The sequence below is a fragment of the Neorhizobium galegae genome (genome assembly GCF_021391675.1).
In the GTDB taxonomy this organism is placed as follows: Bacteria; Pseudomonadota; Alphaproteobacteria; order Rhizobiales; family Rhizobiaceae; genus Neorhizobium; species Neorhizobium galegae_B.
The window spans coordinates 1,081,834-1,189,113 of record NZ_CP090095.1 but is presented as its reverse complement, the minus strand read 5'-3'; the positions used below and the strand labels follow the sequence as shown (position 1 = coordinate 1,189,113).

Below are 107,280 nucleotides of genomic sequence, written 5' to 3'. Positions count from 1 at the left end.
CTTGCCGGCACGTTTTCCGCCAATGCGCTGCATGCCTGGGGCTCGGTGGCACCGGTGCCGGACGCGCTGGACCTTGCCATGGTGCGCCGGGCGATCCGCGACGAACAGAAGCTGGCGCTCGACTATCGCGACGAACAGGCCCGCGCCACGGAACGGACGATCCGGCCGGTGGCGCTGATCTATTATTCGCAGACAGCCAATATCGTCGCCTGGTGCGAGCTCAGGCAGGCGATCCGCAATTTCCGCGCCGACCGGGTGGAGCATTGCGAACTGGCGGATGGCTTCTTTCGCGGCGAAGGCGAAAAGCTGCGGTCGCTCTGGGTTCAGGGCTGGACCAGCCCGCCGATGTGACCGGCCGAGACAAGAAGCCTCCGCCTGACAGCCCGCGGCTTTGTCCCTATGGTGCGCGCGCATCGTCAGGAATCAACAGGGCATGGGAGTGGGTGAATGCGCAAGGCAATCATCATCTGGGGCGGATTGAAGATCCATGAGCCGGAGCAATGCGCAGGGATTACCGGCGATATCCTTCGCGAGGACGGGTTTTCGGTCGAGATTACGGACGATCTCGGCATCTTCGGCTCCCAGACCATCGCCGCTGCCGACCTGCTGGTGCCGATCATTACCGGCGAAAAGCTGGAGAAGGTGCATGCCAATGCGCTTGTCGAGGCGGTGCGTGGCGGGCTCGGGCTTGGCGGCCACCACGGGTCGCTTGCGACCTCCTTCAAGGAGAGTGCTGCCTTCCGTTATCTCGCCGGTGTCACCTGGGTGGCGCATCCCGGCAACATCATCGACTACCGCGTCAACGTCACTCGCCCCGACGACCCGGTGATGCGGGGTATTGCGGATTTCGACTACCGGTCGGAGCAGTATTACCTGCATTACGACCCCTCGGTCGAAATCCTCGCGACGACCACCTTTTCAGGCGAATATGACGAGGCGGTGCGCAATGTGACGATGCCCGTCGTCTTCAAGCGCCATTTTGGCAAGGGACGGATCTTCTATTCGGCGCTCGGCCATGTGGCGGCCGAATTCGGGCATCCGCATATGCGCAGCATCCTGCGGCGCGGGCTTTCCTGGGCCGCGCGCGGCTGAGCCTCTCCGGCCTTAAAGAGCGAGAGTGCGGCTTTCCTCACGGCCGTGGCCGACGATCTCGATGCGGTCGGCGAAGATCTCGACGACGGCAAAGGTGTTCTCCGCCTGCGTATCGACCATGCCCTTGAAGTTGACGTACCAGGTGTTTTCGGTACGGCCGAGATTGCCGACGTGGTTGTGGCCGTTCAGATAGGCGATCACATTGCCGGAGCGGGCGAACAGATCGGTCAGCCGCTCGCAACCCCAGAGATTGTGCTCGTTTTCGGGGTAGAGCGGATAGTGGCCCATGACCACGACCTTCTCGTCCGCTACCGTGGCACGCTCCAGCACCGCCTCCAGCCAGCCGAACTGCTCGTCGCCGATGCCGCCGTTCCATTCCTTGGCGTTGACCGCGCCCTCGGCCAGCAATGTTTCCAGCCGCTGCTGCGCCAAAGTGTGGCGCGGATGGCCTTCCGGGGTGGAAAACAGGCTGATCTCGTTGCCGTCGATCACCACGAAGCGAAAGCCGCCGCGGGCGAAATCGTGCCAGGCGGCCGGCATGCCGAGCCGTTTGTGGACATCGCCGAGCTGCGCCGGCGCGACGAAGAAATCGTGATTGCCCGGCATCAGAAAGCTTTCGTGGCGCAGGTCTTGATAGACGGCAAGCACCGGATCGTAGCTCTCCCAGCCGCGGTCGATGAGATCGCCGAGCGTCACCACGAAGGAGAGATCCTCGCCGTTCAGCACGCCGATCGCCTGGCGCAGCTTGTCGAGGCTGTTGGCGTAATAACGGTCCATCTCCAGCCATGGCGGCAGGTCGGCATATTGCGGATCGGCGATCACGCCGAAGCGGAGAAGAGGCTTTTCGTGGGGCATTTCGCGGAGGTAGTCGGTGGTTGTGACAGGCGTGTGACATGGCCGGAGCGGCGGCAGCGGTATATTGCGAAGATAATGCGCTGTTTCGCAATAACGCATCAATCTCGGTCGGAGATCCAAGGCGCTGCAGTAATTGCAACAAAATCATGCTTTTGTGACATCACATGGTATCCGTCGGCAGCATGCCTAAAAACGTGGAATGGGATCTATTGGCCACTTTCTTTCGCACCCTCTGGGCGCTGTTCTGGCGCTCCATGCTCGTCCTGAACATCAACGCCGCTGTCACCTATGGCCTGGCCCATCTGGCGCATGCGGTGCCCGAACCGTCGGATCTTGCCGTCAAGGCGCGGCTTTCGCTGACCTTCGTGCCAGCCGCCATTCTCTTCCTGCTGCTTGCCCTGAACCGGGGGATGGCGGGAACCCTGCTCATCGAGGCAGGATCGCCGCTTTCCGGCGGTCAATGGCGGCGAGCTTACCGGGCGCTTTCCGGCGGCGCGGCTTTCATCGTGATCATCGGGATCATCACCGCCCCTATCCTGCCGACAGACCTCTGGCTGGCGATGCGGTCGCTCCTGCCGATGCCGCTGTTCGTCATCCTCTGGCTCGCGCTCGCCGGCGGGTTTGCAAGGTCGCCGGATAAAACGCGGAGGGCCTGAAGCAGACGCCCATTCAAGCAATCACCGTTCCCTGATGAAAGACGATCTTCCAGCCGGTTGCAGTTCTCCTCCAGAACGTGGAGCGCCGGCTGAGGCGGTCGGGCTCCTCCAGAACATACGACAGATGATAGAGATCGTCGGCGAGGCGGCTGATGGTGAAATCCCGGCAGGGCCAGTCGTGAGGCTCCGGCTCGCGGTACCGTTCGAGAAGGTTGGCGATGACGAATTCGCGTCGGTAGACTTTGCCGCTGGCGCCGATTTCCCAGAAGGCTTCATCGGTCATGGCTTCCAGCGCCTCGCGGCTGGTGCCGAATTCGCGACGATGGAAGATCGGCTCGCAGGCCGCGAGCTCTGCCATGACCATCTCTATCGGTTGCTCGTTCATAACCTGCTTCCCTTCTGCCTTCCGTCCCGATGACCGAGTTCAAAAACAAAAACACCCGGCGCCTTGCGACACCGGGTGGGATCCTCGGGTTAAACCCGAGGATGACGGCGGTTGGCCGGATTACTTCGTGGCGGCTTCGTAGCGCTCGAGGACGTAGTCCCAGTTGATCAGGCTGTCGACGAAGGCTTCGAGGTATTTCGGGCGCGCGTTGCGGTAGTCGATGTAATAGGAATGTTCCCACACGTCGACGCCGAGGATCGGCTCCGCACCGTGAACCAGCGGGTTCTCGCCGTTCGGGGTCTTGGAGATGACGAGCTTGCCGTCCTTCACAGAAACCCAGGCCCAGCCGGAGCCGAACTGGGTCGTGCCGGCGGCGATCAGGTCGGCCTTGAACTTGTCGTAGCCGCCGAGATCGGAGGCGACTGCTGCTTCGAGCTTGCCCGGCAGCTTGGTGCCGCCGCCGCCCTTCTTCATCCACTTCCAGAAGTGGACGTGGTTGTAGTGCTGGGCGGCGTTGTTGAAGAGGCCCTGGTTGGTGCCGAAGGACTTCTTGACGACTTCCTCGAGCGACAGATCGGCCATGCCGGCTTCGGCAGCGAGCTTGTTGCCGTTATCGACATAAGCCTTGTGGTGCTTGTCGTGGTGGAATTCGAGCGTCTCTTTCGACATGAAGGGCGAAAGAGCTTCGTAGTCGTAGGGGAGTTCGGGAAGTTCGAAGGCCATTGGTCTACTCCTTGTTCGATAGCTACCTGGGTTCGGCAGATACCTGGGTATAGCGTCGTGCGGGAACATAGGAGCGGAGGGGCCAAGAGGCAACGGTGAACTTGCCAAAAATCAAGCCGATCGGGTGAAGAACTTGCTGAAATTTCCGGATACAAGAAACGGGCCAGATCACGATTCGGAGCCGTTCGATGAAGACCACTTTTGCTCTCGCAGCAGCCCTCCTCACATCCAGCGTCCCTGCCGCGCACGCCTCCTCGGACGACGCATGGTCCGGTTTCCAGTCCGAGGTCGCCAAGGCCTGCGTGACCGCCGCCAAGGGGCTGATCGAGAACGGCAAGGCTCTCGTCGATCCCTTCGGCAGCCAGAGCTACGGGCTTGCCGTCGTCTCCGGCAAAGCGGTGGGCGCCAAGGTGACGATCAGCACCCTCTGCGCCTTCGACAAGAAAACCCGCAAGGCCGAGATCGGCGGAGAAATCTCCGCCGACAAGCTGACGGTGAAGGCGGGGAAATAGTTCGCGGCCATGTCCGTCCGCCTTCTCCGCCGGCATCAGGTGCAGGTCCAAAGAGGATGCGATCCCTCGTCGGGTTGATACAACGCTGCACCCAACCGCCGGAGGCCGTTCCGTTTTTTTCGAATGACTGAGGGGAAATCCTCTGGTTTGCCCGGTGGTAAAACGGGAACCTTTCTTCGCGCCTGCGAATTGAAAGCGAACGCCGCGGCAAAGAGGAGGCTGCATGTCGCTCGACTTCGTGACGTCCGAATTCCTGATCTTCGTTGCCATAGGCTTCTTCGCACAGATCATCGACGGGGCGCTCGGCATGGCTTTCGGGGTGCTGACGACGACCAGCCTGCTTGCCGTCGGCGTGGCGCCCGCGGCGGCAAGCGCCATGACCCACGTGACCGAGTGTTTCACCACCGCCGCCTCGGGCGCTTCGCATCTCTACAACCGCAATGTCGACTGGCGGCTGGTGGCAAGGCTTGCACCGGCCGGCATGGTCGGCGGGGCGATCGGCGCCTATGTCCTGTCGAATATCGACGGCAAGGCGATCGAACCCTTCGTCTCCGCCTATCTGATCGCCGTCGGCCTGTTCATTCTCTACAAGGCCTTCCGTCCGAAATTTCCGCGCGACGTGCGCGACTGGATCGTGCCCTATGTCGGCGGTGCGGGCGGGCTGCTCGATGCGATGGGCGGCGGCGGATGGGGGCCGATCGTCACCAGTTCGCTGCTCGGCCGCGGTCACGACCCGAAAAAGGTGATCGGCTCCACGAACCTGACCGAATTCGCCGTTACCACCATGATCTCGGCGACTTTCATCGTCGCGCTCGGCTGGTCGGAACTCTCCTCCGCCCTCGGCCTCATCCTCGGCGGCATCCTGGCGGCGCCGATCGGCGCCTTCATCGTCCGCTACCTGCCGGTCAAACCCCTGATGATCGCCGTCTCGATGATCATCATCGGCACCGCGGCGGTCCGGCTTGTGTGAGGAGAAATAGCTGGATCACTCGGCATTGAGTTTCTTGCAGCACTGTGCCGGGAATGGTCTGGCGAAGTTTGGTACTGAAATGGCGCCCCGCCCCGCGATCTGATAAGCTTACCCGCGAACAGGAACCAACCGATGCGCCCGAACCGATCCATTACCGTTTCCATCCCGGAAGAGATGGCCGAACTCGTCGAAAAGAAGGTCGCTTCGGGCGAATTTGCCGACGAGAGCGAGGTCATCGCCGAAGGATTGCGGTATCTGGCAGACCATGATGCGGGAATAGAGGGCTGGCTGCGGGATGAGGTCATGCCGACCGTCACGGCGCATGATCCTTCCAAGGCAATTCCGATCAGCGAAGTCCGTCGGCGCATCAATGCGCATATGGATGCGCGCGACAAAGACACCCGCCTCCCCGAATGAGATACCGGGTCGTTTTCGATCCGGCAGCGGATGCCGACCTGACTCTATGACTATATTGCTCCGAAAGCCGGCCGCGCCATTGCACGGCGGTATATCAACCAACTCGTCGGCCACTGCGCGGCTTTTGAAACCTTCCCCACCCGCGGCACGAGACACGACGAGCTCGGGTCCGGTATCCGTATCGTAGGCTTCAAGCGGAAAGCCAGCATCGTCTTTCGCATCGATGCTGACGTGGTCACGATCATGCGCATTCTACATCGGGGTAAAAGCCTCGGCGGCGCGGACGATCTCGAGGACGACGAACTCTAACTTACCCCTCGCCCCTTGCGCCGCCTGAAAGCCTCAGGCCTCGTCGCCGGGGGAGCGGGCCCAGTCCATGTAGAGTTCCAGCGCCTTGCGGGCGACCGGGCCTTCCTGGAGCTGGCGTTCCTCGAAGCGGTTGACCGGCACGATCTTGGAATAGTTGCCGGAGGTGAAGATCTCGTCGGCATCCATGAAATCCCCGACCGTCAGCGTCGTCTCGCGCACGTCGAAACCGCCGCGGCGCAGGAGGTTGATGACGCGCGAGCGGGTGATGCCGGCAAGGAAGGTGCCGTTGGCGATCGGCGTCATGATCACCCCGTCCTTGACCATGAAGATGTTCGAGGAGGCGGTCTCGGCGACATTGCCGTTCATGTCGCGGGCGAGCGCATTGTCGAAGCCGCGGTTGCGGGCTTCCATGATCATGCGGCCGCTATTGGGATAAAGGCTGCCGGTCTTGGCGCCGGTCATCGCCACTTCCGGGTTCGGGCGGCGATAGGGCGAGACGGTGAGCGACGAGGGTTTGGCGGTCTGCATTGGCGCCTCGAACAGGCAGAGCGCGAAACGGGTCGATTCCGGATCGGCGGTAACGACGCTGTAGGGCATGCCGTGTTCCGACCAGTACATCGGCTTGATGTAGATCGCCGTCTTGCCATCGAACTTCTTGATGCCCTCCCAGGCGAGCGCCTCGATCTCCTCGGGCTGCATTACCGGCTTCATGCCCATGTTCGTGGCCGACCGGTTGACGCGCTGGCAATGCAGGTCGATGTCCGGCGCAATGCCGTCGAACCAGCGGGCACCGTCGAACACGGTCGAGCCGAGCCACATCGCATGCGAGGTGGGGCCGATCAGCTTCGGATTGCCGTCCAGCCATTCGCCATCCACGAACGTCCAGGTGGTAGTGCGGGGGGCGGTGTTGACGGACATGGCGATCTCCTCGGTCATTCTGGGGTCATTCGTCTGGGCGCTTCAAAATTGCGGGGTGAGTGAAGTCCGGCCCCGCCGCAGAGGTCAAGCGATAATATGAAATGGATCATCACAAAAATTGATATTTTTGCCCATGGAGACCGGGGCGTCGGAGTGCCATGTTCCATCGAAACGAACACTCGAGGAAAACGCTGATGGCATGGTCGGCGGAGCAATATGTGAAATTCGAGGACGAGCGGACGCGGCCGGCGCGCGATCTTCTGGCGCAGGTACCGCTCGGCTCGGTTGCCGGTGCCTACGACCTCGGCTGCGGCCCGGGCAATTCGACGGAGCTGATCGCGGAGCGTTTCGGGGCTGCCAATGTCGCCGGCCTCGACAGCGACGACAACATGCTGGCGGCGGCCCGCAAGCGCCTGCCCGGCACGCAATTCACCAACGCGGATCTGAATACATGGGTCCCGGGGGAGCCGGCCGACCTGCTCTACGCCAATGCGGTCTTCCAGTGGGTGCCGGACCATATTTCGGTGCTCGCCCGGCTTATGGACCACCTGAGGCCCGGCGGCGTGCTGGCGGTGCAGATGCCGGACAACCTCTCCGAACCCAGCCATGTTCTGATGGAGGAGACCGGCGCGGCCGGCCCGTGGAAAGCGGCCTTCGAAGGCGGCCGGGTGCGCCGCGCGGTGCTGCCGCCGCCTGCCGTCTATTTCGACCGGCTGATGCCGAAATCCGCCCGGATCGACGTCTGGCACACGGTCTATTACCACCCGCTTGGCCATGCGCCCGCGATCGTCGAATGGGTCAGGGCGACCGGGCTGCGGCCCTATCTCGACGCCGCCGGCCCTGCCCATGCGGAAGCCTTTGCGGCCGACTACACCGCCCGCATCGCCAAGGCCTATCCGCCGATGGCCGACGGGCGGGTGCTGTTGCGCTTCCCGCGGTTCTTCGTCATTGCGGTCAAGGCCTGAAGGGCGGCTTCAAGGAGTGCCCGGCGACTTCAAGGGGTGCCCGGAGGCGGGGCCAGCGGGTTCTGCTGCTGGGGTGGCGTCGCTTCTATCCGGCCGTTACCGGGGTCATTCATCCAACCGATACTCAATACACAGCCGATGAGGATCAACAGCACCGCGATAAAAAGCCAACGCATCAAATTCCTCCGCCGGCCATCAACCGGAATGCACCCGACCAAGGAAATCGCGGATGAGCGGTGCGACCTCGTCGAGATTGGTTTCCAGCAGCCAATGACCGCCATCGAGAAGATGAAGTTCCGCCCTGGGCAGGTCGCGCAGGAAGGCGCGGGCGGATTTTTCCGGCATGTAGCCGTCCTGCGGCCCCCAGACGATCAGGGTCGGCGGCTGGCGGTCGCGCAGATATTGCTGATAACGCGGAAACCAGGCGACATTCTCGCGCAGCCCGGCGATGACATCGACGGCGATCTGCCGCCGTCGTTCGTCCATCAGCGCCCAATGCAGCTTCCACAGGTCGGGCGAGATGCGCTCGGCGATCTCCGGCCGGACCTCGTTGAGAAACTCCTCCCTGAAACCCTCCTCGCTGACAGCGCCCGCAATCTTGCGGCGGCCTTCCTCGGTCGGGTTGCGCCAGAACTCCTGCAGGCCGGCATATCTGGGGCCGAGCGCGTCCTCATAGATATCGCCGTTCTGGACGATCAGCGCGACGATCTTCTCGGGGCGCCGGATCGCCAGGCGAAGACCGATCTGCGACCCGAAATCGTGGAGGTAGAGCGCGAACCGGTCGAGGCCGAGCGCTTGCGTGAACTCGTCCAGAAAGCTGGTGAACCCATCGAAATCATAGGCAAAGCCGGGGGGCGTGTCGGTATAGCCCGAGCCCGGAAAATCCGGCGCGACCAGATGCCAGCGATCGGCAAGCCGCGGCATCAGCCTGCGGAATTCATAGGACGAGCAGGGATAGCCGTGCGGCAGCAGAAGCACGGGCGCACCGACCCTGCCCGCCTCCCGGTAAAACACCCTCATGCCGTTGAGGCCGAGCCACTTGTGTTTCACCCGTATGCGATCCGGCGGGGCTTCGGTGGTCATATCCATGATCATCGCTCCTTGGCTGCCTGTCCTTCAAGAAAGGTTCATGCTGGAAATGTTCCGTGACCATTTCGTGGCACCAGGTCGACTTTTCGTATCGCGGCGACGTCGGTAGTTCTCTAGCTTGGCGCACCCGGCGTGCAGCCGCAACGCAGCAAAATGGTTGACTCGGGCCGGTTCGGCTTGCACTCTCGACCCTTCCCGTTTTCGTCGTCCTGCCCGAAAAGCCGTTCGAAGCCATGCCGAAACCATCCACATTGTCGCTGACGCAGGACCTGGTCGACCTTTGCTTTCGCGAGGAGGTGGATCCCGGGCAGCCGGCCACATGGGAGCCGCTGACCGACGACGATTTCATCCAGATCGCCGATCGGCTGGCGGCGGAAATCGGCGAAGATCCGCTCTGGGTGTTCGCCTATGGCTCGCTGATCTGGAAGCCGGGCTTCGATAGCGTCGCCTGCCAGCGGGCGGCCGCCTACGGCTGGCATCGCTCCTTTTCGCTCCGGATCGAGCGCGGCCGCGGCTCGCCGGCCCAGCCGGGGCTGATGATGATGCTGTCGCGCGGCGGCCGCTGCGACGGGGTGATCTACCGGGTCGCCGACGACGACAAGCGCGTCCAGATCGAAAAAGCGCTGCGCCGCGAGGTCAGCCATCGCGACAGCCTCACCTCGTTCCGCTGGCTGCCGGTCCGGACCCAGGCCGGCGAGACCGTGCGGGCGCTGACCTTCTGGGTCGGCGGCACCAGCAAGCGCATCGTCCGTCCGCTGCTGCCGCTCGACGAGGTCGCGAAGGTTCTGGCGCGCGCCTGCGGGCATCGCGGCTCGTGTGCCGAATATCTCTACAATACCGTCGTGCATCTCGCCGAATTCGGCATCCACGACCGCAATCTCTGGCGGCTGCAGGAGATGGTGGCGAAGGAAATCCGGGCGATGCATATGCGGGAGAAGATCGGCCTGGAGGGCGTCGCCGTGGAGGCCTGAGCCGAGAGGGCAGAGGGGGCTGGCGATCTCGGCAGAAGAGGTCCGAAATCGCCTCAACATAAAACCGATTGCAAAAGGCAATCAGCCAGACTATCCATAAACCAGTTTCACTTCGCAATCGGTTATGGGAGGCCGTCATGCGTCCGGTTCTGTATTCACATCCGTTCTCGTCCTACTGCCAGAAAGTGCTGACCGCGCTCTATGAGAACGGCACCGAGTTCGACACCCGCATGCTCGGGCCGGAGGATCCTTCGGCCTACGAAGACCTCTGCAGCATGTGGCCGGTGAAGCGCTTTCCGATCCTGCTCGACGGGGAGAAACGGGTCTTCGAAGCGTCGATCGTAATCGAATATCTCGGCCTGCATTATCCCGGCCCGGTGAAGTTGATCCCCGACGATGCGGATGCGGCGCTCGATGTGCGGATGATGGACCGCTTCTTCGACAACTACATTTCCACCCCGCAGCAGAAGGTGGTCTTCAACGCCATCCGACCGGAAGAGCACCGCGATCCATACGGCGTGCAGGAAGCGCGCGGCATGCTGGATGCCGCCTATGGCTGGCTGGACAAGCGGATGTCGAGCCGGGAATGGGCGGCGGCCGATGCGTTCAGCCTGGCCGATTGCGCCGCGGCCCCTGCCCTCTTCTATGCGGACTGGACTCACCCGATCGGCGAGCAGTTCGCCCATGTGCGGGCCTATCGCAGCCGATTGCTCGCCCGGCCGTCTTTTGCGCGCGCGGTGGACGAGGCCCGGCCCTATCGCGCGTTCTTCCCGCTCGGCGCTCCGGACAGGGACTGAAGGCCGGCGGCCCGTCTATCCGGGTACCGACCCGGCCCAGCTGCCCCGGAACGGTCAGAACGTGCTCTCGGTCGCCAGGACGTGGCCGTTCATGGCAGCCCAGATCATCCGTACCTCGCGGCGAAGCACGGCGCTGGGACGAACGCCGCCGTTGCCATAGTTCTTATATTTATCGCGGTAAGCTGCAATAAAGACTTCGACGGCTTCTACGACTTCCGCGTGCTGTTCCACGCGGCGGCGCAGCGCTTCCTTCTCCGCATGAAGGATTTCGAAGCTCTGGACGATGAGCCGCAGGTCTTCCAGCGGCACGTTCAAGTGTGGGTACTCCGACGAATCGGCGATTACCTCCGCCCGCAGACGGGCGATGATGTCGTTCAGTTGGTCACTCATGCCGGGATTCTCCTGAACCCAGGATTTGGGTAGGGAAATCGGCTAAAGCAAGGCGAATCTGTGGCATAGAAGACACTTTTCCCGATCAGAACGATCGGGATTAAGGTCTTTGTTCGACTTATGGTTACCCGGTGGCGCTGCGCCCTTTGCGCGATATGCGTCAAAGCCGCGCCGCGAGGAAATCTATATAGGTGCGGATGCGCAGGGCGAGGTGCTCGTGGCCGGCATAGACCGCATGGATTTCCTCGATGTCCTCAGGGTTGAAATCCTCCAGAACCGGCATCAGCCGGCCGGCCTCGATATCCGGCTCCACATGGAAACGCCCGACCCGGCCGATGCCGAGGTGATCCAGGCAGAACTGCCGGATGATCGAGCCGTTGCTCGCCTTCAGGTTTCCGGAAACCGGCAACAGCTCCCGGCTGCCGGTTTTCGGATCACGAAAAGGCCAGCCTTCGACCGACCGCCGGAAATTGAAATTGATGCAGTTGTGATGGATCAGCTCGGCCGGCGTCTTCGGGACACCGTGACGCTCCAGATAACCCGGCGAGGCGATCACCACCTGGCGGCTCTCGCCAAGCTTTCGCGCCATCAGCGACGAGTTGCGCATCGGCCCGTGGCGGATGGCGATATCCACCCGCTCTCGGATGAGGTCGACGGTGTCGTCGGTCAGCGTGATATCGAGCTGCACATCCGGGAAGAGCTGCTGGAATTCGCAGGTGAGCGGCAGGACATACCGTTCTCCGAAACCGACCGAAGCGTTGATCGACAGCGGCCCGCGCGGCAGCGTCCGGCCGCCGCCGGAAACCATCTCCTCCGTATCCGCGATCTCGGCAAGGATGCGCTGTGCCCGCGCCAGATAGGTCTCGCCCTCCGGCGTCAGCTGCAGCATGCGGGTGGAACGGACCACCAGGCGGGTGCCGAGCCGGTCCTCCAGGCGGGTGACTAGCTTGCTGACGGCGGACGGGGAGAGCTTTAGCTTGCGGCCGGCGGCGGAAAAGCTCTTCAGCTCGGCTGCCAGGGCAAAGACTTCCATTTCTCCGGCTCGGTTGTCCATTTGGGCTCGCTTTCAGATTTCGATCATTTCGGTTGTGCCGCGGCGCCCCCCTCTGGCCTGCCGGCCATCTCCCCCACGGGTGGGGAGATCACAAGTCGCGCGACAGTCGCTTCCAAACAAGCGTCGTGCACCTCAGTCGGAAGGCGCAGCATAAGACGTCGAATGTAGAGCGGTGAGCAGGCGCCCGGCTGATCTCCCCACCTGTGGGGGAGATGGCCGGCAGGCCAGAGGGGGGCGGTCTTGCTCGAACATCAACCATCACTTGTGACTTCAATTCACAAATGATTATCCGCTTATGCGGCTACACACGCAAGTCCGAGGTGACGATATTGCGGTGCATCAACCACCAATTCCTTCCTCCCAAGGACAAGGACCCAACCAATGCCTCTCGCTCTCTACGCCCTGACGGCCGGTGCCTTCGGCATCGGGGTCACTGAATTCGTCATCATGGGCCTGCTGATCGACGTCAGCAAAGATCTCGGCGTATCGATCTCGGCCGCCGGCCTTCTGATCTCCGGTTACGCGCTCGGCGTCGTCGTCGGCGCGCCCGTTCTCGGCATGCTGACCGGCAGATGGTCGCGCAAGACCCTGCTGATGAGCCTGATGGTGGTGTTCACCATCGGCAACCTCGCCTGTGCGCTGGCGCCCGACTACTGGACGCTGATGGCGGCCCGGGTGTTGACCGCATTCGCGCATGCCTCTTTCTTCGGCGTCGGCTCGGTGGTCGCCACCAGCCTCGTCGCCCCGTACAAGAAGGCTTCCGCCATCGCCATCATGTTCACCGGCCTCACCGTCGCCAACATTCTCGGCGTGCCCTTCGGCACCTGGCTCGGTCAGGCCTATGGCTGGCGCTCGACCTTCTTTGCCGTGACGGTGATCGGTCTCGTGGCTCTCGCCGTCATCGCGCTGTTCGTTCCAAAGGACAAGGCCGCGGACAATTCGGAGGAAAGCGCGCAGGGTGCGCTTGCCGTGCTCGGCCGCCGCCCGGTTCTGCTTGGGCTCTTGATCACCGTGCTGAGCTGGGTCGGCGTGTTTGCTGGCTTCACCTATATCGCCCCGATCCTCACGCAGATCACCGGCTTTTCGGAAGCCGCCGTTTCGCCGATCCTGCTCGTCTTCGGCGGCGGCCTGGTGATCGGCAACCTGGCCGGCGGCTGGCTGGCCGACCGCCATCTGGTGCCGACCATCGTCGCCAGCCTCGTTGCCCTCTCGGCCGTGCTGCTGTTGCTGACGGCTGCGATCCACCAGCCGGTGCTTGCCGTCATCGCCATCGGCCTGTTCGGCGCCGCAGCGTTCGCCACCGTCTCGCCGCTGCAGATCTGGGTACTGCAGAAGGCAGAAGGTGCCGGCCAGGGGCTTGCCTCGTCGTTCAACATCGCCGCCTTCAACCTCGGCAATGCGATCGGCGCCTGGCTCGGCGGCGCGGTCATCGACCATGGCCCCGGTCTTGGCTCGGTCACCCTGATCGCCGGCCTGGTGCCGCTCGCGGCGCTTGCCGTCGCCCTCTTCGCCATCCGGCTGGACAGGCGCGAGACCGCCGTCAGCGGCGCACCCGCCCTCTCCTGCCCGGCCGAATAACCGACACACCGAAGGATCACGACCATGGAATACCGCAATCTCGGACAATCCGGCCTCAGAGTGCCGGTCTTAAGCTTCGGAGCCGGAACGTTCGGCGGCTCCGGCCCGCTGTTCAGCCACTGGGGCACGACCGATGTCGAAGAGGCTCGCCGCCTCGTCGATATCTGCCTGGAGGCCGGCGTCAACCTGTTCGATACCGCCGACGTCTATTCGAACGGCGCTTCGGAGGAAGTGCTCGGCCAGGCGATCAAGGGCCGGCGCGACCAAGTGCTGATCTCCACCAAGGCCAGCCTGCCGACCGGCGACGGGCCGAACGACTGGGGCTCCTCCCGCTCCCGCCTGATCCGCGCGGTGGATGCTGCGCTAAAACGGCTCGGCACCGACCATATCGACATCTTCCAGCTGCATGCCTTCGATGCCTCGACCCCGGTGGAAGAGGTCGTCTCGACGCTCGACCAGCTCGTCAAGGACGGCAAGCTGCGGTATATCGGCGTTTCCAACTTCTCCGGCTGGCAGATCATGAAGTCGCTCGCCGCCGCCGAAAAGCATGGGCAGACCCGCTATGTGGCGAACCAGGTCTATTATTCACTGGTCGGCCGCGACTACGAATGGGACCTGATGCCATTGGGCAAGGACCAGGGGCTCGGCGCGCTGGTCTGGAGCCCGCTCGGCTGGGGTCGCCTCACCGGCAAGATCAGCCGCGGCAAGCCGCTTCCGGAGGGCAGCCGCCTGCATGAGACGGCGGATTTCGGCCCGCCTGTCGAAGACGAGCTGCTCTACCGGGTGGTCGATGCGCTGCAGGGGGTGGCGGACGAAACCGGCAAAAGCGTGCCGCAGGTGGCGATCAACTGGCTGACCAGCCGGCCGACGGTTTCCTCGGTGATCGTAGGCGCCCGCAACGAGGAGCAGCTTCGCCAGAATCTCGGTTCGGTCGGCTGGTCGCTGACGACAGAGCAGATCGGCAGGCTCGATGCGGCCAGCGTCGTGACCGCCCCCTATCCGCATTTCCCCTATCGGCGACAGGAGGGTTTTGCCCGCCTCAACCCGCCCATCGCCGGCTGACGTTACCCGAAAACTCGGGTGGTTGATCCGTCACAGAATCGGTCCATGTAATACGGGCCTCATTTGGCCCGGCCGTTTGCCGGGCTTTCCCATAGGAGTTCAATATGTTCACAGTCAGCGCCAACGGCGCCAATATTCCCGCCCTCGGCTTCGGCACGTTCCGCATGCCCGACGAAGACGTCGCCCGCGTGCTGCCGGAAGCCCTGAAGCTCGGCTTCCGGCATGTCGATACCGCGCAGATCTACAAGAACGAGGCGGCCGTCGGCGACGTGCTGTCCAAATCCGGCATCCCGCGCGCCGACATCTTTCTCACCACCAAGGTCTGGGTCGACCGCGTCGGGCATGACGCCTTCATCGCCTCGGTCGACGAGAGCCTGGCCAAGCTGAAGACAGACTATGTCGACCTGCTGCTCCTCCATTGGCCGCAGAGCGAAATGCCGCTCGCCGACCGCATGGGCGCGCTGAACGCGCTCAAAAAAGCCGGCAAGGTGAAGAATATCGGCGTCTCCAATTTTTCCGCCGCGCTGATCGCCGAAGCGGTAAAGCTTTCCGACGCGCCGCTTGCCACCAACCAGGTGGAATACCATCCCTATCTCGACCAGACCAAAGTTCTGGGCGAGGTGCGCAAACATGGCATGTCGCTGACGTCCTATTACCTGATGGCGAACGGTGCGGTGCCGGGCGACGCGGTGCTGAAGGATATCGGCGCCAAGTACGGCAAGACGGCCGCGCAGGTGACATTGCGCTGGGCGATCCAGCAGAAGGACGTCATCGCGCTTTCCAAGACCGCAACCGTTTCGCGTCTGCCAGAAAACTTCGACGTGTTCGATTTCGCGCTTTCGGAGGAAGAAATGCAGGCGATCCACAAGCTCGCCAAGCCGACCGGCCGCATCGTCAATCCGGGGCACCTGGCCCCGGAATGGGATGTTTGAGGATTATCTTCTCCCCAGCGGGGAGAAGGTGGCCCGAAGGGCCGGATGAGGGGGGCGAAGCCACATTCTGGCTCAACATTACGGTTCGCGTGTTCGTCGCTGCAATCGATCCAGAGGATCGATTGCTCCGGCTTCGCCGGACCGCTCCTCATCCCCCTCATCGCCTCGCTTATGCTCGGCACTTCTCCCCGCTGGGGAGAAGAGGGAGCAAGCCGCGGCCTCCGCGAGAAAACGGGAGGCCTTCCTTGTTGTTTAAAGCCAGCCTCTCCGCTTGAAATACATATACGGCATGGCCATCGAGACGATCATCATGGCGATCGCCATGTGGTAGCCGTAGTGCCATTGCAGCTCCGGCTGATTGGCGAAGTTCATGCCGTAAATCGAGGCGACCAGGGTCGGGGGCAGGAAGACGACCGAGGCGACCGAGAAGATCTTGATGATCTGGTTCTGCTCGAGATTGATCAGCCCCAGCGTCGCATCCAGCAGGAAATTGATCTTGCCGGACAGGAAGGCCGAGTGATCGCCGAGCGAGGTGGCGTCCCGCTGCAGCAGTTTCAGGCGCTGGCGCAGTTCCTTCGACAGCTTGCGGTCGACGCCATCGAGGGCCGCATAATAGGCGACCACCCGCGAGACGCTGACGAGGCTTTCGCGCACCACGGTGATGAACTCGCCCTTCTGGCCGACCTCGCGGATGAGGTCCTGCAGGTCGCGGGTCTTCTTGTTGGCCTTGGCGGCCTTGGTCGAAAAGACTTCCTGGGAAATCTGGTCGATCTCGGTGCCGAGCCGTTCCAGCGTATCGGCCATGCGGTCGATGATCGCCTCGATCAGTCCGGTCATGATCAGCTCGCCGTAACCGCAATGCAGGCCGGCACCGTTCGGCTTGCGGGCGCGCGCCATGAAGGCATCGAAGGGGCGCGGCTCGGCATAACGGACGGTGACCAGGACCTGGCCCTTGACGATGAAGGTGACGGGAACCTTTCGCGGCGTGCCGGCATCGGGCCTGGTCAGCACCGTCATGGTCATGAACTCGGCGCCGTCCTCCTGGTAGAGGCGGGCGGAGAGTTCGATATCCTCCATCTCGTCCATGGTCGGCACGGTGATGCCGAGACGCTCGCCGACGATGCGCTCTTCTTCCGAAGTGGGGCTGACAAGGTCGTACCAGACGACTGCGGGCGTTGCGGGCGCGGGCGTGACCGGTTCCGACAGGTCGGATGTTACCGGCGCTGCGGCAAGAGCGGGCATGTCGGAAGCGACTGCGACGAGGCGATCAAGGTCGTAGGCATGGATGCGCAGCATGGCGGCTCCTTTTCGGACCATCGGTCCCTTCGGAGCGCGCATCCTTCAAGAAGGACTAGAGCCCCGCAGAGACGGGTCGGTATGATGACGTCGAACTTCGACTGTCGGGGTTCATCTCAATTTGTCCTTTGAAAGGAGGACACCCGGACAGGCGCCTCTCACGCGTGAAATGTGCCCTAAACGGCGAAAAGTCAATGGCTTTTCTGTCGCAGCCGCCCCCAAAAAAACTGCCGCCGCTTCGGGCCGGATAACCGCGGAAGATAGGCCGCCGAGAACCGGTGAACCGAGCGATCGGCCGGATCATCCGGTGACCCGGAAGCCGACCGGCTTTTCCGCGAGCATCGCCGGTTGCCGCTCCGCACCGGAGACCGACGCACCGAGCGGACCGTGCCGGAAACGCTCGAGCATTTGGGATATGCCGGCGGTTGATCCCGAGAGCAAAGCAAGGACGGAACCATCCGGCTCGTTGCGGACCCAGCCCGTCAAACCCAGCCGTTCCGCTTCCTCACGCGTCCAGGCACGGAAACCGACGCCTTGTACCCTTCCCGTTATCCGCACCATGGCGGCATCGTCATCATCGGACATGGCAACCTCCCGTCCTGGGCAACTCTCATTGACATGGAGAGTGCGAAACCCACGGCAAGCCTGAAAGGGTGCCGACGGCACCCGATTGGCCTCTCGCCGGTCTCATTGCTTTGGATAAGACAAAAAAAGCCGCCGGCCTCGCGGCCGACGGCTCGGAAGTGCCGAAGGATGCAGATCAGACGAACTGGCTCAGGCCCGGAACCGAAGCAATCACCGTATCGACGACCTCGTCGCCGGCGTGTTCGCGGGCGACCGCCATGGTTTCCTTGGCAAGGCCGGTGATCTCGCCCATGCCGAGGCCCTGGGACATCAGCTGCTGGCCGAGCGCCATGACGCCGCCGCCGAAGCTTGCCATCAGGCCGCCGAGGAGACCGCCGCCGGCACCTTCGCCATTGAACTTGGCAACCAGTTCGGAGGCACCGGGGATCGCCTCGATCATCTTGGCAACCGCGCCGTCATCGGCCTCGCGCTGCAGGAAACCGAGCATCATGCCGATCGCCTTTTCGGCGACGTCAGGGGCAATGCCGACATTTTCGGCGACGCGGGAAACCAGTTCGTTCATCAATCTCTCCTCGGGTTTTTGACGTTCACGTCAAGGTAATACATGCAGTCTTTGCCGAAGCCAACAGGGCGCGTGACGCATCTCGGAGCTTCACGCTTCACCGGAACGCTCGCCCACCGTGTCCGCCATATAGGCGCCGCGGGCGCCCAGGGGTTTCGGCCTTCCGGTGGTCGAATCGCGGGCAGTCTGGTGTTCGAGTTCGGCATTGATCTCGGCACCGACGACAACGATGATGACCGATATCCATGTCCAGACCATGAAGCCGATCAGCGCGCCGAGCGTGCCGTAGGTGGCGTTGTAATCGGCAATATTCCCCAGATAGTAGGAAACTGCAATCGAGGCGGCAAGCCAGGCAACAGTCGAGAATGCCGCACCCCAGGTGAGCCATTTGAGTCTTGCCGGCTCGCGGCTGGGGCCGAAGCGGTAGAGCATCATGATGCCACCCGTAACGAACAGCATCATGACAGGCCAGCGGGCGATGCGGATGATGATTTCCGTCCATCGGTCGAGCCAGAGGTAGCGCAGCACCGCCGGCACGATGCCCATGGCAAACAGGATGACGATCGCCAGCAGGAGCGCGCCGAGCGTGAAGAGAAGCGAGATCAGGTTGAGGCGCACGATACTGCGCTTTTCCTCTTCCCCATAGGCAACGTTCATCGCCTCGAACAGCGCCTTCATGCCGTTATTGGCGCTCCAGAGCGCCAGCGCCAGGCCGCCGATGAGGGCGATCGACAGCGTCGTGTTGCGCTCCGTGGTGAGTGCCCGCAGCTGATCGAGAAAAATGTTCAGGGCGTCCGCCGGCATGACGGAGCTCAGGAAGGTGATTCGGTCGACGATCGCGACCGGATCCGCGACGAAACCGTAGAGGGAGACGAGCGCGCTTGCAGCCGGAAACAGCGCCAGCAGGAGATAATAGGTGACACCGGCGGCGATCAGCGAGATGCGGTCCTGGGTGACGCCTGCATAGACGCGCCAGAAGACATCCTTCAGCCCACGGGCCGGGATTTCTTCTGGGCGAGTCGGCCTCACGGCCCCTGTTCTTTTCCAATGCGGGGACCGTTTCGCCGATCGTCATGCCATACCCAGCCTTCCCATTGCGGGCGGGCTCCGGACAATCTCGTGGCCGTTGCCCGGCGCCTCCGCACATCCTATAAGCAGTTGGCAGAGAACGCGGTCAGGGAGCGCATAGTTGCATGGACGATACGGGAAAGCTCTTCATCGGCGGCAGCCGCAAGCCGGACGATTCGCTCAACAAGGCTGAATATCTGGAACTGAAGTTCGGCAACCGCCACGGTCTCGTCACCGGTGCCACCGGCACCGGCAAGACGGTGAGCCTGCAGGTGCTCGCCGAAGGTTTTTCGAAGGCCGGCGTGCCTGTCTTCGCCGCCGACATCAAGGGCGATCTTTCCGGCATCGCCATGAAGGGCGAAGCCAAGGATTTCCTCCTGAAGCGCGCCGAGCAGATCGGCTTTGCGGACTATGATTTCGAACAGTTCCCGGTGATCTTCTGGGATCTGTTCGGCGAAAAGGGCCACCGGGTGCGCACCACCATCGCCGAGATGGGGCCGCTCTTGCTGTCGCGCCTGATGGATGCGTCCGAGCCGCAGGAAGGCGTCATCAACATCGCCTTCAAGATCGCCGACAAGGCGAACCTGCCGCTGCTCGACCTCAAGGATTTCGCCTCGCTGCTCAACTACATGGCCGAGAATGCCAGCGAGCTGTCGAGCCAGTTCGGGCTGATCTCGAAAAGCTCCGTCGCCTCGATCCAGCGCGGGCTGCTGGTGCTGGAACAGCAGGGTGCCGAGCATTTCTTCGGCGAACCGGCGCTGAAGATTTCAGACATCATGCGCATCAACCCGAACAGCGGTTACGGGCAGATCTCGGTGCTTGCCGCCGACAAGCTGATGATGAACCCCAGGCTTTATGCGACCTTCCTGCTCTGGCTGCTCTCGGAACTGTTCGAGGAACTGCCGGAAGTGGGCGATCCGGAACAGCCGAAGCTGGTGTTCTTCTTCGACGAGGCGCATCTGCTGTTCAACGATGCGCCAAAGGTGCTCACCGAGCGCGTCGAGCAGGTCGTGCGTCTGATCCGCTCCAAGGGCGTCGGCGTCTATTTCGTCACCCAGAACCCGCTCGACGTGCCGGAAACCGTGCTCGCCCAGCTCGGCAACCGGGTGCAGCATGCGCTGCGCGCCTATACGCCGCGCGAGCAGAAGGCGGTGAAGACGGCTGCCGATACGTTCCGCCCCAACCCCGATTTCGACTGCGCCACGGCGATCACCAATCTCGGCACCGGCGAGGCGCTGGTCTCGACGCTCGAAGGCAAGGGTGCGCCTTCCATCGTGGAACGCACGCTGGTGCGCCCGCCATCCGGCCGCATCGGCCCGCTTTCGGACCAGGAGCGGCAGATGATTATCGACAAAAGCCCGGTGCTCGGCCTCTATGACGAAGACCTCGACCGAGAATCCGCCTTCGAAATCCTCGCCGCACGCGCCAAGCAGGCTGCCGATTCCGCCGCCGCCAGAAAGGCGCAGGACGAACTGCAGTCCGCACCGCCGGCCGGTTCCGGCGAGACGACCGGCTGGACCCTGCCTGGCTTCGGCGGCGGCAAGGACGACGACAACGACCAGGGCCGCCCCCAGCCGCGCCGCTCCGGCTACCAGCGCGAAACGATCATCGAAGCGGCGATGAAGAGTGTGACGCGGACCGTTGCCACGCAGGTGGGACGGGCGATCGTGCGCGGGATTTTGGGGAGTTTGAAGCGGTAGGGGTTCGCCGGGCTAATTCGCGAGGAGGCTTGTCGGATTTCGGTTGCTAGTTGGCCGTTGTGCCCGTGATACCCCCCTCTGCCCTGCCGGGCATCTCCCCCTCAAGGGGGAGATTGGGTGAGGTGCGCTCTCTGCCCGAAGCCAGGTCGAGGGTTAGCGCTGATATACACCGTCGCCCAAGGCTGATGCGCCGTCGTCCAAAAGAGAATTCGAAGCCGCCTCTGGCCGATCTCCCCCCTTGAGGGGGAGATGCCCGGCAGGGCAGAGGGGGGTGCGCCGCGCCCGGAACCTCTCGGGCTTGACACCCCAATCATCACCGCTTGCGCACGAACTCAGTCCGCAGCACCAGGCCCTTGATCGCCTCATGCCGGCAGTCGATTTCTTCGGGGTTGTCGGTCAGCTTGATCGACTTGATGACCGTGCCCTGCTTCAGGGTCTGGCCGGCGCCCTTGACCTTCAGGTCCTTGATCAGGGTGACTGAATCGCCGTCCTTGAGGACGGTTCCGGATGCGTCGCGAACCTCGGCGGCACCGGCACCTGCGGCCGCAGCCAGTTCGGAGGCCGGACGCCAGTCGCCGGTCGCTTCGTCATAGACGTATTCGTCGTCATCGGCTGCCATCGGCGTCTCTCCTGAAAATCAACAATTCGCCGGTCGGCGATGGCCGCTTATAACAGCCGAACCGCCCCGGGCAAGCTCCACGGCAACAAGCCGGCCGAGCATGGTCCGGTTGCATTCGCCTGACTGCGATGATATTTCGCCGATGTGCTTTTCAAGAGAAAGGAGGGTCACGTGCACAATTTCTATTTCCGGTACTACCGGACACGTGGTCCCGTCGACGCCCTGCAAATGCGTTTGCAGGGCTGACCAGAGGCCGTTTCTCTTAAAATACACCTTCCTGGTCTGCCCTTCGTGGCCCGCAGCGCCGAGCGCCCGCTCGTGCATCGCTGCGATTTCCGAACACGTTGCAAGCGGTGCATGACGTCGATGATGGCCGAGCGCCCGCGATGTCCTGCGCCTGCAAGCCAAGACCAGAGAACGACAATGAGCCTCATCAACCTCCGCAATCTCGGAATCACCCTCTCCAGCCCGCTGTTTTCCGGGCTGGACCTCACCGTCAATGCCGGCGACCGGATCGGCATCGTCGCGGCCAACGGGCGCGGCAAGTCCACGCTTCTCAAATGCATCGCCGGCACGCTCGATGCGAGCGAGGGCGAGATCACCAGAAGCCGGGGACTGACGATCGGCATGGTGGAGCAGAACGTGCCCCCCGCCCTGATGCAGGCGAGTTTTCGCGAGGCCGTGCTCCAGGCGCTCCCGGCCGACCAGATCGACAGCGAAAGCTGGCGCGCCGATGTCGCGCTCGAAGGGATGGACGTGCCTGAGGCGTTGCGCGAGCGGCCGCTTGCGGCGCTGAGCGGCGGCTGGCAAAGGCTGGCGCTGATCGCGCGGGCCTGGGTGACCGAGCCGGACGCGCTGCTGCTCGACGAGCCGACCAACCATCTCGATCTTGCCAAGATCGCGCTTCTGGAAGACTGGCTGAACGCGCTCCCCCGCGACATGCCGGTAATCCTGTCGAGCCACGACCGCGCCTTTCTCGACACTGTGACCAACCGCACGCTTTTCCTGCGGCCGGAAAACTCCCAAGGGTTCTCCCTGCCCTATTCCAGAGCACGGGCAGCACTCGACGAGGCGGATGCGGCGGATGCCAAGCGCTACGAACGCGACATGAAGACGGCCGACCAGCTGCGCCGGCAGGCGGCGAAGCTGAAGAATATCGGCATCAATTCGGGCAGCGACCTGCTGGTCGTCAAGACCAAGCAGCTGAAAGAACGCGCCGAGAAGCTGGAGGACGCGGCAAGGCCGGCGCATCTTGAGCGCTCGGCCGGCGCCATCCGCCTCGCCAATCGCGGCACCCATGCCAAGGTGCTGGTAACACTGGAGGATGCGGCGGTGACGACGCCGGACGGCACGCTCCTGTTCAAGACCGGCAAGCAGTTCATCTGCCAGGGCGACCGGATCGTGTTGCTCGGCCGCAACGGCACCGGCAAGACGCGGCTGGTGACGATGCTGCGCCGGGCGATCACCGAACCCTCCGTGACGATCGACGGCATCAAGGCAACACCGACGCTGATCCTCGGCTACGGCGACCAGTCGCTCGCCGATCTCGAGGACCGGCAGACGCCGCACGAAACGATCATCCACCGCTTCGACATCGGCGACCAGAAGGCCCGCTCGCTGCTCGCCGGCATCGGCATCACGGTGGAGATGCAGGCGCGGCCGGTCGGCGAGCTTTCGGGCGGGCAGAAGGCGCGGCTCGGCCTTTTGGTGCTGCGGCTGCGCGAGCCGAATTTCTACCTGCTTGACGAACCGACCAACCATCTCGACATCGAGGGGCAGGAGGCGCTGGAAAGCGAGCTGATGGCGCACCAGGCAAGCTGCCTGCTGGTCTCCCACGACCGCAGTTTCGTGCGCGCCGTCGGCACCCGTTTCTGGCTGGTGGAGGGCCGGCGGCTGGTCGAGGTGGAGGGGCCGGAGGAGTTTTTCGCGGCGAGCCGCGGGTGACTCGATGGAAATTGCTCCTCACCCTTTTCCCCGCTCGCGGCCGGATAAAGACATACCTTCCTTCCCCTCCATAAGGAGAGAAACTCAGGTTTTCCCATTGCGCTCCTCGAAGGCTTTTCGGGACGCGTCGATATCGGCGTGGTGGGTGGCCGCCCATTCCCAGACCGTGCAGAAGGCGGCGCTGAGGCTTCGGCCGAGCTCCGTGAGGTTGTATTCGACTTTCGGCGGGATGACCGGATAGACCTTGCGCGACACGAAACCGTCCCGTTCCATCTGCCGCAGCGTCTGGGTCAGCATCTTCTGGCTGATGCCGCCGGTCAGCTTGCCGATCTGGGTGAAGCGCAGCGTGCCGTGTTCTTCCAGGACTTCGAGGATCAGCATGGTCCACTTGTCGGCCACCTGGCCGATGATGCCGCGCACCAGTTCTTCCAGTACCGGATCGATCTCGTCGGGGACTTCACGGCCTGAGGGTGACCGCATCGACGGTCGAATTCCTTGATCCACAGTCACTCTCCTTTTGGTGTGTATAAATCTTTTGGGTGCCTTCTTCCGAGAAGAGATTGATAGCCGTATTTTCCGGCCACGCAACACGGAAAGGCGACGACCATGAAAATGAACGGCAATACGATCCTCATCACCGGCGGCAATTCAGGCATCGGCCGGGCTCTCGCCGAGGCGTTCCATGCGCTCGGCAACCAGGTGATCATCACCGGGCGGCGCCAGGCGACGCTCGACGCGGTGACGGCCGCCAATCCCGGCATGAAAGGCATGGTGCTCGATCTTGCCGATGCCGACGCGATCAAGACATTCTCGGCCGACCTTGCGGCTGCCTATCCGTCGCTGAACGCCGTCATCAACAATGCCGGCATCATGGTGCCGGAACATATCGGCGCCGGCTCGGATTATCTCTCGACCGCCGAAGAAACGATCACTGCCAACCTGCTCGGCCCGATCCGGCTGATCGCGGCGCTGCTGCCGCAGTTGAGCACCCAGGAAGATGCGGCGATCCTGACCGTATCCTCGGGCCTTGCCTTCGTTCCGATGGCGCTGACGCCGACCTATTCCGCCACCAAGGCCGCCATCCATTCCTATTCGATGGCGATCCGCGAGCAGCTCAAGGACGCGGGGCCGCAGGTGATCGAGATCGTGCCTCCCTATGTGCAGACATCCCTGATGGGCGAACGCCAGGCGAGCGACCCGAACGCCATGCCGCTTGCCGATTTCATCTCGGAGGTCATGGACATCCTGACGCTGCAGCCGGGCGTCAAGGAAGTCGTCGTCGAACGCTGCAAGCCGCTGCGTCATGCGGTCGAGAACGGCAATTTCGACGCGATGTTCAACGGCATCAATTCGATGAGCCACTGACTGCGGACGCGTCCCGGCGGCAGCCCCTATGCGGACCTGACGCGTCGGCGCAATCCGCCCGGCGAGGCGCGTGGTTCAGGCCGGAACGTACGTCAACCTGATCACGTCCTCGCCGACGCGATCGGTGGAAACAAGGCGGAGCGGTGGCCGCGGGCCGGCGAAGAATGGCTTGCCGCGGCCAAGCACGACGGGGTGGAGGTAGAGCCGGTATTCATCGACAAGACCAAGGTCGGTCAGGCTTGCCGCGAGGTCCGGGCCGGACACAGAAATCTCCCCAGCGAGCCGATCCTTCAGGTCACGGATCACCGCCTCGATGTCATCATCGACAAGCGTGGCGTTGGGACCAACCGACTTCAGCGAGTGCGACACGACCCACTTCGGCAGGCGCCGCCAGGCCGCGGCGAACTCGTGGCGCTCGGCATCCCACTCGGGACGGTCTTCGTCCCAATAACGCATGGTCTCGTACATGCGGCGACCGTACACACTGCCCGTCAGATCACGTGCGTGCTCTATCCAGTGACGAAAGAGCACGGGCCCGGTCGACATCTCCTGATGGTCGACATAACCGTCGAGGGACTGGTTCATTCCAAAGACGAGCTTCGCCATGTCGCAAGATCTCCACTGCAGGGTATTCAGGCCGCCTCGATCAGCAGTGTGCTCACGCCAGGTGCCTACGCTCGCAAAGCCCGGTCAGCGTCGGCGCATAGGCGCGGCGACCTCCGGCATGCAGGCGGTTCAGCACCCTCTCCCAGGACCAGCCGCCGGTCCAGGCCCCGTGCACGATCAGGAATGTCAGGTTTCGATCCGTCATGGTCTTCCCCGCCAACCAGTTGCGAGTTGCAATTGGTTGGAGTTTATCAATCCAATTTCATTTTGCAACCGGTTTTATCGAGACATAAAAGGGGGAGGCCCTCACCCTTTGGCGACATGCGGGCGTCTTTTTCAACGCCTCGCATGTCCTTCAGGATGAAGGCCAACACCCGCCAAAACAGACTGTGCCGCTTACTTCTTCGCGGACGTCAGCGCGAAGAAAGCGCCCTGCGGATCGAGCGCCTGGACGATCCAGGAGCCGCCGGGGACTTCCATCGGGCCGTGGACGACCTTGCCGCCGCCTGCCGTCAACCGGGTGATGGCGGCGTCGATCGAGTCAACGATGAAATAGTAGCACCAGCAGGCCATCGGCACTTCCGCCGGCTTGGTCATCATGCCGCCGATCTGCCGGCCGTTATGGGAGAAGATGTGGTAGGTGCCCATCGGTCCCATGTCGAAATCATGGTCGAGCTTCCAGCCGAACATCTTGCCGTAGAAATCGACCGCTTGCCTGCCGTTTCCGGCATAAAGCTCGCGCCAGCCGACATTGCCGACGGCATCCGGGGCGAGTTCCTGAGGCGGATTTTCCATCGGCAGCGGCGTCATGATGCAGATGACCGCACCATGCGGATCGGCAACGACCGCGAAGCGGCCGATGCCCGGAATATCCTCCGGCTCGCGCTGCACGCGGCCGCCATTGGCGACGAAATCCTTGGCCATCTGGTCGACATCGTCGACCGAGACATAACCCGTCCAGTTCGGCGGGATCTTGCCCTCGAGTTCGGGCGGAAAGTTCATCATGCCGCCGATGCCCGGGCAATTGTCACCCTCGCCCATCTCGAACAGGTAGTAGGCGGGCATGTCGGGCATGCTCATTTCCTTCACCTTCCAGCCGACCACCGACGAATAGAATTTTCCGCCGGCATCGGTATCGGGCGTCATCAGCTCGACCCAGATGAACTTGCCATGGGTCTCGGATCGAGACCCGGTAACGGTCTGCAACATGGTCGTCTCCTCTACGAATGACTGCGTCGACCGACGCGTTGAATTGGACACACGCAGGCTCAGCGCTTGCGGGCGTAGCTGGCCTCCATGAACTGCTTCCAGGAGCCGTCCGGCTGTTTCGCGCTGGAATTGAAGGTCCGGTGATCGTCGTCGGTGAAGATGATCTGCTCGCGGTAGTCGCCTGTCTTGCCAGGGTTGGCGAAATCCGGACCGGTCGTATAGAGATTGAGCGTCGATCCGTCTTCGGACACCTCACCCTCATAGACCCAAAGATGGTTCATCATCGTGCCGAGCCAGGTGCCGACATATTTGCCCTTGGCCGGATCGTAGCCGAGAGTGAGAATGGTGGTGGCGGGGCCACCGCCATCCGGCATGTCGCCGCTGCCTTCGGCGACGAACCAGATGCCGTTCAGCGAGCGGCAGACCTCGACCCATTTTTCGTCGTGGCCCATGCTGGTGGACGTCACTTCCCAAAGGCCGACCATTCTTTCCAGAAAGCCGTGTTCGGCCTGGGGTTTGGGCATTTCCATCGCGCTCATCTTTTCCTCCTCCTCTTTTCGAAGCTCCAGAATGAACCCGTTCAATGGCAGCAGGATGAAGCCGTCTCTTGTGGTTTCGGTTCGTATTCGTCGTGGCGCTTGACGAAGTTCATCGTCGAGTCCTCGTTGCGACCAAGCGGCGCCCGGTCGAGGATCATCAGCGTGCCGATCAGCTCTTCGCCGCCTCGGGCGTAGCTGGAATAGGTATGAAAGACCTCGCTCGCCTCGTTCCTGTAGAAGGCGGAAAGGCCCGGCAGTTCATCATGCGCCTCGGACGGCGGCACTTCACGGAAGTTATAATACACCGCCTCCTTGGCAAGGTCCTCCCTGGAAAAGGAAACGTGATAGTCGAAGTTGAAATCGCTGCCGAAGGACGAGACCCAGGGGAATTTCCAGCCCATGCGCCTCTTGTAGGCCTCGATCTTGTCGAGCGGCGCGCGGGCGACTGCGATGAAGGTGACATCGTGGTTGTTGAGATGCGGAAGCGTGCCGTCGATATGATCCGACAGGAACGAGCAGCCGGGGCAGCCGGCATCCCAATCCGGACCGAGCATGAAATGGTAGACGATCAGCTGGCTGCGGCCCTCGAACAGTTCGGCGAGCGACTTTCTGCCCTTCGGGGTGTCGAACACATAATCCTTGTCGACCTTGACCCAGGGCATGGCCAGGCGCTCGGCGCGCACCTTGTCGCGCAGATGGGTCTCTTCCTTTTCCAAGGCCAGCAGCTTGCGCCGGGCCTCGAGCCACTCCTCGCGGCTGACGACAGGGTTTTTCGGGGACACGGTGACATCCATGACAGGCCTCCTCCAATGCTTGACAGAATAAGTTGATATCAACATACTCTTCCGATGCTGTCAAACACCCCGACTATCGAAGTGATTCCCTTTTCGACGACGCTGCTGGTACGCGACACGTGCCTCTGCCTGCATGTGCAGCGCGCGGCGCGGGCGTTGGCCCGGCGTTTCGACAATGCGATGAAGCCGATCGGGCTCACCAACGGGCAGTTCTCGCTGATGATGTCGCTGAACCGGCCGCAGCCGGCGCCGATGGGCCAGGTCGCCAACCTGCTCGCGATGGACCGCACGACGCTGACGGCGGCACTGAAAGTGCTGGAACGGCGCGGTCTGGTCGAAACCACCGTCGATCCGAAGGACCGGCGCGGCCGGCTCCTGCGCCTGACGGACGACGGAATGACCATGCTTTCCGCCGCACTGCCGATCTGGATACGGGTGCATGGGGAGATCGATGCGGAGCTTGGCGAGGGCGGGCCGGAAGAGCTGCGGGCGACGCTCGGCGGGATCAGGTAGAGCGGGGCGGTAGCCGATCACGCTCTGAAAGCAAGGGCGGTGGCGGCTTTGCGCCAGAAGCGGGCTTTGCGACCGTCGCAAAGTCGGGAAACAAGTGCCGGTTTCGCGAATTTTTGCGAAACCGCTTTTAGTGGGTTGACTTAGAGTGCGCTCTAACCGGTAGCCTCCCATGCGTCGTGACGAAAGAAGGGCGTTTATGAAGATTGGCGAACTGGCAAAGCGTTCAGGACTGTCAGCCTACACCATCCGTTATTATGAGCGGATCGGGTTGCTTCCTCATGCCGACAGAGACCAATCGGGCCAACGTGATTACGACGCGTCAATCCTGATCTGGATGGAATTTCTCGACCGTCTCAAATCGACCGGGATGCCTATTCGGGAAATGCTGCACTACGCAGCTCTACGGGAGCGCGGCGTCGGCACGGAATCAGAGCGCAGCGCGTTGCTTGAACAGCACCGCGAGCGTGTCCGTGCCCATGTGGCCGAACTGCAAGCCTGCCTTCTCGTCCTCGACACCAAGATCGCCGGATATGCCGGCAAGGAACAGAGGAAAAATGATCATGACGCACCAATCCCCGAACGCCGGCGAAAGCCGGCTGGAACGCGGCAAGAGGGCGCTCGCTGAAATCGACGGCGCGGCCGGCCACAATGTCATCGCCGCTCTGAGGGACATCGCCCCCGACTTCGCAAACTACGTGTTCGAGTTTCCATTTGGCGACATCTACAGCCGCCCTGGCCTCGATCTGCGCGCCCGTGAGATCGCCACTATCGCGGCGCTGACTGCGATGGGAACCGCTACTCCGCAACTGAAGGTTCACATAGAAGCGGGCCTGAATGTCGGTGTAACCAAGGAGGAAATTACCGAGACTATCATACAAATGGCCGTTTATGCCGGTTTTCCTGCAGCGCTTAATGGCCTGTTCGCAGCCAAGGAAGTCTTTGCCGCCCGGTTCCCCACACTTGGTGAGCAGGAGCAATCTATCGAACCCCCGTTTCCAAGGTAAACGTTGGTATCGGCACTTCTGCCGCGGAAACCTTTGAATTTGTGATGAGGATTTCGCCATTGGTTTTATAAGGGAGCTATCTTTGGCAAACCTGCTCACAAAGGCGGTAGAATGACCGCTTAGGGCCCAAAGCAGCTCTTACCTCTGCCTCCCCATCTACCCCAACCAAACCATCAATCGGCCGGCCTACTGCTGCCGCGGGCCGCTCGCCGCAGCCGCTCGGGTGGCAGTTATCGCCCCCGCAAAATCACGGAGGCGCAAAAGAAAACCGCCCGCCAAGGATCAAGGCGGGCGGTTTTCAACGTCGGACGGAGCGGCTCCCGCTGGTCGGGTCTTGCCGTAGATCAGGCGACCGAGACCGGCACTTCCGTCGAGGTGCGCATCGCGTGGCTATAGGGGCAGACGATGTGGGCCTTGGCGGCGAGGTCTTCGGCCTGGGCCTTGTCCATGCCCGGAATGTCGACCAGAAGGGACACTTCGATGCCGAAACCGCCGCCGTCTTCGCGCGGGCCGATGCCGACAGTCGCCGTCACCTTGGCGTCATCCGGGATCTTTACCTTTTCCTTGCCGGCGACGAATTTCAGCGCACCGAGGAAGCAGGCGGAATAACCGGTGGCAAAGAGCTGTTCCGGATTGGTGCCCCGGGCACCGTCGCCGCCGAGTTCCTTCGGAACCGTCAGCGTGACGTCGAGAACGCCGTCTTCCGAGGCGCCATGGCCGGCGCGGCCGCCGGTGGCGGAAGCCTTGGTGGTATAGAGAATGGGCATGAGTCTAACTCCCTTGGTCTTTGACGATGGTTCTGGGTTAAAAATCTTGTCCGCAATTCAATTGCGCACAATCTAATTACGCGCATTGCATTTTGCCGTCAAGCCTGCGAAAATGCGGGCCGGGAAAAAGATAGAGCACAAGAACGTGAAGACAGGACCGGCCATGCAGAAAAAAGCGCACGACCGCCAAGATTTCGAGATCAGCCTCGATGCGCAGCTGTGCTTTGCGATCTACGGCGCGGCGCACGCCTTCACGCGCACCTACAAGCCGCTGCTGGAGCCGCTCGGGCTCACCTATCCGCAATACCTGGTGATGATCGCGCTGTGGGAGGAGGACGACCAGCCGGTGAAGGCGATCGGCGATCGACTGGGCCTCGATTCCGGCACGCTCTCCCCTCTTCTCAAGCGGCTCGAGCAATCCGGCCTCGTCGCCCGCAAGCGCGACCGCGACGACGAGCGGCAGGTGAGGATCTCGCTGACGAAAAAGGGAACGGAGCTGAAAACCCAGGCGGCGGGCGTCGCCGGTGCGATCGGCAAGGCCGTCGGCTGCAGTGTCGAAGAGGCGGTGGCGCTACGCGACGAACTGATCGCGCTGAAGCAGAGGCTGACCAAGGCGGGGAGCGAAAAAGAGACACTGCCATCTGTTTGATCGCATGGGGCGCCATCAAGGCCAAGTGACAACGGCGGAGGCAGTCATTCCCTGCCGAGATGATCCACGACGATCCGGTCGATCCAAGTACGGTGCTCTTCCTTGACGAGCGGATTGGTGCCGGGTTCGCCGGCGACCGTGATCAGCGCCTTCCAAAGGCACCAGCCGCGCGCCCTTTCCCAGGTCCGCGCATCGAGCCCGACCCGATCGCGGAAAGCGCGGGCCGCCGGTGCGTCGAACAGCGTCCACGCGATAACGAGGTCGCAGGCGGGATCGCCCGTGCCGGAACTGCCGAAATCGATCACCGCGGAAAGCCGCCCGCCACGGACGAGGAGATTGCCGTCAGCGACGTCGCCATGCACCCAGACCGGCCTGTTCTCCCAGGTCGAAGCGAGCGCCCTCTCCCAGATCTCGGTAATCAGCGGCACGTCGATTTCGCCAGAGAGGACGTCGATCGAGCGGCGCGTCTCGTCGTCATAGACTTCCAGCGCGCCGCCGCGGTAAAAATTATGTTGGCCGGCGGGCGGGCCATCGGAAGCGTCGATTTTCCAGAGCGCCAGGAGGAAATCGGCCAGATCCTCGGCAAATTCCGTCAGGTTCACTATGCTCTGCAGCCCCGAGCGCTCGCCCTCGATCCAGCGATAGACCGACCAAGGCCAAGGATAACCCTCGCCCGGCCTTCCGAGCCCGAGGGGCACGGGAATGGGAAGCGGCAGTTGCGGGGCCAGTGCCGGCAGGACGCGGTGCTCCTTTTCGACCTGCGCGACATACCGTTCGGCGCGCGGCAGACGCACCGACATGGTGTCGCCGAGATGGAAGGTGCGGTTGCGCCACCCACCGATCGCGACCGGTCTCACCTGGAGACCCGCCCAATCCGGAAACTGGGCGGCGATCAGGCTTTTCACGAGAGCGGTGTCGATCTCGACCATGCACAAATCCCCTTCGGCGCGAGATCCAGGTTGCGCCGGGGATGACTAGCAACTGTCTGTGACAGAAATTACTGCCACACCACGATGCGCGCTTTTTCCGGCACGCGGTCGTAGAGGTCGATGATATCCTGGTTCATCAGCCGCACGCAGCCCGACGACGCGGCGGTGCCGATCGAATTCCATTCCGGCGAACCGTGCAGGCGGTAGAGCGTGTCCTTGCCGTTCTGGAAGATGTAGAGCGCGCGGGCGCCGAGGGGGTTCCGAAGGCCGGGCGGCATGCCGCCGTTCTTTGCCGAATACTTGGTCAGTTCCGGCTGGCGCGCGACCATCTCGTCCGGCGGCGTCCATTTCGGCCATCTCTGGCGCCACTGGATGACGCCCTCGCCCTGCCAGGCGAAACCCTCGCGGCCGATGCCGACGCCGTAGCGCATGGCAGTGCCGCCGGGCTCGACGAGGTAGAGGAAGCGCGACGCCGTGTCGACCACCACCGTGCCGGGGCGTTCGCCGGTCGGATCGACGACCTGCTGGCGATAATAGCGCGGGTTGATCTGGCGATATGGGATCGCCGGGATGACGAAACCGCCGTCGACGACGGTGCCGTACATGACATCCAGTTCCGACGACGGACCTTCAATAGGCTCCGGACGGAAGGCAACCGTCGTGGCCAGCGGACGCGGCACGGACGAGGCGCAGCCGGCAAGCGTGGAGGCGGCGCCCGCGCCGAGGAGAGACAAGAAACTCCGGCGGGAAAAGGAAGGGTTCAGGATCATCTGAGGCAGGACCGCTCGATAGTAAACGCAGGGAACAGCAAAATCGCTCTTTAACGGCAGGGCGGTCGAAAGGTTCCGACTCGCTCCCCGAGCTGGAAGATAGGTCCGCGGTCCTTAATCAACTATTCACGAGACCTACACGGCAGTTCAAACCCCTGAGATGACGATAAAAAAAGAGCGGCAACGCCGCTCTTTCCGTCCATTGAAGGGAATGTTGCCGTGGTCAGATGACCACGATCGGCGTGCCCGAAGGAACGCGGTCGAAGAGGTCGATGACATCCTGGTTGAGCATGCGCACGCAGCCGGACGAGGTCTGCTTGCCGACGGACTGCCAGTCCGGCGTGCCGTGCACGCGGTAGAGCGTGTCCTGGCCATCCTTGAAGATATAGAGCGCGCGGGCGCCGAGCGGATTGTTGAGGCCCGGATTGGCACCGCCCTCGGCGGCCGAAAATTTGCGCAGATCCGGCTGGCGGGCGACCATCTCGTCCGGCGGCGTCCAGCGCGGCCATTCCGCCTTGCGCTGGATGACGCCGCGGCCCTGCCACGAGAAACCGGCCTTGCCGAGGCCGACGCCGTAGCGGATCGCCTTGCCGCCCGGCTGCACGAAATAGAGGAAACGTTCCCCGGTATCGACGACGATCGTGCCCGGCGCTTCGTTGGTGCGGTAATCGACGTCTTGGCGCAGATAACGGGCATCGATGCGCGAATAGGGGATGGCCGGAAGCGTGTGGCCGTCGTCGCGGATGACGCCGTACATGGCCCGGTGGACCGGATTGGAAACCGGCAATCCATAGGTCTGGTGGAAAGTCGACGGATAGAGCTGGCGCTTGTGCGGAATGGCGCCCGGCATCGGAGGCGGCTGGTTCGACGGCGGATCGGCATAGGGCGCAACGTTGAAGACCGGCGCCGTCTGCTGCACGAAGACGTCCGGGTTCATGCGGCTGGTATCGGTGACCAAAGGGATCTGACAGCCACCGAGCGCCGCGGACGCGGCGAGCATGGCGGAAAGGCCAAGGGGGCGGCGGTAAGGTCGAAAGGAGAATGGCATGGGAACCCGCTTCCAGCAGATGACGTCCGGCCGACAATGGCAGATGCGGCTGGCGCGAAGCTGGTGGAACCGTTCATGAGTGCCAGCCAGCACCGGCACGGGCCGCCGATGCCGGATAGCGTGCCACGCGCGCATCGAAGTCGCGGGCGATATCTGCCAGCGTCACCTTGCCGAAGCGGCTGAGAAGCAGCTTTTCGGCCTCCCCGAAAGCTTCGGAAAGGGCTGCATTGACCGCCTGCTCCACCAGGCATGCCGGCTGGTCGCAGGCAGGACCGACCGCAAAGACCGCAGGCTCGCCCACCGCTTCGTAGATGTCGAGCAATGTCATTTCCGACAGGGGGCGACCCAGTCTCCAGCCGCCGCCATGGCCCTTTTCCGAGCGCACATAGCCCTTCTCCCGAAGCCCCGCCATGGTGCGGCGGACCACGACCGGATTGGTGTTGAGCATCGCGGCAATGGTTTCCGACGTGGCCGCGCCTTCGTGGCGATCCATATGGATCAGCACATGCAGCATGCGGGACAGGCGGCTGTCGTGTCTCATCGAGGCGCTCCCTCGCGTTTTCGGCCACCCATTTCTAACACGCACATTCATTCGCAACAACATAAGTTACAAGTCCATTGACCGCGCGCCATCATGTAACTTATGTTGTTTCAAGACTCATGAGGAGGATTTCGCATGGATTACGAAGCGATCGTCATCGGCGGCAGCTATGCCGGCCTTTCCGCCGCCCTGCAGCTCGCCCGCGCCCGGCGGCGCGTCCTCGTCATCGACGACGGCCGCCGCAGGAACCGTTTTGCTGAGACTTCGCATGGGTTCCTCACCCGCGACGGCGAACGGCCCGAGACCATTGCCGGCGAGGCCCGCTCCCAGCTGATGGCCTATCCGACCGTCGAATGGCTCGACGCACGGGCCGATGATGCCCGGAAAAGCGAAGCCGGTTTCTCGGTGACAGCGGGCGGCAAGGAGCTTGCGGGGAAACGGCTGGTGCTCGCCATGGGCGTCAGGGATCACCTGCCTGATATCCCCGGCCTGATCGACCGGTGGGGCAAAAGCGTCTTTCATTGCCCCTATTGCCACGGTTACGAATTGAACCGCGGACAGGTAGGCGTGATCGGCGTCTCCACCATGTCGATGCATCACGCGCTGATGCTGCCCGACTGGGGCTCGACCACCCTGTTGCTCAACGATGCGTTCCGGCCTGACGAGGAACAGGCCGGCCAGCTGGCGGCGCGCGGTGTCGCCATCGAGGAAACCCCGATCTCATCGATCGGCGGCCATGCCGAAATCCTGCTGCAGGATGGCCGGGCCTTGAGTTTTGCCGGACTTTTCGTTCTGTCCCGGACGGAATTGGCAAGTCCCATTGCCGAACAGCTCGGCTGCGCCCTGGAAGACGGCCCGGTGGGGAAATTCATCCGCACCGACATGACCCAGCAGACCAGCATTCCCGGTGTTTTCGCCTGCGGGGATGCTGCCCGCGCGGCGGGCTCGGTGGCGATTTCCGTCGGTGACGGCGCCATGGCGGGCGCGGGGACGCACCGGTCGCTGATGTTCGGGTAAATCTTACGACACCCTCTTCACAGGATGCGGCTTCACAGGATGCGGCGGGCCTGTTCCGGTGACGGAAGCCAGCAGGCCTCTCGCCGTCCAAAGATGCGATAGCGATTTCTGGCGATCAGGCGATAAAGCGGATCGCGAATGAACCGCGGCACCAGCCTGACGATCGACAGCGCCTTCCAGGGCCATCCGAGCCCGTCATAGATTGCCAGAACCGCATCGCTGTCGCGCAGGACGCTCTGCCCATCCACGACGATCATGGTTTCGGGGTTTTCGGGATCGATCCCGCACCGACGGTAAAGCGCTGCGCCGACCTCGCCCTGCATCGACGCCAGGCGGAACCTTGCGGCGCGATCATGCCGAAGCACGAACTGGGCGTTGGCCGAACACAGGACGCACATCGCATCGAAGACGATGATCGGCCCGCCCAAATCCATTCCGTTGCTGCCGCTCATACATGCGCTCCGGCGAAGGCTCGGCCTCAACCCGTGACCTGGTTGAAGAAGCGAATGCTTTCGGCGACCGCGCCCGGCACAACGCCGTTGTGATTGCCGGGCAGGAGCTTCGCCTCGATCGAGACGCCGGCTGATTTCGCCCGGTCCATCAGCAGCCGGTGATCGGCGTCGAAGGGCCGTTCCTCGGTGCCGCGCAGCAGGAGCGTCGGGCATTTGAGGCTGTGGCCGAAGCAGACCGAAGAGCGCATGATGAATTCCTTCTGGTCGCTCTCGTCGAAACGCACTTCCCGCTCGAACCGGCCGAAATAACGCCAGGAATTGACGCCCGCCGAGATCGGCGCGGAGGCGCGGAACTTTCGCGTCATCGAGGCGAGCAGCGCCAGCGTGCCGCCATTCGAATGGCCGGCAAGGAAGAAGCGGTTCTTGTCGATCCCCGGCAATTGCTCCAGATAGGCGGCTGCCGCCAGCGCATCCGACGTTTCGTCGTAGAAGCCCGAATAATTGCCGGCCTGGCCGTTTTCGCCGCGGAACGAGGGCAGCATGACGACGTAGCCCGCTTCCCAATAGGCCTTCATCAGTTCCCAATGGCCGTCGCCGGTGGCGTTGCCGCCATGCAGGAAAAGGACCGCGGGTTTCAGTTTCGCGGAGGGCTCATAGGGCGAAATCCAGGCGATCAGTTCGATCGAGCCGTCCGGTCCGCCGCGATACATCACCTTCTTCGAACCTGCGGGCGTGCCGAGCGGAGGCGACTGTTCGGGGGACGGGCCCTTGCGGATGAGGTTGGTGTGGAAATGCCGGCGAGCGTCGCCGTAATCCTCCTTTTCGAGCGGAGGAACCTCAGGCACGGGAAACTCCGCGCGAGCCGCGGCGGGCAGCATGGCTGCAGCCAAGAGGCCGGCGGCGCCAGCCAGCAGGGTACGGCGGGTCAGACCGCCGTCTTCCATGAGATTTCGGGAAGAAAGAATGCGGGGATCTGTCATATGTGATGAGCCTGAAGAGCGTTTCGCCAGTCCGATATCAGCATTTGCAGGAAACGCTGTCCATTCACTCATTCGCGAACTTCATAGGAAAACCCGAGGCTTGGATTGCCTACAGCCTCTTCGCGCGCACCGCATCCTTCTCCTTGCGCCACTGGACGAGCGCCTGAAGAAACGGTCCGGCAGTCACGCCAAGAACAGCGCCGCCGACCACCCATCCGAGAGCGCCGCCGCCCAGGAGTTCCTGGCCGATATAGGCGGCTGCGACGCAGCCGATGAGCGCGACAATGCCCTTGATGATAAAGCTCGATTTCGTCATGTCGTTATCCCCCAGGAACCAAGATCTGCAATATCGGGGTTTAGATAGGCGAATTTCGCTACAATCAACCCTCGCGTGCCTCCACCATCGCCGTCAGGGTCGCCAGCCGGTCGGCGTCGCGCGGCAGCTTGTCCTGGCGCAGACGGGCGATCCGTGGAAAGCGCATGGCGACACCCGACTTGTGGCGGGTCGAGCGGTTGATGCCCTCGAAGGCGACTTCCAGCACGAAGCCGAAATCCGGTTCCGCACGCACCGCCCGGACCGGCCCGAAACGATCGACCGTGTTGTCGCGCACGAACTTGTCGAGCACTTCGAGTTCAGCGTCGGTAAAGCCGAAATAGGCTTTCCCGACCGGCACCAGTTCTTCGCCATCAGGCGTTTCCGCCCAGACGCCGAAGGTGAAGTCGGAATAATAACTCGACCGCTTGCCGTGGCCGCGCTGGGCGTAGAGCATCACCGCGTCGATATTGTAGGGGTCCCGCTTCCACTTGAACCACGGCCCCTTGAGGCGGCCGGCCTGGTATGGGCTGTCCTTGCGCTTGATCATCACCCCTTCGATGACCGGATCGGGTGGCGCGATGCGGATGCGGTCGAGCTCGTCCCAGGTGGTGAAGGGCACGAGATCGGAGAGATCGAAACGGTCATGCGGCGCCCGCTGGATGATGTCGCCGAGGCGTCTGCGGCGTTCGAGAAAACTCTCGGCGCGGATATCGAGATCGCTTTCGAACAGCAGGTCGTAGGCGCGCACGAAGGCCGGGTAGTCATCGAGCATCTTGGCCGTCACCGTCTTGCGGTTCAGCCGCTGCTGCAGGTCGGAGAAGGTGCGCGTCGGATTGTTGGAGCGGGCAGTGCCACCGACCAGCAATTCGCCGTCGATGACGCCTTCGAAATTGATCGACCCGACGACATCCGGAAAGGCACCGGTGATGTCGTCGCCGGAGCGGGAATAGAGTTTTCTGGTGCCGCCGTAGCTCGACATCTGCACGCGGATGCCATCCCATTTCCACTCGGCGGCGTAATCGGCGGGGTCCAGCTTTTCGAGATCGCCCGTCTCCACCGGATTGGCCAGCATGACCGAGTGGAAGATCGCCGGCGTGGCGAGGACCGGCTTTTCCGCCCTGCCCTCCAGCCAGCCGAAGAGCGGTTCATAGGGCGGCGTCAATCCGTGCCAGAGCGTCTCGATCTCGGTGACGTCTTTTCCGCTCATATCCGACAGTGCCTGCTTGGCGAGGCGGGCGGAGACGCCGATGCGGAGCGCGCCGGTGACGAGCTTCAGGAAGGCGAAACGGCTCGACGTATCGAGCTTGTCGAGCAGATCGCGCACGGCGGAGCGCACCTCGGTGCGGCCGAGCGAATTCATTCTGGTGACGACCTCGCCGAGCCGTGGCTGGTGCTCGTCATCGATTTCGTCCTTGCGGGTGCCGTCCCAGACGAGCGAAATGGTCTCGGCGAGATCGCCGACATAATCGTAGGAATACTGGAAGAGGATGGGGTCCATGCGTTCCAGCACGAGATCGCGCAGCATGGCCGGCTTGACGCTTTTCAGATCGAGCCCACCGGCGAGTGCGGCAAGGCCGTAACCGCGGTCAGGATCGGGCGTATCGCGAAAATAGTCGGCGAGAAGGGTGAGCTTGCCGTTGCGCGACGGGGTGAGGACGAGACGGTTGAGGAGGGTGGCGAAGGGTTTCATCGTGCCACCTCATCGATGGCGTGCGTGGCATACCCCCCTCTGCCCTGCCGGGCATCTCCCCCACAAGGAGGGAGATTGGCTGGAGGCATCGCCACTGCCTCGTTCTGGCTCGTCTGCTTTGCAGCAAACAAAGCGGCAGTTATTTGGGGAAGGTCGTGCCACATCCGATCTCCCCCCTTGTGGGGGAGATGCCCGGCAGGGCAGAGGGGGGTGGCCGCGGCTTCAAGCGAAAGACCCATCCCCATCAATCCCCCTCATCCTCGTAACCCACCAGATGCAGCGGCCGGGCGGGAATGTTCTTCAGCTCGCACCAGCGCACCAGCGCTTCTTCGCGGCCGTGCGTCACCCAGACCTCGCTCGGGCCGATCTCCTCGATGGTCGAGAGAAGTTCCGGCCAGTCGCAATGGTCGGAGACGACCAGCGGCAGTTCGACGCCCCCTTGTTTGGCGCGCTGGCGCACCATCATCCAGCCCGATGCGAAGGCGATCAGCGGTTCGTTGAAACGGCGTGCCCAGCGATCCTGGAAGGCCGAGGACGGTCCGACGATGACCGCGCCCTTGAAGGCGTCGGGGCTGCTCTTCTCGATGGTCGCAGGTCTTATGTCGCCGAGATCGATGCCCTGGCCGACATAGTAGTCGCAGAGTTTTGCCAAGGCGCCGTGGATGAAGATCGGCTCATGATACCCGCAATCGCGGATCAGCCGGATGACTCGCTGCGCCTTGCCGAGCGCATAGGCGCCGACGAGATGGCTGCGTTCCGGAAACTGTTTCAGCGAGGTCAGCAGCTTGTCGATCTCGCCCTTCGGATCCGGGTGATGGAAGACCGGCAGGCCGAAGGTGGCCTCGGTGATGAACACGTCGCAGGCGACCGGCTCAAACGGTGCGCAGGTGGGGTCGATGCCGCGCTTGTAGTCGCCCGAAACCACGATCCGCAGCCCGTCCTTCTCGATGGCGATCTGGGCCGAGCCGAGCACGTGGCCGGCGGGGTGGAAGCTCACCCGCACGCCGTCGACATCGATCTCCTCGCCGAAGGCGGCTGCCTGTTCCTCGCCGCAGAAATCCTCGCCGTAGCGCAGCCGCATGATGTCGAGCGTCTGGCGCGTCGCCAGAACCTTGGCGTGGCCGGCGCGGGCGTGGTCGGAATGGCCGTGGGTGATCAGCGCCCGCTCGACGGGACGGACCGGATCGACATGGAAACGGCCGATGGGGCAGAACAGCCCGGCCGGGGTGGGATGAAGCAGCGCCTCTGGTTTCATGCCCTTGAAGATAGGGCAAAAACGGCCGGACGCCAGATCACTCCGAGGCGGCGGCCGGCTTGTTTTCGGCCATCACCGCCTGCGGCAGACGGACCGGTTTCAGCATCAGGGCGGCGATGAGGCCGATCAGCGCCATGGCGCTGCCGGCCAAGAACACCGGCGTGAAGGCCTCGGTGTAGAGCGTGTGGACCGCGATCCGCGACGGTTCGGGCAATGCGAGCATCATCAGCGGCGTCAGCGAGCCGATGTCCTCGACGCCCGGAATGCTGGTGCCGACGTCCCTGATGCCGGCCGCGACGATCGCGCCATAGACCGAGATGGCGATCGAGGCGCCGGCCATGCGCATCAGCGTCACGGCACCGGTTGCCGCGCCGACATCCTCGCGGGGGGCGGAATTCTGCACACCGATGATCGGCGCCTGCTGGCCGAAGCCGATCGCCAGTCCCTGCATCAGCATGAAGCCGAGGATGACATAGATCGGGGTTGCGACCGGAAGCTGCGAGAAGATGAACAGGGCAACGATATTCAGCGACAGGCCGAGCAACGTGAACGGCTTGTAGCGGCCGGTGATCGAGATCAGCCGGCCGGTCGTGAGCGAGCCGATGACGATGCCGAGGGTCGTGGCGACGAAGCAGAAGCTCGCGGTCGTCGGCGACAGGCCGGTGGTCGTCTGCAGGAAGAGCGCAAAATAGTTCGCCATGCCGATCGCCACCGCGCCGGTGCAGAAGGAGACGATCAGGAACAGCGAAAAGGTCGAGTCGCGGAACAGTTTCAGCGGCACGATCGGCTCGGGCACCTTCCCTTCGACGATGACCCAGAGCACGGCGCAGAGCGCGCCCGCCGCCACGACGACCATCGACTGCCAGGCGACCAGCGAACCGAACAGCGTGACGCTATCGGCCCAGACGACGACGCTCGCAACGGTTCCCGCCAGGAGGACGGCGCCGAGATAATCGATCTTCGGCTTGCGGATCGGGCGGCGATAGGGAAGCAGAAGCGAAATGCCGGTGACCGCGACGATGCCGACCGGCAGGTTGATCAGGAAGATGGACCGCCAGCCGAACAGTTCGCTCATCGTGCCGCCGAGCAGCGGCCCGAGGCTGCCCGAGGCCATGATCACCAGGCTCGAATAACTCTGGTATTTCGCCCGCTCGCGCGGTTCGAACAGGTCGGCATTGATGGAGAAGATCGATACCATGATGCCGCCGCCGCCAAAACCCTGCAGCACGCGCGAGGCGATCAGCGAATCCATCGACCAGGCAAGCCCGCAGGTGAGCGAACCGACGGTGAAGATGACGATCGCCGCCAGCATCACGTATTTGCGGCCGAACAGATCGCCAAGCTTGCCGTAGATCGGCATCGAGGTGCTGCTGGCGAGAAGGTAGGCCGAACCGATCCAGCCGAAACGCTCCAGTTCGCCGAACTCGCCGACAATCGTCGGCAGCGCCGTCGAGACGATCTGGTTGTCCAGCGTCGCCATGAACAGCGCCGTCAGCAAAAAGCAGAAGATCACCAACCGCTGGCGGTGGTTGGCGACAAGCGGCACGTGGGCCGGGCGGGTCATATCCATGGATCAATCCAATGCGTCGGAATTTATGTGCTTCCAGCATATAATTGTCAACGGCACTTTGATGCACAATGCAAAGAACGGTTGGAAAGCCTTAACCGCTTTGATATGTTTCATCCCATGACGACGAAGAGCCTTTTGAAAGAGAAACCCGCTGCCGCCTCGCCTTCCCCCGAGGATGTGGCCCGCGTGAGCGAAACGCTCGGGCGGATGCGGATCCTGATCGGCCGGCGGATCATCGGCCGCACGGCGATCGCCAATATCGCGCCGGGCCTGGAAATCTCGCATCTCGACGTGCTCGACGTGATGCGCCGGATCGAGGGCGAGGTGACGGTCGGTGCTATCGCCGAGGCGATGCGCATCGACCCCTCGCGCGGCAGCCGGCTGGTCGCCGATCTCGTCGCCCGCGGCATCCTGCGCCGCGACGCCTCTCAGGCGGACGGCCGCCGCTCGCTGGTCGTGCGCACCGAATTCGGCGACAGCCTGCTGGCCGAGATCCGCGCCGTCAAACGCACGCTGCTGGCACGCGTCCTGGAGGACTGGCCGGAAGACGAACTCAATGCCTTTTCGGTGCTGTTCGAAAAGTTCGTGTCGAGTTTCGAGGAGATCTACGTGGCGCCGGAAAAGCCGCCGGAGGGCACGCTTTCCGAGGCGCCTCAGCCGATGCCATAGATTGCGCATAAAATTTTACTCCAGTATAATTTTAGCTAGAAACTGGAGGCAGGCGCATGAATGTTTCGATCGATGCCCGCTGGGAAAAATTCATCGAGGAAGCCGTGCAGGACGGCCGCTATGGCTCGGCCAGCGACGTGGTGCGCGAAGGGCTGCGACTGGTGCAGGAGCGCGAATCGAAGCTTTCGGCACTGAGGGAAACTATTCAAAGCTCAATTGCAGCGGGTGGAAGCCACACCGACGAAGAAGTTGAGGCCTTTCTCGACGCAGAGGCAGAAAAGCTTGCCAAGGAAGGCTTTTGATTGCCCCAACTTCGCTATCTCGGCAGCGCTCGCTTAGATCTTGCACAGATCCAAGCTTATATTACGCGAGAAAGCGGCAACCCAGCCACGGGACGTGGCTTTGCAAGGCAATTACGGCTGAAATGCGTGAGGCTTGCCGGCCTTCCAGGTAAAATGGGACGTGCTCGCGACGAGCTTGATACCGCCATCAGAAGCACGGCTTTTCGCGGCTATGTAATCTTTTTTCGCTACGTTGGCGACGAATTCCAGGTTGTCAGCATCCTCGAAGGTCATCGGGATGTGGAAAAACATTTCGGCACGGATGCCGAAACAGAGAGCGAGGATTAAATCCCCTCGCCTCCCGAAACGCGCAGGCGGTCTCGGCCCAGATCCTTGGCTTCGTACATGGCACGGTCGGCGCGGGCGAGCAGTTCTTCCGGCGTATCGCCGTCCTGCGGGAAGAAGGCGACGCCCATGCTGCAGGTGGCGGTGACGCTCTTGCCGTCGATGACGATGGGTTTCGAGATCGCGGTCCGCAATTCCTGAAGCCGGCGCACCAGGCCGAGTTCCTCCTGGCTGACATTGCTGAAGACGATCGCGAACTCGTCGCCGCCAAGGCGAACCAGAAGATCGGTCACGCGGACGCAGTTGACCATGCGCCACGACAGCGTTTTCAACACCTCGTCGCCGGCCGCGTGCCCCAGCGTATCGTTGATCTGCTTGAAATTGTCGAGGTCGAGATAGGCGACCGTGACCTTGCGTTTCTCGCGGCGGGCCTCGTGCAGCGCGCGGCTGAACTGCGCCCAGAACAGCGTGCGGTTCGGCAGGCCGGTCAGCGGATCGTGATGCGCCATGTGCTGGATGCGCTCTTCCGCGCGGGCGCGTTCGATAGCGATGCCGGCAATGTCAGTCGCCATCGCCGTCAGTTCGAGCTCGAGCTCGGTCGGTTCGCGCGGCGAATCGGAATAGAGAGCGAACGTGCCCAGCACCAGCCCGTCGGCACCCATGATCGGCGTCGACCAACAGGAGCGGAAACCGAACCTCAGCGCCAGTTCGCGATAATTGTCCCAGAGCGGATCGGCCAGCACATCCTTGACGAAGACCGGTTCGCGCCGCCAGGCGGCCGTGCCGCAGGAGCCGACCTTCGGGCCGATCTCGATGCCATCGATCAGTTTCACATAAGCGGGCGGAAGGCGGGTCGCCGCGCCGTGGCGCAGCCGGTCCGTACCCTCTTCGAGAAGCAGGACCGAGGCGATGACGTCGTCCAGTTCATCTTCGACCGTTTTGACGATCGCATCCAGAACCGCCGACAAAGGCTGGCCCCGGGCGATCATCTCGAGAAGACGCGCGTGGCCGTGCCGGCGGTCGTCCTGGCGTCTGCGCTCGGTAATATCGCGCGAAATCCCGACCAGGCCGACGATCTGGCCATGAACGTCGCGTAGCGGCATTTTCGAGGTGGTGAGCCAGAGCATGCGGCCGTCGCCGAGCTTGACGCGTTCCTCGCGGCCGTCGATCGCCACGCCGGTCGACATGATCTCCTGTTCGACGAGAAACAGTTCGCGTGCGGTTTCATGATCGAGAATATCGAAATCCGTCTTGCCGATCAGGTCGTTGCCTTTGTGCAGCTTGCTGTTGCGCCCGGCTGCGGCATTGGCAAAGACGAAGCGGCCGCGACGATCCTTTACGTAAATGAAGTCCGGGAGCTGATCGAGAAGAGTGCGGGTTTCAAGTTCGCGGGTGACCAGCGCGATGTCGAGGTCTATCTCGCTGTCGGCGGAAACGCGCAGGAGGCGGCTGCAGAGTTCGTCCAGCGGATCGACAAAAGTCAAGGGCATGCTATGCGACATGGGTCCCGCCATCCGAGTGCCTCCTTTTCATTTTCCAAAGAAAATACGCGGGAAATCGCGCCAGATTGCCGTATAGCATGGCGGAGAATTCCTTATCGTTGCTTAAAATCATTGTGAAATTGCCATGATTGAAGCTTCGAAAGAAGCCTTTTTTACTCAATCAATCGGAACCTTTGAGCATAGTAACAATATAAAGGGCCGGCATGGAAAATGCTTTATTGACGCAGAGGAGACGCGCTGGATGATTTCGAGACGCACGGCATTGACGATGATCGCGGGTGCGGCGGCAGGAGCCGTGCCTCGGCCCCTCCTCGCCGCCCCCGAGGGCTTTTCGACGATCGACCTGCGCGGCTCGATCGATGCCGGCGCACACGGCGTCACCCCGGACGGCGGCGACAAGCAGAACCGCAAGCTCGCGGAGATCATCGCCAAGGCGGCGCGCCAGAACATGCCGGTCTTCCTGCCACCCGGAAACTACCCGGTATCCAATCTCGATCTGCCCGAGGGCACCCGCATGACCGGCGTGGCCGGGGCTTCCCGGCTCGTCTATTCCGGCGAGGGGCGGATGCTCACGGCCGACGGCGCGCGCCGCATCGAGCTCTCCAACATCGTCGTCGACGGGGCGAACCGCCGGCTCGACGACCAGAGCCCGGCGCTCGTCACCATGCGCGGCATCGGTGAGATCGTCATCGACAATTGCGAGATCATCGGGGCGCGCAGGACCGCAGTGCAGCTCGAACGCTGCGGCGGGCGGATCGAGCGGAGCCGGATTTCGGGCGCCACCGAATATGGGCTCTATGCCGTTGAAAGCACAGGACTTTCTGTCACCGGCAATACCGTCTCCGACTGCGGCAATGGCGGCATCCTCATCCATCGCTGGACCAAGGGCGCCGACGGCACGATCGTTTCCGGCAACCGCATCTTTCGGATCGGCGCCACAAACGGCGGCACCGGCCAGTACGGAAACGCCATCAACCTGTTCCGAGCCGGCAACGTGATGGTGACCGGCAACCAGATCTCGCATTCGGCCTTTTCGGCGATCCGCGCCAACAGCGCCTCGAACGCCCAGATCGCCAACAATACATGCCTCGCCTCCGGCGAGACGGCGATCTATGCGGAATTCGCCTTCGAGGGCGCGTTGGTTTCCGGCAATATCGTCGACGGCGCGGCGAACGGCATTTCGGTCGTCAATTTCAACGAGGGCGGCCGGCTTGCGACCGTCGCCGGCAATATTGTCCGCAACCTCACCCCCACGGGCCCGTATGTGCTCGACGGAGCGATCTTCGGCGTCGGCATCAGCGTCGAGGCGGATACCGCGGTGACCGGCAACGTCATCGAGAATGTGCCGCTCTGGGGCATGGCGCTCGGTTTCGGGCCATACCTGCGCAACGTGCTCGTCAGCAACAACATCGTTAGGCAAGCGAAGGTCGGCTGTGCGGTGACGGTGGTCGAAGGCGCCGGCAGTGCGTTGATTTCCGGCAACCTGTTCGAGGCGATGAAGGACGGCGCGGTGATCGGTTATCGCTGGCAGACACCGTCTACGGCAGAGCTCGGCCGCGGCGACGGGCAGGCCCAGGGGTTCAAACATCTGACGATCGCGAACAACCGGATCGTTTAATCGAGATCGCTGGAATCGTCCAAATCGACATTGCGGCCCCGATGGAAAATGCGCGCTATGAAGACGACATCTTCCTCCACGAAAAAGGCGATCGTCGCCTTGTAGCGATATCCAACGAGGCGAATGCCGGGTCTAATGTCGTCGCGCAACATCCCACGCTTGGGAAAGGTCGAAAAACCAAGGCAATAGCTTTGTATCTTACCGACATAGGTTCGGGCTTGCTCCGCACCCATTTCGGGAGACAGATAGATGAGAAGATCTTCAAGATCGTCGCTGGCCCTGCGTCCAAAAACGACCTTGTGGCTCATGCCTTGTTCTGCTTTTCCAGAAGCGAGGCCATCCTGGCATCAAGGCGCGCGCTGACCTCTTCGGCCGAAAGCGCCCGCTCAGGATTTGCCCTGAGTTCATCGTAGGCCGGAGCCACCTCCTCCACCAGCCACTTCTCGATCGCCGCATCGCGGGCGAGCAGCGTGCGCAGGCCGTCGCGGATGACTTCGCTTTCGGTGGCATATTCGCCGGAGGCAACCTTGGCCTTGACCATTTGCGCCATTTCGAGCGGCAGGGTGATGCTGAGCGACCGGGTGGTGCGCATGGCGGGCTCCTTTCCAAGAAATCGGACACGATTAAATCCTATCGAAAACTTTCATCATCGTCCAACGCGGATTGGTCTTCCGTTTTGTGCGCCCTGCCCGTAGCTTGCGCTCGCATTTCCTGGAGGGACTTTAATGCTGAAAATCTATGGTGTTTACCGTTCGCGCGCCACTCGGCCGCTGTGGCTTATCGAGGAACTGGGTATTCCTTTCGAACTTATTCCGATCGTCCAGGGCTACCGCCTGCCCGAGCCGATGGCACCGGGCGCGCCGGTCAACACGCTGTCGCCGGAATTCCTGAGCATCAACCCGATGGGCTCCATCCCGTCGATGGACGACGACGGTTTCGTACTGCACGAATCGCTCGCCATCACGCTCTATCTCGCCCGCAAATACGGCGGCGAGCTCGGTCCGAGGGATATTGCCGAGGAAGGCCAGATGGTTCAGTGGTCGCTGTTCGGTGCGACCAGCATCGAGACGCCGGCTCTGAAGATTTCGGCCACGATTGCCGGCGGCAGAGCAGAGACGGAAGAAGGCAAGGCTGACATCGAAGTCGCGGCCCGCACCCTGAAACGGCCTTTCGACGTGCTCGAAAAGCACCTTTCCAAGAACAGCCACATGGTCGGCGGCCGTTTCACCGTGGCGGATATCAATGTCGGAGAAGTCGTGCGTTATGCGCAAGGCTATGCGCCGCTGTTCGACAGCCGCCCGGCCTTGAAGGCCTGGATCGAGGCCGCCCAGGCGCGCCCCGGCTTCAAGGCGATGTGGGACAAGCGGACCGCCGAACCGGCGTAACGCTTTACTTCCGGCTTTCCGTGAGCGGCGGCAGTTCCATCTTCAGCCAGTCCCGGAAAGCCCTCACCTTCGCCGGCGCCCGTGCGCCGGCGCGGGTGACGAGATAGTGCCCCATGCCGGTATGCGCCCGGATCGAAAACGGCTCGACCAGCCGCCCCTGTTCCAGCGCGTAGGTCGCCAGCGTATGCCAGGCGAGCATCACGCCCTGCCCCGCAATCGTTGCGTCGAGGCAGAGCGAAGCGTCGTTGAATACGTGGCGGGTCGCCATGCTTGCGCCGGACAAGCCTGCTTCGTTCAGCCAGATCTCCCAGGAAAACATCGAGGGGCCGTCGATGATCGCCGGCAGTTTCAGGATGTCTTTGGGTTCCTTGAGCTTTTCGGCAAGTGCCGGCGAGCAGACCGGAAAGACCGTCTGCTCGATCAGCAGTTCGGCATCGACGCCCGGCCAGGTGCCCGGCCCGACACGAATGCCGAGATCGATGTCGTCGACGCCGAGATCGGCGAGCCTAGTCGTCGCATCTATCCGCAGCCGAATTTCCGGGTGCAGGCTCGAGAACCGGTCGAGCCGGTGGACGAGGAACCGCGCTGCAAACACAGGCGCGACAGAAATTGTCAGCAGCGCATCGTCCTGGCGCCTGCCGATCGCCACCGCTTCGGAAAGCGTATGAAACCCTTCTGGTTAATCGCGCCAGCATGGGGCGGGCCGCATTGACCGGCATCATGCCCTTCGGCAGGCGTTGAAAGACCGGCTGGCCGAGCTGTGCTTCGGCCTTGATGACCTGCTGGCTGACGGCGCCGACCGAGACGCCAAGCTCGTCCGCGGCCGCCTGCAATGAGCCGAGGCGGCCGACCGCTTCCAGTGCCCGCAAGCCGTTGAGATGCACGAGGTTGAGGTTACTCATATAGATTTTCTACAGTCATACACTCAAGAACTCAATTGAAAAAGGACGCTGATGAGCCGATATTGTCTCTGCAAATGATAACAAATTTGCGAGGTGACGGTCATGGGGCCGCTGAAGATTTTCTTGAACGTGAAAGCCTGGTTGGAAACGACCGAAACATTGGCGGACCTGCAGTCGAACGACCCGTTCCGCCATCCCGACATCCGCGTGATGGACCTGCGGCAGCTCGCCGACCTGCCCTTCCCGCGCCCGCTTCACGCTGACACGAATCGCAACAACGCGCCTCTCGCGAAATGCGCCTGACGCTCCCATGATCCGCTTCCCCTAAGAGCGGATCGGGTTGCTGACGTGAATCCGTATTCGAGCGGAAAAACTTGCCCCGCCGCCTTCCGGCGTTAGACTGCGGTCGCGGCAGCCTGTTCGGCCAGGGCGCGCTGTACGGCCGGACGCTGTTTCATCCGCTCGTAGTGCGCATTGACCTTCGGAAAGTCCGCACGGTCGAGCTTCATGTTCGCGAGCCAGTCGGTCATCAGGTAGAGATAGGCGTCGGCCACAGAATAGGTTTCCCCGAGCACGTAGGGGCCTTCGAGCAACGAGTCCTCGATCACCTGGAAACTGTCGTGGAAGACCTTTGGCGCCTTGGCGACCATGTCGTCGAAGGAGGACTGATTGTCCGCCCAGCGATAACCGCGGCGCCAATGGGCGTAGGCGACATGCACCGTCGAGGCGATATAGGCATTGAACGCCTGCATCTTGCCGAACAGGAACGGGTCGTCGAGCGGCGCGAGCTTCGCCTCGGGCGCGGCCTGGGCGATGAAGGCGAGGATCGCGACGGACTCGGTGATGGTACCCCGGTCCGTTGCGAGTGCCGGGACGCGGCCCTTCGGGTTGATCTTCAGATAGGCTTCCGACTGCTGTTCCTTGTCGGCGAATTTCACCCACTTGATCTCGTAGGGAAGGCCGGATTCGGCAAGCGCGATATGGCTGGCCAGCGAACAGGCATTGGGCGAAAAGAACAGCGTATACATGAAAATCCTCCTTTGGACCGCGCCGTTCTAGCACGGTTTTTTCAGGCCAGAAGTCTCAAACCACCGATCAACTGACGCCGGGCACATCTTCCAGCCGATGCCAGACCGGAATGCCGCGTTCGTTAGCGATCCGCACGTCGTTATCGGCACCCTTGGAGGCACCCGGCAGACGCAGGACGCCTTCGCAGAGTTGCAGCAGACGACCTGCGACCGGGTGAAAGATATCCTCGTACAGGTCGTCGCCCACATGTTTTCCGCCGGCCGCATGCCAGACCGGCAGCGCCACCCATTCGCCGATCATCGGCACATGGCCGGCCTTGAACAGCGCATGCGACGGCGCTTCGAGCCGATTCAGGTTCTCGGCCATCTTCTGAGGGTCGTCTCCGGTGCCCGAGCGGTAGGGGCCAGCAATCAAAATCAACATCTTCGTTTCTCCAAACTTGTCCGCATTCATCACGGAACTGCACGAATTTGCCTGAAATGCTTTACATTGTCTGCAATTTCAGGCATACTTGCGCTTATTCATGCAATTTCGTGCAGAGTCAAGAGCCATGCTGACAACCCAACGCAAGAGCCTCATCCTCGACATCCTCCGCCGGGAGGGGCAGGTCGTCGCCAAACGGGCAGCGGAAGAATTTTCGCTTTCGGAGGACACGATCCGGCGGGACCTTCGGGAGATGGCGGCGGAAGGCCTGCTGCGGCGGGTGCATGGCGGGGCGATGCCTATCTCTCCCGACCTGCCGGATTTGTCCGCCCGGCGGGCGGTGTCGTCGGATGTCAAGCAGCGGCTCGGCAGGGCTGCGGCTGACATGGTGAAGCCGGGCCAGACGATCTTTCTGGACGGCGGCACCTCGACTGCGGAGATCGCCCGCGCCCTGCCCCGCGACTTCGCCTTTACCGTGATCACCCATAGCCCGACGATCGCGGCGGAACTCGAACACCATCCGACGGTGGAGGTGATCCTGATCGGCGGGCGGCTCTACAAACATTCGATGGTGGCGACAGGTGCGGCGGCAATGGCGCAGATCGCTCTGATGCGGCCGGACATATTCTTCCTCGGCGTCACCGCCGTGCATCCGGCCCGCGGACTTTCGACCGGCGATTTCGAGGAGGCGGCTATCAAGCGCCACATCGCGGCATGTTCCGCAGAGACGATCACGCTCGTGACAGTGGAAAAGCTGGATGCGGCCTCACCGCATATCATCATGCCGGCTTCGGCCTTGTCGGGCATGATCGTGCAGGAGGGAATCGAGGAAGAGCGGATGGCGCCTTATCGGGCGATTGGGATTCGTATGATCGAGGTTTAGTTCGGAGCGCGAAATCGGACGTAGCCGGGCACAAGCAACGCCTTCTCACCGCCGTATGCGCAGGGGCCCACCATCCCCGCCGTTATCCTCGTCCTCACAAGCGACGCTGGGCGATCGAACTGTTCTTCCGCTGGGTCAAGCAGACCCTGAAAATCCACCATTTCCTCGGCACCTCCGAGAACGCCGTACGCATCCAGATCGCCGTCGCCCTCATCGCCTTCCTGCTCCTGCGCATGGCCAAGGACGACCAAACCACCATCCAAAGCCCGCTCGCCTTCGCACGCCTCGTGCGCGCAAACATCATGCACCGCAAAAGAACAGACCAATTCCTCAAGCCGCCTCCCGACACGCCAACAAACCAAAACCAAATGGTCTTTACATGGGCCGCAATTTAAACCGGACAGCAGTGGGCTTGACCCGAGGATGACGGAGCGTGGGGAAGCTGGCCACTCCAATTGCCTTCCGCCGAAAACAGTCTAGTCGATCTCACGCAAACAGCGCGTCGGTCACCCTCACGTCACCCACATGGATGCCGTTCCAGTTCTTCATCGGCTTGTTGGCCATCGCCATCAGCTTGGCGTGCACCTCGCCGCCCTTTTCGAAATAACGGGCGATGAGGGCGAAGATCATCGCTTCGGCGGCGCGGGTGGTGCCGTCCTCGCATTTCACCGCCATGGCAATGCCCTGATCCGGCAGCGCGGCGACGAAGACGCCTTCGGCGCCGGTCTTGGCAAAGATCTTGCCGGGTGCGATTTCCATCAGCTTGGTGCAGGCGCGGTTGGTGCCGGCGACATAAAAGGGCTCGGCCATGCAGGCATCCATCAGCCGGCGCGAAGCCTTGGCGCGGCCGGCCGAGAGGGCGTTGCCCGTCGCCATCTTGGCGAACCCGTGGGCAAGGCCCTTCAACGGCACCGCATAGGTGGGGATCGAGCAGCCGTCGGTACCGCAATTCTGGTGGCCGATGATGGCGCCGGTCAGGGTTTCCATCGTGCCGCGGATTTCGGCCTGCAGCGGATGGTCGTAGCCGCCGTAACCTTTCACATCCATGCCCGTATGCACGCAGGTGCAGACGAAACCGGAATGTTTGCCGGAGCAATTGTTGTGAAGTGCAGTCGGTGCCTCGACGGTACGCGCCTGATGGATCAGCACGGCCTGCTCCGAGGCCCAATGGGCGCCGCATTCGAGCGCGCTGTCGTCACGTCCGGCCTTGCCCAGCATCGAGGCGGCCATCGCCACATGCGCGTACTCGCCGGAATGGGAGGCACAGGCAAAGGCAAGCTCCCGGTTTCCGAAGCCATAGGCATCCGCCGCACCGCTTTCAACGAGCGGCAGCGCCTGCATGGCCTTGCTGGCGGAACGGGGGAAAACATGCGCTTCCGCCTCGCCGAACGAGAACAGCACCTTGCCGTCACCATCGACGACCGCACCGAGCCCGCGGTGGCGGCTTTCGACCAGGTTGCCTCTAGTGACTTCGACGGTAACGGGGTTTTGCATGGTCTGTCCTGAAATTGCCGGTTTCAATGTGCCTATCGTCTGGCGATATCACAGGCTCTTAAACGAGTCCGGCGGGATTTTCATGGGGGACCGTATGAAATCGGTTAAGCGGTTGTTTCTGGTTATCTTCATCGTTTACCTGGTTCCGACCTTCGCGTCGGCAGGGTTGTGGGCGATCAAGGACCGGCCGTCGCGCTGGAGCGATGCGCGCTGGTCGTCGGCGGGCATCCTGCCGAAACCCGAGACAAGCAACGAAGCGGCAATCTACGTCTTCTCGGCGATGACGGGAGGCCTGAAGGGTGCGGTCGCAAGCCATGCCTGGATCGTCTTCAAGGAAAAAGGCGCAAAAACCTATACGCGATATGACAAGGTGGGCTGGGGCAATCCGATCCGCCGCAACCACCGGGAGCCGGACGCCTTCTGGTATTCCAACGCGCCGCAGCTCGTCACCTCGGTGACCGGCTCCAAGGCGGAACTGCTGATACCAAAGATCGAGGGCGCGATCGCCGCCTACCCCTATGCGGAGCCGGGCGGCTACACGATCTGGCCGGGGCCGAACTCCAACACGTTCGTCGCCCATGTGCTGCGCACCGTGCCGGAGCTCGACGCCGTGCTGCCGCCGCATGCAGTCGGGCGCGACTATCTGCCGGACGGCGAATTCATTCATGTGGACGACGACTGGCGCGACGTACATGTGACCGTGCGCGGCCTCATCGGCCTGTCGGCCGGCCTGCGTAGTGGGTTTGAGGTGCACTTCCTCGGCTTGGTCGCAGGCCTCGATTTCGCCAATCCCGGCATCAAGGTGCCGGCGCTCGGACGGATCGGGATTTAAGATGGCAGCTATGCATAAAATGCAAAACGCCCGCGGATGCGGGCGTTCGACATAACTTCATGTCAGATGGCGATCAGAAGCCGACGGCCTGACGCGCAACCCGGCGGATATCGCCTTGGGCGATGCCGAGATCGCTGAGTTCGCGCGGTGTCATACGGCCCAGTTCGGCAACCGTCTGACGATACTTGCGCCAATTGTTGAGAGTGCGTGCGACGTTCATGATGGTTCCCCTTTCCTGGGATTTTCGAAGCCAGCTGCCAGTCCTTGGCGCTCTCGTTTGCTTCGATGCCCCTTATATAAGCTCATCAAACGTGCACTGAAAGCGCCCACTTAGCAGGCCACCTATGCGAGAGGCGCATGAGTCTTTCTCATCTTAGAAATCATGAAAAATGAAGAACAGCCGACGTTGAACAAAAGCCGCTGAAATGAAAAGGGCCATAAAATGGAAAAGGGCCGCTCGAGGCGACCCTTCCATGAGTTTGGTCCGGTTGAACGAACCCGGGGCGCTTCGCAGCGGCCCGAAGGAAGATGAGGTTTAAGCCGAGGGTTGCCCCGTCAAAACCGCCACCTTTCCATTGCCCGTTACACAGACCGAAATCTCACTAGACATTGGACCACCTTCCTTTCACTACGTTGACGATGATTAAAAGGTAGGGGCCAAAGCCTGAGTCTGCAAGCCACGTTATATAAACGATTGCGTATTTAATTGAGTTGCGAAGGCGACCTTCCGTCCCTAGAATTCGCCAACTTCGATCGAGGCAGATTCCCCCCTTCAGCTCAGCGTCACGACGATCTTGCCGATATGACTGCTGGTTTCCATCAGTTTGTGGGCCTCGACGACCTCTGCGAAGGGCAGCACCGAGTGGATGACCGGGGCGACCGTTCCGTCCTCCAGGAGCGGCCAGACCTGGGCCAAAAGATCGTCGCGGATGGCGCGTTTTTCGTCTGGCGTGCGCGGGCGCATGGTCGAGCCGGTGACAGTCAGGCGCTTCACCATGATCGGTGACAAATTGACCTTTTCGGCAATGTTGCCGCCGAGGAAGGCGATGATCGAGAGGCAGCCGTCCTTGGCGAGAACCGAGAGGTTCTTTTCGAGATAGGCAGCGCCGATCATGTCGAGCACGACGTCGACGCCCTTGCCGGCGGTGAAGTCCTTGATGACTTCGGCAAAATCCTCGGTTTTGTAGTCGATGCCTCTCATGGCGCCGAGCTTTTCGCAGGCCTCGCATTTTTCCCTGGAGCCGGCAGTCGCGTAGACCGTCGCGCCGAACGCCTTGGCGAGCTGGATGGCAGTCGTGCCGATGCCGCTGGTGCCTCCGTGGATCAGCACGCTCTCGCCTTCGGTCAGGCCCGCCATCTGGAACAGATTGGCCCAGACGGTGAAGAAGGTTTCCGGCAGCGCCGCGGCCTTGACCGCGTCAAAACCCTTAGGCCATGGCAGCGCCTGGCCCGCCGGTACGGCGCAATATTCCGCGTAACCGCCGCCGTTTGCGAGCCCGCAGACCTTGTCGCCGAGCTTGAATTCGCTGACATCCTCGCCAAGCGCTACGACTTCGCCGGATATTTCCAGGCCGAGGATCGGGCTCGCGTCCTTCGGCGGCGGATAGGCGCCCTTGCGCTGCTGCACGTCCGGGCGATTGATGCCCGCCGCCTCCACCCGGACCAGGATTTCGCCCGGCCGCACCGCCGGCAGCGGCCCCGTGGCGATAGTCATCACCTCCGGCTCTCCGAAGGACGGCAGATCGACGAAACGCATTTCGGTGGGAAGCGGCATGGAAGGACTCCTCTCAGAACCAGCCATCGACTTACGGCCGGCGTCGGGCACTGACTTAGGACAGTCGTCTCGCGATAGGAAGGCGGCGTTCCGCCGCCTAGGTCATTTTGTCTCGCCGAAACTCGCGAAAACGAGACCGCCATCGCTTTCCTTGGCCTGCGCCTTGACGGCCGCGATCTCCGAACCGATGCGGCCGACATCGTCGAGCAGCAGGCCCTGGGGCAGCTCGAGCACGCCGATCGAGCAGCGCAGCAGCGGGAAGTCCCGCTCCGCGCCGGAGCGGTCGTGACCGCGGATCCTGCCGGCGGCACGCTCTTCCGGGGAATAGAGTTCGACGACGTCGTCATGAAAATCGGAGAGCAGGCGCCCGAGGATTTCATTGAGTTCCTCGCGGGTCCAGTCGCACACGCCGATGAAGAAATCGTCGCCGCCGACATGGCCGAGGAAATCGCCTTCGGAGAAGAAATAACGCTTCACCAGGGCGGCAAACAGCGAGATCGCATGGTCGCCCATCTGGAAACCGTAGTGGTCGTTGAACGGCTTGAAGTTGTCGAAATCGCAGTAACAGAAGAAGCGGGGCTCGTCGTCGTCGCGGCCGGTTTCCTGCATGAAATCGCGAATGGCGCGATTGCCCGGCAGGCCGGTCAGCGGGTTCTGGTCCTGGGCGATCTTCAACTGCTTTTCGTTGATGACCTTGATCAGCGAGGCCGCCGACACGACGCCGGCATAGCGCATGTTTTCGGTGAGGATGACGCAGGCGCTGTTTTCCATATTGGCGAACAGCCGCATCAATTCTTCTGCTTCCGCGTCCAGCCCGACGATCGGGGCGCGATCGACGAAATGCGAGATCGAACGCTCGTAGACCTTGTTCTTCAGGAGATCGCGGCCGAAGGGCTGATAGATATATTCCTTGAGATGGTATTCGTTGATGACACCGCGCGGCTCGCCATTGGCATTCAGCACCGGGAAGAAGGCCTGGCGCGGATTACGGCGGAACAGGTCGAAGACGCTGTCGATGCTCTGGTTCTCATAGACGGTCGGCAGGTGTTCGATCTGCTTGCGGATGAGGATCTCGTCGAGCGACTGACTGGAGCGACGGATACGACCGATATCGGCGAGATAGGGGAAGGACGGCTGCAGTTCGGACACGAATGTCGTCGGCCGGGCAATGAACCAGCCCTGGACGAGATCGACGCCATATTCGCGGCAGACGAGAAATTCCGCTTCCGTCTCGATGCCTTCGGCAATGACACGGATGCCGAGCACGTGGGCGATGCTGACGATGTTCTTGACGAGGTGGCGCTTGCGCGGGTTCTTGTCGATGCCGGCGATGAAATGGCGGTCGATCTTCAGATAATCGACCGGATAGTCGCAGAGCAGTTTCATTTCGCCATGGCCGACGCCGAAATCGTCGATCGCCAGCTTGAAGCCTTCCTTCCGCATCTGGGTGACCAGATCAGCGAATTCCGGCACGCTGGTATTGTCAAAACGCTCGGAGAACTCGAAGCAGACGGAAGACGGCGCGATATTCGCCTTGCGCAGGTGCTGCACGACTTTTTCGAGGAAATGTTTGCCGTGACGGATCAGCCGGACATCGAGATTGAGAAACAGCGTCTGGGACGAGAAATCCGGCAGGCTGGCGAATTTCGCCAGCGCCCGGGTTGCCATCATCTGTTCGAGTGCCAGAAGCTGGCCGGTCTCCTGGGCCTCATCGAGCAGTTCGAGCGGTGAGGAGAAACCGATCCGTTCCTGGCCGCGCAGCAGCGATTCATAGCCGAAAACAGAGCCGGTGCCGACTTCGACGATCGGCTGGAAGGCATTTTCCAAAACCAATTTTGCCAGGGTGACAAGCTGATCGCTGGCATACCGACGGAAAACGCCCGGTTCCAAGATGGCCGCAGACGACATTACTCACTACTCCACTGCGCAATGGCCTAAAATACGCCTAAAACACGAATGTCAGGTTCCTGGAAATTGGTCAAAAATACCTTTCCCGAACATGAAGGTTGGATGAAAGTTTTGTGACGAGAAAAGGCATTTTTAGACAATATTTGAGAGACTTAGCGGCAACTTTGACGTGCTTCAGGCCTTGGCCGCAAGCGCAACCGCGATCAATGCCCAGCCCTGCATCGTCAGGTCGATCGCCAGGAACAGGCCGAGGATCCACAGGCTGTTGACCGGCCAGCCGAGCGCGATGACGAGGCCCGCAAGCGCGGTTATGACGCCGCCGAAAATCACCCAGCCGGACCCGCGCATCGGCCGCATCCTGAAGCCGACCCAGATGCGGAACATGCCCGCGACGATCAGCGCCACCGCCATGAAGAAGGTGACGATGACGGCGGTCAGCGCCGGATTCCAGAAGGCGAGCAGGCCGGCGATGGTGTAAAGGATGCCGCTCGCCGCCCAGAACAGGATATGGTCCCAGCCCTTCACCTGGAAGGCATGGACGAGATAGGCGACGCCGCCGACCAGCATCATCATGCCGATGTAGAAGACCGACGCGACGGTCGCCACGAAGAGATTGGCGAGCGCGATGAAACCGAAGACGAGCAGCAGAATTCCAAGGGCGAGAAACCAGCCCCACTTGTCACGGACCGTCGAAACCGACGGCGCATCCAGACCGAACGTCATGGCCAACCCCTTTTTTTGCCAAAACCTCACCCGAACCTAACGGATAGGATGTGGAGCGGGCTTGATCCGGGTCAATGGCGCGCTTTTGCGACAGTAAGGTTCGCAATCACTTCTTGATTGGCGAGAGGATCAAAAATAACTCATTTCACTGAGGGAATCTAAGGCACGATTGAGATGGTGACAGCCAAGAGACGAAGCGTAACGAGCATCCTCCCCGAAGGCGGCATTGCAGGTGGTGAAGTATCGTGGCCCATCCGCAGCAGTGCACGCGGCTGGATCCTCGGGTCAAGCCCGAGGATGACGACGGAGAGGCCCGAGGATGACGACGGAGAGGGAGGTGCGACAGATGCCCAAAGAGACCTCTGAGCGAATTGCGATGTTTCCTATTTCGCCGATCGATCCCACGCGCTCCGTCATCCTCGGGCTTGACCCGAGGATCCACGCCCCAGCGAGCGGCATGCTATTGCCCACGGCATGCGTGAAAATCCGCGCCTCGGGCGCCCACGTCGACATTTGAGGACGCCATGACCAAACCCAATATCCTCATCGTCATGGTCGACCAGCTGAACGGGACGCTGTTTCCCGACGGACCGGCGGAGTGGCTGCATGCGCCGAACCTCAAGGCGCTCGCGGCACGAAGCGCTAGGTTCGCCAACAACTATACGTCCTCACCGCTCTGTGCGCCGGCGCGTGCCTCGTTCATGGCAGGCCAGCTGCCGAGCCGGACGCGGGTTTATGACAATGCCGCCGAATATGTTTCGTCGATCCCCACCTTCGCGCATCACCTGCGCCGCGCGGGCTATTACACGGCGCTTTCGGGAAAGATGCATTTCGTCGGACCGGACCAGCTGCACGGGTTCGAGGATCGGCTGACCACCGACATCTATCCGGCCGATTTCGGCTGGACGCCGGATTATCGCAAGCCCGGCGAGCGGATCGACTGGTGGTATCATAATCTCGGCTCGGTGACCGGCGCGGGTGTGGCCGAGATCACCAACCAGATGGAATATGACGACGAGGTCGCCTTCCTCGCCAATCAGAAGCTTTATCATCTTGCCCGCGAGCGGGACGACACCGGGCGGCGGCCCTGGGCCCTGACCGTCTCCTTCACCCATCCCCACGACCCTTACGTGGCGCGGAAAAAGTTCTGGGATCTCTACGAGGATTGCCAGCACCTGCTGCCGGAAGTCGGGCCGATCCCGCTCGAAGACCAGGACCCGCATTCGAAGCGGATCATTTTTTCCTGCGACTACAAGAATTTCGACGTGACGGAAGAGGATGTCCGCCGCTCGCGAAGAGCCTATTTCGCCAACATCTCCTATATCGACGAGAAGGTCGGCGAGCTGATCGACACGCTGACGCGGACGCGGATGCTCGACGACACGATCATCCTGTTCTGCTCGGACCATGGCGACATGCTCGGCGAGCGTGGGCTGTGGTTCAAGATGAACTTCTTCGAGGGCTCGGCGCGCGTGCCGCTGATGATCGCAGGTCCTGGCGTGCCCGCTGCCCTGCATCTGGCGCCGGTTTCCAACCTCGACGTCACCCCGACGCTTTGCGACCTCGCCGGCATTTCCATGGACGAGATCAAGCCCTGGACCGACGGCGAAAGCCTGAAGCCGATGATGGAGGGGACTGCCCGCACGAGCCCGGTGCTGATGGAATATGCCGCCGAAGGCTCCCATGCGCCGCTCGTCGCCATCCGCGCGGGCAAGTGGAAATATATCCATTGTTTGCTCGATCCGGACCAGTTGTTCGATCTGGATAGCGATCCCAAAGAACTCAACAACCTCGCCGACGATCCCGATTTTGCCGAGGTGGTCGCTCTCTTCCGGCGCCAGCGCGAGGAGCGCTGGGACATGGGCGCCTTCGACGCGGCCGTGCGCGAAAGCCAGGCGCGGCGCTGGGTGGTCTACGAGGCGCTGCGCAACGGCGCCTATTACCCCTGGGACCACCAGCCCTTGCAGAAAGCATCCGAGCGCTACATGCGCAACCACATGAACCTCGACAATCTCGAGGAATCCAAACGCTACCCGCGCGGAGAATGAGATGAAAGCCCAGCCGATCGCCAGCCATTTCATCGACGGCGAATATGTCGAGGATACCGACGGCACCGTCATCGAAAGCCTCTACCCGGCAACGGGAGAGGTGATCGCGCGACTGCATGCGGCCACGCCCGCGATCGTCGAGAGGGCGATTGCGGCCGCTAGGCGCGCCCAGCCAGCATGGGCAGCGATGAGCCCGACCGCCCGCGGCCGCATCCTCAAACGCGCCGCCGACATCATGCGGGAGCGCAACCGCGAGCTTTCCGAACTGGAGACGCTCGATACGGGCAAGCCGATCCAGGAAACCATCGTCGCCGATCCGACATCGGGTGCCGACAGCTTCGAATTCTTCGGGGGTATCGCAGCGGCAGGACTCAACGGCAGCTACATCCCGCTGGGGCAGGATTTTGCCTATACGAAACGGGTGCCTTTAGGCGTCTGCGTCGGCATCGGCGCCTGGAACTATCCGCAGCAGATCGCCTGCTGGAAGGGCGCCCCCGCGCTGATCTGCGGCAATGCCATGGTGTTCAAGCCTTCGGAAAACACGCCGCTCGGGGCGCTGAAGATCGCAGAGATCCTGATCGAGGCCGGTCTGCCCAAGGGACTCTACAACGTCATCCAGGGCGACCGGACGACCGGGCCGCTGCTGGTCAACCATCCGGATGTCGCCAAGGTGTCGCTGACCGGCTCGGTGCCGACCGGCCGCAAGGTGGCGGCCGCAGCTGCCGGCAGCCTCAAGCATGTGACGATGGAGCTCGGCGGCAAATCGCCGCTGATCGTCTTCGACGACGCCGACATCGACTCGGCGATCGGCGGGGCGATGCTCGGCAATTTCTATTCGACCGGCCAGGTCTGCTCCAACGGCACCCGCGTCTTCGTGCAGCGGAGCATCAAGGAGACGTTCCTGTCGCGTCTCAAGGCACGTACGGAAAACATGGTAATCGGCGATCCGATGGACGAGGCGACCCAGATCGGGCCGATGGTCTCCTTCGACCAACGCCAGAAGGTGATGAGCTATATCGAAAAGGGCAAGACCGAGGGTGCCACGCTCGTCACCGGCGGCGGCATTCCCAACCACGTGACCGGCGAAGGTTATTACGTGCAGCCGACCGTCTTCGCCGACGTCACCGACGACATGACGATCGCGCGGGAAGAGATTTTCGGGCCTGTCATGTGCGTGCTCGACTTCGACGACGAGGCCGAGGTCATCGCCCGCGCCAACGGTACCGAATTCGGCCTTTCGGGCGGGGTGTTCACGTCCGATCTGACGCGCGGGCATCGTGTCGTCGATCAGCTCGAGGCCGGGACGTTGTGGATCAATACCTACAATCTCTGCCCGGTGGAAATCCCCTTCGGCGGATCGAAACAATCCGGCTTCGGGCGCGAAAATTCGCTGGCCGCGCTGGAGCATTATTCGGAGCTGAAGACGGTCTATGTGGGCATGGGCAAGGTCGAGGCGCCGTATTGATGTTGTCTTTGACCGCCGCGCAAGTCCGCCCCCCTCTGGCCTGCCGGCCATCTCCCCCACAGGTGGGGAGATTGGCTGGGCGCACCGGCTTCCCCAAACAAAAGGCCGTGCCGATGGGCGCAACGTTCAAATGGCGGGAAGGTCATGCCGCCTGTGATCTCCCCACCCGTGGGGGAGATGGCCGGCAGGCCAGAGGGGGGTTGGCACGGCGCGACCTCAAAAAGATACCTGGAGAACACTGACATGCTTCAGGCAGATTTCGTCATCATCGGTTCCGGATCGGCGGGCTCGGCCATGGCCTATCGCCTGTCAGAGGACGGCAAAAATTCGGTGATCGTCATCGAGGCGGGGGGCACGGATTTCGGGCCATTCATCCAGATGCCGGGGGCGCTGGCCTGGCCGATGAGCATGAAACGCTACAACTGGGGTTATCTCTCCGAGCCCGAGCCGAACCTCAACAACCGCCGCATCACCGCGCCGCGCGGAAAGGTGATCGGCGGGTCGTCGTCGATCAACGGGCTCGTCTATGTGCGTGGTCACGCCGAGGATTATAACCGCTGGGAGGAGCTCGGCGCGCAGGGCTGGGCCTATGCGGACGTGCTGCCCTATTTCAAGCGGATGGAACATAGCCATGGCGGCGAGGAAGGCTGGCGCGGCACGGACGGGCCGCTGCATGTAAAGCGTGGGCCGGTGACCAATCCGCTCTTCCACGCCTTCATCCAGGCGGGCTCCCAGGCCGGGTTCGAGATGACCGAGGACTATAATGGCTCGAAGCAGGAAGGTTTCGGGCTGATGGAGCAGACGATCCATAACGGTCGCCGCTGGTCCGCCGCCAACGCCTATCTGCGGCCGGCGCTAAAGCGCAAGAATGTCCAATTGATCTATGGGCTGGCGCAGAAAGTGGTCATCGAGAACGGCCGGGCCATCGGCGTGGAGATCGAAAGGCGGGGCGTTACCGAGACCATTATGGCCAACCGCGAGGTGATCGTCTCGGCCTCCTCCTTCAACTCGCCGAAACTGCTGATGCTGTCCGGTATCGGACCTGCGGATCATCTGAAGGAGATGGGCATCGAGGTGAAGGCCGACCGGCCGGGCGTCGGCGCCAACCTGCAGGACCATATGGAATTCTATTTCCAGCAGGTTTCGACCAAGCCGGTATCGCTCTATTCCTGGCTGCCCTGGTTCTGGCAGGGGGTGGTCGGCGCGCAGTGGCTGCTGTCGAAGGGCGGCCTTGGCGCCTCCAACCAGTTCGAGGCCTGCGCCTTCCTGCGCTCGAGCGCCGGTCTCACTCAGCCGGATATCCAATACCATTTCCTGCCGGTGGCGATTTCCTATGACGGCCGCGCGGCGGCAAAAAGCCATGGGTTCCAGGCGCATGTCGGCTACAATCTGTCAAAATCACGCGGAAGCGTGACGTTGCGCTCGTCCGATCCGAAGGCCGATCCGATGATCCGCTTCAACTACATGAGCCATCCCGAAGACTGGGAGAAGTTCCGCCACTGCGTGCGGCTCACCCGGGAGATCTTCTCCCAGAAGGCGTTCGACCAGTATCGTGGTCCGGAAATTCAGCCGGGGGAGCAGGTCGAGACCGACGACCAGATCGACGCATTCCTGCGCGAGCATCTGGAAAGCGCCTATCACCCCTGCGGCACCTGCCGCATGGGCCGTGCCGACGACCCGCTCGCGGTCGTCGATCCGGAATGCCGGGTGATCGGGGTCGAGGGCCTCAGGGTCGCGGACTCGTCGATCTTCCCGCATGTGACCTACGGCAACCTCAACGGCCCCTCGATCATGACCGGCGAAAAGGCGGCCGACCATATTCTCGGCAGGACGCCCCTGCCCCGCAGCAATCAGGAACCCTGGGTCAACCCGCGGGCGATGGTGAGTGACCGGTAGTCAATGGCGCAAAACGTAAGGTACGCGAATTCCCGGCAGATTTGCAGGAAAGTCCTTCGTGTTCCTTGTGACGAGCAGCATTGAGTGAGTATCCGCGCTCGCCCAGATGATCGCATCGGGAAGCTTCATCTTGTGCTTCTGGCGAAGGGACACGGCCCTTTCGGCAACTGCATCGTCAAGCGCGATGATATTCAGCGCATTAAGGAATTCTCGTGTTGCCGCAGCGAGATGTGGAGGCACACCGACGAGCACTTCCATCCATGTCACAATGCTGATGCTTGGATTTTCGTATCGTTCAAATTCCTCACGCCCCTCGGATACGGAATTCAAATAATCGACGATAATATTCGTATCGAGAACGGCGCTATCGCTCACCATTCATCGCGGACTTTTTGCTGAAAGTCCAAGCCATCGACGATGCGATTACCCCACAGGCCGAAAGCTTCGGCTCTCTTTTGCTTGTCACTTTTCTGCAGAAAATCGTGCACGGCACGCTCGATCAGAACAGATCGAGATATGTTCTCCTTCTGCGCCAAACGGTCCAATGCCTCGACTTCAGCATCTGGCAACTCGACTACGGTCTGCAAGTAAACCTCCACGGTCACGGTCAACCGATAATACTCAAAATGACGCGACGAAACCAGCCTACAAAAACCCGATCCATCTGCCGGCAATCACCGCGCTGATCCAGAGCACGATCGAGAGGACGGCGGAAAACCGAAGTGCCGTCGTCGGCGCATCGCCGGCGAGCACCGCCCGCCACCCGGGATTGAAATGAACCACAGCGACGTTCAGAAGGCCAAGCGCCACGAAGCCGAGTTTGGCGAGGAAAGCCGGGTTGCGGGCATATTCCAGCGGCCGGACCGAGAACAGACAGAGGCCGGTGAGGATGGCGAGGATGACGCCGGCGCCGGCCAGGCGCGACAGATAGGGCGCGACCACGGCAAGCGGGATGGCCGGGGCAAACCCTAGCAGCCGGAGGTCGAGCGCCAGGATGGCGCCGAACAGCATGCCGATGCCGAGGATGTGCGCGGCGTTGACCAGAAGATAAAGCGTCGAAGAGGTGATCAGCGCCCGCGCGAGCGGCGTTTCAGCAGCCATGGCGAGGAATTCCATGCCCGCCTCAATTGGTCTTGATGCGTTCCGGATAGATATCGAAGGTCTTGCCGGAAACCACGATCCGGACGGCCTTCAGGCGTTTTTCACTGCGGTCTTCGGAGCGGTTGCCGGTGGCGGTGATCGGGTCACCGACCTTGGCCTGCCCTTCGACGAATCCGGAGCGCTGGGTCTGGTTGGGATTGCCGAGCTCGACGCGCCAGACGCCGTCTTCGGCTCTGACTTCGAGCGTCGGATGCGGCGGTGCGAACGAAATCGACTGGATCGTACCCTTGAGGTCTATCTGGTCGGCTTGCGCCCAGGACCAGCCGTGATGAGCAACGGCAGTGCCGGCGAGCGACGCGGCGATCATGGTGCTGGCTAGAATGCGGGCGATCGAAAGGCGGGGCATGGCGGCTCTCCTATGTTCCGGATCATATGCCGGAGATGTAGGCCGTCTCCGAAGATGACCAGAGGTTTCACCGTTTCTTGAACGTCAGCCCGCTATCGACGGTCAGTTGGTCGCCATCAGCGCCACGGCCCTGTCGACGATCAGGCGGTTGAGGGCGCGGTAGTCGCCGTCGAAATGGTGGCCGCCTTCGCGGGCGAGAACCTGGGTGCCGCGGATCTCCCGGACTGCCGGGCAGGCGCTGTCACCTTCCTCCAGCCCGTAGATGCATTGGATCTTGGACGGCTCGACCTCGCGAAGATCGTCGACCGGATCGCCGTATTTGCCACTGCCGGTAAAACCGAGCCAGCCGGTCACGTCGATCTCGAAATCCGCCTGGTGCGACAGCGCCAGAAGCGAGACGAGCGAGATCGCCTGCTTGTCGGCCTCCGGCAGCAGCCGGTAGGTGGCCGGCAGGACATTGGCACCGAAGGAATATCCGATCAGCAGGACGTTATCGACGTTCCAGCGTTTGCGGTAGGAACCGATGATATGGGAAAGGTCGGCAGCGGTCTGTTCCGGGGTTCGCTCGCTCCAGAAATAGCGCAATGCATCGACGCCGACGACCGGGATCCCCTCTTCCTTCAGATAGGCGCCGAGCTGCTGGTCGATATCGCGCCAGCCGCCGTCGCCGGAATAGATGATCGCCATGGTGTTGTGTTTCGGCGTCGCATGGATCGGCACGATCGGCAGATTGAGCGGCGAAGCGGACTGGGCGAGCCGCCGGACCGTGGCCGATGTATTCTCCAGCAGTGCCACATCCGCGCCGCCAGCCGTTTCCAGGTACTCGATCGCGGGATGGGTGTTTTTCAGATTTTCCGTGTGGATGCGGCCCGCCGCATCGGCCTCTGGAGTGAAGACGACGCGGACGGGATTGGGGAGATCGCCTTCCGTCAGGCCGTAGACGGTGCCGCCGGGGACCGGCGTCTTTGGCGCCGGTGTGCAGAGGATGGTCGACAGCGGGATGGCTGTCTGCGGGTCGATGGCAAGCGTCTCGGCAATCGTCGAATCCGGCGTCTGGGCGGCGATGGCCAGCGCCAGCGTACCGCCGTCGCCAATGCCGGCCACGACCGGCGGGTGATAGGTGGCGATATCGGCCGAACGGTGCAGCTGGCGCGTCACGTCTTCGATGTCGGAAACCAGATAAAGGCAGTCGTCCCGCTCTTCCTCGAGCGCTGCGTAATAGTCGCGAATATCCACGCCGACCACCAGGGCGCCGTCCCTGACCAGCGCCTCGGACGTCCGCTCCTCGCGATCCGACCAGCCCTCGCCGCCCGAAAGCAGCACCACTACTCCGGTCGCCTTGGCTTCGGGAAAGGAAATCCGGTCGGTCGGCAAGCTCCTGGCCTTCAGGGCCGGGTCGGAGACGATATTGACGATGGCGGCGACGAAGGTGATGCCTGCAACAATGACCGGCAAAAGCTTCATCTGCGAAGGATGCCCTTCAGCCCGCCGCCGATCAGCATGGTAACATCGACCAGTGAAACGACCGGCAGGCCACGGCCGGAGACGGCGATGTAACGCGGCTGCCATTCCGGATCGAACTTGTCCTTGAACAACCTCACGCCGCGGAAATTGTAGAAACGCTCGCCATTCTGGAAGATGCGCTCGCACACGTGGTTCCAGAGCGGCGCCTTGCTATGGGTCGAAAGGCCGGCAAGCGGCGCCATGCCGAGGTTGAGGGTGCGAAAACCTGCAGCCCTCAGATGCTCCATGATCCGCACGAACAGCAAGACCATCATGCCCTGATGAGCATTCGGCAGGTGTCGCATCAGGTCGATGCAGGCGTCCCCGGCGGAGCCGGTCGAAAGGACGTTGGCGAATGCAACAATCTTGCCCTCGATGCGGATGACGCCAACCGGGCCGGCCGCCACGTATTGAGGCTGGAAGGTTCCGAGCGAAAAGCCTTTTTCCGTGGCATTCTGGGCCGTCAGCCAGACACGGGAGACGGACCGGAGTTCATCGAAAACTGCGGGCACGTCATCTGCCTCGATCATCGAAAACTCAAGACCGTCGCGAACCGCGCGGTTGACCGCGCGCCGAAGCCTGATCCGGGTGCCACCCTTGAGGTCGAATTTCGTCAGGTCAACCACCGCCTGTTCGCCGAGCTTGTAGGGCTTCAACCCGGATTCGACGGTGAGCGGCAGAAAATCCGGGGAGACCTGATAGAAAACGGCACGGCAGCCCGACTTGCGGGCATGTTCCATGAATTTGAGCGTCAGGCCGGACCAGGCACTGCCGGGGCCGATGGGATCGAACAGCGCCACCCAGGAACGGCCCTGCTGGGCGTACATGATGAACGCGTTGCCGCAATCGGAAAAAAGCAGCTTCTTGTCGCCGAGGCGGACGAGACCGGCGCTCGCATTCGGCTGGGTGGCGAGAATTTCGATGGCGCGGTTCATCTCGTCGCTCGCCGGCGGCTTGCGGCAGCGCCGCGGGCGCCGCAGCCGGTTGGTGGCAAGCGTGCCGATCAGGAGCGTCAGCGCCAGGCCGGTCGGTGCCTGGATATTGGTGTTCGACAGAAGCAGGCTCCAGCCGAGCCTCACCAGATTTTCCTCGAGGAAAACACTCACGCCAAGCGCGATCACGAACAGAACGAAACCGAAAGACAGAAGAATGCTCGTATCGGGAGTCAGGCGATCAATCAGCACCCTCCCCATAGAGATGGCCGATTGTGCCGATTGCTTTGCGGGCGAGCCGGCGACCGGCTCTGAGGGTTCTTCGAGGTGGGCAATGTCTGCCATAGGTTATCCGTCGCGGAAATAAGCGTTAGGCCTGCATTTCGTCAGAGCTTGCGCCCATAAGGTTCTTACCTGTTCTGCGTCAATCAACAATTGACACATATCAATTTTGGAAAACTTTCCGTGATTAAGGTAAAAACGTCACGCAATAACGGCGCGTGCACTGCGATTTCAGCGGCACAATATATGCCGCTGCGTGTACGGGCGACCCATGTCATCTCGAGGCTGCAGAAACGCTATTTGCGGAAAACCTTCCAGCGTGTCGGACGGAAGCGTGTTTCGCTGCCGAGCTCGATCGGCGCATGCAGCGGCACCTCCACCTCGACGTGATACGGCGCGTGACCCTCATTGGCGATATCGATCTCGGCGATGCGGGTGCCGGCGAGGCGGCGGCAGGCGGTGACCTTGCCGAACAGCGCATCCGGCGCGTCGACAAGCGTCACGTCTTCCGGCCGGAAGAACAGTTCCCCTGCCCCGTCGCCCGCCTCCGCAATGCCGATCGGCTGGCCCTGGAAAAGCATGGTGCCGTCTTTCATCTCGACCGGGAGCTGCGAGGACTCGCCGATGAAGGAGAAGACGAAGGGCGAGCCCGGCCGGTCATAAACGTCGTCAGCCGAGCCGACCTGCTCGATCTTGCCCTGGCTCATGACCACGACGCGGTCGGCGAGTTCCAGCGCCTCTTCCTGGTCATGGGTAACGAAGACGGTGGTGTGGCCGGTGCGGTCGTGGAATTCCCGCAGCCAGCGGCGGAGTTCCTTGCGCACCTTGGCGTCGAGAGCGCCGAACGGTTCGTCGAGCAGGAGGATGCGCGGCTCGATCGCCATGGCGCGGGCAAGTGCGACGCGCTGGCGCTGGCCGCCGGACAGCTGGTTCGGATAACGCTTCTCAAGCCCGCCGAGCTGGACCATCTCCAGGAGTTCGGAGACGCGGCGGCGGATTTCCGTTTTGGGCGGGCGGCTGGCGGTCGGCCGGACCTTGAGGCCGAAGCCGATATTCTCGGCGACCGTCATATGCCGGAACAGCGCATAATGCTGGAAGACGAACCCGACATTGCGCTCCTGCACCGAATGATGCGAGGCATCCTGGTCACCGAAGAAGATCTTGCCCGATGTCGGGTAATCGAGGCCGGCGATGAGGCGCAAGAGCGTCGTCTTGCCGGAGCCCGAGGGGCCGAGCAGCGCGATCAGCTCGCCGGATGCGATCTTCAGCGACACGTCGTTCAGCGCCGGGAAACGATCGAATTCCTTGCGGATATTGTTGATGGTGACTTCCATCTAGCCTCAGACCTTTCAATGCCTGCCGCCGGCAGCGCCGGCACCGAACCGAAGTTCGAGAAGGGTTTTCAATGCAAGGGTGACGAGCGCCAGCAAGGCCAGCAGCGAGGCCACCGCGAAGGCCGCGACGAAGTTATACTCATTATAGAGTATCTCCACATGCAGCGGCATGGTGTTGGTGAGGCCGCGGATATGGCCCGAGACGACCGAGACGGCGCCGAACTCGCCCATGGCGCGGGCGTTGCAGAGGAGCACGCCGTAGAGCAGGCCCCATTTGATGTTCGGCAGCGTCACATACCAGAAGGTCTGCCAGCCGGATGCGCCGAGCGACAGGGCCGCCTCTTCGTCGCCGGTGCCCTGGTCCTCCATCAGCGGGATCAGTTCGCGCGCGACGAAGGGAAAGGTGACGAAGACGGTGGCGAGCACGATGCCCGGCACCGCAAACAGGATGGTGATGCCGTGGCTTTTGAGGATCGGGCCAAGCAGGCTGCTGGAACCGAAGAGCAGCACGTAGACAAGGCCGGAAATGACCGGCGAGATCGAGAACGGCAGGTCGATCAGGGTGATCAGGAAGGACTTGCCCTTGAATTCGAACTTGGCGATCGCCCAGGCGGCGCAGAGCCCGAAGACGAGGTTGAGCGGAACCGAAATCACCGCCACCAGAAGCGTCAGGCGGATCGCTGCGGCCGCATCCGGCTCGATCAGGGCCTCGTAATATTCTTGGCCGCCCTTGCGGAAGGCTTCGACGAAGACGGAAACCAGCGGCAGAAGCAGGAAGAAGGCGAGGAAGGCGAGCGCCAGCCCGATCAGCAGGATCTTTGCGAGCGGCCGCTCGTCGGCGGGACTGCGGAAGGCCGGCGGTTTGCCGAGTGCGGAGCGGGCGTCTTCAGACATTGCCGTATCTCCTTCGGTTCCAGGCCTGGATGAGGTTGATGATGAAGAGCATCACGAAGGAGATGATCAGCATGATGGTGGCGATCGCCGTCGCACCCGCATAGTTGAACTCCTCCAGCCGGATGACGATGAGGAGCGGCGCGATCTCTGAGACGTAGGGAATATTGCCGGCAATGAAGATGACCGAGCCGTATTCGCCGACACCTCTGGCGAAGGCGAGCGCAAAACCGGTCAGGATCGCCGGCGTCAGCCCCGGCAGGATCACCTTCGAAATCGTCTGGAAGCGATTGGCGCCGAGCGTGGCTGCGGCTTCCTCCACCTCGCGGTCCAGTTCCTCCATGACCGGCTGCACGGTGCGTACCACGAAGGGAAGGCCGATGAAGACCAGCGCGACGACGATGCCGAGCGGCGTGAAGGCGATGCGGAACGGCATGAACAGCGAACCGACCCAGCCGTTCGGCGCATAGAGCGCTGCAAGCGCAATACCGGCGACCGCCGTCGGCAGCGCGAACGGCAGGTCGACGATCGCATCGATCAGCCGGCGACCGGGGAAATTGTAACGGGTCAGCACCCAGGCGACGACGGTGCCGAAGACGACATTGACCAGCGCGGCCGCAAAGGCGGTGCCGAAGGATATATAAAGTGCGTCCAGCGTGCGCCGGTCGGTCAGAACAGCGAAAAACCCGCTCCAGCCAAGCCCGGCGGTACGCCAAAGCAGGCCGGCAACGGGGATCAGGATAATTATCGACAGGTAGGCGAGCGAAAAGCCGAGCGTCAACCCGAAACCCGGGATGATGCTCGGCCGTTTCAGTCGCCACTTTGCCGGTGAGGCAGTGGCGTTATGGATCATTTAATATTCCGACTTACTTACCGGGCTTGTAGATCTGGTCGAAAACACCGCCGTCACCGAAATGTTCGGGCTGCGCCTTTTTCCAACCGCCGAAGATAGGATCGTCGATGGTGACGAGCTTGATGTTCGGCAGCGCCTTCAACAATTCCGGCTTTACCACATCGGGCTTCGAAGGACGATAGAAGTGCTTCGCCGCGATATTCTGGCCTTCGTCGGAGTAGAGATACTGCAGGTAGGCTTCAGCCTGCTTGCGGGTACCCTTGGAATCGACGGTCGCATCGACCACTGCGACCGGAGGCTCGGCGAGGATCGAGATCGGCGGAACGACGATCTCGAAGGCATCCTTGCCGAATTCCGCGCCGGCGAGATAGGCCTCGTTTTCCCAGGCAAGCAGCACGTCGCCGATCTGGCGCTGCGCGAAGGTGACCGTCGAGCCGCGGGCGCCCGTATCGAGGACCGGAGCGCGCTTGTAAAGCTCGCCGACATAGGCCTTGATCTTGGCCTGATCGCCCTTGTACTCCTCGTTCGCCCAGGCCCAGGCGGCAAGGTAGTTCCAGCGGGCGCCGCCCGAGGTCTTTGGGTTAGGCGTGACGATCGATACGTCGCCCTTCACCAGGTCGCCCCAGTTCTTGATCCCCTTCGGATTGCCCTTGCGGACGAGAAAGACGATCGTCGACGTGTAGGGCGATGCATGGTTCGGCAAACGGTCACGCCAACCGGCCTTGATCTTGCCGGACTTCTCGATCGCGTTGATGTCGCTTTCGAGCGCCAGCGTCACGACATCGGCCTCAAGGCCATCGATGACGGAACGGGCCTGCGCGCCGGAACCGCCATGCGACTGGCGGATCGTCACATCCTCGCCGCCCTGGGTTTTCCAGTATTTCGCGAAGGCGGCGTTGAAATCCTTGTAGAGCTCGCGGGTCGGATCGTACGAGACGTTGAGAAGCTGGCTATCGGCAAAAGCCGGTGCAACGATGCCGGCCGACATCCCGGCCGTCAGGGACAGACCAAGGGCGACGGCGCCCAGACGCGCACCCAGTCGCTGGCTCAATCCCGGGGCAAAATTGAACATGAGGTTCCCTCCTGTGGTTCTGCCGAAACTCTATCGGTTAGGTCGTCTTAGTCAATCGAGGGCGAGAAGAAGGCAAAACTGTTTCCCTTTGACGGTCTGCGACGACAAAGAAAGCATTAACCCTCACTAGATGGACAGAATGCCCGCGTTGGCAAACAGGTGGTTTGCAAAATCACAATCCGACCATAATCGGGATTTTGGCGGCGCGGGAGAAGGATTTTGCGAGCGACTTGGGGGAAGTCTGCTGAGATGCCCACGGATAAGGGTTGGCCTTCGAGGCTGGCACCCTCTTCTCCCCAGCGGGGAGAAAGTGGCCCGAAGGGTCGGATGAGGGGGGCGGAGCCAATGACTACTTGGCGAGCTTTGTGGGCGTGGCCCCCTCATCGCCTCGCTTTGCTCGGCACTTCTCCCCGCTGGGGAGAAGAAGGGTAGCCGCACCGCTCACGCATGCGCTTGAGGAAAGCTTCGTTGTCGAAGGGCTGCGGCGGTCCGGATAGCTCGCCGGCGATCAGGGCATCCTGCAATGCCTTGATCCGCGCCAAATGATCACTGAGCGAAATGAGGGTGCTGCGCGCCATGTAGCCTCCTGCTCGAAGCAACATACCAAATTTTGGTACACGGCCAAGCCGGAAGCAGGCCTCAAGCCGTCAGCAGTTCCCTGACCGGTGCCTTGGTATCCCCGGCGCCTTCGACGGCATCGGCGATCGTGGTGTTGAACAGCACGTCGCGGGTCGCATCGGCGACACGGGCGAAGACGTGGCGGATTTCGCAGAGGTGTTCGCCGTCGCAATCCTCGCATTTGCGGTAGGCGGTCTGCGACAAGCAGGGCAGCGGCGCGATCGGGCCGTCGACCAGGCGCAGGACCTCGCCGAAGGTGATGGCGTCGGCGGGTTTCAGGAGAAGATATCCGCCCTGCTTGCCGCGGCGGGAAACGACGATGCCAGAGCGTTTGAGATCGAGCAGGATCTGTTCCAGGAATTTCTTCGGAATGCTCTGCTGGAGGGCAATCTCGGAAATCAGCATCGGCGCTTCGGGATCGGCCTGTGCAAGGGCGGCCAAGGCCCGAAGGGCATATTTCGCTTTCTGGGATATCATCACGCAACCATCGACAATAGCGCCGCCGCAAGGCAAATGGTCCTCACGGCGCCGCTCACTTCAGCTTCGTTTGGGGCATCCACAGGGTCGCCAGAGGGGCGCTCAGGGGCTGCAAATCCACCAGGGGAAACAGCGCCCCGGAGACATGTTCCCGGAATAGCTCAAATCACGCAAAAATACAAACCAATGCAGGGGTTTCCGGGATAAAATCGGTCACTTTTGGTTAAGGCGGCAGGTTTTCTGTGTGAGCGCTGCTTTGGAGAGATATTTGCTCCGCATCACCATGGGAAGAAACAGGTTTTCCTGTCCTTGAGCGCGCTGAATCTGGATAATCAAGCAATCGCTCACGGAAGAAGACCCATGACACTGCACGATGCCGCCGGCCGGGACCGCCTGGAACTGGCTGCCACCCTCGACGCCAAGCTTGAAAGCCTTGATCTTGCCGGCCGTCTGGCGCTTGCCGCCGAACTCGGCCATGCCGTGTTCACCACCTCGCTCGGCATCGAGGACCAGGTGATATCAGCGGCGATCGGCACGCACCGCCTGCCGGTCGAGGTCTCGACGCTCGAAACGGGGCGGCTGTTCAAGGAAACCGTCGACCTGATCGGCGAGACCGAGGAGCGCTACGGCATCGAGATCCGGCGTTTTCGCCCTGAGCAGGACGACGTCGACGAATACGCGGCGAAATACGGCCTCAACGGCTTCTACGACAGCGTCGAAGCCCGCCACGCCTGCTGTCATGTGCGCAAGCTGAAGCCTCTTGCCAAGGCTTTGGCCGGCGCCGACGTGTGGGTCACCGGCCTTCGCCGCGGCCAGTCCGGCAATCGCGCCACGACGCCGTTCGCCGAATACGACGCCGAACGCAACCTGATCAAGATCAACCCGCTGGCGGACTGGGACATCGACACGATCAACGCCCATGTGGCTTCGGAAGCGATCCCGGTCAATCCGCTGCACAAGCGCGGTTATCCGTCGATCGGCTGCGAGCCCTGTACCCGCGCCATCAAGCCCGGCGAGCCCGAGCGCGCCGGCCGCTGGTGGTGGGAAAACGACGAGAAGCGCGAATGCGGCCTGCATGTGCCGGAAAACGCCGCTCAACCGATCGCAGAGCTTGGCCCCCAAGCGAACTGAAGCCCTTTCTTGTTTGTTTCTAGAGACTACCCGGAGACCGAAATGCCCTTGTCAGTACAGGAAACGGAAGTGAAGAACCCGCCCGTTTCCAGACCGCCGCTCGATCCGCATCTGAAGGCCCTCGAAAACGAAGCGATCCACATCTTTCGCGAAGTGGCGGCGGAATTCGAAAAACCTGTCATGCTCTATTCGATCGGCAAGGACTCGTCCGTCCTGCTGCATCTCGCCCGCAAGGCCTTTTATCCCGGCCGCGTCCCCTTCCCGCTGCTGCACGTGGATACGACGTGGAAGTTCAAGGAGATGATCGAGTTCCGCGACCAGATCGCCGAAAAATACGATCTCGACCTCGTGGTCCACACCAATCCGCGCGGCGCCGAGGAAGGCATCACGCCGTTCAGCCACGGTTCGGCGCTCTACACCGACATCATGAAGACCGAAGCACTGCGCCAGGCGCTCGATGCCGGCGGCTACGACGCGGCCTTCGGCGGGGCCCGGCGCGACGAGGAGGCCTCCCGCGCCAAGGAACGCATCTATTCGTTCCGCACCCCGGACCACAAATGGGACCCGCGCAACCAGCGCCCGGAACTGTGGAACGTCTATAACGGCATGGTCCGGAAAGGGGAAAGCGTGCGCGCCTTCCCGCTCTCCAACTGGACCGAGGTCGACATCTGGCGCTACATCCAGGCGGAAGACATCCCGCTCGTGCCGCTCTACTACGCCGCCGAACGCCCCTATGTGGAGCGCGACGGGATGATGATCCTTGCCGAGGATCCGCGGCTTGAACTGCTGCCCGGCGAAACCGTGCAGCAGGGCATGATCCGTTTCCGCACGCTCGGCTGCTTTCCGCTGACCGGGGCCATCCGCTCGACCGCCTCCAACCTCGAAGAGGTGATCGCCGAGCTCGAAATCGCCACCGTTTCCGAACGCCAGGGCCGCGCGATCGACCGCGACCAGTCCGGCTCGATGGAAAAGAAGAAGCGCGAAGGATATTTCTGAGATGACCGCTCCAGCCCAAACCGCCTCGGCGACCATCCTGCCATTCGCAGAACCCCTGAAGACCGTGCGCGACACGCGCCCGCTGCGCCTCATCACCTGCGGCTCGGTCGACGACGGCAAGTCGACGCTGATCGGCCGGCTGCTCTGGGACACCAAGGCGGTCAAGGAAGACCAGGCCGCGACGCTTGCACGCGATTCGGGTGGCCAGAACGACCTTGGCCTGCCGGATTTCGCCCTGCTGCTCGACGGCCTGCAGGCCGAGCGCGAACAGGGCATCACCATCGACGTCGCCTATCGCTATTTCTCGACCGACCGGCGCTCGTTCATCGTCGCCGATACGCCCGGCCATGAGCAATATACCCGCAACATGGCGACCGGCGCCTCGACCGCCGATCTCGCCATCCTGCTTGCCGACGCACGCGCCGGCCTGCTCGAACAGACCCGCCGGCACGCGACGATCGCCGCCCTGATGGGCATCCGCCAGTTCGTGCTCGCCGTCAACAAGATCGACCTCGTCCACTACGACAAGGCCGTCTTCGACAGGATCTCCCACGAATTCCGGGAATTCGCCCTGTCGCTCGGCGTGCGCCAGATCACCGCCATCCCGATGTCGGCGCTCAAGGGCGAAAACGTCGTTTATCCGGCCGACGCTTCGATGCCCTGGTATGACGGTCCGACCCTGGTCGAGACGCTGGAGCTGGCGACCGTGCGCTCCACCCAGGCCGGCGGTTTCCGCCTGCCGGTGCAGCGCGTCGTCCGTCCTGGCGAGAGTTTTCGCGGATATCAGGGGACTGTCGCGGGCGGCTCGGTGAAGCCCGGCGACTCGGTCGTCATCCTGCCTTCCGGCACGGTCGCCAATGTCAGCCGGATCGTCACCTTCGACCTGGTGCGCAACGCGGCGGTCGCAGGCGATGCCATCACGCTGGTTCTCGACCGGCAGGTTGACGTGGCGCGCGGCGACGTGATCGTCTCGCTCGACGGCCAGCCGATGACCGGCCACCATTTCGACGCCCAGCTCGTCTCGCTGCAGCCGGGCGGCATCGAGCCCGGCAAACGCTACTGGCTGAAGAGCGGTTCGCGCCGCCAACGCGTCGCCGTCGAACCGATCAGCCAGCTCGAACTTGCGACCGGCAAGTGGCAGCCGCATGCCTCGACGCTCGCCATGAATGCGATCGGCAAGGTGCGCCTTTCCTTCGAGGAACTGGCGGTTTTTGACGCTTACGAGCAGAACCGCTCCACCGGCGCCTTCATCCTGATCGATCCGGATACGCTGAACACGGTCGCGGGCGGCATGATCACCGCCAAGCGCGCCGAAATCGGCGGCATCCACCGCGCTGATGCCCCAGGCGGCCAACGCGTCGTGCTGTCGCTGCCAGCCGATCTCGCCGAGCAGCTGATGGCGAGCGAACTCTTCGCCAACCGCCGCGACGAGACCGAGGTCAAGCGGATGACGGCCAAGCAGGCGGCAGAACTGTTCTCCAATGCCGGCGGCGATATCTGATCGTTTCGAGCGACGGGAAATGGAAAAGGGGCCGGAAAGCCCCTTTTTTTGTCGCCAAGTCCACCATCGGCAAGTCCACGATCAGGCGAGCGGCCGCGTCGAACCGCGCTGGATGAGGTTGAACGGCAGCTGGATGACGCGGCTCGGCAGGCATTCGTCGTTGATGGCCCGAACGATGAGATCCGCGGCCTGATAGCCCATTTGGAAACGCGGCACGCGGATGGTGGTCAGCCTCGGTTCGGCGCAGAGCGCGAAATCCAGGTCGTTATAACCGCAGATCCCCAAATCATCCGGCACGCGCAGGCCCGCCCGTTGCGCCTCGAACAGCGCGCCGAGCGCAAGATCGTCGTTCTGGCAGAATACCGCGTCGATATCGGGTGCCGTTTCCAGCAGCCGCTTGAAGAGGTCGCAGCCGAGCTGCATGCTCGTTTGCTTGTGCTCGGTCATGACGAGGCCCGGATCGTAGAGCCCCGCCTCCTGCATCGCCAGCGCATAGCCATCATGACGCCGCTGCGCGCGAAGATCGCGGCTGCCGCCGATCAGGCCGATGCGGCGATATCCGCAGGCGAGCAGATGGCGCGTCGCAGTCTCCGCCGCCTCGCGGTGATTGATGCCGACCGCGATACCCGAGGGCAGCAGGTTGAGATCGACGATCTGAACCACCGGGCACGGCGCGCGCTCAAGCAGATCGCTGACGCGCTGGTCCTGCAATCCCGTCAGCAGGATGCCGGCCGGATGCTGTGACAGGAAAAGCTTGACCTGACGGTATTCCTGGTCCGGATCGTGGTTGGTATTGGCATATTGGATGCGGAAATCCGTATCGCGCACCCGTTCCTCGATGCCGCTCATGATGCCGAGATAGGCATGATTGGTCAGCGCCGGCGCCAGAACCCCGATAATACCGTTATGACGGCTTGCGAGCGCCCGGGCAGCGAGATCGGGCACATAACCCATCTGCTCCACCTGGCGGAGAATCTTCTGCCGAAGCGGCTCGGACACCTTTTCCGGTTCTCGCAGGGCGCGGGACACGGTGATCGAGCTGATCCCGAGAACGTTTGCAACGTCGAGCAGGGTCACCCGTTCCGATCTGGCGCGTCTAGGCGGCATGCGTTCTGCGGCCCTCTCCCCTGCCAGGTGCAGGCGGCCGCCCGAAGCGGTTCCTGAGCCGGAAGGTCTTCCACAAGTTACACGTTCCCGCTGCCATGATGCCGCAACGGCATATCCAGACCTAGTATAATTTCGTCCCGTCAAAGTGTGGGTTGTGGATAAGACCGATCCAGTGGCGGACTCCATGATCCGCCATACGGGGAGCCTTGGGGACTAAGGTTTTTTGCGGGAAAAACTTTGTCGGGAAAGCGAAATCTCTTGGGAAACCAAGGATCAGCTGGTCGGAGTGGAGTGATTCGAACACTCGACCCCCACGTCCCGAACGTGGTGCGCTACCAGACTGCGCTACACTCCGTGACCAGCGGCGCCTCTATAGACCAGCATTTTTCATTGTACAAGCGCCGCTCATGAAAAATATGCGACAGCGGCGCGGTGGCCGGCGCCCTCCCGCCGGAAAGCCGGGAAACCAAGGCGTTGCAAAAAAGCGGCGCAGGAGAAATTTGATGTCGATGGGCTCTCATCGCCTCGCGAAGCCCGACAAAAATCTGTTACGTGCAGTCTCGAAAGCCCTGCCTCCCAGGTACAACAGAAGACATGAAGGATTTTTCAGGATCATGAGCCGCCGCGTCATCGCATCGACTGCCCTTTTCGCGCTCGCCCTTTCGGCCTGCACCACCGTCAGCGTTGCCAGCAATCCGATCGAGAGCCGCTGGGTGGGTCACTCGGCCGGCGAGTTCTTCGCGAAATTCAGCCCGCCGATCAGCGACACCGACGACGGCTCGACGACCATCTACAACTGGCGCGGCGGCTACAAGCGTATCAAGCAGCAGGACGGCCGCACCGCCAGCGTCAGCTGCACGGCGAAGATCACCGTCTCCTCCAGCTACGTGATCCGCGACATCACCATCGTCTCCGATCGTCCGGGCGCCAACGGCCCGAGCTATTGCACGGAACTGCTTGCCGCCAGCTGAGGCGTCGCCCGCGCAAGCGGATGACATAAGTCATGAAAGCCGCCGGCCGCCGCCCGACAGGGTGAGGGCCGGCGGCAATTTCTGAATGCACCGCAGCGAAAGCGATGCTAGATCTCTCACGAGCGCCTTGAACAGCTTAACCGACTCGATCAGAGGCCCGGCGCAGAACGGCAATGCCGCGAGGGCCGCCATCGAGATCGCATCAGGCGCGGAGGCCCGGCATGGCGGAAGACATTACCTTCGACATGGAATTCACCCCTTCCTACGGCGTGCCGGTCACCGTTGCCGAAGGCGTGCAGCGGCTGACCGTCAACAATCCCTCGCCGTTCACCTTTCACGGCACCAATACCTACATCGTCGGCGGCTCCTCGGTCGCGGTCATCGATCCCGGCCCGGAGAACGAGGCGCATTTCGAGGCGCTGATGGCGGCACTGAGGGGCCGCGAGGTCACCCATATCTTCGTCAGCCACACGCACCGCGACCATTCCCCGCTCGCCCGCCGGCTGCGCGAAGAAACCGGGGCGATTACCGTCGCCGAAGGACCGCACCGGGCCTCGCGGCCGCTGCATGCGGGCGAGGTCAATCCATTCGCGGAAAGCGCCGACACCGGTTTCGTGCCCGACATCGCGGTTAGCGATGGGCAGTTGATCGAGGGGGACGGCTGGGCGCTGACGGCCGTGCATACGCCCGGTCACACGGCCAACCATTCCGCCTTCGGGCTGGAAGGAACCGGCGTGCTGTTTTCCGCCGATCACGTGATGGCCTGGGCGACGACAATCGTCGCGCCGCCGGATGGGTCGATGGCGGATTTCATGGCTTCGATCGAAAAGCTGCTGCCGCGCGAGGACCGGATCTTCTTTCCGGGGCATGGCGGGCCGGTGAAGGAGCCGGGCTCGTTCCTGCGGGGGCTTCGCACCCATCGCCGCATGCGCGAACGCGCCGTGCTGGAGCGCATCAAGGCCGGCGACCGGCTGATCCCCGACATGGTCAAGGTGATCTATGCCAGCACCGATCCGCGCCTGCATGGGGCAGCTGCCCTTTCCGTGCTCGCGCATCTGGAAGACCTGGTCGAGAAAGGCCGCGTGCTGACCGAAGGCCCCCCGTCGCTTGCAGGCGTCTACCGTCCGGCTTAGTTGCCGGCAATCCCCAGAAGTTCGGTATCGAGCCGGTCGAGGAAATCCTCGGCGATGGCTTCGCTCATTCCGAGGTCATGCGGCCCGTAACGCGAGGCGACGCGGATATCGACGGAGGTCGTCTCGGCGTCTTCCCGCAGCCGGATGACGAGGTCGAAACGCAGGCCAAGGATCAGGGTGCGGGTCTCGCCCTGCAGCAGGACATCGCCGACATTGACGAAAACCGGCGCGAGCGAGGGTTCCGGGCGTGGCAGCGGGATCGGCGCCACGTCCGGCACCGGCGCCTGTTCGTCCTGCGGCGCGGGGCGCTGGGCGATATCCGGCGCGATCAGCTCGACGCCTTCCTTCTTCGTGATCGCGATCCGGGCGGAAAGCACCGCCTTCTGCACGCCCTGATAGACCCGGTCGAGGGCGCCCTCGTAACGTCTGCCGGTAAGGCCGGGATAGGCGGCGAACTGCACCCGCCGATCGGCAGGCGTAATGATCGTCGAGCGCGGCAGCCATTTCTGGCTGGCCTTCGGCTCGGCAACCCACGGCGGCGGGTCGGCAATATCGGTGGAAATATCAAAGAGCGGCGGCAGGGTGAAATAATAGAAGGCGCCGGTCGCCACCACGGCGAGCGGAACCGCCGCATAGATCAGTCCTTTCGTCGCCGCGACGCCGCCGCTCGCGCCGACCTGCCAGAGCCGCATCAGGCCGATCAGCGACAGCGGCACCGAAACAGTGGCAATCGCCGCCGAGAGAAACAGCAGCGCCAGGAAATCGGGGGTCGTCAGGGGGCCGAAACGATGGGCCAGCGCGGCAATCACGAACAACGCCAGCGCCGACAAGGCCAGCCTGCGGGCCGTATAGGCCGAATGGGAAACGGGCCGGACAAAACGGACGGGCATGGGATCGGCAAAGGCTCCATGGCAAAAGCGCTTGCTCCTGTGTAAAACAGCTTCGCCCGGAATGGAATCCCAAGGTTGCAGCCCGGCCGAATGAAAAGGAGTTCATGCCATGCGCCCTCACAGCCTTCTCCTCGTCACCTCGCTTTGCGCCCTGCTGGGCGCCCTGCTGGCCGGCTGCCAGACCATGACGCCGGAGGAACGCCGCGCGGCGGACGAAACCACCTGCGCCAGCTACGGCTTCAGGCGCGGCACGGATGCGATGGCGCGCTGCATGCTCGACATCGAACTCGACCGCCGCGCCGAAGGCCGTTCGATGCAATCCCGCGCCGATGCGATGATGTGGCGGCCGATGGTGATCGAGCGCCGGGTGATCGTCGAGCGGCGCTGACCGGGGCATAAGGGCGGCGCCCTAGAACGGCGTACTCCTCCAAACCAGCTTTGCCGCAAGGTCTCCTCGATCAGCCCCCAGGGATATCCGGCCTCGAACGCGAGCCCATTCGATCATCGGCGGTATTGCAGCTCGATCTTCACGCCTTCCGGGCCGTAGACGAAGATCTGGCCGATGTCGGTATCGGGTATGGCGTCGTGTTCGAAGCTGTAACCTGTCGCCGTGATCCTCTCGACGGCGGCGTCGTGATCGTAAAAGCCGAAAGCCACGTGGTTGAACATGCCGGGCGGAAAATCGTCGTCACGGGTGACCATGCTCAGGTGAATGAAGGGATGGCCGTCGAGATAAAGCCAGTGGCCCGGATCGGAAAAGGGTGGCCGGTAGCCCTCCTCTGCCCCCAGCACCTTGCCCAGGAACGCGATCATCGCCTCCGCATCGCGCGTATGAATATTGACATGGTCCAGGCGCGGCATGTTTTCCTCCCTGTCGCTCTCGGAGGACGATAGCATGGGAAAGTCGCTCTCCTAAACCTCATGGCCGGAAACGACGATGGCCGGCCTCAGAAGTTCTTCATGTTGTAATGGGGAATTCCGACGTCGAAGAACTCCTCGCCATAGGCCTTGAAGCCGAAACGCTCGTACATGGAGATCTTGTCGCTCTGGGCCGCCAGATGAAAGCGGTTATCCCGCGCTTGGCCGTGCGTCTCCATCGCGGCGCGGATCATCGCGCTGGCGACGCCCTTGCCGCGCCAGGGCCTGGTGACGGCGACTCGGCCGATCTTGACGCAATCCTCCGCGTAAATGACCCGCAGAGTGCCGCAAACCTCACCCGAAACGACGGCGACGAAGTGGAAGGCGGTCAGGTCGTCGGCATCGAATTCCATGTCGGCCGGCACGTTCTGCTCGACGATGAAGACTTCGCGGCGCAACCGGAAACCCTCGTTGCAGAGCGTGCTGAAAACGGGGACGGCGAGAACGGTAACCTGGCTCATGATGGTCTCCTCGGCCTTCATTTCCGAATAGCGATTTTGTTTTGCCGGTGACGGCCGGCATGACATAAACATCCCCAATCAGCTTTTAAAAGCGGGCTCGATCTGGCATGATCCTTCCATGAGCGAAACGCAAAAGCCAATTTCGATTGAGGATGCTATTTCGCCGGCGCCGACGGAGGCAGCCGACGATCTGCACGCGTGGCAGGTCAAAAAACTGGCAGAGCGAAAAAAGTCGGCTGATGCCGGACGATTTGCTTCTGCGGAGACAGTAAAGGCGATGATCCGCAAATTCGTCCCCAATGGATGAACTCGTCTGGCTGGAGGAGGCGCTGCAAGATCTCGATGAGATCGGCTCCTATATCGCACTCGACAATCCGCACGCTGCCGAGAACGTGGTCCGTCGCATAGTGGAAGCTGTTTCAATGCTGGCGTGGCACCCGAAAGTTGGACGACTGACATCGGATGGGGATACACGGCGCCTCACCATCGCCGGCACCCCCTACATCGCCTTTTATCGCCTCCGCGAACGAGCGGAGATATTGGCTATATTTCACACGTCCCGAAAATGGCCGGATCATCTGAAATAGGGAGTGGCTCTCTGGTTCATCCCTTCCTCCTTTCGATCGCCGCCTGCGCTGCCGCAAGCCGGGCGATCGGTACGCGGAAGGGCGAGCAGGAGACGTAGTCGAGGTCGGCATTCTCGCAGAAGCGGATCGAGGCGGGGTCGCCGCCATGTTCGCCGCAGATGCCGAGCTTGAGGTCGTTACGGGTCCGGCGGCCGCGCTCGGCTGCGATCTGGATAAGCTCGCCGACGCCGTCGAAATCGAGCGAGATGAACGGGTCGTGCTCGATGATGCCCTTCCTCTGATAGGTGGGGATGAAGGCCGCCGCATCGTCGCGCGACATGCCGAAGGTCGTCTGGGTCAGGTCGTTGGTGCCGAAGGAGAAGAACTCGGCCGTCTCGGCGATGACATGGGCGCGGATGGCGGCCCGCGGCAGCTCGATCATCGTGCCGACGAGATAGGCGATCGGAACGCCGGTTTCCTTTGCGACATCCTCGGCGACGCGGTCGATGACGCCCTTCACATAGTCCAGTTCCTTGCGCAGGCTGACGAGCGGCACCATGATTTCCAGTTCGACCGGTTCGCCTGTGAGCTTTCCGGCCTCCACCGCCGCCTCGAAAATGGCACGCGCCTGCATTTCGGCGATCTCGGGATAGGAGATCGCCAGACGGCAGCCGCGATGGCCAAGCATGGGGTTGAACTCGTGGATGGCGTCGATGCGGCGGGCGAGGAAGGCCGGCGGCATCGCCATCGCCTTGGCGACTTCGGCGATTTCGGCTTCCGTCTTCGGCAGGAATTCGTGCAGCGGCGGATCGAGAAGGCGGATCGTCACCGGCAGGCCGTGCATGATCGAGAACAGCTCGATGAAATCCGAGCGCTGCATCGGCAGGAGTTTTCCGAGCGCCTCGCGGCGGCCCTTCTCGTCCTCGGCGAGGATCATCTCGCGCATCACGTGGATACGGTCGCCCTCGAAGAACATGTGCTCGGTGCGGCACAGCCCGATGCCTTCGGCCCCGAAGGAGCGGGCGGCGCGGGCGTCCTGCGGCGTATCGGCATTGGTGCGCACCGTCATGCGGCGGGTCTTGTCGGCCCAGGCCATCAGCTTGCCGAAATCGCCGGAGAGTGCGGGCTGGATCATCGGCACCGCGCCCTTCAGCACCTGCCCGGACGAGCCGTCTATCGTAACCGTGTCGCCGCGCTTCAGCGTCACGCCGCCGGCGCCGATCAGGAGTTCGTTGCGCAGATCGACCCGCATCGAGCCGGCGCCGACGACGCAGGGGATGCCCATGCCGCGGGCGACGACCGCGGCATGACTGGTCATGCCGCCTCGGGTGGTGAGGATGCCTTCGGCAGCGTGCATGCCGTGGATGTCCTCGGGGCTCGTTTCGATGCGCACCAGGATGACCTTGCGGCCTTCGTGTTCCGCCTCGACCGCCTCTTCGGCGGTGAAGACGATCTCGCCGGTGGCGGCACCCGGGGAAGCCGGCAGGCCGGACCCGACCACGTGGCGCTCGACGCGCGGATCGATGGTCGGGTGAAGAAGCTGGTCGAGCGAGGGCGGCTCGATGCGGCAGACCGCCTCTTCCTCGGCGATGACGCCCTCCTCCACCATGTCGACGGCGATCTTCATCGCCGCGCGGGTGGTGCGCTTGCCGGAGCGGGTCTGCAGCATCCATAACTTGCCGCGCTCGACGGTGAATTCGAGGTCCTGCATTTCGCGGTAATGGGCTTCCAGCCGGTCGCAGATCGCCTTGAACTCGGCGAATGTTTCCGGCATCAATTTTTCCATCGACGGTTTTTCGGAGCCGGAGGCGATACGTCCTTCCTCGGTGATCGATTGCGGCGTACGGATGCCGGCCACGACATCCTCCCCCTGCGCATTGACCAGAAACTCGCCGTAGAGCGCCTTTTCGCCGGTCGAGGGATTGCGGGTGAAGGCGACGCCGGTCGCCGAGGACGAACCGAGATTGCCGAACACCATGGTCTGGACGTTGACGGCCGTGCCCCATTCCTCCGGAATGCGGTGGAGCATGCGATAGGTCATGGCGCGCGGGTTCATCCAGCTCGAAAAGACGGCACGGATGGCCCCCCAGAGCTGCACATGCGGATCCTGCGGAAAGCTGGTGTCCAGCTCGTCTTCGATCATCCTCTTGTAGAGGCTGACGACGTGCTGCCATTCGACTGCGGAGAGATCAGTGTCGTATTCGTGGCCGAGCCGGGCCTTCTCGTCCTCGAGTATCTCCTCGAAAATCTCGTGGTCGAGGCCCATGACGACATCGGCATACATCTGGATGAAGCGGCGGTAGCTGTCCCAGGCAAAGCGCGCGTCGCCGGCATCGTGCCCGAGCGACTGCACCGTTTCGTCGTTGAGGCCGAGGTTGAGGACGGTGTCCATCATGCCCGGCATGGATGCGCGGGCGCCGGAGCGCACGGAAAGCAGCAGAGGCTTCGTCCTGCCGCCGAAGACGCGGCCGGTCAGCCCTTCGATCGCGGTAACGCCTTCCAGGACCTGCGCCTTCAGGTCGTCGGGAAGCGTCCTGCCATTCTCGAAATAGAAAACGCAGGCATCGGCAACGATGGTCAGCCCTGGAGGAACCGGCAGGCCAAGGCTTGCCATCTCGGCGAGATTGGCGCCCTTGCCACCCAGCCGCTCGACATCCGTGGCGCGGCCCTCCGCCTCGCCACCGCCGAAGCGATAGACCCATTTCGACATTGCTGCTCTCCACCCGTCGCAGTCTTTTGCGCAATAACTACAAGTTTTATGACGGTTTGGAAACGGATCTAGGCAGGAATATGTTGCGTCGCAACAAGAGCGGCCGAAGACGGTCACCAAATTGGCCTGGGAGCGCTAGAAAACAAAGCTTTGCGGGGCCGGATCACAGGCGGCCCCGCAAAGCTTTCCGCCCGGGACAGGAAACCCGGACGGGGGGTGGGAAACTTTTAGTCGGACTGCGAAGCGTATGGACGCTCAAGCGCGTTCCAATTCCACGGTCCACAAAATAACAATAGTCAGAAAATTACATCCCCCATATGGGTGATTCTACGTAGCTCCCGGGTACTTTACCCCCGGATGCAGCTTTAAAAATTGATGCTGGTCAATGAATTGACGTAAATCACGTCGCTGGAGAATGCAACTCGCAACAACCGGATCCATTCAGCTCGCCTCGCGCAGAAGTTCCGCGGTCTGGAGATCGACGGAAACGAGCTGGGAAACGCCCTGTTCGCCCATCGTCACGCCGAAAAGGCGGTTCATGCGGGCCATGGTGATGGGATTATGGGTGATGATGATGAAACGGGTTTCGGTGGAGGCCGCCATCTCGTCCATGAGATTGCAGTAGCGTTCCACATTGTGGTCGTCGAGCGGCGCATCGACCTCGTCCAGCACGCAGATCGGCGCCGGATTGGTGAGGAAGACGGCAAAGATCAGCGCCATCGCCGTCAGCGCCTGCTCGCCGCCCGACAAAAGCGTCATGGTCTGCGGCTTCTTGCCCGGCGGGCGGGCGAGGATTTCAAGGCCGGCTTCGAGCGGGTCGTCCGATTCGATCAGCTGCAGTTCCGCCGTGCCGCCGCCGAAGAGATGGGTGAAGAGCCGCTGGAACTGCTCGTTGACCACGTCGAAGGCGGCCAGCAGCCGTTCGCGGCCTTCGCGGTTGAGGCTCTGGATCGCACCGCGCAGCTTGCGGATCGCGTCGATGACGTCGGCGCGCTCGCGCATCAGGTTGTCGAGCTTGTCGGAAAGCTCCTTCTGCTCTTCGTCCGCGCGCAGGTTGACGGCGCCGAGCCTTTCCCGCTCCATGCGCAGGCGGTCGACCTCACGTTCGATCTCGCGGACATCCGGCAGGGCCGAGTCGGGCTTCAGGCCCGCCAGCCGCAGGACCTCGTGGGGCGCGACATTGAGCGCCTCGCGGATGCGGTTCTCACTCTCATGGCGCTTCTCGGCGGCCGAAACCAGACGCTCCTCGGCACGGCCGCGCTTTTCGCGCACCTCGGCCAGTTCCGACAGCGCGACGGTGGCAATCCGGTCAGCCTCGCGCTGATGGGTTTCCGCTTCGGCCAATCGGTCGGCGGCGGCGCGACGGGCCTCTTCCGCCTTCTGCAACTCGGTCAGCAGCGCACGGCGCTTGTCGTCGAACTCCTCGGGCGCAGCTTCGAGATCGGCGATCTCCTCGCGGGCCTCTTCCTCGCGTTCTCGAAGGCTGGCGATATGATCGGCGGCGCTCGCCGCCCGGGCCGTCCAGGAGGCGCGCTCCTGGGCGATCGCGGCAAGGCGGCGCCTTGCGGGCCTCGGTCTCGCGGCTCAGGCCCTCGTATCGGGCACGCGCTTCGGCGAGCAGGCCGCGATCGGTCGCGACAACCGCCTGCTGGTCGCGCAGCCGGTTGTCGAGATGGGAAATATCGGGCGCATCCTCGAGCTCGATGCGGGCGTTTTCTTCCTGGACGCCGAGATCCTCGATCTGCGCGGTCACCTGGTTCACCGCCTCGCCGGCCACATCGCGGCGGCGCATCAGGTCGCCGGCTGCACGTTCGGCAGCGGCCAGCGCATCGCGGGCTTCCGAAAGCTGGCGGGCGGCGATGCGGGCGCGGTCGCGGGCGTCGGTGAGCCGCCGTTCGGCGGAAGTGATTTCGGATGCGGCGGCGGCGAGCGCCACTTCGGTTTCGGACAGCACGATGCGCGCTTCGTCGATCTCGGCTTCCAGTTCCGAGAGCCGGTTCTTCTGGGATAGGCGCAAGGCAGCCGCACCCGGTGCCTCGGAGCCGGTAACGTGGCCGTCCCAGCGATAGACGGCGCCTTCGCGGGTCACCAGGCGCTGGCCGGGCCGCAGCAGGCGCATCATCCGCTGGGCGTCCGTCGTAGCGACGACGCCAATCTGTGCGAGGCTGCGGGACAGCTCCGGCGGCGCGGTGACATGCGCGATCAGCGGCTGGGCACCCTGGGGCAAGCCAGGGTCGCCCGAGCCGTCGCCATTCACCGACCAGTAGGTCGGGGCCGAGGCATCGATGGGGCTTTCGAGATCGTCGCCAAGCGCTGCACCGAGGGCTGCCTCGAAACCGCGATCGACGCGGATCATGTCGGCGACCGCGACGAAATCCCCCGACGTGGCACCGGCAGCGAGCATTTTCGAAATGGTGCGCGCCTCGGTCTCCAGCGCATTGAGCGCCGAACGAGCGGCCTCCACCGGGCCGCGGGCCAGCAGTTCCGCCGAACGGGCGGCGGAAAGTGCCGCCTCCACGTCTTCGACCGCGATTGTCGCATCCTCGACGGCGATTTCCGCCGCTTCGACCGCTTCACGCCTTTCGGCCGGATCGTCGAGGGCGGATAGCCGCTCGTTGATGGCGTCAAGCTCGCCCCTGGCATCGCCAAGCTGCCGGTCGAGGCGCTGGCGGCGCTCTGCGAGATCGCGGATCAGCCGTTCGAGCTGGTGACGCCCGGCGGCGGCCTCGGCGCGCTCGGCGGTGATTGCAGAAAACAGCGCTTCGCTCGTCGCCAGCGACGCCGCGGCAGCCTCGAAAGTCTCGCGCATTTCCTCGGCTTCGGAGCCGGAATCGGCGAGCATGTCGTTGAGTTCGGCCTCTTCCTCGCCAAGCTTTTCGAGGAAGGCGGTATTGTCGGCGGCGAGCCGTTCTTCGCGGCTGATATCATCACCGAGCTGGACGAGCCGGCGGGTCAGTTCGTCTCGGCGCTTCAGCAGGCGGTTTGCCTCCTCCTCCAGCTGGCCGCGGGCGATCTGCAGGCGCTGCAGGGCGGCACCGGCCTTCGCCTCCTCCTCGCGCAGTTCCGGCAGCTTGAGGCTGGCGATCGCCTGTTGCTTGGCGGCCTCCATCTGCGCCTGCGCCTTTTCGGCAACGACGCTGGTCACCTGGTTGAGGGCGCTTTCCGCCTCGCCTTCCGCCTCCTTGGCCTGCACCCAGCGGATATGCAGGAGCATCGCCTCGCGGGCCCGGATATCAGCCGACAGGGTCTTGAAGCGGCTCGCCTGGCGGGCCTGACGCTTGAGGCTCTCGATCTGGCTTTCGAGCTGCGAGAGCACGTCGTCCAGGCGTTCGAGATTGCCTTCGGCGGCGCGCAGCCGCAATTCCGCCTCGTGGCGGCGGGAATGCAGGCCGGAAATGCCGGCCGCCTCTTCGAGCAGCTGGCGGCGCGCCTGGGGTTTTGCCTGGATCAGTTCGCCGATGCGGCCCTGCCCGACCATGGAAGGCGAGCGGGCGCCGGTCGAGGCATCGGCAAACAGAAGCTGCACGTCCTTGGCGCGGGCTTCCTTGCCGTTGATGCGATAGACGGAGCCCGACTCCCGTTCGATGCGGCGGGTTACCTGGATTTCGTCGGAATCGTTGAAAGCGGCAGGTGCCGTGCGGTCGGAATTGTCGAGATAGAGACCGACTTCGGCCGTATTGCGGGCCGGTCGGTTGCCGGAGCCCGAAAAGATCACGTCGTCCATGCCGGACGCGCGCATGTTCTTGTAGGAGTTTTCCCCCATCACCCAGCGCAGCGCCTCGACGAGGTTCGACTTGCCGCAGCCGTTCGGGCCGACCACGCCGGTCAGCCCGCGCTCGATGATGAATTCCGTCGGTTCGACGAAAGACTTGAATCCGAGAACGCGCAGCTTGTTGAACTTCATGCCGCGCGCCTCACCTTCCCGCCGGGGAAGGCGTGCTCACAACAGGCTGTCGATGAGCTTGGACATGGATTCAACAGACATATCTCCCGAATACTTCTTGCCGCCAATCAGGAAGGTCGGCGTGGAATTGACGCCAAACTCGTCCGCGCCCCTCTTAACGACGGCATTCACTTCATCGAGAAGCTTCTGGTTCGTCAAGCAGGCCTCGAAAGTCTGCTGTGAGTAACCTGCGAGTTTGACCGCCTGGAGCAGCGCATTGCGCACATTTCCGTCCGCGGGCGCCGCCCAGCCGCGCTGCTGCTTGAACAGCATCGAGACCATCGGGAAATACTGGGCGGGCGTCGAAAGCTCGGCGGCGTTCTGCGGGCTGCAGCGGGCAAGCATGAAAGCGGCGGTCGCGACCGGATCGAACGGGAATTCGCGGAGGATGAAGCGCACCTTGCCGGTATCGATATACTTGGTCTTGATCGTCTCGAAGGTCTTGTTGTGGAAGTTGGCGCAGTGCGGGCAGGTCATCGACATGTATTCGATGATCGTGACCTTCGCCTTTTCGTCGCCCAGCGCCATTTCCGGCAGCGGGCCCGGCTTCAGTGCAGCGGCCATGTCCACGGTGCCCTGGGACTCCGGCAATTCCTGCGCGAAAGCTTCGGAAGCACCGAGCGGCAAGGCAAGGCAAACAGCGGTGACTGCCACTCCGCCGAGAAGCGCGCGCCTGGTCATGGTCATTTCGTTCATCTGCATGGAACACCCGTGTGCGAGAGATCTTCAATAAAGGTGACATTCCGTATCGCGGCGCCCCAGCGCGAACAAGCTGTCGATAGGCAAATCTCTTCAAAGAATTGTGACAAATCGGAGGTCTATCAAGCGGATCGGCGGGTTTATCTCTCAGACCTTGCGTTTCTGCTGCAGGACGGCGGTGCCGAGCCTTGCCACGGCCTTCTTGAGCACCTCGCTTTCGATCCCTTCCATCATGGCTTCCAGCCGCTTGGCGGCCTCGCCCTTCAAAGGCGGCGGCTTGCGGGGATGCTTGAAGGTCTGGGAGACCGGTTTCTGGACGATGCGGATCTGACGCACCGCCGGGAAACCGAAAAAGCCGTTGATGCGGGCGATCAGCTCACCCTGGGCATGGGTGAGGAAAAGGGCGCGCGCGCCTTCGCAGGCGATCGTCAGCACGCCTGCCTGGTGGCCGCCGCCCGAACCGGTGCCCTCGTCGCGGCGCGGCCAGGCAATCTTTTCCGGCCGCGTGCAATCGGCAAAGTCCTCGCCGGCGATCTCGTCCCAGGAGCCGAGCAGCGCCGTCGATATGCCGGCGCGGCGGGCGAGCACCGGATCGATGATGCCGTTCGCGATTTCCGATATCTGCAGCTCGCGTTTCTTGGGATAACTCATGACGCCCGCCATTGCGGCCCCGGCAGGCCTTGATGCCGGCGCACTATTCCCACAACTATACGCCATCTCTTCCCATAACGGCAAACGATGCTCCAGACGATCCACATCACCCATGCGCAAAAGCTGCTGACCTGGTACGACCGGCACCACCGCGAGCTTCCATGGCGGGTGAGCCCGGCTGCTGCAAAGGCCGGAAAACGGGCCGATCCCTATCACGTCTGGCTTTCGGAAGTGATGCTGCAGCAGACGACCGTGCAGGCGGTAAAACCCTATTTTGCCAAGTTCCTGACGCTCTGGCCCAAGGTCACCGACCTTGCCGCCGCACCGGTCGAGGACGTGATGGCCGCCTGGGCGGGTCTCGGATATTACGCCCGTGCCCGCAACCTGAAAAAATGCGCCGAAGCGATTGCTGCCGAGCACGGCGGGGTGTTTCCAGACACCGAGGACGGCCTGCGCGCGCTGCCCGGCATCGGCGACTATACGTCCGCTGCGGTTTCGGCGATCGCCTTCAACCGCCAGTCCGCGGTCATGGACGGCAATGTCGAGCGGGTGATTTCGCGGCTCTACGCGATCGACGCACCGCTTCCGGGCTCGAAACCCGCCATGAAGGCGAAGGTGGCGGAACTGACGCCCACTGAGCGGCCGGGCGATTTCGCGCAGGCGATGATGGATCTCGGGGCGACGATCTGCACCCCGAAACGGCCGACCTGCGCGCTCTGTCCCTTCCGCGACGACTGTCTGGCCTTTGCAGAACACGACCCGGAACGGTTTCCGGTCAAGGCGGCGAAGAAGGAAAAGCCGCTGCGGCTCGGCGCCGTCTTCGTGGCCGTGACGCCGGAAGGCGAAGTGCTATTGCGGCGGCGGGTCGACAGCGGGTTGCTCGGCGGCATGACCGAAGTGCCGACCACCGGCTGGACATCGCGCGTCAACGGCGGGACCACGACCGACCATGCCCCCTTCCCCGCCGCATGGGAGGCATCGGGCACCGTCACCCACGTCTTCACCCATTTCGAGCTCAGGCTCTCGGTCTTCCGGGCGAAGACCGAGAGGGTCGCCACCGCCGACGGATGGTGGGAACGGGTCACAAATCTCGAGGCCCAGGCCTTGCCGACGGTGATGAAAAAAGCCATCACCCAGGCTATTCCATTGGCCTTCGAAAAATCCTCGAACTGATATTCCCGGGACATAGTCATGGCAGCCAAGATCGACCACATCGTCTTCGACATCGGCAAGGTGCTGATCCACTACGATCCGAACCTTCCCTATGCCCGCGTCATTCCGGACGAGGAGGAACGCAGATGGTTCTTTGAGAACGTCTGCACCCATGAATGGAACCTGGAACAGGACCGCGGCCGCAAGTGGGAAGATGCCGAGGCGCTGCTGGTCAAGCAATATCCGCAGCGCGAGGAGCAGATCCGCGCCTTCCGCAAATGCTGGCACGAAATGGTGCCGCATGCCTATGACGGCTCGGTCAAGATCATGGAAGGCCTGATCGACAAGGGCCGCGACGTGACGATGCTGACCAATTTCGCCGCCGACACGTTTGCCGAGGCTAGGCAAATCTTTCCCTTTCTCAACAAGCCGCGGGGCGTCACCGTGTCGGGCGAGATCGGCCTGATCAAGCCGGACGTGGCGATCTACGAAAAACACGCCCGCGACTTCGGCCTGACGCCGGAAGCCTCGATCTTCATCGACGACAGCCACGCGAATGTCGAAGGTGCCCGCGCGGCCGGCTGGCAGGCAGTACATTTCAAGGATGCCGAAACGCTGCGGCAGGACCTGATCGCCCACGGCATCGAGCTTTAAGGCTTGGTCGGCGGGGCCGGATCTTAGAGGATCCGGCTCGCGGCGCAGACGCGCCCGACGACCTTCAGGTCCGCCAAATTGTCCTTGGGGACATGCTGCGGGCGATAGCGTTCCAGGTTGTCCGGCAGGAGTTCGAGGCTGCCATGCGGAAGCCTCTGCACCCGCCGGACGATCAGCTCCTCGCCGACATCGAACAGATAGACGCGCCCATCCTCCAATTTGCAGTCGCTGATATCGACGAACATCGGAGTTCCGTCGACGATCGTCGGCGACATGCTGTCGCCCCTTGCGGACACGACCCGCATGTTGCCCGGATCGACCGAGAGCTTCGCCCAGAAGCCTCGGGGGATGGCCGCCCATGTGGCGTCGTCGCGTTCGAGTGGGGGTTGTCCGGCCGTCTCGTCTTTATAGGCAGGGATGACGACACGATCGGCGAGATCCCAGACCGGGCTCGGCTCGGAAAATCCGGCCGGCGGGATTTCCGGTGGCGCAAAATGGATGATCCCATCCTCGACCGACCAGTCGTTGCCGAGATATTCGATCGGCACTTCGGCGAGCTCCGCCATCATGTTGAGCGTGCTGTGGCGTGGCTCGGTCTTGCCGTGACGGTAGTTGTCGAGCGTGTTGTCGTTGAGGCCGAGCGCATCCACCACGCGCAGGCGGCCGCCGGCCAGTTCGCAGAGGATCAGCATCTTCAGCGCCACCGCCCGGCGCGCGGCATCCCTGCCCTCCCAGCTTGGAGAGAACCGCGCCAACGCACGCTCGATCCGGTGGCGCAACTCGCCATTGACAGGCATGGACATTTTCAAAAACGCAAAATTAGCAATTCGTTCAACCCGATACAACCTACGATATCAAGCGCGGGTGACGGCGTGAAGACCTGAAATTTCGCAAAGTCGAGTTTGATCAGGCGGCAGAGGCGACCAGAGCGGCGCGCAAAAAGAAATGGCGCCCGGGATCAGCCTTCCCGGGCGCCAATTATCCTCGTCCGGGACTAGAGGTACGAAACCGGACGAGGCATTCGGTCGATCTGGCGGGGACCGGTGGATCAGTCCAGTTTCGCCATACCGTTTCGGATTACGGATCGCAGTTCATCGATGGGCTTGAGCGATTGTCCGTCGTCGAAATGCCAGAACGTCCATCCGTTGCATGCATCAAGGCCCTGCACTTTCGCGCCAAGGCGATGAATGGAACCGGCGTCGCCACCTGCCGAGAGCGTGCCGTCGGCGCGGATGATCGCGCTGTGGCGGCGCTTCGCATCGGTCAGGACCTGACCGGGCTTGACGAGACCGCTTTCGACCAGCGTGTTGAAGGCGACACGAGGTTCGGCCTTCTTGCCGGTCATGACCGTCAGTTCCGCCTTGCCGAGCGGCTCGACGGAGGCGATGCGCTCGGAAGCCGCATCGATATAGTCCTGCTCGCGCTCGATGCCGACGAAGTTGCGGCCGAGGCGTTTTGCGACCGCACCCGTGGTGCCGGTGCCGAAGAACGGATCGAGGATGACGTCGCCCGGCCTGGTGGAGGCCATGATCACGCGGGCGAGCAGCGCTTCCGGCTTCTGAGTCGGATGAACCTTCTTGCCGTCGTCGCCCTTCAGGCGTTCGCCGCCGGAGCAGATCGGGAACAGCCAGTCGGAGCGCATCTGCACGTCGTCGTTGGAGGCCTTCAGCGCATCGTAGTTGAAAGTATAGCCCTTGGATTTGGAGTCGCGGCTCGCCCAGATCATCGTCTCATGGGCATTCTGGAACCGGCGGCCCTTGAAGTTCGGCATCGGGTTCACCTTGCGCCAGACGATATCGTTCAGCAGCCAGAAGTTCAGGTCCTGCATGATCGCGCCGACGCGGAAGATATTGTGGTAGGAGCCGATGACCCAGATCGTGCCATTCGGCTTCAGCACGCGGCGGCAGGCGAGCAGCCAGGCGCGGGTGAAGGCGTCATAGATTTCGAAGGAGGCGAACTGGTCCCATTCGTCGTCGACGGCATCGACCAGCGACTGGTCGGGACGGTGTAGCGTGCCGCCAAGCTGGAGATTGTACGGCGGATCGGCGAAGATCGCATCGACGGAATGATCCGGCAGGGCTTCCAGGGCAGCGACGCAATCGCCCTTGATGATGGAGTTTAGCCAAGTGTCCGGACGGACCTGACGCTTCAGGTCGGCCAGCGGAAGAACTGCTGCCATTTGCTACTCGCTACGCTCTACTCGATACCAATTTTACTGACTGTTATGGTTACCTATTTTGGTTACCAAAGCCTGAAGCGGTGCGTGATTTCGGGAAAAATTTTGGGACGTGGAAAGATGATGCGGGTTGCGCTAGGATCAGCTCATGAAGAGAAGTGAAGCGATCGAAAAGCTGAAACAGCAGGCCGACGCCATCCGCGCGCTCGGCGCGACCTCGCTTTATCTTTTCGGATCGGTCGCCCGCGACGAGGCCGGACCGACAAGCGATCTCGATTTGTTTATCGATTATGATATCGGTAGAAAATTCTCTCTCGTCGATCTGACAGGTATCAAGCTTTTCCTGGAAGATGAATTGTCCACCGAAGTAGACGTCACGACGCGGAACAGTTTGCATCCGCGCCTGAAAGACAAAATCGAACATTCGGCGATCCGGATCTTCTGATGGCACGCGACATCGAATTAATCCTGGATGACATCCTCGAAATGATTGCGCTGATCGAAAAGTCCGTGCTCGGAAAAATGCGAGAAGATTTCGACGGCGATCGTATCTTACGGCTGGCAATCCAGCGCGCGATCGAAATCATTTCGGAAGCAAGCAGGCATATTCCGGATGAACTGTTGGAACAGGCTCCGGAAATCGCGTGGCGATCAATTCGGGGGATGGGTAACGTCTTGCGTCACGAATATCACCGCATTGCGGATGACGTCATTTGGGACGTCGTCATGCATGACCTGCCGCCTCTGAAGGCAGCGGTTCTTTCGTTCCGAAACAAAGCTTCCCGAGAGTAGCCATTCAAGCCGCATGCACCTCGCGGCTATCCTTAGGCGCCTCGTCCCGCTCGAACATGCCGTAATCTCTGACGACATGGCCGATGCGCAGGCGGTAGTCGGCGAAGACGCCGCCGCGGCCAGCTTTTTGCGCCGCGCGGTGACTTTCGAGATTGCGCCATGCCTTGACGGCCTCCTCGTCCCGCCAGAACGACAGGGAGAGGATTTTTCCGCGCAAGGTCAGGCTTTCGAAACGCTCGATCGAGATGAAGCCGTCGATGGTTTCCAACTCGGACCGTAGCTCACCGGCAAGGTCAAGATATTTGTGGCGCTCGCCCATGTAGGGGATGACTTCGAAGATGACGGCGATCATGGCTTTACCAAAGCTCCGTGCGGCATGGAGACGTTCTTGAGGAAGATACGGTCCTCCTTCAGGATAAAACGCTCGCGTTTCGAAAACGCGTAGTTCTCCTGGCCCAGCGGATCGGCCATCAGCCGGGCGCGATAGGCCTCGTAGGCGGCGAGGCTGTCGATGTTGTAGATGCCGTAAGCCGTCGTCGCCGAGCCCTCGTGCGGTCCGAAATAACCGATCAGGTCGGCGCCGCAGCGCGGGATCGCCTGGCCCCAGTTGCGGGCATATTCGGCGAAGTCGTCCTTTTTGAACGGGTCGATTTCGTAGCGGATGAAACAGGTGATCATGGCTTTTCTCCTTGTGCTGTGGAGATGTTTTGCCATGTTGCCAGACGAAGATGCTTCGGTTACGGTCGAAGTATGAAAGAAGGTCCAGACATTGCCCGCATCGGGATGTTGTTCGGCGATCCCGCCCGCGCCAACATGCTGACCGCCTTGATGGGCGGCCAGGCGCTGACGGCGACCGAACTTGCGCAAGCGGCCGGCGTGACGGTGCAGACGGCCAGTTCGCATCTCTCCAAGCTCGAGGACGGCGGCATTTTGACCCAGCGCAAGCAGGGCCGGCACCGCTATTTCGCGCTCGCCGATGCTGCCGCCGGCACGCTGCTCGAAAACATCATGGGGTTTGCGGCAAGCAGGGGCCATCTGCGGCACGGGCCGGGGCCGAAGGATCCGGCGCTGCGCAAGGCGCGGGTCTGCTACGATCATCTCGCCGGCGATTACGGGGTCAGGATGCTCGACAGTTTCGTCGCCCGCGGCGCGATCGAGAGCGACGGCGAGAACCTGGCGATGACCGAGGATGGTCGCGCGGAACTCGGCACGCTCGGCATCGATGTCGCTGCACTGACATCCAGCCGCCGGCCGCTATGCAAATCCTGCCTCGACTGGAGCGAGCGGCGCTCGCACCTAGCCGGCACGCTGGGCAAGGCGCTTCTCTCGCATTTCCTCGAAAAAGGCTGGGCACGGCGCAGCGGTGAAAGCCGCGCCGTGCTGTTCACTCCCGAGGGCGAACGGAAATTCCTGGCGCTGTTTCCGGCCGGCTGAACGTCATGACCAGCGCGTCTGCATAATCCTGTCCCGCGATGCGATCGCAAAGGCTGCTCCATTCGCAGCCCGTGCAAGCGCGGCGCGTCACGCCAGAAGAGAAGGCGCGGCGCAGTTTATCGAACAGCACCGGATCGGAGGCGATCACCGACCCGGTCTCAAGCTCCCGCCCAAGCAGGCGGGCAATATCCGCCAGCGCCGCCGCATCGCGGCCGGCAACCGAAGCACCGAAACAATGTGCATCTTCGTCCGACAGAAGCGGGGCGCAGATATCGTCGGGGCCGGAGACGATCTCGATCGGCTCGCCGGCAGAAAGCCGGCCGGCGAGACGACGATAGTTGGCGACGAAGGCTGGGCTATAGCCCTCGCCGACAAAGGTCAGCACGCAGAGAAGATGATGCGGCCGCAGCCTCACCATCATTCCACCGCAGCACGGTTGCGGGAGGCGACCGCGGCAAGGATGGCTGCCGCCAGGCCCGATTTCAGTGCAGCACCGAGGATGAACGGGGCAACGCCGGCCCAGAACGCCTTTTCAGCGCCGATCAGTGCCGCGAGCCAGGCCCAGCCGAGCGCAAGGCATAGAAGGTTTGCGATCAGATGTGCCGAGAAGCTGGCGAGGATGCGCCGCCCGGTCCAGCCGCGTTCGGCAAGCCAGCCGGCAAGGGCGGCAATCACCGGAAAGGAAAAGAGATAACCCGCGGTCGGCCCTGCGAACACGGCAATGCTGCCCGCTCCACCCGCCAGCACCGGCGCTCCAAGCGCCGCTTCTCCCAGCCAAGCAAGCACCGTCAAGGCGCCGAGCCGCCAACCATAAAGCGCGCCGATCATGGTCACGGCGAAGGTCTGCATGGTGATCGGTACCGGAACCATCGGCACGGCGATCCGGGAGGCGATCGCCAGCACCAGCGTGCCCGCAAGCACGAACAGAACCTTGGCTGGCAAAGACCGGTCGGCAAGCCGAAAGGGATCGAAAACAAGTGTCTGGTGGGAAGTAATCAGGGACATCGAGCTCTCCTTCACAGATTATAGATAATTTTGATTCCCATCTATTTTATGAAATGGTTTTTGGCAGATGACAAGCGCCCGGTGGCAGCTTCATCGCCATAACACCAAGCCTGCGAACACAAATGTCCTGATTTTCCGGCAATTTTCACCGGAAATAAAATTATCTATAATTCTTGAAAAAGTCAGCCGACGATGGCGAAAGTCTCGCGCCCGGCACCAGTTTTGGCCGGCTGCGGGCCACGACCGATCCACTGCACATGTTTCTGCAGGATGGCGGCGGCCTCGTCGGCCTTGCCCTGCCTAAGAGCGGCCAGGATGGCGCGATGGTCGTGGTCGGTGCGCTTCTCCCAGCCGGACTGCCAGGCGGAGAACAGGAAGCGCGCGCTTGCGGCATGCAGGTCGTCGATCGAGGCGAGCAGACGCTTCATGCCGCAGGGGGCGAGGATCAGCCGGTGGAAACGGCGGTTCGCCGCCTCCCAGGCATGCACGTCGGCAGCGGCATCGCCCTCACGGGCCGCGTCTTCCGCCGCATCGAGGATGGCCGGGGTCAGGTGGCGGGCGGCATGACGGAGCGCCAGCACTTCCAGCACGGCACGCATTTCCGCCACTTCACGGACTTCGGCGAGATCGAAGGAGGCAACGCGCACGCCTCGGCGCGGCTCGCTGATCGCCAGCCCCTGCGCTTCCAGCCGGCGGAATGCCTCGCGCACCGGCACATGGCTGGTTTCGAATTCCTCGGCGATATGATCCTGGCGGAGACGGGCACCGGGGGCGAGCTCGCCACGCACGATGCGGTCGGCAAGCACGCGGCTGATGCGGCTGGCGATGGTGTCTTCCGGTTCCTTGCCCATCAGCGTTCCTTAGTGCGCCGTTTTCCGCTTGTCGAGAGCCGCCCGCTACGCTTGCCCCAGCCATGCGCGGCGGCTGGTTGAGGTTTGTCCTGCCATCGTATAAAAGGCCGCCTCACCTTATATCAGGCCCATGGAAGGCATTTCCTCATGAGCAGCTTCGACCTCATCATCTTCGATTGCGACGGCGTTCTCGTCGATTCAGAAATCATCGCGGCGCAGGTGGAATCCAGGCTGCTCACCGAAGCGGGTTATCCGATCAGCGTCGAGGAAATGGGCGAGCGGTTCGCCGGCATGACCTGGAAGAACATCCTGCTGGCCGTGGAAAAGGAAGCCGATATTCCGCTGTCGGCCTCGCTGCTCGACAAATCCGAGACAATCCTTGACGCACGGCTTGCCCGCGACGTGAAGATCATCGACGGCGTGAAGTTCGCGCTGGCAAGGCTGACGACGCAACGCTGCATCTGCTCAAACTCCAGCACTCATCGTCTCGACATGATGCTCGAAAAGGTCGGCCTCAAACCCTATTTCGCGCCGCATATCTATTCGGCCAAGGATCTCGGGCCGGATCGGGTCAAGCCGAAGCCGGATATCTTCCTGCACGCCGCCGAGCAGTTCAAAGTTGCGCCGGAGAAGTGCCTGGTGATCGAGGATTCCACCCATGGCGTCCACGGCGCCAAGGCGGCCGGCATGCGCGTCGTCGGCTTTACCGGCGCGTCGCACACCTATCCGAGCCATGCCGACCGGCTGACCGATGCGGGCGCCGAAACCGTGATCTCGCGGATGATGGACCTGCCGGCCGTCATCGCCGCACTCGGCGAATGGGCCGGGGCGCTCTAAGCACCCCGATCAGTTCTTTCTCGATCAGCTCGGGCCTCGATCAGCTCCGGCGGGCCGGCTTCTTTGCCGGGCCGGTGTCGAAGCCGAGGCGGACGCGGGTGAAGCGCGAGGCGCCGCCTTGCGCGTTCGGGATCTGCACATCCGCCTTGTTGAAGATGAACTGGGTGCCGCCGGCCGGCATCTCGATCGGGAAAGCCACCTTCTGCGAATAGATGACGCTGTCGCCGTCGACCACTTCGACGAGGATCGGCAGGGTGATCTGGCCGGGAACGCCGACCGGGCCCTGGACGAGACGTCCTTGCGCGACGACGTTGATGGTCAGCGTCGTCTCATTGGCGGTGCACTGGCGCGTCGCGTCGGCGAGCGAGGCCTGGTAGAGCAGTTTTTCCGGCTTGTTCTCGCCGCCGCGCGCATAGGCGCGGTGAATGGCGGTCTGTTCCAGCATGACGACTGGCGGGCAGAATGCCTGCACGACGGGAGTTGCTGCCTCAGCGGCGGGGGCGGCGGTTGCGGTCGGGGTCAGCCCCTCTGTCGGCGCCGAGGAATTGCAGCTTGCGAGAACCGCCACGAGCGACACCGCCAGAAGACCACGCGAAATCTTTGCAAACACCGTACTCAACCCTCTTCCATCCCAATATCTGGGCCATTTACCTGGCGAACCGGAGCGTCACTTTCCGGTCTTTCACCGCCCATTTTCCTGGTCTATATCAGCGGCGCGAATAAAAATCGATTGGGGTTGATGGTCGTGGACTATATTTCTACCCGGGGCGAAGCCGCTCCGCTCGGATTCCGGGATGCGCTGATGGCGGGCCTTGCCCGCGACGGCGGCCTTTACGTGCCACGTCAATGGCCTTCGCTCTCCAAGAAGGAGATCCGCGCCCTGCGCGGCAAGACCTATCAAGAGGTCGCCTTCGAGATCCTCAAACACTTCGTCGGCGACGAAATTCCCGCCGACAAGCTGAAGGGAATGATCGACGAGGCCTATGCCACGTTCCGGCATCCGGCCGTCGTGCCGCTGGTGCAGACGGGGCCGAACGATTTCGTGCTCGAGCTCTTCCACGGCACGACGCTCGCCTTCAAGGACGTGGCGATGCAGCTGCTCGCCCGGTTGATGGACTATGTGCTGGCCGAGCGCGGCGAGCGGGCGACGATCGTCGGCGCGACGTCGGGCGATACCGGTGGGGCAGCGATCGACGCATTCGCGGGTCGCGAGCGCACCGACATTTTCATCCTCTTCCCGCATGGCAAGGTCTCGTCCGTGCAGCAGCGGCAGATGACGACCTCCAGTGCCGCCAACGTGCATGCGCTGGCGCTGAAAGGCAATTTCGACGACTGCCAGAACATCGTCAAGGAGATGTTCAACGACGTCGCCTTCCGCGACCGGGTGAGGCTCTCGGGCGTCAACTCGATCAACTGGGCGCGCATCATGGCGCAGGTGGTCTATTATTTCACGGCCGCCGTTTCGCTCGGCGGGCCGGACCGGAAAATCTCCTTCACCGTCCCGACCGGCAATTTCGGCGATATCTTCGCGGGTTATGTGGCCAAGAAGATGGGCCTGCCGATCGACCGGCTGGTGATCGCCACCAACGACAACGACATCCTCGCCCGGACGCTGAAGACCGGACGCTACGAGATGCGCGACGTCAAGGCGACCACCTCGCCGTCGATGGACATCCAGATCTCGTCCAATTTCGAGCGGCTGCTGTTCGAAGCCTATGGCCGCGACGCCGGCTCGGTTCGCGCCGCCATGGCCGGGTTGAAACAATCCGGCAGCTTCGAGATCAAGCCTGACGCGTTGAAGGCCATCCGCCGCGAGTTCCGCGCCGGCCGGGCAACGGAGCGGCAGGTTGCCGCCACGATCCGCGAGACGCTTGCTGAAACCGGTTACCTGCTCGATCCGCATACGGCGACCGGCGTTTTCGTCGCAGGCAAGAACGCAAAACCGGCAAGCCCGATGGTCACTCTCGCCACCGCGCACCCGGCCAAATTTCCGGCCTCGGTAAAATCCGCTTGCGGAATTGATCCGGCGCTTCCATCATGGCTTGCTGATCTTATGCAAAGGGAGGAGCGCTTCGATATCTTGGAGCCTGAGCTTAAGGCCGTCGAAACTTTCATCGGCGAGCATGCCCGCGCTAAGTAATACAAGTATCGGCGGCGCCGGAAAGACGTAAACATGAATGTAGAAATCACCCGGCTCGCCTCCGGGTTGACGGTCGTCACCGAAACCATGCCGCATCTGGAGAGCGTCGCGCTGGGTGTCTGGATCAAGTCCGGATCGCGTAACGAGACCGAGGACGAACATGGGATCGCCCACCTCCTCGAGCACATGGCCTTCAAGGGCACCGCCCGCCGCAGCGCCCGTGACATCGCCGAAGAGATCGAGAATGTCGGCGGCGAACTGAACGCCGCAACATCCACCGAAACCACCTCCTATTACGCCCGGGTGCTCAGGGACAACGTACCGCTCGCGGTCGATATCCTTGCCGACATCCTGACGGAATCGGAATTCGACGAGGAAGAACTGCGTCGCGAAAAGCACGTCATCCTCCAGGAGATCGGGGCTGCCAACGACACGCCCGACGATGTGGTTTTCGACAAGTTTTCCGAGGTCGCCTATCGCGGCCAGACGCTCGGCCGGCCGATCCTCGGCACGCCGGATACGGTCAAGAGTTTCACGCCGGGACAGATCCGCAACTATCTTTCGCGCAATTACACGACCGACCGGATGTTCGTGGTCGCTGCGGGCGCCGTGGATCACACGACGTTCGTCAAGCAGGTCGAGGAGCGTTTTGCCCGTCTGCCCATGACCCCGAGCGTACCGCCCGTGCTGGAAGCGGCCCGTTACATCGGCGGCGACGTGCGTGAAACCCGCGACCTCATGGACGCGCAGGTGCTGCTCGGCTTCGAGGGCAAGGCCTATCACATGCGCGACTTCTACTGCTCGCAGATCCTCGCCAACATCCTCGGCGGCGGCATGTCGTCGCGCCTGTTCCAGGAAGTGCGCGAACGTCGCGGCCTGTGCTATTCGGTCTATGCCTTCCACTGGGGTTTTTCCGACACCGGCATCTTCGGCATCCATGCGGCAACCGGCGGCAACGAGCTGCCGACGCTGGTGCCCGTCATCATCGACGAGCTGCGAAAGTCTTCGGAAACCATTCATCAACAGGAAATCGACCGTGCCCGCGCCCAGATCCGTGCCCAGTTGCTGATGGGCCAGGAAAGCCCGGCGGCGCGCGCCGGCCAGATCGCCCGCCAGATGATGCTCTACGGACGCCCCATCCCCAACCCGGAAATGATGGAACGGCTGGAAGGCATCACCACTGAGCGGCTCACCGATCTTGCCGGACGGCTGTTTTTCGATACAGTTCCCACATTGTCGGCGGTCGGTCCGATCGAACAGCTCGCGCCATTGACCGACATCTCCACGGCGCTTGCCACGCCGGGGATCCAGACGAAGAAGGCTGCCGGTTAAACCGGCCGCCCTGCCCGGAGCAGCACTAGCATGACCAAATCGGTGTTTCGGTTCCTGTCGCGACAGCCGGACACACCAGAGCTTTATGGCGAAAACCACCTGCTCCGGCTTCCCCGTTATTCCGACTACAAACAATGGCAGCGGCTACGCTCGGAAAGCCGGCCTTTCCTGCAGCCCTGGGAGCCGATCTGGCGGCCGGACGAGCTGACCGAAGGGGCGTTCCGCCTGCGCGTCGTCAGAAGCGGCCAGGAATATGCGTCCGGCCTTGCCGTGCCGCTGCTTCTCTTCCGCCGCGACGACCAGGTGCTGCTCGGCGGCCTGACCATCGGCTATATCCGGCGGGGTGCGGCGCAGAGCTGCATGGTCGGCTACTGGATGGGCGAGAAACATTCCGGCCAAGGCCACATGTTGGCCGCATTGAAGGTGGCTATCCCGTATATCTACGGCGGACTTCAGTTGCACCGGATCGAGGCAGCCTGTATTCCGGAGAACTGGAAAAGTGTCCGGCTTTTGGAAAAGGCTGGTTTCGAGCAGGAAGGTCTTTTGCGCAAGTATCTCAAAATCAATGGCGAATGGCGCGACCACCTGATGTTTTCCCGTCTGCCGGAAGACGGTGAGTTCGGGAAGATGCTGAAGCCATGAACGCCTCAGCCTTGCGTCTTGCGTCATTGATCCGCTTTTTTCCGGCAATCATCGCCCTCCTCGCCGCCGCCATGGTCCTGACGGCTGCGCCGGGTGTGCGCGCCGCGGAGCCGGTCAAGATTTCGCGAGACGACACGGCGCTCGACCTCACGAGAACCACCGATATCTACGTCAACCAGGGCGAGGCCTTCCAGGTCTCGACCGCCGCTGCCGCGGACGGCATCCGCCGCCGCATCGAGGTGCGCGCAAGCTCGCCCGGCCACCAGGGCGACTGGGCGGTCTTTGCGCTTTCCAACGTCTCCGAAGAACAGCTCGAACGGGTGATCGTCGCACCGCATTTCCGGCTCGCCAATTCGAAAATGTTCTGGCCGGACCTCGGCTCGCAACGCATCATCTCGATCACGCCCTCGGAAGGTTTTGCACTCGACCGGATATCGAGCCCGGATGCCGACGTATTCCGCATCACGCTGAACCCCGGTTCGACGATCACCTTCGTCGCGGAACTGGCGACGCCGTCGCTGCCGCAGATCTATCTCTGGCAGCCGGACGCCTACAAGGACACGGTCAACTCGTTCACGCTCTATCGCGGCATCGTGCTTGGAATTGCAGGCCTTCTGGCGGTGTTCCTGACCATTCTCTTCGTCGTCAAGGGCACCTCGATGCTGCCGGCGGCGGCAGCGCTTGCCTGGGCGGTGCTCGCCTATATCTGCGTCGACTTCGGTTTCCTCGACAAGCTGATCACCGTCACATCGGGCGACCAGCGCATCTGGCGCGCGGCGGCGGAAGTGGCGCTCGCTTCGTCGCTGGTGATCTTCTTGTTCACCTATCTCAACCTCAACCGCTGGCACGTGCATCTCGGTTACGCGACGCTTGCCTGGGTGGTCGGCCTGGTGCTGCTCGGCGGCGTGGCGATCTACGATCCGTCGGTCGCGTCGGGCATCGCCCGCCTTTCGTTCGCACTGACCGGCACCGTCGGCATCCTGTTGATCATCTATCTCGGCTTCAACCGCTACGATCGGGCGATCCTGCTGGTGCCGACCTGGGCGCTGATCCTGGTCTGGCTGTTCGCGGGCTGGCTGACGGTGACCGGCAAGCTCGACAACGACATCATCCAGCCGGCGCTTGGCGGCGGTCTGGTTCTGATCGTGCTTCTGATCGGCTTCACGGTCATGCAGCACGCCTTTGCCGGCGGCGCCTACCAGCAAGGCCTGTTCTCCGACCTCGAACGGCAATCGCTGGCGCTGACCGGCAGCGGCGACACCGTCTGGGACTGGGACGTGGCCCGCGACCGCGTCGTCACCACGCCCGACATCTCGACCCGCCTCGGGCTCGATATCGGCGCCATGCACGGGCCGGTGCGCAACTGGGTGCCACGCCTCCACCCCGACGACCGCGACCGTTTTCGCGCCACGCTGGACGTTCTGCTCGAACATCGCCGCGGCCGCCTGAACCACGAATTCCGCATCCGCGCCGAGGACGGGCATTTCCACTGGCTGCAGATCCGCGCCCGGCCGGTGCTCGGCTCGAACGGCGAAATCATCCGCTGCGTCGGCACGATCATCGATGTGACCGAGCAGAAGAATTCCGTCGAACGGCTGCTCCAGGACGCAATGCACGACAACCTGACCGGCCTGCCGAACCGCCAGGTCTTCCTCGACCGGCTGCAATCGGTGCTGACGCTGGCGCCCGGCGGCGATACCCTGCGGCCGACCGTCATGGCGATCGACATCGACCGCTACAAGCAGGTCAACGACTCGCTCGGCATCGCGGCCGGCGACAATATCCTGATCGCGCTGACCCGCCGCCTGCGCCGGCTTCTGAAGCCGCAGGACACGCTGGCGCGGCTTGCCGGCGACCAGTTCGGACTGATCCTCGTCTCCGAGCGCGACCCGGCCAAGGTGGCGGACTTCGCCGATGCGGTCTCCAAGGCGATCATGGTGCCGATCAACTTCGCCAGCCGCGAGATCATCCTGACTGCCTCGATCGGCCTCTCTTCGTGGGTCGACCAGCAGGAAAGTGCGTCCGGCATGCTGGCCGACGCGGAACTTGCCATGTACCGGGCGAAACGCTCCGGTGGCAACCGCGTCGAGCCCTTCCGCCCCGCCTTCCGGGCCGCCGGCGCCGACAAACTGCAGATCGAGACCGATCTTCGCCGCGCGATCGAACGCAAGGAACTGTTTCTTGCCTATCAGCCGATCATCAGCCTAAAGGACGGCGAGATTGCCGGTTTCGAGGCGCTGATGCGCTGGGATCATCCCAAGCGCGGCAGCATCCCGCCCTCGGAGTTCATCCCGATCGCCGAAATGTCGGACCTGATCGGCCCGCTCGGCCTGTTCGCCATCGACCGGGCCGCCTCGGACCTGATGGTCTGGCAGGGCCAGACCGGCAACCTGCCGGTGTTCGTGTCGGTCAACCTGTCGAGCGCACAGCTTCTCAACGCCGATCTCTACAACGATGTGCGCGCGCTATTGCAGAAGACCCAGGTCAATCCGGGCCAGCTGAAGCTCGAACTCACCGAATCGCTGATGATGGAGAACCCGGAACAAGCGCGGCTGGTGCTCGGCAAACTCAAGCAAACCGGCCTCAGCCTGGCGCTCGACGACTTCGGCACCGGCTATTCGTCGCTCGCCTACCTTACGCAGTTCCCGTTCGACACGATCAAGCTCGACAAGGCGCTGGTCCGCAACGCAACGGAAAAACGGGCAGTCCTGCTGCGTTCCGTGATCGCCATGGCCCGTGCGCTGGAAATGACCGTGGTGGCGGAGGGCGTCGAGACCGACGAGGATGCGGCGGAGCTTGCAAAGATGGGCTGCCATTTTGGCCAGAGCTATCTGTTCGGCCCGCCTGCCCCGGCAGACGCCGTGCTCCGTCTTCTGAAAGAGCGCTTCCCGTTGACCAAGCGGGCGTAGACTTCCTCAAGCGGCCTTGCCCGCTCTCGGACGCTCGCGAGCGAAGGGGCTGAGGCCCAGCCATTGCTGCATCGAGCTCGCCATTTCCGGATCGCCGTCCAGCTCCAGCCTTCCCTGCGCCATTTCGGCCCGCACCGTCGCAATGCCCATCCAGATGGCGGTCATCGTCCGGAGCGCACTGGTCACGTAGAGGTCGATCTCGAAGCCGGGATCGGTCGAGCAGACATCGACATCGCGGCCGTCGACGACCAGCCAGTAGCGCTGCTGGGCCGCCGGCCGATCGGGAAAGAGAAAGAGGACCGTGCAACGCCGCGGAGGCATCGGGGTCGGATCGAGGTGGCGGCGCATGTCCCACATCAGCAGCGACGGATCGAGTTTCTGAAGCGAATGCTGGGTCTCGACCCAATGCTGGCCCCAGAAGCCGAGGGTCATCACCACCTCGCGCAAATCTTCGCCGGCCGGCGTCAGGTGATATTCCATCACCCCATCGGCGGCCTTGCGGTTTTCGACGATGCCGGCCTGGACCAGCTCCTTCAGCCGTTTCGAAAGCAGGGTCGGCGACATGCGTGGCACGCCGCGCCGGAGGTCGTTGAAACGGCAGCTGCCGCACAGAAGTTCGCGGAGCACGAGCGGCGTCCAGCGGGTGCAGAATATCTCAGCCGCCATCGCCACCGGGCAGAACTGGCCGTAGCTCGCGGTCACTTCCAACATCGCCACCTCCTCGGTATGCCCCGAGGCAGAGTAATCCCGTTCCGGAAACCGACCAAGTCCGCTTTATGGGCTACGGGTTGCATGCCGTAGCCCCCCGGCCCGAGCATAACGACACCGCGCGATGCATAACCACCGAGGTGATCGCCATTGCCAATTTCGTCGCCATGAGCCTTGGGGAACCGCCCTTGTGGGTGGTCTACTCTCCACTACTCCCGCTGTTCCTGCTATTGTTCAGCGGTCTTTATCTGTTCGCGCTGCCATACGCCACGTCCTGGCGCCGCGGGCAACGGACCGGCGGACAGGAGTGAACAGAATGGCTGAAAAGACGTCCGGGAAATCCGGGGCTGCCAAGCCGACACCCGCCAGCCGCGTCGCTGCGGAGCCGGCTCTCCTTTCGGGCGGCAACCCGCAGATCGCCAAGGGTTATGGCGACGCACCCGTGCAGGCCTATATCGCGGCCATGCCGGGCTGGAAAAGCGATGTCGGGCGCCGGCTCGACGCACTCGTCACCAGCACCGTCCCCAACGTCTACAAGGCGGTCAAATGGAACTCGCCGCTCTACGGCATCGAGGGCGATGGCTGGTTCCTCAGCGTCCATTGCTTCACGAACTACATCAAGCTGGCCTTCTTCCGCGGCACCTCGCTCAATCCAGTCCCTCCCGGCACGTCCAAAACGCCGCAGACGCGCTACTTCCATATCCATGAGGGAGAGGAACTCGACGAAACACAGCTCGCAGATTGGGTGAAACAGGCCAGCCAATTGCCCGGCGAACGGATGTAGCGACGGGCGAACGGCGACAGCATGAAGAAAGCGACGGCAACCATGAAAAGCATTTCGGCGGACGAAGACCCCTCTCCG

Annotated in this window: 119 protein-coding genes, 1 tRNA gene and 4 pseudogenes (2 of these 124 cut by a window edge); 54 read left to right on the top strand and 70 right to left on the bottom strand. The window is 62.6% G+C overall.

Annotation, left to right across the window (positions count from 1 at the left end; genetic code table 11):
- Positions 1–351, top strand: the 3' portion of a protein-coding gene (locus LZK81_RS05840) for a helix-turn-helix transcriptional regulator (RefSeq protein ID WP_233955479.1). 339 nt of this gene lie to the left of the window's left edge; only the last 351 of its 690 coding nucleotides appear in the window; the start codon falls outside the window, past its left edge; the stop codon is at positions 349–351.
- A gap of 96 nt (positions 352–447) precedes the next feature.
- The gene (locus tag LZK81_RS05835; protein ID WP_233955478.1) at positions 448–1,092 is read left to right on the top strand and encodes a ThuA domain-containing protein; all 645 of its coding nucleotides are present in this window, start codon (positions 448–450) and stop codon (positions 1,090–1,092) included.
- 12 nt (positions 1,093–1,104) lie between these two features.
- On the opposite strand, the gene LZK81_RS05830 is transcribed toward LZK81_RS05835, so the two are convergent.
- Positions 1,105–1,947 (bottom strand): metallophosphoesterase, encoded by an 843-nt coding sequence (locus LZK81_RS05830; RefSeq protein WP_233955477.1) that lies wholly within the window; start codon positions 1,945–1,947, stop codon positions 1,105–1,107.
- Between the two features lie 209 nt (positions 1,948–2,156).
- Here LZK81_RS05830 and LZK81_RS05825 point away from each other — a divergent pair, with 209 nt between their 5' ends.
- Entirely contained in the window at positions 2,157–2,603 is a 447-nt protein-coding gene (locus LZK81_RS05825) for a hypothetical protein (protein ID WP_233955476.1), read from the top strand.
- A 13-nt stretch (positions 2,604–2,616) separates the two neighbouring features.
- Here the strand turns inward: LZK81_RS05825 and LZK81_RS05820 are convergent, their stop codons facing one another.
- Positions 2,617–2,988 carry a DUF4440 domain-containing protein gene (locus LZK81_RS05820; protein ID WP_233955475.1) on the bottom strand — a complete coding sequence of 124 codons (372 nt, stop codon included), beginning with the start codon at positions 2,986–2,988 and terminating at the stop codon, positions 2,617–2,619.
- A gap of 120 nt (positions 2,989–3,108) precedes the next feature.
- Complete coding sequence (locus LZK81_RS05815; RefSeq protein ID WP_046607192.1) at positions 3,109–3,711, bottom strand: superoxide dismutase; 603 nt, start codon at positions 3,709–3,711, stop codon at positions 3,109–3,111.
- Positions 3,712–3,899: 188 nt separating this feature from the next.
- On the opposite strand from LZK81_RS05815, the gene LZK81_RS05810 reads away from it, so the two are divergent.
- From LZK81_RS05810 to LZK81_RS29405, 4 genes are all read left to right on the top strand, one after another.
- Complete coding sequence (locus LZK81_RS05810; protein ID WP_233955474.1) at positions 3,900–4,223, top strand: hypothetical protein; 324 nt, start codon at positions 3,900–3,902, stop codon at positions 4,221–4,223.
- Positions 4,224–4,446: 223 nt separating this feature from the next.
- Positions 4,447–5,193, top strand: a complete 747-nt coding sequence (locus tag LZK81_RS05805) for a sulfite exporter TauE/SafE family protein (RefSeq protein ID WP_304655864.1) — start codon at positions 4,447–4,449, stop codon at positions 5,191–5,193.
- A 132-nt stretch (positions 5,194–5,325) separates the two neighbouring features.
- Complete coding sequence (locus LZK81_RS05800) at positions 5,326–5,610, top strand: ribbon-helix-helix domain-containing protein (RefSeq protein WP_233955473.1); 285 nt, start codon at positions 5,326–5,328, stop codon at positions 5,608–5,610.
- 54 nt (positions 5,611–5,664) lie between these two features.
- On the top strand, positions 5,665–5,919 hold the full coding sequence (locus tag LZK81_RS29405; RefSeq protein WP_418936495.1) for a type II toxin-antitoxin system RelE/ParE family toxin: 255 nt from the start codon (positions 5,665–5,667) through the stop codon (positions 5,917–5,919).
- A gap of 33 nt (positions 5,920–5,952) precedes the next feature.
- On the opposite strand, the gene LZK81_RS05795 is transcribed toward LZK81_RS29405, so the two are convergent.
- Complete coding sequence (locus tag LZK81_RS05795; protein ID WP_233955472.1) at positions 5,953–6,837, bottom strand: branched-chain amino acid aminotransferase; 885 nt, start codon at positions 6,835–6,837, stop codon at positions 5,953–5,955.
- A 194-nt stretch (positions 6,838–7,031) separates the two neighbouring features.
- Between LZK81_RS05795 and tam the strand changes: the two genes are divergently transcribed.
- Entirely contained in the window at positions 7,032–7,802 is a 771-nt protein-coding gene (gene tam, locus LZK81_RS05790) for a trans-aconitate 2-methyltransferase (protein WP_233955471.1), read from the top strand.
- A gap of 195 nt (positions 7,803–7,997) precedes the next feature.
- Here tam and LZK81_RS05785 read toward each other — a convergent pair whose 3' ends face one another.
- The gene (locus LZK81_RS05785) at positions 7,998–8,885 is read right to left on the bottom strand and encodes an alpha/beta fold hydrolase (RefSeq protein ID WP_418936494.1); all 888 of its coding nucleotides are present in this window, start codon (positions 8,883–8,885) and stop codon (positions 7,998–8,000) included.
- Between the two features lie 239 nt (positions 8,886–9,124).
- Between LZK81_RS05785 and LZK81_RS05780 the strand changes: the two genes are divergently transcribed.
- Both LZK81_RS05780 and LZK81_RS05775 read left to right on the top strand, forming a co-directional pair.
- A complete protein-coding gene (locus LZK81_RS05780; RefSeq protein ID WP_046607187.1) occupies positions 9,125–9,862 on the top strand; it encodes a gamma-glutamylcyclotransferase in 738 nt (245 codons plus the stop codon).
- A 137-nt stretch (positions 9,863–9,999) separates the two neighbouring features.
- The gene (locus tag LZK81_RS05775; RefSeq protein ID WP_046627188.1) at positions 10,000–10,659 is read left to right on the top strand and encodes a glutathione S-transferase family protein; all 660 of its coding nucleotides are present in this window, start codon (positions 10,000–10,002) and stop codon (positions 10,657–10,659) included.
- 54 nt (positions 10,660–10,713) lie between these two features.
- Here the strand turns inward: LZK81_RS05775 and LZK81_RS05770 are convergent, their stop codons facing one another.
- Both LZK81_RS05770 and LZK81_RS05765 read right to left on the bottom strand, forming a co-directional pair.
- A complete protein-coding gene (locus tag LZK81_RS05770; protein ID WP_046607185.1) occupies positions 10,714–11,049 on the bottom strand; it encodes a hypothetical protein in 336 nt (111 codons plus the stop codon).
- A gap of 160 nt (positions 11,050–11,209) precedes the next feature.
- Positions 11,210–12,103 carry a LysR family transcriptional regulator gene (locus tag LZK81_RS05765; RefSeq protein WP_233955469.1) on the bottom strand — a complete coding sequence of 298 codons (894 nt, stop codon included), beginning with the start codon at positions 12,101–12,103 and terminating at the stop codon, positions 11,210–11,212.
- A gap of 381 nt (positions 12,104–12,484) precedes the next feature.
- On the opposite strand from LZK81_RS05765, the gene LZK81_RS05760 reads away from it, so the two are divergent.
- The 3 genes from LZK81_RS05760 to LZK81_RS05750 all read left to right on the top strand — a co-directional run bounded on the left by LZK81_RS05760 (position 12,485) and on the right by LZK81_RS05750 (position 15,675).
- Positions 12,485–13,681: an MFS transporter gene (locus LZK81_RS05760; RefSeq protein WP_233955468.1), complete on the top strand. Its 1,197-nt coding sequence runs from the start codon at positions 12,485–12,487 to the stop codon at positions 13,679–13,681.
- A 24-nt stretch (positions 13,682–13,705) separates the two neighbouring features.
- Complete coding sequence (locus LZK81_RS05755; RefSeq protein WP_233955467.1) at positions 13,706–14,743, top strand: aldo/keto reductase; 1,038 nt, start codon at positions 13,706–13,708, stop codon at positions 14,741–14,743.
- Positions 14,744–14,847: 104 nt separating this feature from the next.
- Entirely contained in the window at positions 14,848–15,675 is an 828-nt protein-coding gene (locus LZK81_RS05750) for an aldo/keto reductase (protein ID WP_233955466.1), read from the top strand.
- Between the two features lie 252 nt (positions 15,676–15,927).
- Here the strand turns inward: LZK81_RS05750 and LZK81_RS05745 are convergent, their stop codons facing one another.
- From LZK81_RS05745 to LZK81_RS05730, 4 genes and pseudogenes are all read right to left on the bottom strand, one after another.
- Positions 15,928–16,917: a magnesium transporter CorA family protein gene (locus LZK81_RS05745; protein WP_370689850.1), complete on the bottom strand. Its 990-nt coding sequence runs from the start codon at positions 16,915–16,917 to the stop codon at positions 15,928–15,930.
- Positions 16,918–17,271: 354 nt separating this feature from the next.
- A complete protein-coding gene (locus LZK81_RS05740) occupies positions 17,272–17,556 on the bottom strand; it encodes an acylphosphatase (RefSeq protein WP_233955465.1) in 285 nt (94 codons plus the stop codon).
- A 175-nt stretch (positions 17,557–17,731) separates the two neighbouring features.
- On the bottom strand, positions 17,732–18,118 hold the full coding sequence (locus tag LZK81_RS05735; protein WP_233955464.1) for a hypothetical protein: 387 nt from the start codon (positions 18,116–18,118) through the stop codon (positions 17,732–17,734).
- A gap of 90 nt (positions 18,119–18,208) precedes the next feature.
- Positions 18,209–19,193 (bottom strand): annotated as a pseudogene (locus LZK81_RS05730) (YihY/virulence factor BrkB family protein).
- A 118-nt stretch (positions 19,194–19,311) separates the two neighbouring features.
- Between LZK81_RS05730 and LZK81_RS05725 the strand changes: the two are divergent.
- Positions 19,312–20,886 (top strand): helicase HerA-like C-terminal domain-containing protein, encoded by a 1,575-nt coding sequence (locus LZK81_RS05725; protein WP_233955461.1) that lies wholly within the window; start codon positions 19,312–19,314, stop codon positions 20,884–20,886.
- A gap of 313 nt (positions 20,887–21,199) precedes the next feature.
- Here the strand turns inward: LZK81_RS05725 and LZK81_RS05720 are convergent, their stop codons facing one another.
- Positions 21,200–21,505 carry an alkylphosphonate utilization protein gene (locus tag LZK81_RS05720; protein WP_046607178.1) on the bottom strand — a complete coding sequence of 102 codons (306 nt, stop codon included), beginning with the start codon at positions 21,503–21,505 and terminating at the stop codon, positions 21,200–21,202.
- Between the two features lie 423 nt (positions 21,506–21,928).
- Between LZK81_RS05720 and LZK81_RS05715 the strand changes: the two genes are divergently transcribed.
- Positions 21,929–23,449, top strand: coding sequence for an ABC-F family ATP-binding cassette domain-containing protein (locus LZK81_RS05715; protein WP_233955460.1), 1,521 nt, complete (start codon positions 21,929–21,931; stop codon positions 23,447–23,449).
- Between the two features lie 84 nt (positions 23,450–23,533).
- On the opposite strand, the gene LZK81_RS05710 is transcribed toward LZK81_RS05715, so the two are convergent.
- The gene (locus LZK81_RS05710) at positions 23,534–23,929 is read right to left on the bottom strand and encodes a winged helix-turn-helix transcriptional regulator (protein ID WP_233955459.1); all 396 of its coding nucleotides are present in this window, start codon (positions 23,927–23,929) and stop codon (positions 23,534–23,536) included.
- A 126-nt stretch (positions 23,930–24,055) separates the two neighbouring features.
- Between LZK81_RS05710 and LZK81_RS05705 the strand changes: the two genes are divergently transcribed.
- Complete coding sequence (locus LZK81_RS05705) at positions 24,056–24,814, top strand: SDR family oxidoreductase (RefSeq protein ID WP_233955458.1); 759 nt, start codon at positions 24,056–24,058, stop codon at positions 24,812–24,814.
- Between the two features lie 75 nt (positions 24,815–24,889).
- Here the strand turns inward: LZK81_RS05705 and LZK81_RS05700 are convergent, their stop codons facing one another.
- The 5 genes from LZK81_RS05700 to LZK81_RS05680 all read right to left on the bottom strand — a co-directional run bounded on the left by LZK81_RS05700 (position 24,890) and on the right by LZK81_RS05680 (position 27,962).
- A complete protein-coding gene (locus tag LZK81_RS05700) occupies positions 24,890–25,420 on the bottom strand; it encodes a dihydrofolate reductase family protein (protein ID WP_233955457.1) in 531 nt (176 codons plus the stop codon).
- Between the two features lie 52 nt (positions 25,421–25,472).
- Positions 25,473–25,625 (bottom strand): hypothetical protein, encoded by a 153-nt coding sequence (locus LZK81_RS05695; RefSeq protein ID WP_233955456.1) that lies wholly within the window; start codon positions 25,623–25,625, stop codon positions 25,473–25,475.
- 191 nt (positions 25,626–25,816) lie between these two features.
- Complete coding sequence (locus LZK81_RS05690) at positions 25,817–26,629, bottom strand: VOC family protein (RefSeq protein WP_046610762.1); 813 nt, start codon at positions 26,627–26,629, stop codon at positions 25,817–25,819.
- Positions 26,630–26,688: 59 nt separating this feature from the next.
- Positions 26,689–27,168 (bottom strand): DUF1579 domain-containing protein, encoded by a 480-nt coding sequence (locus tag LZK81_RS05685; RefSeq protein WP_418936474.1) that lies wholly within the window; start codon positions 27,166–27,168, stop codon positions 26,689–26,691.
- A gap of 41 nt (positions 27,169–27,209) precedes the next feature.
- The gene (locus LZK81_RS05680) at positions 27,210–27,962 is read right to left on the bottom strand and encodes a DUF899 domain-containing protein (protein ID WP_233955455.1); all 753 of its coding nucleotides are present in this window, start codon (positions 27,960–27,962) and stop codon (positions 27,210–27,212) included.
- 57 nt (positions 27,963–28,019) lie between these two features.
- On the opposite strand from LZK81_RS05680, the gene LZK81_RS05675 reads away from it, so the two are divergent.
- The 3 genes from LZK81_RS05675 (at position 28,020) to LZK81_RS05665 (ending at position 29,479) form a co-directional block, all read left to right on the top strand.
- Positions 28,020–28,475, top strand: coding sequence for a MarR family winged helix-turn-helix transcriptional regulator (locus LZK81_RS05675; protein ID WP_233956483.1), 456 nt, complete (start codon positions 28,020–28,022; stop codon positions 28,473–28,475).
- Between the two features lie 196 nt (positions 28,476–28,671).
- The gene (locus LZK81_RS05670; RefSeq protein WP_233955453.1) at positions 28,672–29,100 is read left to right on the top strand and encodes a MerR family transcriptional regulator; all 429 of its coding nucleotides are present in this window, start codon (positions 28,672–28,674) and stop codon (positions 29,098–29,100) included.
- Complete coding sequence (locus tag LZK81_RS05665; protein WP_233956482.1) at positions 29,036–29,479, top strand: carboxymuconolactone decarboxylase family protein; 444 nt, start codon at positions 29,036–29,038, stop codon at positions 29,477–29,479. Before LZK81_RS05670 ends, LZK81_RS05665 begins: the two co-directional genes overlap by 65 nt.
- 344 nt (positions 29,480–29,823) lie before the next feature.
- Here the strand turns inward: LZK81_RS05665 and LZK81_RS05660 are convergent, their stop codons facing one another.
- Entirely contained in the window at positions 29,824–30,246 is a 423-nt protein-coding gene (locus tag LZK81_RS05660) for an organic hydroperoxide resistance protein (RefSeq protein WP_037084108.1), read from the bottom strand.
- A gap of 163 nt (positions 30,247–30,409) precedes the next feature.
- Here LZK81_RS05660 and LZK81_RS05655 point away from each other — a divergent pair, with 163 nt between their 5' ends.
- Complete coding sequence (locus LZK81_RS05655; protein ID WP_233955452.1) at positions 30,410–30,895, top strand: MarR family winged helix-turn-helix transcriptional regulator; 486 nt, start codon at positions 30,410–30,412, stop codon at positions 30,893–30,895.
- Between the two features lie 44 nt (positions 30,896–30,939).
- Here LZK81_RS05655 and LZK81_RS05650 read toward each other — a convergent pair whose 3' ends face one another.
- From LZK81_RS05650 to LZK81_RS05635, 4 genes are all read right to left on the bottom strand, one after another.
- Entirely contained in the window at positions 30,940–31,824 is an 885-nt protein-coding gene (locus LZK81_RS05650; protein ID WP_233955451.1) for an aminoglycoside phosphotransferase family protein, read from the bottom strand.
- Positions 31,825–31,892: 68 nt separating this feature from the next.
- Positions 31,893–32,594: a L,D-transpeptidase gene (locus LZK81_RS05645; RefSeq protein WP_046627214.1), complete on the bottom strand. Its 702-nt coding sequence runs from the start codon at positions 32,592–32,594 to the stop codon at positions 31,893–31,895.
- A gap of 223 nt (positions 32,595–32,817) precedes the next feature.
- Positions 32,818–33,594 (bottom strand): L,D-transpeptidase, encoded by a 777-nt coding sequence (locus LZK81_RS05640; protein WP_233956481.1) that lies wholly within the window; start codon positions 33,592–33,594, stop codon positions 32,818–32,820.
- A 121-nt stretch (positions 33,595–33,715) separates the two neighbouring features.
- Positions 33,716–34,183, bottom strand: a complete 468-nt coding sequence (locus tag LZK81_RS05635; RefSeq protein WP_233955450.1) for an Rrf2 family transcriptional regulator — start codon at positions 34,181–34,183, stop codon at positions 33,716–33,718.
- A 135-nt stretch (positions 34,184–34,318) separates the two neighbouring features.
- Between LZK81_RS05635 and LZK81_RS05630 the strand changes: the two genes are divergently transcribed.
- The gene (locus LZK81_RS05630; protein ID WP_233955449.1) at positions 34,319–35,200 is read left to right on the top strand and encodes an NAD(P)/FAD-dependent oxidoreductase; all 882 of its coding nucleotides are present in this window, start codon (positions 34,319–34,321) and stop codon (positions 35,198–35,200) included.
- Between the two features lie 32 nt (positions 35,201–35,232).
- On the opposite strand, the gene LZK81_RS05625 is transcribed toward LZK81_RS05630, so the two are convergent.
- The 6 genes from LZK81_RS05625 to LZK81_RS05600 form a co-directional block, all read right to left on the bottom strand.
- Positions 35,233–35,652, bottom strand: coding sequence for a thiol-disulfide oxidoreductase DCC family protein (locus tag LZK81_RS05625; protein WP_233955448.1), 420 nt, complete (start codon positions 35,650–35,652; stop codon positions 35,233–35,235).
- Between the two features lie 26 nt (positions 35,653–35,678).
- Positions 35,679–36,632 carry an alpha/beta hydrolase family protein gene (locus LZK81_RS05620; RefSeq protein WP_418936473.1) on the bottom strand — a complete coding sequence of 318 codons (954 nt, stop codon included), beginning with the start codon at positions 36,630–36,632 and terminating at the stop codon, positions 35,679–35,681.
- A 109-nt stretch (positions 36,633–36,741) separates the two neighbouring features.
- Positions 36,742–36,948 carry a hypothetical protein gene (locus LZK81_RS05615; RefSeq protein WP_233955446.1) on the bottom strand — a complete coding sequence of 69 codons (207 nt, stop codon included), beginning with the start codon at positions 36,946–36,948 and terminating at the stop codon, positions 36,742–36,744.
- Positions 36,949–37,012: 64 nt separating this feature from the next.
- Complete coding sequence (locus tag LZK81_RS05610) at positions 37,013–38,638, bottom strand: cisplatin damage response ATP-dependent DNA ligase (RefSeq protein WP_233955445.1); 1,626 nt, start codon at positions 38,636–38,638, stop codon at positions 37,013–37,015.
- Positions 38,639–38,882: 244 nt separating this feature from the next.
- Positions 38,883–39,893, bottom strand: coding sequence for a ligase-associated DNA damage response exonuclease (locus LZK81_RS05605; protein ID WP_233955444.1), 1,011 nt, complete (start codon positions 39,891–39,893; stop codon positions 38,883–38,885).
- A 37-nt stretch (positions 39,894–39,930) separates the two neighbouring features.
- Positions 39,931–41,463 carry an MDR family MFS transporter gene (locus LZK81_RS05600; protein ID WP_046607158.1) on the bottom strand — a complete coding sequence of 511 codons (1,533 nt, stop codon included), beginning with the start codon at positions 41,461–41,463 and terminating at the stop codon, positions 39,931–39,933.
- A gap of 117 nt (positions 41,464–41,580) precedes the next feature.
- On the opposite strand from LZK81_RS05600, the gene LZK81_RS05595 reads away from it, so the two are divergent.
- From LZK81_RS05595 to LZK81_RS05585, 3 genes are read left to right on the top strand one after another with little or no spacing between them, the layout of a single operon-like run.
- Positions 41,581–42,132, top strand: coding sequence for a MarR family winged helix-turn-helix transcriptional regulator (locus LZK81_RS05595; protein ID WP_233955443.1), 552 nt, complete (start codon positions 41,581–41,583; stop codon positions 42,130–42,132).
- 56 nt (positions 42,133–42,188) lie between these two features.
- Positions 42,189–42,434 (top strand): type II toxin-antitoxin system ParD family antitoxin, encoded by a 246-nt coding sequence (locus LZK81_RS05590; RefSeq protein ID WP_046607157.1) that lies wholly within the window; start codon positions 42,189–42,191, stop codon positions 42,432–42,434.
- A complete protein-coding gene (locus LZK81_RS05585; protein WP_233955442.1) occupies positions 42,435–42,761 on the top strand; it encodes a type II toxin-antitoxin system RelE/ParE family toxin in 327 nt (108 codons plus the stop codon). It begins immediately after the preceding gene.
- On the opposite strand, the gene LZK81_RS05580 is transcribed toward LZK81_RS05585, so the two are convergent.
- Positions 42,758–44,272: a diguanylate cyclase domain-containing protein gene (locus LZK81_RS05580; RefSeq protein ID WP_233955441.1), complete on the bottom strand. Its 1,515-nt coding sequence runs from the start codon at positions 44,270–44,272 to the stop codon at positions 42,758–42,760. The two genes, LZK81_RS05585 and LZK81_RS05580, sit on opposite strands and share 4 nt — an antisense overlap.
- 229 nt (positions 44,273–44,501) lie before the next feature.
- Here LZK81_RS05580 and LZK81_RS05575 point away from each other — a divergent pair, with 229 nt between their 5' ends.
- Entirely contained in the window at positions 44,502–45,878 is a 1,377-nt protein-coding gene (locus LZK81_RS05575; RefSeq protein ID WP_233955440.1) for a TIGR03808 family TAT-translocated repetitive protein, read from the top strand.
- Here the strand turns inward: LZK81_RS05575 and LZK81_RS05570 are convergent.
- Positions 45,875–46,186, bottom strand: coding sequence for a type II toxin-antitoxin system RelE/ParE family toxin (locus LZK81_RS05570; RefSeq protein WP_046607154.1), 312 nt, complete (start codon positions 46,184–46,186; stop codon positions 45,875–45,877). The two genes, LZK81_RS05575 and LZK81_RS05570, sit on opposite strands and share 4 nt — an antisense overlap.
- Positions 46,183–46,470 carry a ribbon-helix-helix domain-containing protein gene (locus LZK81_RS05565; RefSeq protein WP_046607153.1) on the bottom strand — a complete coding sequence of 96 codons (288 nt, stop codon included), beginning with the start codon at positions 46,468–46,470 and terminating at the stop codon, positions 46,183–46,185. Before LZK81_RS05565 ends, LZK81_RS05570 begins: the two co-directional genes overlap by 4 nt.
- A gap of 133 nt (positions 46,471–46,603) precedes the next feature.
- Here LZK81_RS05565 and LZK81_RS05560 point away from each other — a divergent pair, with 133 nt between their 5' ends.
- A complete protein-coding gene (locus tag LZK81_RS05560; RefSeq protein WP_046627228.1) occupies positions 46,604–47,263 on the top strand; it encodes a glutathione S-transferase family protein in 660 nt (219 codons plus the stop codon).
- A gap of 4 nt (positions 47,264–47,267) precedes the next feature.
- On the opposite strand, the pseudogene LZK81_RS05555 reads toward LZK81_RS05560, so the two are convergent.
- Positions 47,268–48,165 (bottom strand): annotated as a pseudogene (locus tag LZK81_RS05555) (LysR substrate-binding domain-containing protein).
- A gap of 102 nt (positions 48,166–48,267) precedes the next feature.
- On the opposite strand from LZK81_RS05555, the gene LZK81_RS05550 reads away from it, so the two are divergent.
- Positions 48,268–48,468 carry a hypothetical protein gene (locus LZK81_RS05550; protein WP_046607150.1) on the top strand — a complete coding sequence of 67 codons (201 nt, stop codon included), beginning with the start codon at positions 48,268–48,270 and terminating at the stop codon, positions 48,466–48,468.
- A 92-nt stretch (positions 48,469–48,560) separates the two neighbouring features.
- Here the strand turns inward: LZK81_RS05550 and LZK81_RS05545 are convergent, their stop codons facing one another.
- Together LZK81_RS05545 and LZK81_RS05540 are read right to left on the bottom strand one after the other, a co-directional pair.
- Complete coding sequence (locus LZK81_RS05545) at positions 48,561–49,193, bottom strand: glutathione S-transferase family protein (RefSeq protein WP_233955439.1); 633 nt, start codon at positions 49,191–49,193, stop codon at positions 48,561–48,563.
- Between the two features lie 67 nt (positions 49,194–49,260).
- On the bottom strand, positions 49,261–49,617 hold the full coding sequence (locus tag LZK81_RS05540) for a hypothetical protein (RefSeq protein WP_046627356.1): 357 nt from the start codon (positions 49,615–49,617) through the stop codon (positions 49,261–49,263).
- A gap of 127 nt (positions 49,618–49,744) precedes the next feature.
- On the opposite strand from LZK81_RS05540, the gene LZK81_RS05535 reads away from it, so the two are divergent.
- Positions 49,745–50,500 (top strand): DeoR/GlpR family DNA-binding transcription regulator, encoded by a 756-nt coding sequence (locus LZK81_RS05535; protein ID WP_233955438.1) that lies wholly within the window; start codon positions 49,745–49,747, stop codon positions 50,498–50,500.
- 95 nt (positions 50,501–50,595) lie between these two features.
- Positions 50,596–50,895, top strand: a pseudogene (locus LZK81_RS05530) (transposase); the annotation flags it as partial.
- Between the two features lie 91 nt (positions 50,896–50,986).
- Here LZK81_RS05530 and LZK81_RS05525 read toward each other — a convergent pair.
- Positions 50,987–51,994: an asparaginase gene (locus tag LZK81_RS05525; protein ID WP_233955437.1), complete on the bottom strand. Its 1,008-nt coding sequence runs from the start codon at positions 51,992–51,994 to the stop codon at positions 50,987–50,989.
- 94 nt (positions 51,995–52,088) lie between these two features.
- On the opposite strand from LZK81_RS05525, the gene LZK81_RS05520 reads away from it, so the two are divergent.
- Positions 52,089–52,826 carry a DUF3750 domain-containing protein gene (locus tag LZK81_RS05520; protein WP_233955436.1) on the top strand — a complete coding sequence of 246 codons (738 nt, stop codon included), beginning with the start codon at positions 52,089–52,091 and terminating at the stop codon, positions 52,824–52,826.
- Positions 52,827–52,899: 73 nt separating this feature from the next.
- Here LZK81_RS05520 and LZK81_RS05515 read toward each other — a convergent pair whose 3' ends face one another.
- The 4 genes from LZK81_RS05515 to LZK81_RS05500 form a co-directional block, all read right to left on the bottom strand.
- The gene (locus tag LZK81_RS05515; protein ID WP_065814765.1) at positions 52,900–53,046 is read right to left on the bottom strand and encodes a DUF1127 domain-containing protein; all 147 of its coding nucleotides are present in this window, start codon (positions 53,044–53,046) and stop codon (positions 52,900–52,902) included.
- A 552-nt stretch (positions 53,047–53,598) separates the two neighbouring features.
- The gene (locus tag LZK81_RS05510) at positions 53,599–54,600 is read right to left on the bottom strand and encodes an NAD(P)H-quinone oxidoreductase (RefSeq protein ID WP_233955435.1); all 1,002 of its coding nucleotides are present in this window, start codon (positions 54,598–54,600) and stop codon (positions 53,599–53,601) included.
- Between the two features lie 102 nt (positions 54,601–54,702).
- A complete protein-coding gene (locus tag LZK81_RS05505; protein ID WP_046607144.1) occupies positions 54,703–56,508 on the bottom strand; it encodes a bifunctional diguanylate cyclase/phosphodiesterase in 1,806 nt (601 codons plus the stop codon).
- A 174-nt stretch (positions 56,509–56,682) separates the two neighbouring features.
- Entirely contained in the window at positions 56,683–57,231 is a 549-nt protein-coding gene (locus tag LZK81_RS05500) for an HdeD family acid-resistance protein (RefSeq protein ID WP_233955434.1), read from the bottom strand.
- Between the two features lie 524 nt (positions 57,232–57,755).
- Between LZK81_RS05500 and betC the strand changes: the two genes are divergently transcribed.
- From betC to betA, 3 genes are all read left to right on the top strand, one after another.
- Entirely contained in the window at positions 57,756–59,279 is a 1,524-nt protein-coding gene (gene betC, locus LZK81_RS05495; RefSeq protein WP_233955433.1) for a choline-sulfatase, read from the top strand.
- Position 59,280: 1 nt separating this feature from the next.
- On the top strand, positions 59,281–60,744 hold the full coding sequence (gene betB, locus LZK81_RS05490) for a betaine-aldehyde dehydrogenase (RefSeq protein WP_233955432.1): 1,464 nt from the start codon (positions 59,281–59,283) through the stop codon (positions 60,742–60,744).
- Between the two features lie 243 nt (positions 60,745–60,987).
- The gene (gene betA / locus LZK81_RS05485; RefSeq protein WP_233955431.1) at positions 60,988–62,640 is read left to right on the top strand and encodes a choline dehydrogenase; all 1,653 of its coding nucleotides are present in this window, start codon (positions 60,988–60,990) and stop codon (positions 62,638–62,640) included.
- Here betA and LZK81_RS05480 read toward each other — a convergent pair whose 3' ends face one another.
- The 12 genes from LZK81_RS05480 to LZK81_RS05425 form a co-directional block, all read right to left on the bottom strand.
- Positions 62,641–63,018 (bottom strand): type II toxin-antitoxin system VapC family toxin, encoded by a 378-nt coding sequence (locus LZK81_RS05480; protein WP_046607137.1) that lies wholly within the window; start codon positions 63,016–63,018, stop codon positions 62,641–62,643.
- Positions 63,012–63,227, bottom strand: a complete 216-nt coding sequence (locus LZK81_RS05475; RefSeq protein WP_046607262.1) for a CopG family transcriptional regulator — start codon at positions 63,225–63,227, stop codon at positions 63,012–63,014. The genes LZK81_RS05480 and LZK81_RS05475 overlap by 7 nt, the downstream gene beginning before the upstream one ends.
- Positions 63,228–63,285: 58 nt before the next feature.
- Positions 63,286–63,756: a DUF6644 family protein gene (locus LZK81_RS05470; protein WP_233955430.1), complete on the bottom strand. Its 471-nt coding sequence runs from the start codon at positions 63,754–63,756 to the stop codon at positions 63,286–63,288.
- A gap of 7 nt (positions 63,757–63,763) precedes the next feature.
- A complete protein-coding gene (locus LZK81_RS05465; RefSeq protein WP_233956480.1) occupies positions 63,764–64,108 on the bottom strand; it encodes a DUF6152 family protein in 345 nt (114 codons plus the stop codon).
- A 141-nt stretch (positions 64,109–64,249) separates the two neighbouring features.
- On the bottom strand, positions 64,250–65,611 hold the full coding sequence (locus LZK81_RS05460) for an AcvB/VirJ family lysyl-phosphatidylglycerol hydrolase (RefSeq protein ID WP_233955429.1): 1,362 nt from the start codon (positions 65,609–65,611) through the stop codon (positions 64,250–64,252).
- Positions 65,608–66,927, bottom strand: coding sequence for a phosphatidylglycerol lysyltransferase domain-containing protein (locus LZK81_RS05455; protein ID WP_233955428.1), 1,320 nt, complete (start codon positions 66,925–66,927; stop codon positions 65,608–65,610). Before LZK81_RS05455 ends, LZK81_RS05460 begins: the two co-directional genes overlap by 4 nt.
- Before the next feature lie 233 nt (positions 66,928–67,160).
- The gene (locus LZK81_RS05450) at positions 67,161–68,198 is read right to left on the bottom strand and encodes a sulfate/molybdate ABC transporter ATP-binding protein (protein ID WP_233955427.1); all 1,038 of its coding nucleotides are present in this window, start codon (positions 68,196–68,198) and stop codon (positions 67,161–67,163) included.
- Between the two features lie 15 nt (positions 68,199–68,213).
- Positions 68,214–69,092, bottom strand: a complete 879-nt coding sequence (gene cysW, locus LZK81_RS05445) for a sulfate ABC transporter permease subunit CysW (protein WP_046610794.1) — start codon at positions 69,090–69,092, stop codon at positions 68,214–68,216.
- Entirely contained in the window at positions 69,085–69,942 is an 858-nt protein-coding gene (gene cysT / locus LZK81_RS05440) for a sulfate ABC transporter permease subunit CysT (protein ID WP_046607131.1), read from the bottom strand. Before cysT ends, cysW begins: the two co-directional genes overlap by 8 nt.
- A gap of 13 nt (positions 69,943–69,955) precedes the next feature.
- Positions 69,956–71,014, bottom strand: a complete 1,059-nt coding sequence (locus LZK81_RS05435; RefSeq protein ID WP_326491503.1) for a sulfate ABC transporter substrate-binding protein — start codon at positions 71,012–71,014, stop codon at positions 69,956–69,958.
- Positions 71,015–71,394: 380 nt separating this feature from the next.
- Positions 71,395–71,616: a type II toxin-antitoxin system ParD family antitoxin gene (locus tag LZK81_RS05430; protein ID WP_418936472.1), complete on the bottom strand. Its 222-nt coding sequence runs from the start codon at positions 71,614–71,616 to the stop codon at positions 71,395–71,397.
- Positions 71,617–71,653: 37 nt separating this feature from the next.
- Positions 71,654–72,109: an RrF2 family transcriptional regulator gene (locus LZK81_RS05425; RefSeq protein ID WP_046607259.1), complete on the bottom strand. Its 456-nt coding sequence runs from the start codon at positions 72,107–72,109 to the stop codon at positions 71,654–71,656.
- A 360-nt stretch (positions 72,110–72,469) separates the two neighbouring features.
- Between LZK81_RS05425 and LZK81_RS05420 the strand changes: the two genes are divergently transcribed.
- Genes LZK81_RS05420 through cysN form a run of 3 tightly spaced genes read left to right on the top strand, consistent with a single transcriptional unit; the run spans position 72,470 to position 75,737 of the window.
- Complete coding sequence (locus LZK81_RS05420) at positions 72,470–73,240, top strand: phosphoadenylyl-sulfate reductase (RefSeq protein ID WP_046610796.1); 771 nt, start codon at positions 72,470–72,472, stop codon at positions 73,238–73,240.
- 42 nt (positions 73,241–73,282) lie between these two features.
- Positions 73,283–74,236, top strand: coding sequence for a sulfate adenylyltransferase subunit CysD (gene cysD / locus LZK81_RS05415; protein ID WP_038540771.1), 954 nt, complete (start codon positions 73,283–73,285; stop codon positions 74,234–74,236).
- Position 74,237: 1 nt separating this feature from the next.
- Positions 74,238–75,737, top strand: a complete 1,500-nt coding sequence (cysN, locus tag LZK81_RS05410) for a sulfate adenylyltransferase subunit CysN (RefSeq protein ID WP_233955425.1) — start codon at positions 74,238–74,240, stop codon at positions 75,735–75,737.
- Between the two features lie 81 nt (positions 75,738–75,818).
- Here cysN and LZK81_RS05405 read toward each other — a convergent pair whose 3' ends face one another.
- Both LZK81_RS05405 and LZK81_RS05400 read right to left on the bottom strand, forming a co-directional pair.
- Positions 75,819–76,844 (bottom strand): LacI family DNA-binding transcriptional regulator, encoded by a 1,026-nt coding sequence (locus LZK81_RS05405; RefSeq protein ID WP_233955424.1) that lies wholly within the window; start codon positions 76,842–76,844, stop codon positions 75,819–75,821.
- A 278-nt stretch (positions 76,845–77,122) separates the two neighbouring features.
- Positions 77,123–77,199 (bottom strand) — tRNA-Pro (locus tag LZK81_RS05400).
- Positions 77,200–77,458: 259 nt separating this feature from the next.
- On the opposite strand from LZK81_RS05400, the gene LZK81_RS05395 reads away from it, so the two are divergent.
- Together LZK81_RS05395 and LZK81_RS05390 are read left to right on the top strand one after the other, a co-directional pair.
- Entirely contained in the window at positions 77,459–77,815 is a 357-nt protein-coding gene (locus LZK81_RS05395; RefSeq protein ID WP_233955422.1) for a hypothetical protein, read from the top strand.
- Positions 77,816–78,036: 221 nt separating this feature from the next.
- On the top strand, positions 78,037–78,948 hold the full coding sequence (locus LZK81_RS05390) for an MBL fold metallo-hydrolase (RefSeq protein WP_233955421.1): 912 nt from the start codon (positions 78,037–78,039) through the stop codon (positions 78,946–78,948).
- On the opposite strand, the gene LZK81_RS05385 is transcribed toward LZK81_RS05390, so the two are convergent.
- A complete protein-coding gene (locus tag LZK81_RS05385; RefSeq protein WP_233955420.1) occupies positions 78,945–79,838 on the bottom strand; it encodes a DUF1499 domain-containing protein in 894 nt (297 codons plus the stop codon). The genes LZK81_RS05390 and LZK81_RS05385 overlap by 4 nt on opposite strands.
- 109 nt (positions 79,839–79,947) lie before the next feature.
- Between LZK81_RS05385 and LZK81_RS05380 the strand changes: the two genes are divergently transcribed.
- Positions 79,948–80,226, top strand: a complete 279-nt coding sequence (locus LZK81_RS05380; RefSeq protein WP_233955419.1) for a hypothetical protein — start codon at positions 79,948–79,950, stop codon at positions 80,224–80,226.
- A gap of 113 nt (positions 80,227–80,339) precedes the next feature.
- Here the strand turns inward: LZK81_RS05380 and LZK81_RS05375 are convergent, their stop codons facing one another.
- On the bottom strand, positions 80,340–80,699 hold the full coding sequence (locus LZK81_RS05375; RefSeq protein ID WP_233956478.1) for a VOC family protein: 360 nt from the start codon (positions 80,697–80,699) through the stop codon (positions 80,340–80,342).
- Between the two features lie 86 nt (positions 80,700–80,785).
- The gene (locus LZK81_RS05370; protein ID WP_418936471.1) at positions 80,786–81,217 is read right to left on the bottom strand and encodes a GNAT family N-acetyltransferase; all 432 of its coding nucleotides are present in this window, start codon (positions 81,215–81,217) and stop codon (positions 80,786–80,788) included.
- Positions 81,218–81,335: 118 nt separating this feature from the next.
- On the opposite strand from LZK81_RS05370, the gene LZK81_RS05365 reads away from it, so the two are divergent.
- Both LZK81_RS05365 and LZK81_RS05360 read left to right on the top strand, forming a co-directional pair.
- On the top strand, positions 81,336–81,524 hold the full coding sequence (locus LZK81_RS05365; RefSeq protein ID WP_046607123.1) for a hypothetical protein: 189 nt from the start codon (positions 81,336–81,338) through the stop codon (positions 81,522–81,524).
- Positions 81,517–81,804, top strand: coding sequence for a type II toxin-antitoxin system RelE/ParE family toxin (locus tag LZK81_RS05360; protein ID WP_233955418.1), 288 nt, complete (start codon positions 81,517–81,519; stop codon positions 81,802–81,804). Before LZK81_RS05365 ends, LZK81_RS05360 begins: the two co-directional genes overlap by 8 nt.
- A gap of 16 nt (positions 81,805–81,820) precedes the next feature.
- Here the strand turns inward: LZK81_RS05360 and ppdK are convergent, their stop codons facing one another.
- The 4 genes and pseudogenes from ppdK to LZK81_RS05340 all read right to left on the bottom strand — a co-directional run bounded on the left by ppdK (position 81,821) and on the right by LZK81_RS05340 (position 89,786).
- Entirely contained in the window at positions 81,821–84,493 is a 2,673-nt protein-coding gene (gene ppdK, locus LZK81_RS05355) for a pyruvate, phosphate dikinase (protein WP_046610802.1), read from the bottom strand.
- Positions 84,494–84,934: 441 nt separating this feature from the next.
- Positions 84,935–88,397: pseudogene (locus LZK81_RS05350) on the bottom strand (chromosome segregation SMC family protein).
- A gap of 36 nt (positions 88,398–88,433) precedes the next feature.
- On the bottom strand, positions 88,434–89,138 hold the full coding sequence (locus LZK81_RS05345; RefSeq protein ID WP_046607120.1) for a DsbA family protein: 705 nt from the start codon (positions 89,136–89,138) through the stop codon (positions 88,434–88,436).
- A 144-nt stretch (positions 89,139–89,282) separates the two neighbouring features.
- On the bottom strand, positions 89,283–89,786 hold the full coding sequence (locus tag LZK81_RS05340) for a DUF721 domain-containing protein (RefSeq protein ID WP_233955417.1): 504 nt from the start codon (positions 89,784–89,786) through the stop codon (positions 89,283–89,285).
- A gap of 87 nt (positions 89,787–89,873) precedes the next feature.
- Here LZK81_RS05340 and mutY point away from each other — a divergent pair, with 87 nt between their 5' ends.
- Together mutY and LZK81_RS05330 are read left to right on the top strand one after the other, a co-directional pair.
- Positions 89,874–90,959, top strand: a complete 1,086-nt coding sequence (gene mutY, locus LZK81_RS05335; RefSeq protein ID WP_233955416.1) for an A/G-specific adenine glycosylase — start codon at positions 89,874–89,876, stop codon at positions 90,957–90,959.
- Between the two features lie 18 nt (positions 90,960–90,977).
- On the top strand, positions 90,978–91,592 hold the full coding sequence (locus LZK81_RS05330) for an HAD family hydrolase (protein WP_233955415.1): 615 nt from the start codon (positions 90,978–90,980) through the stop codon (positions 91,590–91,592).
- A 23-nt stretch (positions 91,593–91,615) separates the two neighbouring features.
- On the opposite strand, the gene LZK81_RS05325 is transcribed toward LZK81_RS05330, so the two are convergent.
- Entirely contained in the window at positions 91,616–92,389 is a 774-nt protein-coding gene (locus tag LZK81_RS05325; RefSeq protein ID WP_233955414.1) for a S24 family peptidase, read from the bottom strand.
- A 251-nt stretch (positions 92,390–92,640) separates the two neighbouring features.
- On the bottom strand, positions 92,641–93,771 hold the full coding sequence (locus LZK81_RS05320) for a site-specific DNA-methyltransferase (RefSeq protein WP_046610806.1): 1,131 nt from the start codon (positions 93,769–93,771) through the stop codon (positions 92,641–92,643).
- 145 nt (positions 93,772–93,916) lie between these two features.
- Between LZK81_RS05320 and LZK81_RS05315 the strand changes: the two genes are divergently transcribed.
- Both LZK81_RS05315 and LZK81_RS05310 read left to right on the top strand, forming a co-directional pair.
- Positions 93,917–94,213: a nucleotidyltransferase family protein gene (locus tag LZK81_RS05315; protein ID WP_046610807.1), complete on the top strand. Its 297-nt coding sequence runs from the start codon at positions 93,917–93,919 to the stop codon at positions 94,211–94,213.
- Complete coding sequence (locus tag LZK81_RS05310) at positions 94,213–94,560, top strand: DUF86 domain-containing protein (protein ID WP_233955413.1); 348 nt, start codon at positions 94,213–94,215, stop codon at positions 94,558–94,560. The genes LZK81_RS05315 and LZK81_RS05310 overlap by 1 nt, the downstream gene beginning before the upstream one ends.
- A 4-nt stretch (positions 94,561–94,564) precedes the next feature.
- On the opposite strand, the gene LZK81_RS05305 is transcribed toward LZK81_RS05310, so the two are convergent.
- Positions 94,565–94,912 carry an antibiotic biosynthesis monooxygenase family protein gene (locus tag LZK81_RS05305; RefSeq protein ID WP_007752416.1) on the bottom strand — a complete coding sequence of 116 codons (348 nt, stop codon included), beginning with the start codon at positions 94,910–94,912 and terminating at the stop codon, positions 94,565–94,567.
- On the bottom strand, positions 94,909–95,238 hold the full coding sequence (locus LZK81_RS05300; protein ID WP_046610809.1) for an NIPSNAP family protein: 330 nt from the start codon (positions 95,236–95,238) through the stop codon (positions 94,909–94,911). The genes LZK81_RS05305 and LZK81_RS05300 overlap by 4 nt, the downstream gene beginning before the upstream one ends.
- Positions 95,239–95,310: 72 nt before the next feature.
- Here LZK81_RS05300 and LZK81_RS05295 point away from each other — a divergent pair, with 72 nt between their 5' ends.
- Positions 95,311–95,994: an ArsR/SmtB family transcription factor gene (locus tag LZK81_RS05295; protein WP_233955412.1), complete on the top strand. Its 684-nt coding sequence runs from the start codon at positions 95,311–95,313 to the stop codon at positions 95,992–95,994.
- Here the strand turns inward: LZK81_RS05295 and LZK81_RS05290 are convergent.
- From LZK81_RS05290 to LZK81_RS05280, 3 genes are all read right to left on the bottom strand, one after another.
- Complete coding sequence (locus LZK81_RS05290) at positions 95,945–96,415, bottom strand: DUF1284 domain-containing protein (RefSeq protein WP_233955411.1); 471 nt, start codon at positions 96,413–96,415, stop codon at positions 95,945–95,947. The genes LZK81_RS05295 and LZK81_RS05290 overlap by 50 nt on opposite strands.
- Complete coding sequence (locus LZK81_RS05285) at positions 96,412–96,999, bottom strand: biotin transporter BioY (RefSeq protein ID WP_233955410.1); 588 nt, start codon at positions 96,997–96,999, stop codon at positions 96,412–96,414. Before LZK81_RS05285 ends, LZK81_RS05290 begins: the two co-directional genes overlap by 4 nt.
- A 182-nt stretch (positions 97,000–97,181) precedes the next feature.
- The gene (locus LZK81_RS05280) at positions 97,182–97,850 is read right to left on the bottom strand and encodes a GntR family transcriptional regulator (RefSeq protein WP_046610813.1); all 669 of its coding nucleotides are present in this window, start codon (positions 97,848–97,850) and stop codon (positions 97,182–97,184) included.
- Between the two features lie 147 nt (positions 97,851–97,997).
- On the opposite strand from LZK81_RS05280, the gene LZK81_RS05275 reads away from it, so the two are divergent.
- Positions 97,998–98,687 carry an HAD family hydrolase gene (locus LZK81_RS05275; RefSeq protein ID WP_046607108.1) on the top strand — a complete coding sequence of 230 codons (690 nt, stop codon included), beginning with the start codon at positions 97,998–98,000 and terminating at the stop codon, positions 98,685–98,687.
- A gap of 40 nt (positions 98,688–98,727) precedes the next feature.
- On the opposite strand, the gene LZK81_RS05270 is transcribed toward LZK81_RS05275, so the two are convergent.
- Positions 98,728–99,297, bottom strand: a complete 570-nt coding sequence (locus tag LZK81_RS05270) for a PilZ domain-containing protein (RefSeq protein ID WP_233955409.1) — start codon at positions 99,295–99,297, stop codon at positions 98,728–98,730.
- 126 nt (positions 99,298–99,423) lie between these two features.
- On the opposite strand from LZK81_RS05270, the gene thrC reads away from it, so the two are divergent.
- The 4 genes from thrC to LZK81_RS05250 all read left to right on the top strand — a co-directional run bounded on the left by thrC (position 99,424) and on the right by LZK81_RS05250 (position 105,710).
- On the top strand, positions 99,424–100,827 hold the full coding sequence (gene thrC, locus LZK81_RS05265) for a threonine synthase (RefSeq protein ID WP_233956476.1): 1,404 nt from the start codon (positions 99,424–99,426) through the stop codon (positions 100,825–100,827).
- A gap of 33 nt (positions 100,828–100,860) precedes the next feature.
- Positions 100,861–102,159, top strand: coding sequence for a M16 family metallopeptidase (locus tag LZK81_RS05260; RefSeq protein WP_233955408.1), 1,299 nt, complete (start codon positions 100,861–100,863; stop codon positions 102,157–102,159).
- Positions 102,160–102,189: 30 nt separating this feature from the next.
- Positions 102,190–102,801, top strand: coding sequence for a GNAT family N-acetyltransferase (locus LZK81_RS05255; RefSeq protein WP_046607106.1), 612 nt, complete (start codon positions 102,190–102,192; stop codon positions 102,799–102,801).
- Between the two features lie 71 nt (positions 102,802–102,872).
- On the top strand, positions 102,873–105,710 hold the full coding sequence (locus LZK81_RS05250) for an EAL domain-containing protein (protein WP_233956475.1): 2,838 nt from the start codon (positions 102,873–102,875) through the stop codon (positions 105,708–105,710).
- A gap of 6 nt (positions 105,711–105,716) precedes the next feature.
- On the opposite strand, the gene LZK81_RS05245 is transcribed toward LZK81_RS05250, so the two are convergent.
- Positions 105,717–106,421, bottom strand: a complete 705-nt coding sequence (locus tag LZK81_RS05245; protein WP_046607104.1) for a winged helix-turn-helix transcriptional regulator — start codon at positions 106,419–106,421, stop codon at positions 105,717–105,719.
- A gap of 65 nt (positions 106,422–106,486) precedes the next feature.
- Here LZK81_RS05245 and LZK81_RS05240 point away from each other — a divergent pair, with 65 nt between their 5' ends.
- The 3 genes in view from LZK81_RS05240 to LZK81_RS05230 are tightly spaced (at most 21 nt apart) and all read left to right on the top strand, a layout consistent with a single transcriptional unit that may run on beyond the window.
- Complete coding sequence (locus tag LZK81_RS05240; protein ID WP_418936470.1) at positions 106,487–106,729, top strand: hypothetical protein; 243 nt, start codon at positions 106,487–106,489, stop codon at positions 106,727–106,729.
- Positions 106,730–106,734: 5 nt separating this feature from the next.
- Positions 106,735–107,202, top strand: coding sequence for a DUF1801 domain-containing protein (locus LZK81_RS05235; protein WP_233955407.1), 468 nt, complete (start codon positions 106,735–106,737; stop codon positions 107,200–107,202).
- Between the two features lie 21 nt (positions 107,203–107,223).
- Positions 107,224–107,280, top strand: partial view of a DUF1801 domain-containing protein gene (locus tag LZK81_RS05230; protein WP_233955406.1) — the 5' portion only. 387 nt of this gene lie beyond the right edge of the window; the window shows 57 of its 444 coding nt (coding positions 1–57); the start codon lies at positions 107,224–107,226; the stop codon falls past the right edge of the window.

Coding starts and splice junctions, on each gene's coding strand:
- LZK81_RS05835 (WP_233955478.1), top strand. CDS start 448: ATGCGCAAGGCAATCATCATCTGGGGCGGATTGAAGATCCATGAGCCG.
- LZK81_RS05830 (WP_233955477.1), bottom strand. CDS start 1,947: ATGCCCCACGAAAAGCCTCTTCTCCGCTTCGGCGTGATCGCCGATCCG.
- LZK81_RS05820 (WP_233955475.1), bottom strand. CDS start 2,988: ATGAACGAGCAACCGATAGAGATGGTCATGGCAGAGCTCGCGGCCTGC.
- LZK81_RS05815 (WP_046607192.1), bottom strand. CDS start 3,711: ATGGCCTTCGAACTTCCCGAACTCCCCTACGACTACGAAGCTCTTTCG.
- LZK81_RS05810 (WP_233955474.1), top strand. CDS start 3,900: ATGAAGACCACTTTTGCTCTCGCAGCAGCCCTCCTCACATCCAGCGTC.
- LZK81_RS05805 (WP_304655864.1), top strand. CDS start 4,447: ATGTCGCTCGACTTCGTGACGTCCGAATTCCTGATCTTCGTTGCCATA.
- LZK81_RS05800 (WP_233955473.1), top strand. CDS start 5,326: ATGCGCCCGAACCGATCCATTACCGTTTCCATCCCGGAAGAGATGGCC.
- LZK81_RS05795 (WP_233955472.1), bottom strand. CDS start 6,837: ATGTCCGTCAACACCGCCCCCCGCACTACCACCTGGACGTTCGTGGAT.
- tam (WP_233955471.1), top strand. CDS start 7,032: ATGGCATGGTCGGCGGAGCAATATGTGAAATTCGAGGACGAGCGGACG.
- LZK81_RS05785 (WP_418936494.1), bottom strand. CDS start 8,885: ATGACCACCGAAGCCCCGCCGGATCGCATACGGGTGAAACACAAGTGG.
- LZK81_RS05780 (WP_046607187.1), top strand. CDS start 9,125: ATGCCGAAACCATCCACATTGTCGCTGACGCAGGACCTGGTCGACCTT.
- LZK81_RS05775 (WP_046627188.1), top strand. CDS start 10,000: ATGCGTCCGGTTCTGTATTCACATCCGTTCTCGTCCTACTGCCAGAAA.
- LZK81_RS05770 (WP_046607185.1), bottom strand. CDS start 11,049: ATGAGTGACCAACTGAACGACATCATCGCCCGTCTGCGGGCGGAGGTA.
- LZK81_RS05765 (WP_233955469.1), bottom strand. CDS start 12,103: ATGGACAACCGAGCCGGAGAAATGGAAGTCTTTGCCCTGGCAGCCGAG.
- LZK81_RS05760 (WP_233955468.1), top strand. CDS start 12,485: ATGCCTCTCGCTCTCTACGCCCTGACGGCCGGTGCCTTCGGCATCGGG.
- LZK81_RS05755 (WP_233955467.1), top strand. CDS start 13,706: ATGGAATACCGCAATCTCGGACAATCCGGCCTCAGAGTGCCGGTCTTA.
- LZK81_RS05750 (WP_233955466.1), top strand. CDS start 14,848: ATGTTCACAGTCAGCGCCAACGGCGCCAATATTCCCGCCCTCGGCTTC.
- LZK81_RS05745 (WP_370689850.1), bottom strand. CDS start 16,917: ATGCCCGCTCTTGCCGCAGCGCCGGTAACATCCGACCTGTCGGAACCG.
- LZK81_RS05740 (WP_233955465.1), bottom strand. CDS start 17,556: ATGTCCGATGATGACGATGCCGCCATGGTGCGGATAACGGGAAGGGTA.
- LZK81_RS05735 (WP_233955464.1), bottom strand. CDS start 18,118: ATGAACGAACTGGTTTCCCGCGTCGCCGAAAATGTCGGCATTGCCCCT.
- LZK81_RS05725 (WP_233955461.1), top strand. CDS start 19,312: ATGGACGATACGGGAAAGCTCTTCATCGGCGGCAGCCGCAAGCCGGAC.
- LZK81_RS05720 (WP_046607178.1), bottom strand. CDS start 21,505: ATGGCAGCCGATGACGACGAATACGTCTATGACGAAGCGACCGGCGAC.
- LZK81_RS05715 (WP_233955460.1), top strand. CDS start 21,929: ATGAGCCTCATCAACCTCCGCAATCTCGGAATCACCCTCTCCAGCCCG.
- LZK81_RS05710 (WP_233955459.1), bottom strand. CDS start 23,929: ATGCGGTCACCCTCAGGCCGTGAAGTCCCCGACGAGATCGATCCGGTA.
- LZK81_RS05705 (WP_233955458.1), top strand. CDS start 24,056: ATGAAAATGAACGGCAATACGATCCTCATCACCGGCGGCAATTCAGGC.
- LZK81_RS05700 (WP_233955457.1), bottom strand. CDS start 25,420: ATGGCGAAGCTCGTCTTTGGAATGAACCAGTCCCTCGACGGTTATGTC.
- LZK81_RS05695 (WP_233955456.1), bottom strand. CDS start 25,625: ATGACGGATCGAAACCTGACATTCCTGATCGTGCACGGGGCCTGGACC.
- LZK81_RS05690 (WP_046610762.1), bottom strand. CDS start 26,629: ATGTTGCAGACCGTTACCGGGTCTCGATCCGAGACCCATGGCAAGTTC.
- LZK81_RS05685 (WP_418936474.1), bottom strand. CDS start 27,168: ATGAGCGCGATGGAAATGCCCAAACCCCAGGCCGAACACGGCTTTCTG.
- LZK81_RS05680 (WP_233955455.1), bottom strand. CDS start 27,962: ATGGATGTCACCGTGTCCCCGAAAAACCCTGTCGTCAGCCGCGAGGAG.
- LZK81_RS05670 (WP_233955453.1), top strand. CDS start 28,672: ATGAAGATTGGCGAACTGGCAAAGCGTTCAGGACTGTCAGCCTACACC.
- LZK81_RS05665 (WP_233956482.1), top strand. CDS start 29,036: ATGACGCACCAATCCCCGAACGCCGGCGAAAGCCGGCTGGAACGCGGC.
- LZK81_RS05660 (WP_037084108.1), bottom strand. CDS start 30,246: ATGCCCATTCTCTATACCACCAAGGCTTCCGCCACCGGCGGCCGCGCC.
- LZK81_RS05655 (WP_233955452.1), top strand. CDS start 30,410: ATGCAGAAAAAAGCGCACGACCGCCAAGATTTCGAGATCAGCCTCGAT.
- LZK81_RS05650 (WP_233955451.1), bottom strand. CDS start 31,824: ATGGTCGAGATCGACACCGCTCTCGTGAAAAGCCTGATCGCCGCCCAG.
- LZK81_RS05645 (WP_046627214.1), bottom strand. CDS start 32,594: ATGATCCTGAACCCTTCCTTTTCCCGCCGGAGTTTCTTGTCTCTCCTC.
- LZK81_RS05640 (WP_233956481.1), bottom strand. CDS start 33,594: ATGCTCGCCGCGTCCGCGGCGCTCGGTGGCTGTCAGATCCCTTTGGTC.
- LZK81_RS05635 (WP_233955450.1), bottom strand. CDS start 34,183: ATGAGACACGACAGCCGCCTGTCCCGCATGCTGCATGTGCTGATCCAT.
- LZK81_RS05630 (WP_233955449.1), top strand. CDS start 34,319: ATGGATTACGAAGCGATCGTCATCGGCGGCAGCTATGCCGGCCTTTCC.
- LZK81_RS05625 (WP_233955448.1), bottom strand. CDS start 35,652: ATGAGCGGCAGCAACGGAATGGATTTGGGCGGGCCGATCATCGTCTTC.
- LZK81_RS05620 (WP_418936473.1), bottom strand. CDS start 36,632: ATGACAGATCCCCGCATTCTTTCTTCCCGAAATCTCATGGAAGACGGC.
- LZK81_RS05615 (WP_233955446.1), bottom strand. CDS start 36,948: ATGACGAAATCGAGCTTTATCATCAAGGGCATTGTCGCGCTCATCGGC.
- LZK81_RS05610 (WP_233955445.1), bottom strand. CDS start 38,638: ATGAAACCCTTCGCCACCCTCCTCAACCGTCTCGTCCTCACCCCGTCG.
- LZK81_RS05605 (WP_233955444.1), bottom strand. CDS start 39,893: ATGAAACCAGAGGCGCTGCTTCATCCCACCCCGGCCGGGCTGTTCTGC.
- LZK81_RS05600 (WP_046607158.1), bottom strand. CDS start 41,463: ATGGATATGACCCGCCCGGCCCACGTGCCGCTTGTCGCCAACCACCGC.
- LZK81_RS05595 (WP_233955443.1), top strand. CDS start 41,581: ATGACGACGAAGAGCCTTTTGAAAGAGAAACCCGCTGCCGCCTCGCCT.
- LZK81_RS05590 (WP_046607157.1), top strand. CDS start 42,189: ATGAATGTTTCGATCGATGCCCGCTGGGAAAAATTCATCGAGGAAGCC.
- LZK81_RS05580 (WP_233955441.1), bottom strand. CDS start 44,272: ATGGCGGGACCCATGTCGCATAGCATGCCCTTGACTTTTGTCGATCCG.
- LZK81_RS05575 (WP_233955440.1), top strand. CDS start 44,502: ATGATTTCGAGACGCACGGCATTGACGATGATCGCGGGTGCGGCGGCA.
- LZK81_RS05570 (WP_046607154.1), bottom strand. CDS start 46,186: ATGAGCCACAAGGTCGTTTTTGGACGCAGGGCCAGCGACGATCTTGAA.
- LZK81_RS05565 (WP_046607153.1), bottom strand. CDS start 46,470: ATGCGCACCACCCGGTCGCTCAGCATCACCCTGCCGCTCGAAATGGCG.
- LZK81_RS05560 (WP_046627228.1), top strand. CDS start 46,604: ATGCTGAAAATCTATGGTGTTTACCGTTCGCGCGCCACTCGGCCGCTG.
- LZK81_RS05550 (WP_046607150.1), top strand. CDS start 48,268: ATGGGGCCGCTGAAGATTTTCTTGAACGTGAAAGCCTGGTTGGAAACG.
- LZK81_RS05545 (WP_233955439.1), bottom strand. CDS start 49,193: ATGTATACGCTGTTCTTTTCGCCCAATGCCTGTTCGCTGGCCAGCCAT.
- LZK81_RS05540 (WP_046627356.1), bottom strand. CDS start 49,617: ATGTTGATTTTGATTGCTGGCCCCTACCGCTCGGGCACCGGAGACGAC.
- LZK81_RS05535 (WP_233955438.1), top strand. CDS start 49,745: ATGCTGACAACCCAACGCAAGAGCCTCATCCTCGACATCCTCCGCCGG.
- LZK81_RS05525 (WP_233955437.1), bottom strand. CDS start 51,994: ATGCAAAACCCCGTTACCGTCGAAGTCACTAGAGGCAACCTGGTCGAA.
- LZK81_RS05520 (WP_233955436.1), top strand. CDS start 52,089: ATGAAATCGGTTAAGCGGTTGTTTCTGGTTATCTTCATCGTTTACCTG.
- LZK81_RS05515 (WP_065814765.1), bottom strand. CDS start 53,046: ATGAACGTCGCACGCACTCTCAACAATTGGCGCAAGTATCGTCAGACG.
- LZK81_RS05510 (WP_233955435.1), bottom strand. CDS start 54,600: ATGCCGCTTCCCACCGAAATGCGTTTCGTCGATCTGCCGTCCTTCGGA.
- LZK81_RS05505 (WP_046607144.1), bottom strand. CDS start 56,508: ATGTCGTCTGCGGCCATCTTGGAACCGGGCGTTTTCCGTCGGTATGCC.
- LZK81_RS05500 (WP_233955434.1), bottom strand. CDS start 57,231: ATGACGTTCGGTCTGGATGCGCCGTCGGTTTCGACGGTCCGTGACAAG.
- betC (WP_233955433.1), top strand. CDS start 57,756: ATGACCAAACCCAATATCCTCATCGTCATGGTCGACCAGCTGAACGGG.
- betB (WP_233955432.1), top strand. CDS start 59,281: ATGAAAGCCCAGCCGATCGCCAGCCATTTCATCGACGGCGAATATGTC.
- betA (WP_233955431.1), top strand. CDS start 60,988: ATGCTTCAGGCAGATTTCGTCATCATCGGTTCCGGATCGGCGGGCTCG.
- LZK81_RS05480 (WP_046607137.1), bottom strand. CDS start 63,018: ATGGTGAGCGATAGCGCCGTTCTCGATACGAATATTATCGTCGATTAT.
- LZK81_RS05470 (WP_233955430.1), bottom strand. CDS start 63,756: ATGGAATTCCTCGCCATGGCTGCTGAAACGCCGCTCGCGCGGGCGCTG.
- LZK81_RS05465 (WP_233956480.1), bottom strand. CDS start 64,108: ATGATCGCCGCGTCGCTCGCCGGCACTGCCGTTGCTCATCACGGCTGG.
- LZK81_RS05460 (WP_233955429.1), bottom strand. CDS start 65,611: ATGAAGCTTTTGCCGGTCATTGTTGCAGGCATCACCTTCGTCGCCGCC.
- LZK81_RS05455 (WP_233955428.1), bottom strand. CDS start 66,927: ATGGCAGACATTGCCCACCTCGAAGAACCCTCAGAGCCGGTCGCCGGC.
- LZK81_RS05450 (WP_233955427.1), bottom strand. CDS start 68,198: ATGGAAGTCACCATCAACAATATCCGCAAGGAATTCGATCGTTTCCCG.
- cysW (WP_046610794.1), bottom strand. CDS start 69,092: ATGTCTGAAGACGCCCGCTCCGCACTCGGCAAACCGCCGGCCTTCCGC.
- cysT (WP_046607131.1), bottom strand. CDS start 69,942: ATGATCCATAACGCCACTGCCTCACCGGCAAAGTGGCGACTGAAACGG.
- LZK81_RS05435 (WP_326491503.1), bottom strand. CDS start 71,014: ATGTTCAATTTTGCCCCGGGATTGAGCCAGCGACTGGGTGCGCGTCTG.
- LZK81_RS05430 (WP_418936472.1), bottom strand. CDS start 71,616: ATGTTGCTTCGAGCAGGAGGCTACATGGCGCGCAGCACCCTCATTTCG.
- LZK81_RS05425 (WP_046607259.1), bottom strand. CDS start 72,109: ATGATATCCCAGAAAGCGAAATATGCCCTTCGGGCCTTGGCCGCCCTT.
- LZK81_RS05420 (WP_046610796.1), top strand. CDS start 72,470: ATGACACTGCACGATGCCGCCGGCCGGGACCGCCTGGAACTGGCTGCC.
- cysD (WP_038540771.1), top strand. CDS start 73,283: ATGCCCTTGTCAGTACAGGAAACGGAAGTGAAGAACCCGCCCGTTTCC.
- cysN (WP_233955425.1), top strand. CDS start 74,238: ATGACCGCTCCAGCCCAAACCGCCTCGGCGACCATCCTGCCATTCGCA.
- LZK81_RS05405 (WP_233955424.1), bottom strand. CDS start 76,844: ATGCCGCCTAGACGCGCCAGATCGGAACGGGTGACCCTGCTCGACGTT.
- LZK81_RS05395 (WP_233955422.1), top strand. CDS start 77,459: ATGAGCCGCCGCGTCATCGCATCGACTGCCCTTTTCGCGCTCGCCCTT.
- LZK81_RS05390 (WP_233955421.1), top strand. CDS start 78,037: ATGGCGGAAGACATTACCTTCGACATGGAATTCACCCCTTCCTACGGC.
- LZK81_RS05385 (WP_233955420.1), bottom strand. CDS start 79,838: ATGCCCGTCCGTTTTGTCCGGCCCGTTTCCCATTCGGCCTATACGGCC.
- LZK81_RS05380 (WP_233955419.1), top strand. CDS start 79,948: ATGCGCCCTCACAGCCTTCTCCTCGTCACCTCGCTTTGCGCCCTGCTG.
- LZK81_RS05375 (WP_233956478.1), bottom strand. CDS start 80,699: ATGCCGCGCCTGGACCATGTCAATATTCATACGCGCGATGCGGAGGCG.
- LZK81_RS05370 (WP_418936471.1), bottom strand. CDS start 81,217: ATGAGCCAGGTTACCGTTCTCGCCGTCCCCGTTTTCAGCACGCTCTGC.
- LZK81_RS05365 (WP_046607123.1), top strand. CDS start 81,336: ATGAGCGAAACGCAAAAGCCAATTTCGATTGAGGATGCTATTTCGCCG.
- LZK81_RS05360 (WP_233955418.1), top strand. CDS start 81,517: ATGGATGAACTCGTCTGGCTGGAGGAGGCGCTGCAAGATCTCGATGAG.
- ppdK (WP_046610802.1), bottom strand. CDS start 84,493: ATGTCGAAATGGGTCTATCGCTTCGGCGGTGGCGAGGCGGAGGGCCGC.
- LZK81_RS05345 (WP_046607120.1), bottom strand. CDS start 89,138: ATGCAGATGAACGAAATGACCATGACCAGGCGCGCGCTTCTCGGCGGA.
- LZK81_RS05340 (WP_233955417.1), bottom strand. CDS start 89,786: ATGAGTTATCCCAAGAAACGCGAGCTGCAGATATCGGAAATCGCGAAC.
- mutY (WP_233955416.1), top strand. CDS start 89,874: ATGCTCCAGACGATCCACATCACCCATGCGCAAAAGCTGCTGACCTGG.
- LZK81_RS05330 (WP_233955415.1), top strand. CDS start 90,978: ATGGCAGCCAAGATCGACCACATCGTCTTCGACATCGGCAAGGTGCTG.
- LZK81_RS05325 (WP_233955414.1), bottom strand. CDS start 92,389: ATGCCTGTCAATGGCGAGTTGCGCCACCGGATCGAGCGTGCGTTGGCG.
- LZK81_RS05320 (WP_046610806.1), bottom strand. CDS start 93,771: ATGGCAGCAGTTCTTCCGCTGGCCGACCTGAAGCGTCAGGTCCGTCCG.
- LZK81_RS05315 (WP_046610807.1), top strand. CDS start 93,917: ATGAAGAGAAGTGAAGCGATCGAAAAGCTGAAACAGCAGGCCGACGCC.
- LZK81_RS05310 (WP_233955413.1), top strand. CDS start 94,213: ATGGCACGCGACATCGAATTAATCCTGGATGACATCCTCGAAATGATT.
- LZK81_RS05305 (WP_007752416.1), bottom strand. CDS start 94,912: ATGATCGCCGTCATCTTCGAAGTCATCCCCTACATGGGCGAGCGCCAC.
- LZK81_RS05300 (WP_046610809.1), bottom strand. CDS start 95,238: ATGATCACCTGTTTCATCCGCTACGAAATCGACCCGTTCAAAAAGGAC.
- LZK81_RS05295 (WP_233955412.1), top strand. CDS start 95,311: ATGAAAGAAGGTCCAGACATTGCCCGCATCGGGATGTTGTTCGGCGAT.
- LZK81_RS05290 (WP_233955411.1), bottom strand. CDS start 96,415: ATGATGGTGAGGCTGCGGCCGCATCATCTTCTCTGCGTGCTGACCTTT.
- LZK81_RS05285 (WP_233955410.1), bottom strand. CDS start 96,999: ATGTCCCTGATTACTTCCCACCAGACACTTGTTTTCGATCCCTTTCGG.
- LZK81_RS05280 (WP_046610813.1), bottom strand. CDS start 97,850: ATGGGCAAGGAACCGGAAGACACCATCGCCAGCCGCATCAGCCGCGTG.
- LZK81_RS05275 (WP_046607108.1), top strand. CDS start 97,998: ATGAGCAGCTTCGACCTCATCATCTTCGATTGCGACGGCGTTCTCGTC.
- LZK81_RS05260 (WP_233955408.1), top strand. CDS start 100,861: ATGAATGTAGAAATCACCCGGCTCGCCTCCGGGTTGACGGTCGTCACC.
- LZK81_RS05255 (WP_046607106.1), top strand. CDS start 102,190: ATGACCAAATCGGTGTTTCGGTTCCTGTCGCGACAGCCGGACACACCA.
- LZK81_RS05250 (WP_233956475.1), top strand. CDS start 102,873: ATGGTCCTGACGGCTGCGCCGGGTGTGCGCGCCGCGGAGCCGGTCAAG.
- LZK81_RS05245 (WP_046607104.1), bottom strand. CDS start 106,421: ATGTTGGAAGTGACCGCGAGCTACGGCCAGTTCTGCCCGGTGGCGATG.
- LZK81_RS05240 (WP_418936470.1), top strand. CDS start 106,487: ATGGGCTACGGGTTGCATGCCGTAGCCCCCCGGCCCGAGCATAACGAC.
- LZK81_RS05235 (WP_233955407.1), top strand. CDS start 106,735: ATGGCTGAAAAGACGTCCGGGAAATCCGGGGCTGCCAAGCCGACACCC.